Below are 111,758 nucleotides of genomic sequence, written 5' to 3'. Positions count from 1 at the left end.
CTCCCCGCCGTGTCCATGCCGCCGTCGACACGGAGGTCACCACCGACCACCGCTTCTTCGGGAGAACGCACCCCTCTCAGCAGCGAGGCGAGCGTGGCCGTGTCGGTATCGAGGGTGACGTCGGGGTGCTCGAGCGTGCCACGGGCGATGGCGATCTCGCCGCCGGTGACCATGACGCGAAACTCGTCCCCGCCAAGCCGTACCGCTGCCCTGATCTCGACATCGCCGGACTGCCCGGGATCGAACAACGCTTTCAACGACAGAATGAGCGAGTCGACGCCGATCGGGGCGTCGAGCGGCAGCGACGAAGAACCTCCCGCCCAACGCCCGAGCCCGGTCACCACCGGCTCGAGCCCCATCCCCCACTCGGTCAGTTCGTAGACGGGAACGCCCGCCGGCGGGGGGAGCTGGCGGTGGCGGACGACACCGCTTTCCTGGAGCTGGCGGAGCCGCTGGGACAGCATGTCCGGGCTGGCGCCGGGCAGCCCGGTTCTCAGATGGGTGAATCGCTTGGGGCCGAGCAGCAACTCGCGCACGATCAGCAGGGCCCAACGCTCGCCGACCAGGTCGAGCCCGTGCGCCACCGCGCACCCGTCATCGTATTTGCGCCTCCCTACCATGCCCTCGATCCTACCGCGCCGATTCAACAGTCCATGCGGTAAGTTGTTTTTTCCAATCATCTAGTTCTATTGTTCAACCACAGGCCTCCCAACCGCGGGAGGTACTCGACCGGGAAAGGTGGCCACCGTGCCCCTGATCTTCATCGAAGGCCCACAAGGGATCCGGCCCGACGCCAAGCGCGAGCTGATGCGAACAGTCACCGAGGCGCTCTCCGACACGTACCACGTTCCTGACGTGCGAATATTCGTGCGCGAGCACCCTGGCGCGAACGTCGCCCAGGATGGTCTCTCGGAGGCCGAGGACATCCGGCCGGTCTGTTTCCTGGAGGTGCCGGAACTCCGTGATCTCGACGCGAGGAGGGTGCTGGTCAAGCGGATCCAGGACGCAGTGGCTGCGGCCTATCAGGGCATCGCCAATACGGACGAGCTCCTCGTCATGATCAACCACTACCCGCTGGAGAACGTGGGATTCCACGGCCGTCTCCAGTCCGACGACCCCCAGATCGTCGGACTGATGGAGCAGTTGAACCGTTGAGAACGGACGGCGGGACCGGTCGACCGGTCCCGCCGTACCGTCCGACGGCGAGCGCTCCTCCATGGACGGGGCGGCAGGTCCGTCACGCTCACGAGCACGTTCGTGCATGGCCGCCGCGACCGAGGTGGCGCGCGGCCTTCGCCGAGCGACGACGGCCACAGGGGTACCGGAAGCGAGAAGTCCGGTTCGAGCTGTTCGTGGCCGAGGCCAGCTACGTCCACGGCGGCTCCTTCCTGGATCAGCCGGTGCACGGGCACCTCCTCGGCGACCAGGTTGGTGTGCCGCAGGATCGCCTCCTCGGCCTGGTCGGTGACCGCCGCTCCCCCGGCAACCGGCCGAACGCCCCGCGCCGGATCGACGGCGATCAGGTTCTGCGCGGAGCCGGCAACAGATCGCCTACCAGCGAAGTCGCCTGATGGCGTGGAACAGGAATCATCAGACGGGCGGCATCAGATCGCTCTCGCTGATGGTGTACGTAAGCATGGGGTAGGTGAAGTCCGTCTCCTGGTTCTCACGGCGCCGCAGTTGGTAGAACTCGCGCCTCTGTTCGTCGTCGGCCGGGGTAAGGCGTGCACCGTCCGGGAAATAGGTCTGCCCGTCGCGAAACCGCACGAAGGTCTTCGACGTTCGGAAGGTCACGCCCAACCAACGGTTCTCGGCCGGATGGGAGGGCTTGTCCAATACGATCTTGTGCCTGTGTCGCCGGTTCATGTCCACGGAGAACACGACGGCACTGTTGTGGGTCAAGGGGATTTCGACATTCTCACCGCCGGACTCCTTCGATTCGACGATCAGCTTCCTCGGCGGGTTCACCTCGGGATGCTCGTAGCAGGAGAACACAGCGATGAACGACTCGTCCGCCAGGTCGATGGCCTGGTCGGAATGGCTGCCCATGGTCGTGTAGGCGTTCGTGTAGATCTCGATGAGAGCGTTGTTGAAGCCGGCAGCCGGCGCCGCACCTTCTTGGATCCGCTGGGCCAGCCACTCGTGCACCGCCCGGAAACGTTGCGCCGGAGCGCCGTATCGGGTGGTGGTGCGTACGAGTGGTACGTCACCCGTCTCGTCAACCTTGACCAGGACAGCCCCCGACCGCCCCTTTCCCACGTCTTCGAACCGCGCCGATCCGCACAGCTCACCGAAAAGATCGCGTTCGGTGGGCAAAGTGTACGAGCGGAACTCGTCCAGCGTCCTATGTTCGGGGGGCAAGGTAGTCTCCCGTGTTCATGCTGAAGAGAAACCCGTCGCCGTAATCGATGAAGGACTGGGTCTTGTTCTCCTCGGCGTACAGCTTGCGCAGCTCGTTCATGCCCTCGGGGGTGGGTGGTTCCAGCTTCGCCACATTGCCGTCTCTCTTAAGGAACGTGTGACCGTTCTTGTGAACGGCTTCGGCACTCGAACAGCGAACCACGTAGCCCAAGCGGATCGGGAGCAACTCGGCGTCCAGTGTCGACGGCCGGATTTCGTGCGTGTACAGCCGGTTGGTGGACAACGGCATGAAGAAGACGGAGTTGGGATACAGGGTGAGGGTGAACTGCTGGGGAAGCGCGGACTCGGCGCGGCCTTCGGCCGGCTCTTTGAGTCGGAAGTGGAGCTTGGTCAGGCCGCTGACACCGTTCAGACCGTGGTCGAAGGTGTCTTCGGCCAAGGGGCGCAGCTTGTCGAACCGGTCGTAGAAGGTGCAGAAGGCCATGATGCCGTTGACGGGCATGTCCTTGGTCTTGTCGGCGTGGGCCGAGATCTTGGCCTTGGACTGCTTGCGCTCGGCGCCGGCCGGGGTGTTGTGGTATATCTGCGCGAGGACGTGATTCAGCGGAGCGTGGTCCCGGAATATAGAGGCGGCCACGTGGTTCAGGGCCTCGACGATCTGCGAGTCTGTCGCAGAGAAGTTCTCGGTCGGCCCCGAGAGGTTCGTGGAGCACCGGAGCAGGCGGAAGTGCAGTTCGTCACCGACTCGCGTCACGGGGGTCAGATAGATTCCGGTGCGATGGGCCGTACCGGACTTGGTGGACTCCGTGAGGGACTGGAATGCGTGCTCCGAACAGATCCGGCTGAAGTGGTCGGAGCCGAGGCCGAAAAAGCGCCGATAGTACACGCCGACGCCGTGTACGCGGATGGGAACCTGTCCGAGGTCCACAAGCTGCCAAGGCTGGTCAGCCTCCTCGTCGTAACCGTACGAAAGCTCCCGGACAACGAACACCCGCGCGGCCGCATCGGGCTCGTAGCCGCTGATCCTGGATATGTCGCCACACAGGTACACGGTTTTCTGCCTCAAGTCGGGCGAGCCGGAGAGAAAGTCGTCCAGACTGATCACGGACCCGCAGAAATTCCGGATCAGGTCATCATCTCGCCGTAAAGCCGATGACACGACCAAGAAGTTGCTCGCATCCTCGATACGGGCAACTTTTCGTCCTGTTGTGTGCATGGAACCGTACCTGCTATTCGAATCCGCGATACGCACGATGGAGAGTTGACAATACGGTCCTACTGTATCGAACAACGTCCTCACCGACCTGGCCCATGCCGGCACCTCATCGCACACCCTGCCCGCCTACGGACGCGGCGTGTCCGATGATGTCCCGGCCGATCTCGCCCTTTGCCGACGATCATGTCCACGAGGGTGTCGCGAGGTCTTCGGCGGAGACGACACCCCACTTGGGGTCGGCGACGACGGCGAGAAACTCGGCCTGGCTGCGCTGAGCGGCACGGGCGAGCGCCGCGGAGTCGCCGGGCGCCCGACGTTGTCCACTGCCGGGCCGCGCTGGCCGACCCGGCAGTGGCCGCCCTTCCGCGGGCAGGCGTATGGTCAGCGGTCAGGCGTGATCAGTTTGAGAGCTCTTCCTTGTTCGTGTCGGACGGCAAGCCGGCGGGGCGTCAAGATCGGCTCATTGCCGGTTTCCCGCATCTCGGCTGGACCCGTTCACCGGGGCGACGTCATGAGGCCGGCGATTGCGGTGTGGACCAAGGCCTTCTCCTCGCCGGTCAGATCCATGGGGCGGTGTGTGAAGGCGTTGTCTGTGTGGACGCGGGCCTGGAGCCCCGACGCCTTGGCACCGGCGAGCAGGAGGTCGGTGAAGGCGAGCAGGAGGGAGGCCGACTCGGTGGCGGAGTCCACGTCCTGATGCTTGTCGAACTCCGCGGCGAGAGCACGCAGACCTTCCGCGAGATCCGGCTCCGGCACGGTGAGGGCTCCGGCGACCCGGCGCGCCTGCTCGGCTGACCTGTCCTCCCAGTTCGACCAGTGCCAGCCAGGCCACCCCTGCCCCACGTTCCACAGGGCACCGCGCAACGTGGAGGAGGTCCAGACACCGGCGGTCTGCTCATCGAGGTCGAGGTGGACACCGGCGACGACCTTGCCGGGGCAGGACGTGATCGTCGGCCAGGCAGAGCGGTGGTCGTCCAGGCTCCTCGCCCCGCTGCGGATGACCGATTCGGCCGAGTCTACGAGGTGGGCCCGTGTCTGACCTTGGTGGATCACGGTGACCAGCACGTCGCACCATTCTTCGCCCGCCCGTGGATCCCCAGGGCCTGTCACGGCGGCGAGGTCGGTGGCGTGGCCGACTGCCACCTTGAGCTGCTGAAGGCCGTCATAGGCCCACTCCACCCGCCAGCCGGGCCAGGTACGGGCGAGCGTCGCCAAGGCCGCGAGCCGATAGCTCTGATCGGCGCCGCAGTGACAGAACAGCAGCAGTCGCCGTTCGTCATGGTCGATCAGACATGCACCGTCGCATTCGAGCTCCCACATCCATGAGCTCACCTCACGCTGTCGGCGGGCGAACCGGGTTGCGGGTTCAGGGCCGGGCAGGAGGTCGAGTTCGAGCTGGTGGGCGCCCCACTGCGAGTAGTAGAGCCCGAGGGTGCCGTCCTGCATGGTGGCATATTGTGCGCGACTACCCATGGCCACACCGTAATTCAGATGTCACTTACTGTGAGGCTCTTTCCGCAGTCCCGCGCAGGGGACGGCCGGCGGTCTGTAACGGAACGCCCCACCTGCACGACGGCGCGCCCGGTCATGTCGGGATGCGATCGGTCGCCCGCCATGCCGTAGCCGCCGCGTTGTCGAGGAGCGTGGTGCTGATCTGCTGGCGGGAGGCGATGCCGAGCTTGGCGAAGACCTTACGCAGGTGCCATTCGACGGTGTGCGAGCCGGGCGGCTGCTGACCGCCTTCCAGGTGCAGCCCGGCCTGTTCGTCAAGCCGTACTACACCGACGACCCGCTCGGCGCCACCGGCTGGAAGCAGGGCGCCTTCACCAACCAGCCCAACATCCGGCGATCAGCCGCGAGCTGGAGCCGAGCACCTGCGGCCGCGCCGCTACGAGGGCCTGTACAAGTCGGCCGGGTACAGCTGTCCGAAGAGCAGGTGTGGCGGGGCTTCCTGTACGCGGCCTACGGCACCAACAAGGAGGACGTGCAGCTCAGCCGGGTCCCGAGCGCCGACCTCGTGCGACGGCGACCTCCATGGGCACGGTGACCGCCGGGCGGTGACGTGCGAGACACCCCGGATCTTCCGGAAAGCTGGCGGAGGCCCGCATGAGGATCTTCGGGTCCCCACACCAGGATGGTGACAGAATGTGACCATGTCGCCACCCCGAGCAAGATATTTCAATACCACCGGCCCCTGTGATCCGCAGCTTCACTACATGCTGCCCCCCGCACCACGGCTGCCCGAGGCGCGCGTGCTCATCGTGATGGACCGCTACTTCGTGCTGCACGCGCCCCGGCAGACCGGGAAGACGACCACGCTGGCTGCTCTGGCGTCCGAATTGACCGCCGAGGGCGACATCGCGGCGCTGATGTTCTCCTGCGAGGACGCCAAAACGGCCGGTGACGATGTTGCTCTCACGGAAGCGGTTCTGCTGGATACACTCCGCGAGGCTGCCGAGGGTTCGGGATGGCCCGACGAACTACTGCCGCCTGACCCCTGGCCGCAGGCCCAGGTGGGCAGCCGGTTCCGTAAGGCGCTGAGCGCGTGGTGCCGCCGCTGCCCGCGCCGGGTGGTGCTGTTCCTCGACGAGATCGACGCGCTGCAGGGCACCAGCCTGGTCAGCGTCCTCAGCCAACTCCGCCACGGCCACAACGTACGATCGGAGGGGCGTCCATTCCCCGCCTCGGTAGTGCTGTGCGGCTTGCGCGACCTGCGCGACTACAAGGTCGCCTCCGGCGGCCACCCCACACGATTCAGCCCGGCCAGCCCGTTCAACATCCTCGCTGACTCACTGCGCCTGAGCGACTTCACCACCGATCAAATTGCCGAACTGTACGACCAGCACACCCAGGCGACCGGCCAGGAGTTCACCAAGGACGCGGTGGACCGGGTCTTCGAGCTGACCCAGGGACAACCCTGGCTGGTCAACGCCCTCGCTGATGAGATCATCACCGAGATGAGGGTGACCGGGACGATCGGCGACAGGCAGGTAGAGGACGCGAAGGAGCGGCTGATCCGGGCGCGCGCCACCCACCTGGACTCCCTCGTGGCCCGGCTGCACGACCCCCAGGTCAAGCAAGTGATCGAACCGATCGTGGCCGGCACGTCGCCGGGCACGGACATCGCCTTCGACCATGCCGCCTCCTACGTACACGACCTCGGCCTCATCCGGGGGACCAGAGACCTGGAGATCGCCAACCCCATCTACCGGGAGGCCCTGCTCCGGGTGCTGGGCGACCGCACCGAGCGGTTCGTACGCGCCGACCCGCACAGCTTCGTGCTCCCCGACGGCCGGTTCGACCTGCCACGCCTGCTGGAGGAGTTCGTCGTGTTCTGGCGCGAACACGGCGAGGTCCTCATCCAGCAGGAGGGCTACCACGAAGCCGCCTGCCAGATCACCCTCATGGCCTTCCTGCACCGCCTGGTCAACGGCGGCGGCCACCTCGACCACGCTGGCCCTACCCCGGCCCCGACGGTAAACATCTGATGCAACGCGAAGCCATGGAACTCAAGGTCTGGCGACCCGGCGCGGACGACCCCGAGCCCGAGGGCCTGGCCCAGCTCGACCGCTACCTCGACCGCCTCACCCTGCCCACCGGCGTCCTGGTCATCTTCGACCGCCGCCCCGAAGCCCCACCCTGGAAGGAACGAGGCGGCTTCGAACAGGCCACCACCCCGTCCGGCCGCCAGGTCACCGTCCTGCACGTGTGAGGGGTGTCCTGGTCGGTGGCCGTGCTGTCATGCCGCCCCAGAGGCGGCGCTGGAGGCGGCCCATGGTCTTCGGTCGTAGCCGGCCGCCGACCATGATGACGTCGTGGTCGGTCTGACGGTTGAGTTCGGCGGCGATGGTCAGCGATCGGGTCACGACGGTCATCCGCTGCAGCCGGCGCATCGGCCCGACCAGATCCTCCGGCAGCGCTCCCTCGTCGAGGAACACCGTGTCGACGTCGACCATCATGGCAACCGCGGCTTCGGCGATCATCAGCCGCTCCTCGGTCTTGGCCTTGCGCCGGTGCTCCACCGGCGTCTCGTAACGGCCGATGTCCGTGGGGTAGAAAACGCCGTAGGACCGGGCGATCAGCCGCTGCGCCTCAAGCGCCCGCAGGTCCCGGCGCAGCGTCGCGGGCGAGATCGAGAACAGGTCGGCGATGTCGGAGACGACTGCGCGGCCTTCGCTCCTGACATAGCTGAGGATCCGCTGCTGACGATCGAAGGCACGGCCGTGAAAAGGACGCGCCGGGCGTGCCGACCGGAGGCGACGATCTCCGAGATGCTGATCGTGCTGCAGAAGGTGTACGCCTCCAACGCCGACCCGGGCGAGGCGCTGCGCGAGGCGACCCGGAATCTCGACCCGGCCATCCAGCGGGTGCTGCCGAAGTATCGGCGGCTGGTGGCGTCCTGACCCTGATCCTCTCGTGCCGCCGCTCCGCCGGCTGCCCGCACGAGATTCCACCGGCACGCGACAGTCTCGGCGAGAAAGGAAGATCGTGGCATTTGCCATCGTCGGACACCGCGGCGCCATGGCCGAAGCACCCGAGAACACCATCGCGTCCTACCGCGTGGCGGAGGAGGTCGGCGTCGACGAGCTGGAGACCGACGTACGGATCAGTTCCGACGGGCAGCTCTTCATGCTGCACGACGCCACCCTGGACCGGGTCGCGGCCGAGCCGGCCGGCAAGGATCTGGGCCCCGTCGCGGAGCTGACCTGGTCGGAGATCAGCTCGGTCGACGTGGGCGGGGGTGAGCGGGTGCCCACGCTGGAGCAGATGTATCAGGCGACGACGCGGCTCGTGCAGCTGGAGATCAAGGATCTGGCCGCCATCGACGGTCTGGCCGGCTTCTTCCTCCGCCATCCCGGCTACGCCGAGCGGACGATCCTGACCGGTTTCTCGGTCGAGGCGATGGCCACCGTGGCCGAGAAGCTGCCGGAGATCCCGCGGGGCATCATCGTGTCCAAGTGGACCACCGCCGAGTCCCACCCGGGCGGTTACCGGAAACTGATCGAGGACACCGGGTCCTGCCGGATCCACAGCGGCGCGGAAGGGCTGACCGCCGAAGTCGTCCGGCAGCTGCACGACGAGGGCTTCCCGGTGCATGGCTGGCCCACCCGCGACGAGGACGACCTGCGGTACTGGCTTGAGCTCGGCGTGGACGGGACGACCAGCGACGATCCCCGTACGGCGCGACGCTGGCTCGCCGAGGCCCTCCCGCGTACTGGTTGACGAGCTGCTGGCCCGGCTCGATCCCGGCATGTTCGACACCGTGCTCTGCGGCGACGAGGTGACGCGCCCGAAGCCCGATCCGGAGTCCTACCTGACGGCGGCCGCATGGCTGGGCGTCGATCCGCGCGACGGGGGTGACCACGAGGCGGTCGAAGCGCCAGCTGTGACGGGCGACCAGGTCGGCGAGTTCGACGCGGCCGGCGAGTGCGGGATCAGGGTTTCGGTGCTGGTCATGACGGCCTCCTCAATTGGTTGGACGTGTGGCCAAGGAAGAAGTCGCGGATGTCCTCGGCGAGCAGGTCCGGTACCTCCATCGCGGCGAAGTGGCCGCCGCGCTCGAACTCCGACCAGTGCCTGATGTCGTACAGCCGCTCGGCCAGCGGTCGTACCGGCTGGGTGATGTCGTGGGGGAACACCGCCACGCCGACCGGTACCGGGCACGGCTCGGTCCGCCGCGGAGTCTCGCGGGACAACCGCGCCGAGGAAGCCGCGGTGACGGTCAGCCAGTACAGCGAGATGTCGGTGAGCATGCGCTCGTCACTGATCTGCGAGCGAGGGTCCGTCCACTGTGCGAAGCGCTCGGCGATCCAGACCAGCTGGCCGACCGGCGAGTCGGTCAGCGCATAGCCGATCGTCTGCGGGGTGAGGGCCTGCAGAGCCTGGTACGGCGGACGATTCGCCATCAGCTGCCTGACCTTGTCCAGCCGGGCCTCATCGGTTTCGGACAGCTCGATGTCGGCGTCCGGGACCGGCCGGGTCGGCAGGTAGTTGACGTGTACCCCGACGACCTGCTCGGGTGCCTCCGCGCCGAGCGCCATCGAGATGCCCGCGCCGAAGTCGCCGCCCTGCGCGCCGTAGCGCTCGTAGCCGAGACGGCGCATCAGCTCGGCCCAGGCCCGCGCGACCCGGACGATATCCCAGCCGCGCTCATGGGTCGGCCCGGAGAAGCCGTAACCCGGGATGGACGGAATCACCAGGTGGAAGTCGCGCGACAGTGGCTCGATCACGTCGAGGAACTCCAGGAACGAACCGGGCCAGCCGTGGGTGAGGATGAGCGCGAGCGCGTCCGGTTTCGACGACCGGACGTGGACGAAGTGGATGTTCTGCCCCTCGATCTCGGTGGTGAAGTGCGGAAGCTCGTTGAGCTTGGCCTCGTGCTCGCGCCAGTCGTAGCCGGCGCTCCAGTATTCGACCAGTTCCTTGAGCCGCGCCAGCGGGAAGCCGTAGTCCCACCCGGCGTCGGCGACCTCGTTGGGCCAACGGGTGCGGGAGAGCCGGTCGGTCAGGTCGTCGAGGTCGGCCTGGGGGATGTCGATGCGGAACGGCTTGATCATGCTCTCAACTCCGGACGGTTCGTTCGCTGAACAAACGTTCATGTCACAAACGTTTGCTAAACGAACGATATCACGATCGTTCGTGCCTCTAACGGTTCGTTAGACTTCTCACATGGAGAACCCATCCGAGAAGACGCCTGCCAGGTGGGAGAGCCTGCCCAGCTGGCTGCTCACGCAGACCGCCGGCCACGCTCAGCGTCTGGTGGGCGACGGATTCTCGGCGGTGCAGGCGCGCGGCTACCACTACCGCCTGCTGGCGACGCTGGAGGAGTTCGGCCCGGCCAGCCAGGCCGCGCTGGGCCGCCGTAGTGGCATCCACCTCAGCGACATGGTCGCGGCGATCAACGAACTCGCCGATCGCAAACTGGTCGAGCGCGCTCCGGACCCCTCCGACCGGCGGCGCAACATCATTTCGCTGACCACCGCGGGCAAACGGCAGCTGCGGCGACTGGAGAAGCAACTGGCCGAAACCCAGGACGAGCTGCTGGCTCCGCTGTCACTGGAGGAGCGACAGCGGTTGACCCAGCTGCTGTCCGTACTGTTGGACCACCACAACCGGCGAACCGGCACCACCGAGGGGGCTCAGTAGCGTGGCCCCATGCCAGATGCACCTCAGGAGCTCCATCTCGATCACGAACGGGCCGGGTCATTCGGTGCCGCGGCGGAGCAGTACGACCGCTACCGTCTGACGTACCCACGCGAACTGATCGATGACCTGGCCGGCCCGCAGCCGACGACGGTTCTCGACGTCGGATGCGGCACCGGCAAGGCAGCCGAGGTGCTGAACGTGGGTGGGACCATCGCGCGGTCCTGGACCTCAACCGCAGTCAGCTTCTCGGCCGTAAACAGTGAACGCCCGGGGTTCCACGCCAGATCACGCTGAACGAGGGTGTCAGCGCCGCGTTCGATCCGATCTACCGCAGGTATGCGCCCGAAGTCGCACAGGTATGGCGTCCCGCGCAGAGCACGTCGCGGGTTCACGCCTCCAGTGCCGACCTGTTCGAACGTAGCTCCGTGTTCTCGCCGGTAGAGATGAGGCGCTGGTCGACGACATGCGCACGGGCCGCCCCAGGGCGGAGCTGACGGTGTCCGATGCCGAGCGGGCGGTGCTGCGGCGATGGGCGCGGCGAGCCAAGTGCGCGCAGGTCTTGGCGAGGCGCGCCGTTGCGGGAGCGGCGAGGGCGTCAGTGGCTGCCGGACAGTTCGCCGGACAAGGTGGCGTGCATCTTGGCGCTGGCCTGGTTCAGTCCGATGATCCGCACGGTCTTGCCGCGGGCGGCGTACTTGGACTCGACGGCGTCCAGGGCGGCCACGGAGGAGGCATCCCAGATGTGGGCGTCGGTCAGGTCGATGACCACGTCGCCGGGGTCTTCCGCGTAGTCGAACTGGGAGACCAGGTCGTTGCTGGAGGCGAAGAACAGCTCACCGGTGACGGCGTAGACGACCTGGCCACCATCCGGGTCGATGACGGCGGAGACCTGGGCCAGGTGGGCGACGCGGCGGGCGAAGATGATCAGGCCCGTCAGGGAGCCGACGACCACGCCGACGGCCAGGTTGTGCGTGACGACCACGACGGCGACCGTGATCACCATGACGGCGGTCTCGCCGGCGGGCAGGCGCTTGAGCGTGGAGGGGGCGACGGAGTGCCAGTCGAACGTGCCGAACGAGACCAGGATCATGACGGCGACCAGGGCTGCCATCGGGATCTGCGACACCCAGGGGCCGAAGACGATGCACAGCACCATGAGCATGACGCCGGCGGTGAAGGTGGACAGCCGGGTGCGGGCACCGTTCTTCACGTTGATCATGGTCTGACCGATCATGGCGCAGCCGCCCATGCCGCCGAAGAAGCCGGTGACGATGTTGGCGATGCCCTGGCCGATGGACTCGCGGGTCTTGGAGGAGCGGGTGTCGGTGATGTCGTCCACCAGTTTGGCGGTCATCAGCGACTCCATCAGCCCGACCAGGGCGAAGGCCAGCGCGTACGGGGCGATGAGGGTCAGGGTGTCCAGGGTGAAGGGCACGTCCGGCAGGCCGGGCACGGGCAGCGCGGACGGCAGCGCACCGCGGTCGCCCACGGTCGGCACGGCCAGCGCGGCACCGACGGTGATGGCGGTCAGCGCGGCGATGGACACCAGCGGAGCCGGGACCGCCTTGGTCAGGCGGGGGAAGAACACCATCAGCGCCAGCCCTGCGGCCACCAGCGGATACACCGTCCACGGCACGTCGACCAGTTCGGGCACCTGCGCCATGAAGATCAGGATGGCCAGGGCGTTGACGAAGCCGACCATGACGCTGCGCGGCACGAACCGCATCAGCTTGGCCACGCCGAGCGCGCCGAGCGCGACCTGGATGAGGCCGCCGAGGATGACGGTGGCGATCAGGTGGCCGAAGCCGTATTCGCGCGCCAGCGGCGCGACGACCAGCGCGATCGCGCCGGTGGCGGCCGAGATCATGGCGGGGCGGCCGCCGGCGATGGCGATGACGACCGCCATGGTGAACGAGGCGAACAGGCCGACGCTGGGGTCCACCCCGGCGATGATGGAGAACGAGATCGCCTCAGGGATGAGGGCGAGCGCGACGACCAGGCCGGACAGGATCTCGGTACGGGCCACCGAGGGTGTCAGCCAGGCCGGGCGGCCGGCCAGGGTCGCAGACGGGCGGGCGGGCACAGAGGAACTGGGCAACAGACGTCCTTCAACATGGATCGGCCCCACACGGGCCGGCGGGCAACACGCCACCAGGCACGGCGGCAGCGGGTGAGGTGGCGGCCGGGCAGAGGGCCGCGGGGCACGCTCGCGGGGCGTGCCCCGCATCAGAGGGGGCAGGCCGGGGGACGTGGGCGGGGCTACCGAGGGCGGGTCACGGCGGGAAGCAAGCGGTGGCGATCAAGGGCATGCGCGCGTCGATGTTCCTTACCGTGCGAAGAAGGGGCGCTCGGATGGCGCCGATACAGGGTCGTCGGGCCGGGGATGTGCCAAAGTGATGGGCTGCCCGGCCTGCGCCGGGACATCCGACTTGGTCCGCCCATCGACAACTCTACCCTAACGTTAAGGTAGAGATTCGGTGGGAGCGGGTGTGACGACCCGCACCGCCCTACCAGCTGAGCAGTGAGGTCGTGCAGAAGATGGACCGACCGGCGCTTTCCGCCACCGGAGACGACGTCCCGGCCTCGCCGGACGGTGGCGGAGATCACATGCACATCGGGCAGGTGGCGGCGCGAACCGGGCTGTCACTGCGGACCATCCGCCACTACGACGAGGTGGGGCTGGTGCGGCCCTCGGCGCGCAGCCAGGGCGGCTTCCGCCTCTACACCGAGGCCGACGTCGCCCGGCTGATGGTGATCCGCCGGATGAAACCGCTCGGCTTCACCCTGGAGGAGATGGGCGAGCTGCTGTCCATCACCGACCGGCTCGACGCCAGCGGCGCGACGGCCCCGGAGAGGGCCGAGCGCGAGCAGTTGCTGGCCCGGCTCGGCCACTTCGAGCAGGCCACCCGCGAGCGCTGTGAAGCCTTGCGCGCGCAGCTGAGCAAAGCCGAGGAGTTCGCCACCGACCTGCGGCGCCGCGCCGGCCGGCTGACCGGCGGCACTGCCTGACCAGCGGGCCGGGCTCGCCCGCCCTCGACACAGTCATCAATAAAGCCGGCAGAACGCCCAGGGCCGGATGAGCCATCATTCACATTCTGTCGGCCAGGATCCGGGCGAACAGGCCGGACCGGACAACGATCACACCGATTCACGCCGTGGACGCACGGCTTAGCCACTCCGCTGCCTGCTCAACGTGCAGCGCCCGGAGTCCTTTCCGCGCGCCGACGTCGATGATGCGGAACCGGTCCACGTTCTCATGGGATCTCAGATACAGCCGGTCGGCGCGTTCGAGGTCGTCATCGAACCACACGAACGGACGGCGGTTGACGTAGGCGGCGACAGGCGGAGTCTTCGGGTGGACGTGCGGTGCGCCGGGCCCAGAGTTCACCGCGATCACCGGGAGTTCGGGTAAGCCGACCAGCGGGCCAATCTCACGGTTCGCCTGATCCTCCCATGTGGTGGCCCACACCAGTTCGGCGTCCGTCTCCTGAGCGAGTTGGAGCAGCATGGGGCCGTGCTCGGGGTTCAGCACCACCGGGTAGGTGACACCGTCGCAGACGGCCTTCACGCTCAGCCAGTGCGGACCCTGCCGGTGCCAAGGGTTGAGGACGCCATCCACGTCCAACAAGATCAGAGGGTGGGGGTCTTCAGCCACGGTCGCCCATCCCTTCGGCCGCACCGCTGATCATCGATGACAGGTCCGCCACCGCGCGGGTGCGTCGATGACGCGCCACACGATGACCGGGTCCTTCCTCGGCCAGAGGCTGGGGCATGAAGGCCATGCTGCCACCGATCGCGTCCGAGCGCGTCTGCCCGGCCGCGGCCGGTCGGTGAGACTCGGCGCCCCCGCGGTCATCCGGACGACCACACCCGCTCGCCGCCCACCCAGGTCGAGCGCACCCGGGTGGCCGCGATCTCGTCGGGCTCGACGGCGGTCAGGTCGGCGTCGAGGACGACGAAGTCGGCCACCTGGCCGGGAGAGAGCCGGCCTCTCCGGTGCCCGTCGCCTGTGGCGTGCGCCGAGCCGTGCGTGTAGACGCCGAGCGCCTCGATCACGCCGAGCCGCTGAGCGGGGCCGAAGTCCAGGCCCGCGGCCGACCTGCGGGTGACCATGCTCTGCACGCCGAGGAGCGGGTCGATGGGCACGATGGGGTAGTCGGACGAGCCGGCGACCTCCAGCCCGGCGTCCAGCAGCGAACGGTGCGCGCAGATCCGGCCGGCCCGCTCCTCGCCGTAGAAGCCGGTGAGCGCCTCGCCGTACAGATGGGCGAAGGCGGAGAACGGCACCGGCGTGACGCCGAGCGCGACCAGCCTGGCGATGATCTCGTCGTCCACGATGCTGCAGTGCTCGATGCGGTGGCCGGCCCCGGTGGCGGGCAGCGATGCGAAGACGTCGAGCAGCTTGCTGATCGCCAGGTCGCCGTTGGCGTGCACCGCGACCCGCGCTCCCGCGGAAGCCACGGCGCGCACCCGGCCGGCGAACTCCTCGTCGGTGAGGATCTGCAGGCCGTTGTCCGTGCCCGTGCTGCTCGGGTAGGGGTGGCGGCACAGGCAGGTGCCGCCGGACAGCGCGCCGTCGTACATCATCTTCACCCCGCTCAGCTGCAGCCGCTGGTCTGCCTCCTGGCCGGGCCAGGTCGCGGGGTCGAAGTAGGTGTGCCACAGCAGCATGCTCACCCGCGGCGTGAGCGCGCCGCGGTCCCGTGCCTCGGTGTACATCCGCTGCTCCACCGGGGTGACGATCGCGTCGCAGTAGGAGGTGATCCCGGCCCGGTGCAGTTCGTCGTTCACCTCCGCCAGCGCGGCCACCTGCGCGGCGAGTTCGCCGGCCGGCGCGATGGTGTCGCGCCGCGGTCCTGGCAGCCACGGGTCGAGCCAGGCGCGTTCGAGCAGCCGGCCGTCGAGCCGGCCGGCGGCGTCGGTCATGAGCTGCCCGCCGTCCGGCGCGTCCGCGGCGGTGCGGTAGCCCAGCAGTTCGAGCGCCCTGCTGTTCACCACCGCCCGGTGGAAGGAGTAGTGGATCAGCACGACGGGGTGATCGGGCGAGACGGCGTCGAGGAAGTCGCGGTCGACGCCGGGGATGAGGCGATCGTCCAGCGGCTGCCCGACGACCCACGCGCCGGGCGGCGTCCGGGCGGCCCTGGCCCGCAGGGCGGCGGCGACCTCCGCGGCGCCGGCCGCGCCCGTCAGGTCGACGCGGACCCTGGCGAGCGCGGCCTGCGAGACGTGGCAGTGCGCGTCGTTGAACCCGGGCACCACCAGCGCGCCGTCGAGGTCGACCTGTTCCGCGCCCGGTTGCCGTCGGGTCAGGGCGGCCCGCGTCCCCGTCGCGACCACGACGCCGTCCTCGACGGCGAACGCCTCGGGCTCGGTGCCGTCCAGGGCCAGGATCCGCCGCGCCGTGAACAGCTTCACGGCGCCACCACGGCACCGTAGGACTCGGGCCTGCGGTCGCGGTAGAAGGCCCAGCGATCCCTGATCCGCCTGATCTCGTCCAGGTCGAGGTCCTGGACGACGAGGTCGGGGTCGGTGTCGCTCGCTGTGTCGCCGATGACCTTCCCCTCCGGGCCGACGAAGTAGGAGGTGCCGTAGAAGTCGTTGTCGCCGTACTCCTCGACGCCGACCCGGTTGATCGCGCCCACGAAGTAGGCGTTGGCCACGGCCGCGGCCGGCTGCTCCAGCTCCCAGAGGTATTTCGACAGCCCGCGATGCGTCGCCGACGGGTTGAACACGATCTCCGCGCCGCCCAGTCCGAGCGCCCGCCAGCCCTCGGGGAAGTGCCGGTCGTAGCAGATGTAGACGCCGACGCGGCCGACCGCGGTGTCGAACACCGGGTAACCGAGATTCCCCGGCCGGAAGTAGAACTTCTCCCAGAAGCCCGGCAGGTTCGGGATGTGGCTCTTGCGGTACTTGCCGGCGAAGGAACCGTCGGCGTCGATCACCGCGGCGGTGTTGTAGAGCACCCCCGGCTGCTCCTCCTCGTACACCGGGAGCACCATGACCAGGCCGAGCTCCGCCGCCAGCGCGCGGAAACGCTCCACCGCCGGCCCGTCGGGCACGGCCTCGGCCCAGTCGTAGAACCGCTGGTCCGTCACCTGGCAGAAGAACGGGCCGTAGAACAGTTCCTGGAAGCAGATCACCTTCGCACCCCGCTCGGCGGCGCGGCGCGCGGCGTCCTCGTGCTCCCGGATCATGCTCTCCCGATCACCTGTCCACCGCGTCTGATACAGCGCTGCCCGGACGACCCTGCTCATCGTGACGACTCCCTTCGTCTGTGACTTCACGGTTCTCGGTGTTCTCCCCGTCGAGTGGCTTCGCCGGCGCGGCGGAGACCGCCACCAGGGTGATCACCGCCACCACGGACAGGTAGGCGCCGACGGCGAGGCTGCTTCCCGTCGACTCGAAGAGCCAGGCGGCGATGAACGGCGCGGGTGCCGATGCGACGATGCCGCTCAGCTGGTAGGACAGTCCGGCGCCCGTGTAACGCACCCGGGTCTGGAACAGCCCGGGGATGAAGCTCGTCAGCACCGCGCTGGAGAACGCGTGGCCGATCGGCAGGGCGAGCACCACGGCCAGCAGGATGCCCCAAGCGGTGCCCGTGGCGAACAGCGCGAACATCGGCACCCCGATGACGAACCCGATCACCGCGCCGAGTTGCAGCAGCCGCTTGCGCCCGATCCGGTCGCCCAGCATCGCGACCAGCGGCAGCGAGACGATGTCCAGCGCCGCGGCCAGCATGAGCATCAGGAGGATCTGGCCGCGATCGAAGCCGAGGTCCTGCGGCCCGTGCGCGAGCATGAAGACGGTGGACAGGTAGAAGACGGTGTTGCCGACGCCGACGGACAGGGTGCCGATCAGCACCGCCCGCTTGTGCTCACGCAGCACCTCGAGCAGCGGCACCCGGCGCTGCCGCCGGCGCCGCGCCTCCGCCTCCTGCATCTCGGTGAACTCGGGCGACTCGCTGACCTTGCTCCTGACGTAGAACCCGACCGCGATCATCGCCGCGGACGCGAGGAACGGCAGCCGCCAGCCCCAGGACTGGAACTGCTCCTCCGGCATGCTCTGCACGAGGAAGAACGCGCCGTTCGCGAGCAGCAGCCCGGCGGGCACCCCGGCCTGCGGCCAGCTCGCGAAGAAGGCCCGCTTGCGTCGCGGCGCGTGTTCGAGCGCCATCAGCGCGGCGCCTCCCCACTCGCCGCCGACGGCCACACCCTGAACGATCCGCAGGAGGACCAGGATGAGCGGCGCGGCGATCCCGATCGTGTCGTAGTTCGGCAGCAGGCCGACCAGGACCGTGGCGATCCCCATGCCCAGCAGCGACCAGATGAGCATCTTCTTGCGGCTCATCCGGTCGCCGAAGTGGCCGAACAGGATGCTGCCGAGCGGCCGGGCGACGAACGCGATCGAGAACGTGGCCAGTGAGGCGAGCGTGCCGGCCGCCGGGCTCAGCGTGGGGAAGAACTGCCCGTTGAGCACCAGGACCGAGGCCGTGCCGAAGAGGATGTAGTCGTACCACTCGATGGTGGTGCCGACGAAACTGGCGAACGCCACCCGTACCGGAGGTACGGCAGGCGGGTTGGAGGTGGAGGACATATGAGTCACCTCTGCAAGCTCACGGATATGTGTTTGCGCTGGGTGTAACTGTCGAGCATCCCCTCGAGGGAGAACTCGCGACCGATTCCGCTCTGTTTGAAACCCCCGTAGGACTGCCCGAGCACCTGTCCGCCCCCCTGGTTGACCTGCACCCAGCCGGCCTCGAGCGCGTGCGCGGTGCGCAGCGCCCGGCTCACGTCGTGCGTCCAGACGAACGCGGCCAGCCCGTACGGCGTGTCGTTGGCCATCGCGATCACCTCGGCCTCCTCGCGCCACGGGATCGCGCACACGACCGGTCCGAAGATCTCCTCCTGCGCGATCCGCCAGTCGTTGGCGACGCCGGTGAAGACCGTGGGCTCGACGAAGTAGCCCTTGGACAGCGGGCCGCGCTCCGGAGGCAGGCCGCCCAGGGCGATCCGCGCCCCCTGCTGATCCATGCCGTCGCGGATGTAGCCGCAGACCTTGTCGAACTGCCTGGCGTTGACGATCGCGCCGATGTCGGTGGACTCGTCGAGCGGGTCACCCACCGTGAGCGAGCCCAGCCGGCTGGTGAGCTTGCCGACGAACGAGTCGAAGACCGTCTCGTGGACGAACAGCCGCGAGCCCGCCGTGCAGGACTGGCCCTGGCGGAAGAAGCGCATGCCCGCGATCACGCCGTCGACGACCCAGTCCTCGTCGGCGTCGGGGAAGACCAGTTGCGGGCTCTTGCCGCCGAGTTCGAGCGAGACCGGGGCGACGCGGTCGGCTCCGGCGTGCATCACCTGCCTGCCCACGGAGGTCGAGCCGGTGAAGCTGAGCTTGGCGACGCCGGGATGCGCGGTCAGAGCCGCGCCCGCCTCCTCGCCGTAACCGGTCACGACGTTGAGCACGCCGGCCGGCAGGAACTCCTGGCAGATCCTGGCCACTTCCAGCACCGCGAGCGGGGCGTCCTCGGCGACCTTGAGCACCAGCGTGTTGCCGGTGATCAGCGCGGGGGCGATCTTCAGGGCGGAGAGCATCAGCGGGGCGTTCCACGGGACGATCGCGCCGACCACGCCGAGCGGCTCGCGCCTGGTGTAGTCGAGTACGGCGTCGCTGAGCGGGATCGTCTCGCCCTTGGCCTCGCCGGCCAGACCGCCGAAGTAGCGGAAGCAGTCGACGACGAACCGGGCCTCGCCGCGTGACTGGGTGCGCAGCGCGTTGCCGTTCTCCAGCGAGACCAGCCGGGCGAGCTTCTCCACCTCCGGTTCGAGGGTGTCGGCGACGCGGCGGAAGAGATCGGCCCGTTCGCGCGGCGGGCGCGCCCGCCAGGCGGGGAAGGCGCGGGCGGCCGCGTCGACCGCACGCCCGACGTCGGCGGCGTCGCCGCGTGGCACGCGGGCGACCGTGGTGCGGTCGCCGGGGTTCTCCACCTCGATCCACCGGCCGTTGCCTGCCGTGACCCACTCGCCGTCGATCAGCATCGGTTGCTCGGACACGTGCTCCTCCTCAGCCGGCGGCGTACTCGTCGGCGATCTTGAGTGCCGCGTCGTAGACGGCGAGCCCGCGGTCCAGCTCGTCGTCCTCGATGATCAGCGGTGGCGCCACGTGCAACCGGTTGAAGTGGGTGAACGGCCACACGCCGCCCTCGCGGCAGGCGGCGGCGACCCGCGCCATCGGCTCGTTGGCCTGGCCGGCGGCGTTGAACGGCACCAGCGGCTCGCGCGTCTCCCTGTCGCGGACGAGCTCGATCGCCCACATCAGGCCCATCCCGCGCACCTCGCCCACGCTGGGGTGCCGCTGCGCGATCTCGGCCAGCCGGGTCTCCAGCCGCTCGCCGAGTGCGCGTACCCGGGGCAGGATCCGCTCCTCCTCCAGGACCTTCATGTGCTCGACCGCCACCGCGCAGGCCAGCGGGTGACCGCTGTAGGTCAGCCCGCCGGGGTAGGCGCGGTCGCCGAAGAACCCGGCCACCCCGGCCGAGATGATCACGCCGCCGAGCGGGACGTAGCCGGAGTTGACGCCCTTGGCGAAGGTGATCAGGTCGGGCCTGACGTCCCACGCCTGGCAGGCGAACCAGTGTCCGACGCGGCCGAATCCGACCATGACCTCGTCGCAGATCAGCTGGATCCCGTGCCGGGTGCACAGCTCGCGCACGCCGCGCAGGTAGCCGGGCGGCGGGACCAGGACGCCGTTGGTGCCGACCACGGTCTCCAGGACGATCGCGGCCACGGTGTGCGGTCCTTCGAGTGTCACCACCTCGTCCAGGTGACGCAGTGCCCGCTCGCTCTCCTCCTCCGCGCTCGTGGCGGAGAAGGCGGAGCGGTAGGGGTAGGGGCCGAAGAAGTGCACGGCGCCGGGCAGGCCCGGCTCGCTCGGCCAGCGCCGTGGTTCGCCGGTCAGCGAGATCGCCCCGGTGGTTGCGCCGTGGTAGGAGCGGTAGGTGCTGAGCACCTTGTGCCGGCCGGTGAACAGCTTGGCCATCCTGACCGCGTTCTCGTTGGCCTCGGCTCCGCCGTTGGTGAAGAAGACCTTCGCCATGCCCTCGGGCGCCCGCTCGACGATCATCCGGGCCGCCTCGCTCCGCACGTCCACGGCGAACGAGGGGGCGGCGTAGGCGAGCCTGGCCGCCTGGTCGCCGATCGCGGAGATCAGCCGTGGGTGGCCGTGTCCGAGGTTGGAGTTCACCAACTGGGAGGAGAAGTCGAGGTAGCGGTTGCCCTCGTAGTCCCAGAAGGTCGACCCCTCCGCGCCCGCCACTGGCACGGGGGAAATGTGGTCCTGTGCCGACCACGAGTGGAAGACGTAGCGGCGGTCGTCGTCGGTCACCTGTCGCGCGGTCACTGATACGCCCTTTCGCTGGTGGGTGGCATGAGATTACGTGTAGCGATGTCGGTGGACAATAGAAACTTTGTGATAGTACAAAGAGCTGTGGACATTTCTGCGTCGGTGAGCGACCGCACGGCGGCCGGCATCGCCAAGGCGTTCGGCCGCCTGATCACCAGCGGAGAGCTGCCGGCCGGCGCGCGGCTGCCGACGGTCAGGAAGCTCGCCCAGGAGCTCGGCGTGAGCCCTGCGACCGTGTCGCAGGCGTGGCAGCGGCTGCTCAGGGCGGGCCTCGTCCGCACCGACGGCCGGCGCGGCACGGTGGTGCGCACCCCCGCCAACCTGACCGGCCCGACCAGATACAGCCGGCTGCGGGCCGAGGGCTTCGCCGGCCTGCTCGACCTGTCGGAGAGCTGGCCGGATCCCGCGCTCCTGCCGCGCGTGGAGTCCGTGCTGGAGGAGCTGAGCAGGGATCAGCGCACGAGCAGCTACTTCGACCCGCCGCTGCTGCCCGGCCTGGAGGAGGTGTTACGGGCGGACTGGCCGTTCCCGCCCGCGGTGCTCACGCTGGTCGACGGGGCCATGGACGCGGTGGACCGGCTGCTGTCCGGACTCGTCAGGCCCGGCACCAGGGTCGTGGTCGAGAACCCGACCTTCCCCCCGATCCTCGACCTCCTTGAGCTGTTCGGCGCCGAGGTCGTCGCTCTGCCCGTCGACGACCGCGGCATCGAGCCCGGCGACCTCGGCGCCGCGCTGCGCGAGGCCGACGCGGACGCCGTCATCCTCCAGCCGCGCGGCCAGAACCCCACCGGCCACAGCATGGACGAGCCGCGCGCCGAGGAGCTGGCGGCGGTGCTGCGCGACTCGACGGCACTGATCATCGAGGACGACCACTCGGCAGGGATCTCCGTGTCCGAGCCGGTGAGCCTGGGCCACCACCTTCCCGAGCGGACCGTGCACATCCGCGGCTTCTCCAAGTCGCACGGCCCTGACCTGCGGATGGCCGCCGTCGGCGGCGCCGAAGGGCCGATCATGTCGCTGCTGCGTCGCCGGATGCTCGGCTCCGGCTGGACCAGCAGGCTCCTGCAGAACGTCCTGCTGCGCCTGCTCACCGGTCAGGAACCCCAGGAGCAGGTCGCCGCGGCGCGGAAGGAATACGCCGCGCGAAGATCGGCGCTGCAGCGGGCGCTCACCGCACGCGGCGTGACCGCCCACGGCAGAGACGGCACCAACCTCTGGGTCGGCGTGCGCAACGAGCAGCAGGCGCTGGTGTCGCTCGCGCTCAACGGCGTGGCGGTCGCGCCCGGCTCGGCGTTCATGGCGACGCGGCTGCCCGGCGACTTCCTCCGCGTCGCCTGCGCGCCGCTCGACCAGCACGACGTCGACGGCGTCGCCGAGACCATCGCCGAGGCGGCGCACGCGACCCGCCGCCGCTGAGCCGAGTATGTCGCCGTCGTGGTCAATGCCGTCGGCGCACCGTGTTCGATGTCCTCATGGTGTGCACAGTGAACCATGAGAGTTTACGGTGTATATATCGCCGCTGCCGCCAGGATCAGCCGGCCTCCGCGAGCAGATGTACGACACCGGCCGGGTTCTTGATCCAGTGGGTTCGGGAATCGAGGTTCTCCAGGGGCTCGACCTCGTCACACGGGTGAATACCGATGTCGGCCAGTCTGGCCGCTGCCGCGTCCAGGTCATCGGTGTGGAGCTGCAGCCACAGGTCGGGCCGGCTGTAGTTGTCGACACAGTCGAGCCACAGCGTGTTGGGGCCGAACCGCACCGAATGAGTTCTCGAGACGGTCGGAGCGTAGGAGACGTCGTCTTCTTTGACGTCGAAGCCCAGAGTGTCTCGGTAGAAGGCCACGGTGGCGTCGTACTGTGCCTTGGGGATCTTCATGGCGATGTTCAGTCCGGCGGTGAATTCAGGCCTGCTCATAGTTGCTTGACTCCTTCGTGTCGGTGGCGTCCAGTGCGCGTTCCAGGGCGTCCAGCCGGTCATCCCACCGGTTGGCGAGCCTGGCCAGCCACACCTGGGCTGTGCGAATGGCGGCTGGTTCCAGCCGGTAGGGATGGCGGCGGCCGACCGGTTCGCCGGAGCTGATCAGGCCCGCTTCGGCGAGTTGGTTCAGGTGCTTGGCGATCGCCTGGCGGCTGATCGGCAACCGTCGCGCCAGATCAGTGACGGTTGCGGGCCCGGCGCGGGCAAGCTCCTCCAGCAGCGCCCGCCGCGTCGGATCGGTGAGCGCCGCGAACACCGCAACGGCCCGTCCTTCCGCATCAGGCAGTCGCATCGAGGTAGGTCTCCAGGTCGACGAGCTCCGTGTCCCATCCCTGGCTGTTGGCCTTGTGGGCGGAGTGGGCCACGTCGGCGGCGGCCTGGGTGAATCCGCTCTCCACCAGGCGCAGCCGGGTGCCGCCTGCCACCGGTTCCAGGGTGAAGTCGACGAGCGTCCGGGGTGCGTCATCCTCCGGCAGGCCCTCGATCGCCCACCTGAACGCGAACCGGCGTGGTGGGTCGACCACCGCGATGGTGGCGACGGATTCCTCGTCGAGGTCGTCCCAGCGGAAGAACGCGCGCCCACCGGGCCGCAGATCTATCTCCGCCACCGAGCCGAACCACCGCGAGAGCCCTTCCGCGGTGGTCAGCGCGGTCCACACCCGCTCGATGGGGTGCCGCAGCACCACCACACGTTCGATCGCGTCCGCAACCATGCTCACCCTCCTTCGCAACCTGTAGGTTGCCATTGATGGCAACCTACAGGTTGCTATAGCAGCCCCGCAAGAGCCGGCACGGAGGGCGGCTTACGCGGCCCGGCTCGCACAGACGCTCGGACATGGCCCTGAACCTCCGGCCACTGTGACGCACCTGCTCGAGATCGGCCGCCGCCGGATCGGCGTGCTGGGTGCCCCGGCAGCCCTCAGCCGGTCGGCGCGCCGGACGTCGTGATGCGGTAAGTGCGGCCGGCTCGTCCGGCCAGGGCGATGACGTCAGGCTCGGGTCCGGTGACGCTGACGCTGCCGCCGGTCGTGGTGTCGATCACCTGGTAGGCCCCGGTGAACATGCGGCCGCGTACGTTGACCGTCGCGTCGCGGTCGAAGGTGATGAGGATTTCGGTGGCCGCGCCGGAGCTCCAGGTCGTGTCCACGGTGTAGCCGCCGCGCCCTCGCAGACCTCGCACCTTTCCGTCAGGCCAGGCCGCCGGCAGTGCCGGCAGCACGTGCAGTTCGCCGTTGTGGCTCTGCAGCAGCATCTCGGCGATGCCGGACGTGGCGCCGAAGTTGCCGTCGATCTGGAAGGGGGGATGCAGGTCGAACATGTTCGGCGCGAGCCGGTCCGTCCTCACCAGCAGGCGAAGCAGCGCATGCGCACGGCCGCCTTCCTCCATCCGCGCCCAGTAGTTGATCTTCCAGGCGAGTGACCAGCCGGTCCCGTCGTCGCCGCGCAGTCCGAGGGTCCGCCGGGCGGCGGCGTACAGCGCCGGGGTGCCGCGTTTGGTTATCTGGTTGCTGGGATGCAGGCCGTAGAGGTGGGAGATGTGCCGGTGCGCGGGCTCGGTCTCGACCCAGTCGTACAGCCACTCCTGGATGTTGCCGCGCGAGCCGGTCTTCATCGGCGGGAGCCGGTCGCGGGCGGCCAGGACCCGCGCCCGGAAGTCGGCGTCGACGCCGAGCGCCTGGCAGGCCTTGGCGCAGCCGTCGAACAGGTCCCGCAGGATCTGGTTGTCCATCGTGGGGCCGGCGCAGACGCTGACGTTCGTATGGTGGGCCAGTTCAGGCGAGTTCGACGGGTTGGTGACCAGATATCCCAGGTTCGGCTCCTCCACGAGGGTCTCGAGGAAGAACTGCGCGGCACCTTTCATCGCCGGGTAGTACCGCCGGAGGAAACCCAGGTCGCCGGTGAAGCTGTAGTGGTCCCAGATGAGCGTGGCCAGCCACGCGCCGCCGGTCTGCCACATGCCCCAGAACGCGCCGTCGACGACCGACGTCGCCCGCCAGGCGTCGGTGTTGTGGTGGGCCACCCAGCCGCCGGCGTTGTACTGGACGCGGGCCGTGCGGGCGCCGCTGACCGCGAGCTCGTTGATCATCTCGAACACCGGCTCGTAACATTCCGGCAGGTTCGTGGTGTCGGCCGGCCAGTAGTTCATCGGCAGGTTGGCGTTGATGGTGTATTTCGAGTCCCACGCCGGCGTCAGCGAATCATTCCAGATGCCCTGCAGGTTGGCCGGCTGGGTGCCCGGCCGCGAGGAGGAGATCAACAGGTATCGGCCGAACTGGAACAGCAGAACCGAGAACTGCGGGTCGTCGCTGTTCGCGTGCCGCGCGATCCGCACGTCCGTCGGCTGGTCGGCCGCCGCGGTGCGGCCGAGGTCGAGCGTCGTACGCCCGAACAGCCGCTGGAAGTCGGCGACGTGCCGGCTGCGCAGGTCGTCGTACGTTCTGCCGGTGGCGGCGTCGAGATGGCGCCGGGCGATGCCCTGGTAGTCGCCGCCGACATCGCGGAAGTCGAGGTAGCTGGAGCCGATGGAGATCAGCACGGTCACGCTGTCGGCGTTCCTTACCCACAGCGTTCCGCCGGAGCTGCTGACGCTGCCGCTTTCGGTGACGGCCCGAGCCAGGGCCAGGAATCTAACGGAACCGGTCACTCCTTCCATATCGCCCGAGATGCCGTCGAGTGCCACGGTCGTCCTGTCCGGGCTGGAGCGCGTCGTCCGCTGAGGGCTCCCGAACGTCGCGGAGAACGTGATCGAGCCGGGCCTGTCAGCGGTCAGGCGCATGGCGATCACCTGGTCCGGCGCGCTCGCCAGCACCTCGCGCCGGTACCGTACGCCGTTCCGCAGATAGGACACGGCCGTGGTGGCCGTGGTGAGGTCCAGATAGCGGTTGTACTCCGTGACCCCGGCGGCATCGCCGAAGCTGAGCCGCAGATCGCCGACGAGCTGGTAGGCCAGCTGGCCGGCCGGGGTGCCCCGCATGTTCTGGTCGATCATCGTCTGGGCCTGGCTCCACTGGTTCTCGAAGACCAGTTGCCGGATCCGCCCCAGCGCCGCCGCCCCCCTGGGATTGCTCTGGTCGTAAGGCCCGCCCGCCCAGACCGTGTCCTCGTTGAGCTGCAACCGCTCGGCACCGACGTTGCCGAACACCATGGCGCCCAGGCGGCCGTTGCCGATCGGAAGTGCTCGCAGCCAGTCCGTGCCGGCGCTCTCGTCGTACCACAGGGCCAGATCGTTCGCGGCGGCCACCTCCGGAGGGGGCGCCGAGGCGGCCCTGGCGGCGGCCGTCCACGGCGACGGCACCATCGCGGCTCCGGCTCCGGCCGCGCCGAACCTCAGCACTTGTCTTCGCGAAAATTCAGACATCTCGCCTCCCGTTCTCTGGGGTTGCGGCCGGCTCAGCCATGCGGCGCGAGCCCTCCGTGCCGCCCTCGGCCGGGTGGTCTGTGCGCACCACCGGGGCGGCAGGGTCTGTTCAACCGATCTGCACGAGTTGCCATTGCTGGTTGGCGCCGCCCCAGTCGTCGTACTGGACGATGTCGGCTCCGTCGGCGGTGGAGGCGTTCTGGACTTCGAGGGCCTTGCCGCTGTTGCGGTTGGTGAGGCGGATGTGGCCGCCGGCGGAGTCGGCGAGTCTCCACTGCTGGTTGGCGCCGTTGTGGTCGGCCCACTGGACGATGGGGGCGCCGTTGGCGGTCGACCAGTTGTGGACGTCCAGGACCTTGCCGGAGTGGCGGGACCTGAGCCGGTAGTAGCCGCCGCCGGAGTCGGCGAACTGCCACTGCTGCTGATTGCCGTCGTTGCGGGCCCATTGCGTGATCCGGCCGCCATCGGCGGTGGACAGGTTGTACACGTCCAGCGCCTTGCCACTGTTGCGGTTCACCAGCACGTACCATGCGCTGGTGTCGACCCCGCCGGGAGCGCTGGACGCACCGGTCACGAAGGTCGTCACGCTGCGAGCGGGGAGCGTGACGGTGAAGGAGCCGTTCGACACGCTGGTCGTGCCCTGGGACGCGACGTTCCTGCTCGCGTCGGTCAGCCAGGACGAGACGCTGGACGCGGTGCTGTTCGCCAGGCTGAACTGCTGGCTCACCGCAGAGGTCCCCTTGTTGATGGCGACGACGACCGTGGAGTCGCCGCCCAGGTACGCCGATACGTAGACGTTCGGCGCCGGGTTCGCGGTCGCCTCGATCCGCACGTATCCGGGGCGGACGAACCTGGCGAAGTGCGCCATGTTGGCGCCGCGCTTGCTGATCTGGCCGTCCTCCCGCATGGGACCGTAACTGCGCCGGACGTACCACCAGATGTACGCCTGGAACTCGGCGTCCACCATGGCGCGGTGGATGTGCTCCCCCACGTCGAGCGCCTGGGGCCAGAGGTCCGCCGAGTCGCTGCTGTTGGGGTGGTAGACCTCGGTCATCCAGAGTTCCTTGCCCGCGCCCCTCTGCTGGAAGAGGGGATAGGGGAAGTTCGCGTACGGCGTGCCGTAGAGGTGGGCCCCGATGATGTCCACGTTGGCGAGCGCCGCGGAGTCGTTGAGGATCGGGTCCGACATGTTCTTCAGGTACTGGAAGGACTCGGGCGCGATGACCCTGGTGCTGATCGAGCCGGCGTTCTCGCGTAAGAACCGCACCATTTCTGTGGGGGTCCACCACGTCCACTCGTGCGCGTAGTCGGGCTCGTTCTGCACGGATATGCCGTACAGGTTCACCCCGTTGTTCCGCATGTGGGCGGTGAAGTCGTTCAGGTGCTGGGCATAGGCGCCGTACATGTCGTACCTGAGGCGTCTCGCGTCGGTCTGACTGCCGCGGACGAAGGTCTCGACCATGCGGGCGGGGGGATTCCAGGGCGACGCGATGACGCTCGCCCCGAGCTCGACCGCACGCCTCGCCGTCGCCAGATCACGGCTCCAGTCCGCCTGGTCCTCGGGGACGGGGATCCTCAGCACGGAGAACCCCAGCCGGCCCTCGCCTGTGCCGAACGCCGTGTCGCGCTGGGCGGCGGTCAGGTCGCCGATCCAGGCGGCATGGGCCATGCCGCCGAAGCCCCGGATCGTCTGCCGCCGTGCCGACGGATCGATGACCACCGTGGCGGCCGCGCCCGCCGAGGCGGTCGCGCCCGAGGTCATGGCCGCGAGGACCGGCAGGGCCCCCATCGTGGCCAGCGCGCTTCTCCGGCTCAGCCAGGTTCGTTCCCCGCTCACGGGCTCGTTCCAGCCATGCGTCATGTCTCCTCCTCTGGCTGTCGGCGCTGATCCGTGCCCTCCGGGTCCCACCGGCTCCCGGTGGCCACGAGCGACGACGGCCACCGGGAGCGGTGCTCCCAGCCGGAATGGCTCCGCGCCGGTCTTCTGGGGCGGGAGGTGCTGTGAACGATGTCTCGGCCGGCCCTCGGCACGCGAACAACAGGTCCGGCACCGGCCCTCGCAGCAGGCGGGGGACCTTCTCCCGGTGTCGTTGTTCGCGCTAACACTTCCAGCTGGAAGGTAAAGGCCTCTGACGCGGCTCGTCAACCGCTCACCGCAAGAAACGTAACTAAGATCAAATCCGCTCTCCCCGCACCTGCGCGGCACGGGACGGGCCGGTACGCCCGGTATGAGCGCGATACGGGCAGCAATCTAACGTCGAGCCTGTCGCAAGTTAACTGCTGCCATAGCGGCTTTTTCCGTGAAACTTTCACCTGGGCTTGGGCGCGACACGATCCTCCATGGAGGCGTAACTCCAGGCGAGAAGGCGTTGGCGACAACAACGCCCAGGCCGGCAGGGTCCGCCCCTCGTTGACGCCAGGTAGGGCCGTCGGATGTACTCCGCGACGAACGCACTCACCGGAACAGGCCCCATGCATCCACTAAATGTTAACGCTAACCATGCGGCTCGGCACCGTGCGGACAGTCGACATGCACGGCTGGACTGAGGAGAGACATCGATGAGCAGGAAACGACTCGCCTTCACCGTCACTGTGCTGCTGGCCCTGACGACGGGCGCCGCGGCGGCCGGCTCGGCCCTTCCGGCGCAGGCGCTGGACAACGGCGTGGGCCGTACCCCGCCGATGGGCTGGAACACCTGGAACACCTTCGGCTGCAACATCAACGAAACGCTGATCAAGCAGACGGCCGACGCGCTCGTCGGCTCCGGCATGCGCGACCTGGGATACGAGTACGTCGTGGTCGACGACTGCTGGTTCGATCCCAGCCGCGACTCGGCCGGCAACCTCCAGGCCAACCTGTCGCGGTTCCCGAGCGGCATGAAGGCGCTCGGCGACTACCTGCACGCCAGAGGCCTGAAGTTCGGCCTCTACCAGGCGCCGCTGGACCGGACCTGCGCCCAGTACTTCGGCGCCTATCCGGGCGCGACCGGCAGCCTCGGGCACGAGGTCCAGGACGCCCGGCAGTTCGCCGCCTGGGGCGTCGACTACCTCAAGTACGACTGGTGCTCGCCCACCGGCACCATCGACGACCAGGTACGCACCTTCGCCAAGATGCGGGACTCGCTGGCGGCGACGGGCCGGCCCATCCTCTACAGCATCAATTCCAACAGCATTCACGAGAAGACCGGTCCACAGCGCAACTGGGGCGACGTCGCCAACATCTGGCGCACGACCGAGGACATCACCAACGCCTGGAACACGGGCCAGACCAACGGCTACCCGATGGGCATCCAGAACATCGTCGACGTCAACGTCCCTCTCGCGGGCAACGCCCGGCCAGGGCAGTTCAACGACCCCGACATGATGGTCGTCGGCCGGGGCGGCATGAACGACACCGAGATGCGCAGCCACTTCGCCCTCTGGGCCGTCATGGCCGCCCCTCTGATCGCCGGGAACGACGTCCGGAACATGGACAACGCGACCGCGACGATCATGAAGAACCGGAATCTGATCGCCATCAACCAGGATCCGCTCGGCCTCCAGGCCACCCAGGTCGGCAACGACGGAACCCGCCGCGTCCTGGCCAAGCGGCTGAGCGACGGCGACGTCGCGGTCGCTCTGTTCAATCAGGGCGGCAGCACCACCACGATCAGCACCACCGCGTCCGCCATCGGCCTGACCGGTGCCGCGTTCACACTCCGTGACGCCTGGACGGACGCCGTCACCACGACGACCGGAAACATCTCGGTGAGCGTCCCGCCCCACGGCACCGTCGTGTTCCGGGTCAGCGGCGGCACCTCCTCGCCGCCCACCACCCGGATCCAGGGTGTCGGCTCGGGGAGGTGTCTCGACGTGTCCGGCGCATCCCAGGCCAACGGCACCCACGTGGTGATCTGGGACTGCCACGACCAGAACAACCAGCAGTGGACCTCCACCACCGCTGGTGAGCTACGCGTCTACGGCAACAAGTGCCTGGACGTCAACAACGCTGCCACCGCCGACGGCACCGGCGTCATCATCTGGGACTGCAACGGTCAGAGCAACCAGCAATGGCGCTTCAACGCCGACGGAAGCATCACCGCCGTCGGGGCGGGCAAATGCCTGGACGTGACAGGCAACGCCACGGCCAACGGCACCAGGCTCCAGATCTGGACCTGCACCGGCGCGCCCAACCAGCGCTGGACCCGCGCGTGAAGGGCCGTTCGCAGGACCGCGGCATCGCCGGGCCCGGACCCACCGACCTGGCCTGATCACCCCGGTGCGGCCGGTCAGCAGCCACCCGCCGATCCGCTGCCGGAGCTTTCGGAGCCCGGGATGACAGACGTGGTCGTTCCGTTCAGGGTGAGTCGGAGCGTCGGCGCGAGGGTGCCGCCGAAGCTGGCCCGCGCCCGCGTGGCCGCCGCCTGCCGGATCTCCACGCCCGGCTCCGACCGGTAGTTGGCGAAGCTCACCACGCGCAGGTCGGGCAGGACCAGCCAGGCGTAGGCCTGATCCGGTTCGGCGCGGGGATTCTGGATCACGAGCCCGGATCCGTTGAGCGGTTCGTACGGTCCCGTGAGGCTGGGCGCGGCGAAGCCGTACAACCCGGTGGGCGCGCGCCCTGCCGGATGGAAGGTGTGGCGCTGGGTGGAGAAGAAGAGGTAGTACGACGATCGGTGCACGACGACGTGCGGTCGTTCGAGCTCATGGTTGACGCCTTCGGCCACGACGAGGGGCGGCAGCAGGGACCAGGCGCCGGCCCGCCGCCCGGCCAGGGCGACCGCACCGGTGAAGCGGCCGGCCCAGGCGGTGGACGCGGCGACCAGCAGGTACTCGCGCCCGTCCGCCGGGTCGCGAAACCAGCCGGGGTCGCGGAACGCCCTGATGTTCCCCGGTGACCCGTGGGACTCCTCGGCGGGCAGGTACACGCGGCCGTCCGGGCGGAGGACCTCCCGGTGCCCGGCGTCCCCGTCCAGCAGGATGCGCCCGCAGCCGGTAACCAGGGCGGGGCGGGTCTCGACGACGCTCTGCCGGAACGTGGGCCGGGCTTCGCCGCGCCGCCCGGCGGCCGTGTAGAACACCGACACCGTGCCGTCCGGCCGGCGGACCGCCGATCCCGACCACTCGCGGCTGCCCGGGGAGGCGCCGTCTGCGAAGGCGTGCCCGCGGTCGCTCCACCGCCCGTCGCCGTCTCTGGCGAGCAGGCGGATGCGGGCCTGGTCGTGGCGTTCCTCGGGGTGGCCGGCGGCGGGGGCCGACAGCGCCATCCACAGTTCGCAGCCGTCGATCAGAGCCGTCGAGCCGTCCTCCTCCTGGATCGGCCACAGGTCCCACAGATCGTGCTCCGGCAGGATCCGCGGTACGGCCGCCGGGTCGATGACGGGCGCCGTGGTCTGGCTGCTCTCCACGAGCAGATCGAGGTGCCGGCTGGTCCAGAGCGCGGGCCGGGCGCCGTTCACGCGACATCCCGCCCGCGGCCGGCGGCGAGCCAGCCGGGCACTCCCGAGCGCGCCACCGCGCCTGCCCGTCCTTCTCGGAGCATGAACGACCTCTGCTTTCACGCGTGTTGTTGTCCCGTCAGCCCTTCAAGGAGCCCTGCAGCAGGGCCTTGACGAAGTGGCGCTGGAAGATGAGGAAGACCAGCAGCGTGGGGGTCAGGATCAGCAGCGATCCGGCGCACAGCAGCGGGATGTCGGTGCCCCACTGGCCCTGGAAGGCGCCCAGCGCGCCGGACATCGTGCGCTGGGCGGGGTCGTCGACGAGGACGATGGCCAGCAGGAACTGGTTCCAGGTCCACAGGAACAGCAGGATGCCCAGGGACGAGATCGCCGGCAGGGCCAGGGGGACGTGGATACGCCGGAACAGCTGCCACACGTTGGCGCCGTCCATCCGGGCGCTCTCGGACAGTTCCCCGGGCATGTTGACGAAATGCGCGCGCATCCAGAAGACGCTGAACGGCATGAACAGGCCGATGAGCGGCAGGATGATCGCCCAGCGCGTGTTGAGCAGCCCCATGTCGCGGATCTGGTAGTACAGCGGCGTGATGATGCCCTCGAAGGGAAGGGTCAGGCCGAGCACGAACAGCAGGAAGACCACGCGAGCGCCGATCACGCGCAGGTGGCCGACCGCGAAGCCGGCCATCGTGCCCAGCAGGATCGAGATCGGCACCACGCCGAGCACGATGAGGACGCTCGACTTCAGCAGCTCGCCCATGTTCGCGGCCTCGAAGGCGCGCAGGAAGTTGCCCCACTGCGGATCGCTCGGCCAGGCCAGCCCCGGCGGGTAGGTGCCCGAGGGGTGCAGGGCGGTGACGAACAGGCTGAGGAACGGCAGCAGCGTGATCGCCATCATGAGGACGAGCAGCAGCCTGCCGGTCCAGGCCTCCCGCCAGGCGGTGATCATCGATTGCCGTCCTTCGCGAACCACTGGATGGGCAGGGCGCAGGCGATCACGAGGAGCATGAGCACCATGGCCAGGGCCGAGGCCGTGCCGACCTCGCGGTCGGAGAAGGCCAGGTAGTAGATCTGCAGGCCGGGCACCATGGTGGTGTTGCCGGGGCCGCCCTGGGTGGCGATGTAGATGATGTCGAAGCCGGCCAGGGCGGCGATCACGGTCACGGTGACGCAGACGGCGATCTCCTGGCGGAGGCTGGGGACCGTGATGGAGACGAACTCGCGCCACGGGCCTGCGCCGTCGAGGCGGGCGGCCTCGTACAGTGCCGGATCGATCTTGCTCATGCCGGCGAGGAGCAGCAGCGTGCAGAGGCCGAGCAGCACCCACGCGCCGATCATGCCGACCGCCGGCAGGGCGGTGGCGAAGTCGCCCAGCCAGGCCCGGGTCACCCCGCCGAGGCCGATGAGCGAGAGCAGCTGGTTGATCACTCCGGTGGAGGCCAGCAGCCAGCTCCACGCGATGCCGGCCGCGACCAGCGGGATGACCTGGGGCAGGAACAGCACGGTACGCGCGACGAGGGCCAGCCGGCTCTGGGCGATGCGCCGGATGGTCGCGGCGATGGCCAGGCCCAGCACGACCGGGATCGCGCTGAAGAACACGATCAGCTCGAAGGCGTTGACCAGGGAGTCGAACAGGTCGGGGTCGGTGAAGACCCTGCCGTAGTTGGCCGCCCCCACCCAGGTGGACGGTCCGATGCCGTCCCATTCGTACAGCGAGTACTGGAACGTCAGGGCGATCGGGCGCAGGACGAACACCGCGTAGAAGGCGAGCGCCGGGAGGACGAACAGCCACCCGGTCAAGCCGCGCGTACCTCGCAGCTTGGCCGCGGCCTGCCGCCGGTGCGCGGACCGGGCCATCACCGCGGTCAGTTCCCTTCGAGCTGGCCTGCGTAGTCGGCCTGGACCGATGTCAGCAACCCCTGCGGGGTCTGCTGCCCGGCCACCAGCTTCTGCAGGTTCGGCGTCCAGCTCTTGGCGTAGATGGCGCCGGTGGCGTTGGCGATGAAATCCATGGCGCCGTTGTCCTCGGCGATGTCCGCCCCGGCGGCCAGCGTGCTCGCGGTGACCTTGTCCTTCGCCACGGTCGGCATGTACGCATCGGCCGGTCCCATCGGACGTGATCCGCCGACCTCGACGCCGATCTCGCGGGCCCGCTGGTCGGTGGCCACCCAGTTGAGGAAGAAGGCGGCGCAGCCGGCGTTCTTGGCGTTCGCGGCGATACCGAAGGTGAGGGGCGCCGACATGGTGGCGAGTTCGCCGCCCTTCTGTGCGGGTGGCATCAGGGAGAAGCCGGCGTTGCCCGCCATCTGCTTGTCGAGGTTGCCCGACTCCCAGTCGCCGTTGAACATGAACAGGCCCTGCCCGTCGATGAAGCGGCTCATCATGGTGGCGTAGTCGACCGCGTTGACGTCCTTCTGGAAATAACCGGCCTTGATCCACCGCTCCAGGTGCTGGGCGGCCCGCAGGTTCGGCGGGGTGTCGATGGTGGCGCCCGGCTTCTGGAAGATCCAGTCGTTGATCGGGGCGGCCGGGCCGTAGGAGGCCATGAGGTTCTGCAGCGGGAACGCCAGGCCTCCGGTGGCGCCGCCGTTGAACTGGACGATGGGCGTGATGCCCGCCTTCTTGGCCTTGTCCAGCACCTCGTCGAGCTCCGCCAGGGTGGCGGGCGGCGCGGACATCCCGACCTGGGCGGCGAGCTTCTTGTTGTAGAAGAGGCCGGTCATGCTCATGTTGAGGCCCAGGGCGTACAGGGAGCCCTCCCCGCGCGGGCGGCCGCCCTGGCCCAGGCGCAGCTGTTCGAGCTGCGAGGCCGGCCACTTGTCCCAGCCGAAGGCCTGCGCGTAGCCGTCGAGGTTCTTCAGCAGGTTGTCCTTGACCAGCTCGGAGACCTGGGGCAGGCGCATGAGATCGGGCGGGTTGTCCGCCAGCACGCGGGGCGCGTTCTGCGTGATGACCGCGAACTGGTCCTCGCGGATGTTCCATGTGACGTTCGGGTGCTGCTTGGTGAACTCCGTGGTCAGCGCCTTGGGCAGCGGAAAGCCGGTCTCGAAGTAGCCGCTCATCGTGATCGGCGCCGTGCCGCAGGTGGGCGCCGTGGACACCGGTGAGGCGCCGGTGGCCTGCGGCTGCGGGCTGTTGCCGCCGGGGGCCGAGCAGGCGGCGGCCAGCGTTCCCATGGCGATCATGAGCGCGGCGCCGGACGTGCCGGGGCGGACTCGACGAGCCATGTGCATCTCCTCTGCTGCTTGGGACGATCGGCACCCGGCTGACGTCCCGAGTTCGTTGCTAAATCGGGTTAGCGCCCGTAGTCTCACCACGTGCGTCGTACGATGTCAACCCCCCGCAACCCACTCTTGACGGTCGGAGGTCCTGGGTGAGCCCACGACGGGTCACGCTGGCCGATGTGGCCAAGGCCGCCGGTGTCTCCCGCACGACCGCCTCGCTCGTGTTGTCGGGCCGTGGCCGTGAGCTGCGGATCTCTCAGGACGTCGAGCAGCGGGTGCTGCGAGCCGCCGAGAGGTTGCAGTACCGGCCGAACATCGTCTCCGTGGGCCTGCGTACGGGCACCAGCCGGACGATCGGCTTCGTCTCCGATACCGTCGCCACCTCGCGGCTTGCCGGCGACATGATCAAGGGAGCGCTGGAAGCGGCCCGCGACCGCGGCTTCATGCTGTTCATCGGGGAGACCGAGGGCGACGCCGAGCTCGAACGCCTCCTGCTCCAGGCCATGCAGGACCGCCAGGTCGACGGCCTCATCCTGGCCTCCATGTTCACCAGGACCATCAAGGTGCCCAAGGCGATCACGGCGGTGCCCGCCGTCCTGCTCAACGCGCTGCCCGAGCAGCCCACTCCCCTGCCCGCCGTCCTCCCTGACGAGGTCGAGGCCGGCCGCACCGCCGCCCGCGCCCTGCTCGACGCCGGCCACCGCGAGGGCATCTACCTGATCGGCGCCGGTCCCGGCCTGCGTGACGTCCCCCGGGAGAGCGTCGCGGCGGTGGAACGGCTCATCGGCATCCGTGAGGCGCTCGGCGCGGCGGGGGTCGAGGTGGCGGGCGCTCGAACCTGCCCTGACTGGCAGCCGGAGCACGGTTTCGCCGCGACCCGCGACCTGCTGGGCGCCACCCGGCCGCGGGCGCTGATCTGCTTCAACGACCGGATCGCCATGGGCGCCTACCAGGCACTCGACGATGCCGGGCTGGCGGTGCCCGGCGACGTGTCCGTCGTCTCCTTCGACGACCACCCCATCGCCTCATGGATCCGGCCCAAGCTGACGAGCGTGGCGCTCCCCCACGACGAGCTCGGCCGCAGGGCCGTCGACGTGCTGTTCACGGAGATCGGCCGCGACCACGCCGGCCCTGACCGGGTCGGCCCTGACCGGGTCGGCCCTGACCGGGTCGGCCCTGACCGGGTCGGCCCTGACCGGGTCGGCGAGGTGCATCGGGTGCCGATGCCCCTGCGCAGCCGCGAGTCCATCGCGCCGCCACCCGGAGTGGAGTCCGCCGGCTGACGACCCCGGATGCAGCGCTCCAGCCGGAACACCAGATGGCTCGCCCACGGCGCTGTCCGCTTTTAGGAAGGGCGACTGCTCGGCGACTACCCCGGCGTCTGCAAGGCGGGGGCGGTGTTCATGCGAGCCGGAGCTCTCCGCGGCCCGTGACAATCCCGGACCCGGAGATCCGCACCCGGTCGCCGTCGACCTCGAGCTGGATGCGGCTGGGCCGCCCGAGCCGGTGGCCCTGCTCGATGACGACCAGACCGCCACCGACCCGTTGGGTACGCGTGAGCAGGGCGGCGAGCGGACCCGCGGCCGTGCCGGTGGCCGGGTCCTCGACGATGCCCACGGTGGGATTGAAGAAGCGGCTGTAGGCGTCCGCTTCGGGCTCCCCGGGTGCGGTGGTGTAGACGTAGCAGCCTTCGGCGCCCACCTCGGCCAGGATCGCGGCCAGGACCCTGCTGTCGGCGGCGGCGCGGTCGACAGCAGGTCGGTCGACCAGCGGGACGAGCAAGTGAGCCACTCCCGTGGAGACGACCTGTGCCTGCCCATCGGCGGGCAGGTCCCCGGGCTCCAGTCCGAGCGCGGCGAGGAGGCGCCGTGCGTCCTCGACCACGGGCCCGAACACGGGCGCCGACTGCTCCATCACGATGCGGACGTCGCGCCCGGGCCGGCGGACCACCTCCACCGGCAGCACGTCCCCGCCTATTTCCTGCATCAGCGTCCGTGACGGTTCGTCCCCGGTCAGCCCCTGGTCGGCGAGCCACAGCCAGGCGCCGAGCGCGTTGTGGCCGGCCCCGTCGACCTCGGCGCCGATCGGGGTGAACGACCGCAGCCGCCACGCGGCGCCCGGCAGGGCGGGCCGCAGCAGGAAGGTGGTCTCGGACTGGTTGAACTCGCGGGCGATGTCGCGCATCTGGTTCACCGTCAGGTGGTCCGCGTCGGGCACCAGTGCCAGCGGGTTGCCGGTCAGCGGGCGCTCGGCGAAGACGTCGATGAAGAAGAACGGTGTCGTAGTCGTCATGAGGACAACGCTAGAAAGCCCGGATCGCGGTTCACACCCCGAATCGTTCGACTACCAGGGATATCAGCGCAGAATATGCGGGATGCTGCACCAATGACGAACACACCAGACGTCAGGCCACTGGATGACGTGGACCGTGCCCTGATCGCCGCCGTCCAGACCGACGGACGCGCGACCCTGGCCAGGCTCGCCGAGATCATCCAGCTCAGTGTCTCCGCCACGCGGATCCGGCTGCGCGCGTTGGAGGAGCAGGGGGTCATCGCGGGCTACCGGGCCCGCGTCGAGCCCGAAGCCCTGGGCTACACCCTGCGCGCGATCGTCCGGATGAAGGTCCACGGTTCCCTCTACGACAAGGTCAAGGCCATCCTGGCCGACCGGCCGCAGATCGTGCGCTGCCTGCGCGTCACGGGAGAGTCCTGCTACGTGATGGAGATCGTCGCCACCGGCATGGGCGACCTCGAGCAGATCACCTCCGAACTCGCCCGTGTCGGCTCCATCACCACCGACCTGGTCTACGAGATGGTCGTCGACCGCCCCATCCCCCTGCTCACGTGACTGCGGCGCTGGTCGCGCCCGCTCGTACACGGCTGCCCCGCGCCATGACGCCAGAGTGGCCCCTTCATCCGTTGCCATGACGCCATAATGGTGCCATCATGACGTCATGGACCTTGCGCCGTACGTCGATCACCTCCGCCGCGAGCTCGCGATCGCCGCGGGAGCGGGCGGCGAGGAAGCTCGTGCCCTGGCCGAACGTCTCGCCGCGACGCTCGAATCGGCCGCCCGGCTCGCGCTGCTGGACGCTCTGTCAGCCGCCGCGGACGAGATCACCCAGGACCTCGCACCAGGCTCTGTCGACGTGCGCCTGCGCGGGCGCGACCCCGCTTTCGTCGTGACGCCACCGCCGGACGCCCGTTCGTTCGCGGAGGAAGGCGAGACCGGGCAGACCGGCAGGCCGCCCGCCCCGTTGCCGCCCCCCGACGCCGACGACGGCGGCACGTCCCGGATCTCACTCCGGGTCCCCGAGCACCTCAAGCCGCGGATCGAGGAGGCGGCCAACCGGGACGGGCTGTCGGTCAACGCCTGGCTCGTCCGCGCCGTTTCCGCCGCACTCGATCCCGGTGACGCCGATCGCCGCTCCGGCCGGCGCCCGGCGCAGCGGAGCGGCAACCGCTACAGCGGCTGGGTGCGCTGATGACCATGCCGACCCACGACAAGGGGACCGCCGTGCCGACCTTCGACACCCCCGAACCCATCTCCGCCGTCATCGACCTGCCGGCCGCCACCATCCGGGTCAACGCGAGCGACCGCACCGACACGGTCGTCGACGTCCGCCCGAGCGACCGGCTCAACGACGCCGACGTGCGAGCCGCCGAGCACACCGAGGCCGAGTACGCCGGCGGCAGGCTCCTCGTACGGACCGGCAAGGAGCATGCCGGCTCGGCCTCCGGCTGGGGCCTTTCGCTCGACGAGCTCGTCGAGTCGCCCGCGAGCTGGGCACGTTCGCTGCTGCACGGCCCTGGCTCGGTCGACGTGACGATCGACCTGCCGGCCGGCTCCCGCCTGGATGCCAGGACGGCGGCGGCCGTCCTGTGCCGGGGATCGCTCGGCGAGGTGACGATCAGCACCTCGCATGGAGACATCCGGATCGAGCGGGCCGGCCGGCTACGGCTGAAGAGCACCTACGGCGACATCTCGGTCACCCGCGCGACCGGGCACGCCGAGGTCACCACGACCCACGGTGGCATCCACATCGGCGAGATCGACGGCACCGCCGCAATCAGGACCTCCCACGGCGACGTCCGCCTCCGCGAGGTGACCGGCGACCTGCGGCTGAACAGCGCCCACGGCGACATGACCGTGGACCGCGCCCTGGCCGGCGTCACCGTCAGGACCGCGTACGCCGGCGTGGAGATCGGCGAGGTGGTGTCCGGCTCGATCACCATGGAGACCACCGGCGGCGGCCTGGATCTCGGCATCCGCGACGGCACCGCCGCCTGGCTGGACGTGAGCTCCACGTACGGCACCGTGGACGTCTCCCTCGACCCCGGCGACGCCCCCGCCGAGACGGACCAGGTCGTCGAGGTGCGCGCCCACACCACCCACGGCGACATCGTCATCCACCGTTCCTGACCAACCGGGGAGATTCTCATGCCTGACGCGATCGTGGCCGAGGGACTGACCAAGAAGTACGGCGACGTGGCCGCCCTCGACGGGATGGACCTGACCGTTCCCGAGGGAACGGTGTTCGGGCTGCTCGGCCCGAACGGCGCCGGCAAGACCACCACGGTGCGCATCCTCACCACGCTGCTCAAGCCGGACGCGGGGCACGCCACGGTGGCCGGATGCGACGTCGTCCGCGACGCGCGCCGGCTCCGCGCCCGCATCGGCGCCTCCGGCCAGTACGCCGCCGTCGACGACCACCTCACCGGCGCCGAGAACCTGGAGATGGTCGGCCGCCTCTACCACCTGGGCACCAGGCGCAGCCGGCAGCGCGCCCGCGAGCTGCTGGAGCGCTTCGACCTGGCCGACGCGGCCGAGCGCCCCGTGCAGGGCTACTCCGGCGGCATGCGGCGCCGCCTCGACCTGGCCGGAGCCCTGGTCGCCAACCCGCCCGTCCTGTTCCTCGACGAGCCCACCACCGGCCTCGACCCCCGGGCCAGGATCGGCCTGTGGGACGTCATCGCCGAGCTCGTCGCCGGGGGCACGACGGTGCTGCTCACCACCCAGTACCTGGAGGAGGCCGACCGGCTCGCCGACCGCATCGCCGTGGTCGACCGCGGGCGCGTGATCGCGCTCGGCACCGCCGACGAGCTGAAGGACCAGGTCGGCGGCGACCGGATCCAGCTGTCGGTGACGAACGCGGCGAACCTGGAGACCGCCGCCGCAACGCTGGCGCCGCTGGCCCTCGGGGAGATGCAGGTCGACGCCGCCGCCCTGCGGGTGACGTTCCCGGTGGCCGGCGGCGCGGCCACGCTGACCCGGGCACTCGGCCGCCTGGCCGACGAGCGGATCACCGTACGCGATGCCGGCCTGCGCCGGCCGACCCTGGACGACGTGTTCCTGAGCCTCACCGGGCACCAGCCCGACGGGAAGACCAAGGAGAGCCTCCGATGAACGCCCTGCAGATGGCAGCCGCCGACGGCATGACGATCGCCAGGCGCAACGCCCTGAAGATCCGCAGAGCTCCCGACCTGCTGGGCGGCGTGGTCATCCTCCCGATCGTGTTCGTGCTGCTGTTCACCTACGTCTTCGGCAGCATGATCAGCCTGCCCGGCATGTCGTACGCGGAATACCTGCTCCCCGGGATCTTCGTCATGACGATCACCACGAGCGCGCAGATCACCGGCTACACGCTGACGCAGGACCTGCAGAAGGGCATCTTCGACCGGTTCAGGACGCTGCCGATGTCGCCCTCGGCGGTGCTCACCGGCCAGACCGTCAGCGATGTCATCATGAACCTGACCAGCATCGTCACCATGACACTGGTCGGGCTGCTCGCCGGGTGGCGCATCCACAGCTCGCCGGCGGAGGCCGCCCTCGGGTTCCTGATGCTGCTGCTGTTCGCGTACGCCTTCTCCTGGGTGACGGCCACGGTCGCGCTGGCCCTGCGCACGCCCGAGGTCTTCAACAACGTCGCCACCATCGTGTCGCTCCCGCTGGTGTTCCTGTCCAACGCCTTCGTCGACAGCGCGCGGCTGCCCGGACCGCTGAAGCCGATCGCCGAGTGGAACCCGGTCTCCACGCTCGTCCAGGCCGCACGCGAGCTGTTCGGGAACACCAGCCCGGCCATCCCCGCGCCCGGTGCCTGGCCGCTGCGGCACGCGGTGCCGGTGTCGCTGCTGTGGTCGGTCCTGCTCCTGGCCGTGTTCGTGCCGCTGGCGACGCGGCTGTACAACAGGGCCGTCAGCCGATGAACCACGACGTCGTCGGCAGGCGCGGATCAGGGCGCCCACTCGTACGACGTCGCGGGACGCATCCGCCCGTCCTCGACGACCAGCATCCGGTCGCCCGGCTCCGCCGACGGGGACCGGTGGGTGATGACCACCAGCGCCGGTCGCCACGCCACCGTCCCGGCGGCAGGCTGGGCTCGCCGACGGCGCATACGTCTGCCTCGTCGGTCCGTCCCTGTAAGGTGAGCGGCCATGGCGAGAAAGCTCGGCGTCCTGCTCGTGTCGCTGGCGCTCACCGGCTGCGCCGCCTCCGGCCCAGCACCGTCGCGGCCCGCACCGTCGCGGCCCGCACCGTCGCGGCCCGCACCGTCGCGGCCCGCACCGTCGCCCGGCGCGTCTTTTCCGGCCGCGGTCACCCCGGCCGCTTCGCCACCTTCGCCGCCACGGTGCGCCGGGGATGCGGAGCCCGGCGATGTGAACGGCGATGTGAACGGCGATGTGAACGGCGACGGGTATGCCGACCTCGCCTTCGTCTGGACGGGCGCGACGGGCGAATCGCTGGAGCGGGGTCGGCTCGTGGTGGTGCACGGATCGGCACGCGGGCTCGACCCGTCCACAGCGTACGTCGCGGGCGAGGGGAGCATGACGGGTGAGGTGCTCCCCCAGCTCGCGGATCTTGACGGCGACGGTTGCGCCGACGTCGTCATCCCGGACCGGTCACTGATGATCTTCTGGGGCGGCCGGGGCCCGGCCACCGTTCTGCCGTACGGCAGCCGCTCGGGCCTGGCCGACCTCGACGGGGATGACGCGATCGACATCCTGGCGGCCACGTCGCGCGAAGGCGACGCGGACGGCTCCCGCCTCGTCTTCCTCCACGGCCCGTTCACCAGGTCCGGCGAACCGGCCCGCGAGACGGGCCGCCCGCTCCCCGAAGGCGAATGGCCCGGCAAGCTGGTCACCGATCCGCGCGGGTCCGGCGCGGTCCTGTACGGTCCCGACGACGGCGAGCAGGCCGACGCCTGGCTCCTGACCGGCGAAGACCTCCGCGAGGTGGCCACGGGCAGCTCGGCCGTGTTCGGCGACTTCGACGGCGACGGACGCCGCGACGTGGCGATCGGCGACAGCGGGGCACGCAACAACGAGCCCGGCAGCGATACGGAGGCACCGTCCGTCGACGGCATCACCCGCGTCGTCTACGGCCGCGACCGCGAACCGCAGATCCTCACCGGCCTGCGGGGCAGCCTGGCCTCCGGCGACCTGAACGGCGACGGCCGGGACGACCTCGTCTCCGGCGAGGTCACCGGCAAGAGCGCCACCATCACCGGCAAGGCCGAGATCCTCACCGGCTCCCCGCAAGGCCTGCGCCGCCCCGGCCTGGCCGCCACCCACGGCGGACCCGACCGGACCTCCGCCGGCAAGCCCCTCAAGCAGTGGCAGCGCGGCACCGTGAAGACCTGGGCCGTGGCCGACTACGACGGCGACGGCACGGACGAGTTGCTCCGCGTCTGGCGTGGCGGCCTGAACTTCGCCCGCTTCTGGCGGCTCGACGCCGAGGGCAGCACCCGGCAGACCTTCGACCTGGGAGGCAGCGAGGCTGAGGGGCGGAACGGAGAGATGGGCGTGCGGCAATAGCGGGGCGAGCCGTTCCCGCGGCGGGACCTGTGGAGCTCACAACTCGAGCACTGACGGACGGGCTCGGGGCCGCCCGTAGGTCAACACGCAGCAGCCCCTCGCGCAGCCTGTCGACGTGCCAGGCGCAACGTCCTGCTCATCGGGCTCGTGGAGATCACACATCGCCGCCTTCGATCTCGGCGGGGACCGGCTCGAGCAGGCCGGTGCTCATGAGGGCCCTTGAGGCCTACTTTCTGCCGTCGAGGGTGTGGGCGACGAGGGCGTTGGCGTGACCGTGGCCGAGGCCGTGTTCGGCCTTGAGCCAGGAGACCAGCTCCATGTGCTTGGTGAGGGGCGAGGAATCGATGAGATCGATCCATTCCTGGACCGGGCGACCGTACTTCTTCTCGATGGCGGGAAAGTAGCTGGCGGGGTTGCCTCTGGCGGGGGCGGTCATGACGGGCGTCCTTCGCGTTCGTGAATGGATGGCAGGGTCGCCGAATGCAGCAAGCTTGTCTTTTACAAGCATGCTTTGTCAACCCAAGTAAGCGGTAGGATCCGCAGCATGACGGCTCGTGAATACGGCCAGTTCTGCGGCCTGGCCCGTGCGCTGGAGATGGTCGGCGAGCGCTGGACCCTGCTGATCGTCCGCAACCTGCTGTCGGGGCCCCAGCGCTACACCGACCTGCGCAAGGGCCTGCCCGCCATCCCGACCAACATCCTCGCGGCCCGTCTCAAACAGCTCGAAGAGGCGGGTCTGGCCGTCCGTCGCGCGCTGCCCCACCCCGAGCGCGCGGTCGTCTACGAGCTCACCGGCTACGGGCTCCAGCTCCAACCGGCGCTGATCGCGCTCGGCCGCTGGGGCGCCCGGACGATGACCGAGCCCCGCCCCGGCGAGATCGTCACCGCCGAGTCGGTGGCCATGGCCTTTCGCACCACCTACCGGCCGGACGCAGCCCGGGACTCGACCATCGGCTACGAGGTCCGTATGGGCGGCTTCACCCTCCGCCTGCAGATCACCGATGGCGCCCTGACGGTCGGCATCGGCCCGCATCCCGCCCCGGACCTCGTCGTCGAGAGGGTGTCCGATCAGGGCATCCACGCCCTGATGACCGGCGCCAAGACCTCCGGTCAGGCCCTGGCCGACGGCAGCGTGCGGGTGGAGGGCGATCCCGAGCTTCTCCACCGGTTCGCCGAGACCTTCCAGTTCTGACCGGCCACCCCGCGGCGACGCCGATGAGGTGGCCGCCGCCGGCCCCGCCCGCACCCGGCCGTGGGTCACGTGGATGCCCGACCGGCGGAAGCCCTTTCGAGGTACGCCTCCTTCCGCCGCACCGGACCGGCGGGCGGCTCTCGAGCGGGGCCGTTCGCGGTTCGGGAGCGGGCGATCTTGGTCTTTTGACCACGTGCGCCCGCATTCTCTGCGACGCCTCAGAAACGTTACCGACGACACCCCCAAAACAGCAGGTCAGACGCTGTGCCGCCCGGCCATGCCCAGGCCATGACCTATCTGAGATCTTCGCTTCTGTGCCTGCCGCGTCCCTGCCCCGCTGACACGGACCCCCTACAGCGAACGAAGATAGGAGCACCACCTCATGCGACACATCACCAGAGCCGCCCTCACCGCCCTCACCCTCGCCGGCGCCTTCGCCGCGGCACCTACGGCCACCGCCGCCGCGCCGGCGGGCAACGCCCCCTCGTGCGTGGCCGTCTGGCAGACGACGGGCACCTTCACCAAGAAGGGATACGCGCGCAACGACTGCGACCGCCGGCTACGGCTGAAGATCAAGTGGGCGCGCGGCACCGACGGCGCCTGCCACACCGTCGACCCGGGACACACCATCTACTCCCAGGTCGCTCGGGGCCCTCGCACCTTCGACGGAGCAGACACCTGCTGACCCGCCACGCCCGGTAAGGGCCGCCCACCACGTACGAGCGCATCCCGCACGAGCTGTGCGTGCTGGTGGCGCTGCGCAAGGCGATCCGCCGACGGAAGAGCTGGGCCGAGGGCGGCAAAATCTGGCGCACCCCGGAAGCCGGCCTGCCGGCTGACTTCGACGACAACCGGGACGTGCACGTCTCGGGTGCACCTGCGTGGTTACGGGCGCGCCCTCGCCGCAGCGTCCCGGACCGCGTGGTCCGGGACCGTCTCCGCCAGTTCGTCCAGCACCTCCAGCGCCTCCGCGGTGCCGATCCGGGCGATGGCGTCGACAGCCTTCACCGCGCGGGCCCTGGTGCCCCGTGCCACCCAGCCGGGGATTAGGGCGGCCAGGTCGCGGGCCGTCCGGCCGTCGCCGAGCCATCCCAGCGCGGGCAGCGCCCAGGCGTCGCCGTGCAGGAACAGCGCCCAGCCCAGGTCGGCCAGCGAGCGCCGGTCGCAGGCCTCGCGGACCGTGTCCAGCCGCTCGTCCGGCTTCTTGGCCAGCGCGACGAGCCTCCTGGTCGCGTCGGCGGGCAGGGCCCGGCCGCCGCCCTCGAGCAGCACCTGCGGCAGGACATCGGGATCGGCGTACGCGGGCGGCCGGGCCGCCCGCCCCGGCGTGGTCAGCACCGCCGGGACGTCCTCGCCGGGCGCGTCCGGGACCCGCGGCGCCGGGTCCGGCCCGGGCAGCTCCGGATGCGCCTTGAGATGCATGCGAAGCAGCCCGGAGGCAAGGAGCGCCGACGTCGAGTCGCTCGCGGCCACCGCGGTCAGCACCCGCGCCGCCCGCACGGGGAAGCGCTCCATCATCGCGAGCGTGTACTCACGCGCGAACTCCCGCTCGTACCGCTCCAGCAGCAGCTTGAACGCCTCGTCGCTCGGAATCAGGGAGATCAGCTCCACGAACTGCTCCCGCCACGGCTTGTAGATCCTGAGCCGATCCCAGGCGTCGACCAGGACCGGGGCGGCCGCCGGGCCCAAGCCGTCGGCCATCGTGGCGCGCATCCCGTACGTGAACGCGTCGAAGTCGGTGTCCTCCAGTCTCCAGCCGAGCAGTTCGAGGTGCCGAGGCGTGCTCACCGACGCCCACAGTCGTTCGCGGTAGAAGGCGTTCGAGCCCCACTCGGCGGACGGCGGGTCGGCGCAGCACTCGTCCACCCAGTCGTGCCGGGTGGGCACCAAGTAGGAGACGACGAACCGCCGCGAGCGGGTGCCGCGGTGCGCGGCCAGGCGTTCCACCGCCCGCCGATACTCCTCCTCGGGGCAGAAGGCCAGCAGCCCCCGCACCCGGCGCAGGCTCACCGGGTCGACCTGCCCAAGGGAGTCCAGCGGGCGCAGGTCTTCCGTCGAGGAGGCGATGCCGCTCAGTTCGGCGAGCGCGCAGGCGGCGAAGGCGAGCCCGAGGGAGGCGATCCACCCGTCGGTGAAGGTTCGCGGCGTCTCACTCCCGTTCTCCAGGCGGTCGACGATCGATGCGATCGCCGCCGCCCCGGCGGGGTCGTCAGCGCCGCTGAGGTATGCCCGCGCGTGCGCGACCAGGGCCTTGTCGCTCCTGCCCGCCGACAGCACGGCTTCGATGCGGCCGTGGTGCTTCTCGGTCAGCTTCGCTGCCACGTTTGCGGCGCCGGGGTCGACGGTGTCGCTCGGCGCGACCTCGCCCAGCGCCCAGTAGCCCGGTTCCGCGGGGAGCGCGCCGCCCCGCCGGGGGTGCAGATCTCGGCGCAGGGGCTCAGAGAGGACCAGGACGTCCTCGGCCGGGGGGAAGCGATCATCCATGGCGGATCACCGTAGCGGAACCGGGTGACACTCACCCCCGTCCGGCAGATACCGCAGGTCGCGCTCCACCTCGGCGCGTCCGACGGGCGCGCTGGCGACCGTGGCGGCGCTGATCACCCGGACCCGGCGGCCTCTCGCCCACAGGCTCGTGTGACCACCTGGCCGGAGCGGCTCTTCCGCGCCGGGCGTACGATCGGTCGCCGGAGCTTCGCAGGCTGACACCCGGACGAGACGTCCGACGTCGCGCCGCGGCGTCTCCCCCTCGGCCGGCGCCACCGTGGCCGCGTTCCTGTCCCGGCACCCGCTCCGGACGACCAGGTCAACCACTTCGCAACCCGCCACGGCACCCGGGACGCCGTTACCGGCCCGCAACATATCCGTCCTCTGGCGACCATTCCCTGTTCACGGAAACTTTGACATCCTACGTTGGACGTAGGACGTCCCCTCACACTCTCATGCCAGGAAGGGCGAAGACATGCACGATGCTCACCCCCCGCAGGGCCGTGCCGGGCGCTCGCCGCGCCGCCGGGCGGGCGCCGTACTGGTGGTCGCAGGCTTACTCGTCGGCGTGCTCGGCGCGCCCGCGGCAGCCGCGCCGGCAGAGACCTCCGCGACCGGCGACACCGCGCCGTTCGTGGACGAGCAGGTGCTCTACAAGCGGGGCGACTTCGGATACGCCTGCTTCCGGATCCCCGCCGTGGTGCGGGCCGCGGACGGCACGCTGCTGGCCTTCGCCGAGGGGCGGGTGAAGGACTGCGGCGACGACGAGGACATCGACCTCGTGCTGCGCCGTTCCGCCGACGGCGGGCGGACCTGGGGACCGCTGCAGGTGGTCTCGGAGGGGAACGGCACGACCCACGGCAACCCGGTGCCGATCGTCGACGAGCGTACGGGGCGGGTCGTGCTGGTGAGCACCCACAACGGCGCCGAGCCGTGCCCGAACGGCTGTGACCGCGACCCCTGGGTGCAGGTCAGCGACGACCACGGGGCGACCTGGTCGGCCGCCAGGGAGATGACCGAGGGCAAGCGTCCGGAGTGGAACCACTGGTACGCCACCGGCCCCATGCACGGCATCCAGCTCAAGCACGGCCCGCACGCCGGCCGGCTGGTCGTCGGGGCGAGTTACGAGAGCTGGGACCGGGTCGGCGCGCACGCCTACGGCACGCACCTGCTCTACAGCGACGACAGCGGGGTGACCTGGAACATCGGCGCCGAGACGTCCTCCGACGACGGCACGATGATCGCCCAGGAGGTCACCGTCGTCGAGCTCGACGACGGGCGGATCTACGCCTCGGCCCGCGAGCGCGGCACCGACGAGGGCAGCCGGGCGTACGCGACCAGCAGCGACAGCGGCGAGACGTGGGACGCGCCGTTCCGCACCATGCCGGCGCTGGCGACGACCGACGTCCAGGCGTCGCTGCTGCGGTTCGGCGAGAAGCGCATCCTCTTCTCCTCGCCGATGCACCCGGGCGCCCGTGAGGCGATGGGGATCCGGTCGTCCTCCGACGAGGGGCGCCGCTTCGAGACCTGGAACGAGGGCAAGGTCTTCCACTGGGGGCCGTCGGCGTACTCGGACATGGTGCGGCTGGACGGCGCCGAGGCGGCCCTGATGTACGAGGCCGGCGACGTGTCGCCGTACGAGCAGATCCGGTTCGCGCGGTTCAACGAGGCGTACCTGGAGACGCCGAACGGCACTCCGCCCGGCATCCCCGGTCCGCCCGCGCCCGGCCCGACGACGCCCGACAGGTCGCCGCACGGCAACACGGCGTACGTCCGCGGTGGTGCGCAGACCACCGACGGGCGGTTCGGCGGCGGGCTGGCCCTGGACCGGGTGGACGACCGGGTGGAGGTGGCGTTCGACGAGTCCATCGACCTCGGCGCGAAGGACTTCACGCTGACCTCCTGGATCCGGTACTCGGAAACGGCCGGCTCGCACGCGATCCTCTGGTTCCACCGCGTGGACCGGGGCACCAACCCGCCGGGGCTGTGGCTGCGGGCCGAGCCGGCGAGCAACCGCATCCGGGCGGTCCTCGCCGTCGACCGGTTCGACGTGACCGTGCAGTCGCCGAGCGCGTACAACGACGGGCAGTGGCACTTCGTGGCGCTCCAGCGGGAACGCGGCGAGCTCCGGCTGCTGGTGGACGGCGTACAGGTCTCGTCGGCGCCGGTGCCGGCCGGTTCGCTGACGCTCGGCAAGGAGTTCGGGCTCGACGGGATCCACGTCGGACAGCGGCTGGACGGTGCGGACCGCTTCCGCGGGACGCTGGACGAGGTACGCGTCTACCGGCGCGCCCTCACCGGCGCCGAGCTGGACCTGATCCGGGAGCGGAACCTCCCGGTCGGCGGCCGGCTCGGGCTGTGGCTGCCGTTCGATCACGTCGGCTGAGGGGCACGAACCGCCCGGCGATGGCGCTCGCGGAGACCCGTGGGCGCCATCGCCATGCATCCGGGACGTAGGACGTCCTGCGGGTTGAACGAGCGGCGTGCGTCCGGTGGCCCGTCCGTGTAGTCGGCGTAAAATCTCCTTCACCGCCTGGCTCTCGGAGACTGAGAGGTGGGATGTTCGACACAAGGTCTTCGACGAGCCTGGAGGCAGCATGCCTACGCGTGACGGCGCGTCGCTTCAGGAGCGCATCATCGCCCTGATCCACGAGCGCGGGCTGGCTCCCGGAGCGCCGATGCCCACCGAAGTGCAGCTGATGGCCCTGCTCGGGGCGAGCCGCAACAGCGTCCGTGAGGCCGTGCGGGCCCTGCGGGCGCTGGGCATCGTCGAGATCCGGCACGGACATGGGACGTTCGTCGGGCACGCGTCGCTCGACGTGCTGACCCCGTCGCTCGCCTTCCAGGTGCGTTCGGGCCAGGGCGGCGGGATCCGCGCGCTGCACGATCTGGTCGAGGTCCGCGAGCTGCTCGAGACCGGGCTGATCGGCCAGGTGGCCCGGAGCACCAGCGCCACCCGCCTCGCCGCGTTGGACGCCCTGGTCAACGGCATGGACCGCGACCGTGGAGCCGATCGGGCGTTCCACGCGCTGCTGTACGAATCGTGCGGCAACGAGCTGGTGCTGCAGCTGATCGGGCTGTTCTGGGACGTCTACCACGAGGTCGAGCCGACACTCGGCCCGCCGGAGGAGCGGACCGCGGAGATCGTCGTCAACCACCGCCGGATCGTGGCGGCGCTGCGCGCCCGTGACGCCGACGCCGCCCGGGAGGCGATGCGGCTGCACTTCCGCGACGTCAAGGCGCGCATCGCGCGGGCGAAGGCCCGGCCGCTCCCCGCGCCGACCTGACCCGCACCGGCCTGACCCGCACCGACCTGACCCGCACCGACCTGATCCGGGCCGACGTGAACCGCGCCGACGGCGTGTGACCGGAGACGGGCAGGCCACCGGCGAACGCGGACACGTCCACACCCGGCCCGAGCGCGGCCGGCAGGCCCAGCCCCAGAGCCAGGCCCACCGGCGCCGTGACGAGGCGCTGACCGTGCACGGGTCGCAACCTTGCGCTCCCCGCCCTAACCGGCGAGGTAGCCGCCGGTGGCGTCGAGGTCGTGGCCCACGACGGCGCTCGAGTCGTCCGAGGCGAGGAACATGACGACCCTGGCGATCTCCTCGGCCGCGACGATCCGCTTGATCGGGTAGTCCTGGGCGATCTGCTCGTACGTCACCCCGAACGCCTCGGCCGCACGCCGCAACATGGGCGTGTCCACGGCGCCCGGCGCCAGCGCGTTCACCCGGATGCCGTCGGCCGCGTACTCCAGGGCCGCCACCTTCGTCAGCGACGCGACGGCGTGCTTGCTCGCGTTGTACGGCGCGATCGTGGCCCACCCGACCTCGGCGGACACCGACGCGGTGTTCACGATGGCGCCGCGGCCCCGCTCCAGCATCCTCGGGACCTCGTACTTCATGGCGAGGAAGACGCCTGCGGCGTTGGTGCGCCACACGGCCTCCATGTCGGCGAGGGTCTGCTCGTGCACGCGGACCGCGCGGGGGCTTTCGATCCCGGCGTTGTTGACGGCGATGTCGATCCGGCCGTGGCGGCGTACGCAGGCTTCGACGAAGTCGCGCACCTGGCCCTCCTCGCGGACGTCGGCCCGCCGGAAGGTGGCTTTGCCGCCCGCGGCCCGGATGCTCGCGGCGACCTTGTCGCCGAGCGCCTCGCGCCGGCCGCAGAAGAACACCGCCGCCCCCTCGGCCGCGAACGCGCGGGCGGTGGCCTCGCCGATACCGGACGTGGCGCCGGTGATCAGGACGACCTTGCCGGCGAACCGGTCACGTGGCTGCTGGGGTGTGCCGGCGGCGGCGCCGGAGGTGAGGGCGGTGGCCGCCGCCGCGGTGGCGCTCGCGGTGAGCAGGGCCCTTCTCGACGGCGTGCGGAGATCTGGCTTGCGCGTGGTCATGCCGACAGGCAACCAGCCGGGGGACTCCACGGGCCAATACCTGTGCCCATACATTTCAGGCATGGACGTGGACACCCGGGTGTTGCGCTACTTCGTCACGGTCGCCGAACGGCTGAGCTTCACGCAGGCCGCGAAGGAGCTGTTCGTGGCGCAGCCGTCGCTGTCCCGGCAGATCCGGCAGCTGGAGGAGCGGCTCGGCGCCGACCTGTTCACCCGGCCCGAGGTCCGGCTCACCCCGGCCGGCGAGCAGTTGCTGACCGCGGCACGCCGCCACATCGCCGAGTGGCAGGAGACGACGAGACTCGTACGGACCACCGCCGCGGCCACGCGGAACGTGTTGCGGGTCGGGTTCGTCGTCGCGGGCGGCGGCCCGCTCGCCCGGCGGGCGCGGGCCGCGTTCGCCGTCCGCCGCCCGGATGCCGCGATCGAGCCGAAACGGTTCGAGTGGGCGGGTGAGACGCGGGCGCTCCGGGACGGGCAGGTGGACGTCGCCTTCGTGTGGCTGCCGGCCGACCTGACCGGGCTGCGCAGCGAGGTGGTCGCCACGGAGCGCAGGTGGGTGGCGGTGTCCGCGGACCACCGGCTGGCGGGCCGGGATTCCGTGGGGATGGCCGACCTGCGTGACGAGCCGATCGGGTGGACCGAGGTGGCGCCGGCCGCGTGGGTCGACTGGTGGGCGGTGAACCCCCGGCCTGACGGGTCCGCGCCGGTCTGGGGGCCGAAGAACGACAACGTCGACGAGATGCTCGAGCACGTGGCCGCGGGAGCGGCGGTGTGCATCGGCGCCCGCTCGATGGCGGAGTACTACGCGCATCCCGAGCTGACGTGGCTGCCCATCACCGACGTGGAGCCGCTCAGGATCGCGCTGGCGTGGCCGCCCGGCACGGTGAACCCGCTGGTGGGCGAGTTCGTGCGGGTCGTGCGCGAGATCGCCGCGCGGTGACCGCGTCCCCGTCAGGCCTGCTGGTCCGGCTCCGCCGTCACGAGGGCGAAGGTCGCCGCCGCGCAGGCGAACAGGCAGACGACGCCGAGAGCGAGGAGCAAGCCGGGTTCGGCGAGCACGGTCACGCCCGCGCCGACGAGCAGCGTGGCGAGGGCGAAGCCCTCAAGCCTGCGGCGTCCGGCCCGGCGGGCGGCGGCGGGCGGGGAGGGGGTTCCGGTGCCGGTGGCGGCGCCGGGGTCCAGGGTGCCGCGGAGGAAGAGGCGGAACAGCAAGACGAGCGAGGGAAGCAGCACGACCGCTCCGCCCGCGACGGCGACGACGACGGCGAGCAGCGTCGACGGGCCGGCGGCGGCCTGCTCCACCGTCAGGCCGGGCAGGAGGCGAGGCCTCTGCGCCATGGCCCAGCCCGCCACGATCGCCGCCACGGCGACCGCCGCCGAGGCGCGGGCCAGGCCGAAGCGCTCGCGCCAGACGAGCAGCAGGGTCGCGATCCCCGCCACGCCGGAGACGGCGACCATCACGGCGCCGCCGTCGCTGGTCAGGCCGGCGAACAGCAGCGGGGCGTCGTAACGGGCGACGATGAGGCCGGCCAGCGCGAACGCGCCCGCGCATCCGCCCGACACGAGGGCGCGGGCGCGGAAGTCGCGCTCCAGGCTTCTGGAACCGAACCGGCGCGCGTCGGCGGCGAGGTAGACGGCGGAGAGATATCCCCCGGCGGCGACCGCGAGCCCGCCGATGAGCAGTGAGGTGGGGTTCAGCCAGCTGGTGACGAGGTCCCCCGCGGCGTTGCCCACCGGGACGCGGCCGGAGGCGATCGCGCCCGCGACCGTGCCCAGCGCGAACGGCGTCAGGATCGAGGAGAGGGCGAACAGGTACTCGATCGGCCGCTCGCCGGCGGCCCCCTCCAGCTGGCCGCGCAGCGCGTAGGAGGCGCCCCTGAGGATGATCCCGACCGCGGCGGCGAACAGCGGCACCGCCAGCGTGGACGTGATCGAGCCGAAGGCCACGGGATAGGCCGTCCAGCACACGACCAGCACGAAGATCAGCCAGACGTGGTTGGCCTCCCACACGGGTCCCATCGCGTGGCGCGCGTGGTGCCGGATCGCCAGGTGCCCGGCTTCTCCCCGGCCGGCCAGCAGCGTCCACAGCCCCGCGCCGAAGTCCGCGCCGGCCAGCACGGTGTAGGCGGCCAGACCGGCGAGGATGAACACCATGGGGATCTCAGCCATCGTGGTCCTCGATCGGCACGCGGCTGAAGCGGTGCAGCAGCCACACGACGCCGCCGGCGAGTCCCAGGTAGACCACGATCAGAGTGCCGTAGCCGATGGGTATTCCGGACGCGCCGGTGACCGCCTGGCTGGTTCGCATGATCCCGTACACGATCCAGGGCTGGCGGCCGACCTCGGTGGTGATCCACCCGCAGATGAGCGCGACGACCGACAACGGGCCGGCCAGGACGACCGCGCGGAAGAACCAGCGTGAGCGGGGCAACCGTTTGTGACGCAACCGGACATAGAGGTAGATGAGGCTGAGCAGCGCGAGCAGCGTCCCGATGCCGACCATGCTCTGGAAGGCCAGGCGTACGACGTTGACCGGCGGTTGGTCCTCGACCGGCACCGTGTTGAGGCCCTGAACCGTCGCGTCCGGGTCGTGGAAGGCCAGCAGCGACAGCAGGCGCGGGATCGCGATGCCGTAGACGACCTCCTGGCCGTCGTACCAGCCCAGCAGGTGCTCGGGGGCACCGCGCGTGGTCTGCCCCAGCCCTTCCAGCGCGGCCAGCTTCACCGGCTGGTGCTGCGCGACCTCGCGCGCGGCCCAGTCACCGATGATCACTTGCAGCGGCGCGGCGACCGCCGCGGCCGACAGCGCGACGGTCAGGGCCGTGCGGCGGTATCGGTCCCGGCGGCCGCGCAGGAAGCCCCACGCGTACGGGGCGGCGACGAGAAACCCCGCGACGATGAAGCCCGCGAAATACATGTGGACGAACTCGTGCCAGAAATAGCCGTTGGCGAACAACGCCGACCACGGGTGCGCGTCGACGGCGCGACCGTCCTGCATCCTGAACCCGGCCGGGTGGTTCATCCAGCCATTGACGGAGATCACGAACAGTGACCCCAGGACCCCCGCGATCGCCACGGGGATGCCCGCCAGGAAGTGTGGCAGGGGCCGCAGGCGATCCCACCCGTACACGTAGATCGCGATGAAGATCGCCTCGGTGAAGAACGAGAACCCCTCCAGCGTGAACCCCAGCCCGAACACGTCGCCGAAGCCGGCCATGAAACCCGGCCACAGCAGCCCCAGCTCGAAGCTGAGGATCGTCCCGGTCACGACGCCGATGGCGAACAGCGCCAGCATCACCTTCGACCAGCGCCTGGCGAGCGTGCGGAAGAGCATGTCCCCGGTCCGCAGGTAACGCCACTCGCAGAACAGGACCATCGCGGGGAAGGCGATCCCGAAGCACACCAGCGGGATGTGCACGGCGAGCGACAGCGCCTGCATCTGCCGCGCCTCGAACAGGTATTCCTGGTCGATGGACGTGAACGCGCCACCGAGAGCCGCGATCGTCGCGCTCATGTCGCCTCTCACCTCTGGCCGTGTCGACCACGCGTACAGCCGGCAGCCGGGTCCGGTCCATGACGAAGCCCTCCGACATGGTGGAGGCGCCTGCGATCGACACTATAAGCAGCCTCTCGTGACTCTCTGTGAGACTCGCCGGGTGGGCGACTAGACCGCGGACGCCTTGTGCGCCGCCACGGACCCGATGACGCCGGGCGGCAGCCGCCACCGGCGGCTCACGCCTGGTGCGTTCGGGGCCGTACCACGGCGACCGGGCAGGTCACGTGGTGCAGCACCGCGTGGCTGACCGAGCCGAGCACCGCGGAGGCGAAGCCGCCCCGGCCGCGCGAGCCCACCACCACCAGATCCGCCGTCCCGCCCGCCCGGATCAGGACGTCGGCCGGATGGCCGACCACCTGCTCTCCGATGATCGCGACATCCGGGTTCTTCTCCTGCCAGGGCGCCACGCGCTCGGCCGCCCTGCGGATGTCCTCCTCGCGGGTGCTCTCGATGAGCATGCTGTACCCGGCCGCCAGCGGCGGGGCGATCGGAATCTGCCAGGCGAACACGACGTGCAACGGCAGGCCGCGGACGCGGGCCTGGTCGACGGCGTACTTCACGGCGGCCTCGGAGTCGTCGGAGCCGTCGTCCCCGACGACCACCCGCCCGTACTGCACGACGGACGGACCGCGGACGAGCACGAGCGGTCCGGTGGCGTGCCCGGCGACCCCCAGGCCGACCGAGCCGACCACGAGCCCCGCGAACCCCCCGAGCCCTCGGCTGCCCAGCACCACGCTGTCCGCGGACGCCGACTCACCGATCAAGGTGTCGATCACGTTGCCGGGCAGCAGTTCCGTGGTCACCTCGACGTCGCGCGTCAGGCCTCGTGCCCGATCGGCGGCCGCGGCCAGCGTCCCGGCACAGTACTTCGTCCCCTCATCCCCGTAGCGCCACTGCTCGCACACGTGTACGATCCGCAGGCCCAGCCCTCTGCGCTGGGCGTCGGCGGCGGCCCATTCCACGGCCGACCTCGCCGGTACGGACCCGTCCACGCCGGCCACGATGTGTCCGGCCATCACGCACCTCCTCGCTTTCCTCCAGCCTCGCGCGGCGCCGGCACCCAGCGCAGGAGCACGAGGTCCCCGGCCACCAGGGCCATTGGTCCCTACCGGGCCGCCCGCGGCGGACCCGGTGCGCAGAACGACGCGCCGCCTCCGGTGGCCGGAGGCGGCGCGTGGACGTACGCCCTACTTCAGGTAGGGGTTGCGCCGGATGATCGGCAGGTTGCCGAGTCCGAGCGTGGTGCCGGCGTCGGCGAGGGCGAGGCCGACGAGGACGATCGAGTAGACGATGTGGTCGTCCATGAAGGGGTTGGTGGCCAGGGGCAGTTCCGCCGCCCACATCAGCACGAGCATGAGGCCGCCGGCGACGGCGGCGACGCGGGTGCCGGCGCCGAGGACGAGCGCCAGGCCGACTCCGAGCAGGCCGGCCATGAACAGCCAGTCCACCCACGCCTGGCCGGCGAGGATCGAGAAGAAGCCGCCGAGCGCGTGGTCGCCGGTGCCCTTGAGGAAGCCGGTCGTGGGGCTGCCGCCCGCGATCCAGGCGCGGTCGGCCGGGGTGGCTAACCCCCAGCCGAAGGTCTTGTCCAGGAACGCCCAGAGGAAGATCCAGCCGATCGAGATCCGGACGATCGCCCAGACGTAGTCGACCGGGCGGCGTGCGGCGGTGGTGGTGCCCGTCTCTGTGACGGGCCTGGTGTCGGTGGCGGCCATGGCGGTTCCCTTTCGGTGCTGAATCGTCGTCCCTGTCGCACCTCCATCACACCGTTGGCGGCCCTCGTGAAGCAGTGCCGGAGGACCCGCGGCTCAAGGACCTTGGTCCCGCCGTGGCCCGGGCAGGCGGGCTGACGTGAAGCTTGGGCGGTCCCGCGTCTTTGACTAGTGTCGGAGGCATGATTCGTGTGTTCCTCCTTGACGACCACGAGGTCGTGCGGCGCGGGGTGGCCGCCCTGCTGGAGTCCGAGGACGACATCGAGGTCGTCGGCGAGGCGGGGACCGCCGAATCGGCGATGGCCCGCATCCCCGCGCTCCGGCCGGACGTGGCGGTGCTGGACGTGCGCCTGCCCGACGGCAACGGCGTCGACGTGTGCCGGGAGGTCCGCTCGCAGGTGCCCGGGCTGGCCTGCCTGATGCTCACCTCGTTCGCCGACGATGACGCTCTGTTCGACGCGGTGATGGCCGGCGCCTCCGGCTACGTGCTCAAGCAGATCCACGGCTCCGACCTGGTCGGCGCGGTACGCACGGTCGCCTCCGGGCAGTCCCTGCTCGACCCGCAGACCACCGCGGCGATGTTGCAACGGCTACGCGAGCAGGCCGCCAGAAAGGATCCGCTGGCCGAACTGACCGAACAGGAACGCCACATCCTCGACCTGATCGGCGAAGGGCTGACCAACCGGCAGATCGGCGAGCGGTTGTTCCTGGCCGAGAAGACGGTCAAGAACTACGTCTCCAACCTGCTGTCCAAGCTCAACATGCAGCGCCGCACCCAGGCGGCCGCGCTGTCGGCCCGGCTGCGGGCCGGCAAGCGTGAATGAGCCAGGCGCTGTGCTCAGTGCCTCCCCGTGTCCTCGCGCGGCACGCGTCAAGGGAGCGGGACGTGCCAGCGCAGCCTGGTGCCGCCGCCGTCCGGGGTCTCCAGCTCCGCGGCCCCGCCCAGGTGGCCGGCCCGTTCGCCGATGTTGCGCAGGCCGCTGCGGCGAGCGCTGTCCCCCAGGCCGACGCCGTTGTCGGTGACCACGAGGGTGAGCCGGCCCTTGGAGGTTTCGACTGAGACCTCCGCGCGGGTGGCGTGGGAATGGCGCACGACGTTGGACAGGGCTTCGCGGAGCACGGCGAGCAGGTGCTCGGCCACGGCCTCGGGCACCAGGGCGTCGATCTGGCCCTCCATGCGCAGGCCCGGCATGAAACCCAGGTGGCCGCTCGCTCCCTCCACCAGGTCGACGATCCGCGCCCGCAGGCTCGGGGCCGCCTCCTCGCGCGGCGTCTGCAGGGCGAAGATGGACGAGCGGATCTGCCGGATCGTCTCGTCCAGCTCGTCGATCGCGTGCTGCAGCCGCTTGGAGGCCTCCGGCCGCTCCACCAGCCGGACGGTGCTCATCAGCGTCATCGCGGTCGCGAACAGCCGCTGGATGACCACGTCGTGGAGGTCCTTGGCGATGCGGTCCCGATCTTCCAGCAGGCCGAGCCGTTCGGCGTCGCGGCGGGCCTCGGCCAGCTCCAGCGCGAGCGCGGCCTGGCCCGCGAACGACTCGACCATCTGCTGGTCGGCCCTGCTGAACGGCAGCCGCCCGCCCCGCTTGGCCAGCATGAGGACGCCTCGCACCCGGGGCGGTGTCCCCAGCGGCACCGCGAGACCGGGCCCGTACCCCGGCCGTCGCAGCGGCGAGTCGGGATAGGCGGCCAGATCCGGATCGGACCTCGGCTCGCCCCGGGTGAAAGCCTCGCCGGCCAGCGTGGCCTCGACCTCGAATCTCATCGCGAGCGACTCGTCCGCTCCCTCGCCCTCCGCCACGTCGACGGTCAGTGCCTGCCCGGACGAGTCGGGAAGCAGGAACTGGACCAGGTCCGCGTCGCACATCCGGCGGGCGCGCGCCGCCATCGTGGTGAGCACCTCGCGGGAGCCGACGCCGGACAGCAGGCTCGTGGTGATCTCCGTGGACGCCTGCAGCCAGGTCTCGCGCCGGCGCGAGACCTCGTACAGGCGGGCGTTCTCCACCGCGACGCCGGCGGCGGTCGCCAGCGCGACGACGACGGCCTCGTCCTCCTCGTCGAACTCGCCGCCGCCGCGCTTCTCGGTCAGATAGAGGTTGCCGAACACCTCGTCCCGCACGCGTACCGGCACTCCGAGGAACGTGCCCATCGGCGGATGGCCCGGCGGGAAGCCGTACGACTCCGGGTGGTCGGAGATGCGGCCCAGCCGCAGCGGCCGCGCGTCCTTGATCAGCAACCCGAGCAGGCCGAGCCCGTGCGGCCAGTGCTCGATCCTCGCGATCTCCTCCTCGCTCAGCCCCACCGGGATGAACTGGATGAGCGTGTGTTCCTCCCCGACCACCCCCAGCGCCCCGTAGCTGGCGTCGACCAGCCTGGTCGCGGTCTCCACGATCCGCCGCAGCACGGTCTCCAGGTCCAGGTCGCTGCCCACGGACACGACCGCCTCCAGGAGGGTGTGCACCCGATCGCGCGTGGCCAGCACGGCGTTCAGCCTCGTCTGCAACTCGGCCAGCAGCTCATCGAGCCGCATCTGGGGCAGCAGCGGGTGACGCTCGCTCTCCGACATACCGCTCAGTTTCGCACCTGGACGGCACGTCGCCCACCGCGGGACACGGGATGGTCGCCACACCCACCGGCCGGAGGTCAGGCGCGGACCACCGCCACCGGGCATCGGGCGTGGTGCAGGACGCCCCGGCTGACCGAGCCGAGCACCATCGCGCTCAGGGCGCCGCGTCCGTGCGAGCCCACCACCAGCAGGTCCGCTCGTTCGGACGCGTCGGTGAGCGCGTCCACGGGATGCGCGGAAGGAACGTCCTCGATGGTCTTCACGTGCGGATGACTCTCGGCGAAGGCTGCCAGCCGGACGCGCACGACCTGGTGCTGCGCCGTACGGACCTCGTCCATGTCGTAGACGAGCTCCGGTGCGTAGACGTGCACCGGGAGCTGCCAGGCGTGCACCGCGCGCAGGGCGGCTCCCCGCAGTTCCGCCTGCTGGAAGGCGTAGGCGAGCGCGGGCTCACATTCGGGTGAGTCGTCCACGCCGACGACGATCTCCCCGTGTACCGGGCGGTTCTCGCCGCGCACGACCACGACGGGGCAGTGCGCATGCCCGGCCACGTGCGTGCTGACCGAGCCCACCAGGGCGCCGGCGAATCCGCCGAGACCGCGGCTGCCCACCACGACCTCGGTGGCGTCCGCGGCCTGCTCGCGCAGGACCGCGGCGGGCCTGCCCTCGACGTGCCGGGTGGTGACCTCAACGGTGGGCCGGCGCTCGTGAACGAGTTCCTCCGCCTCGCGCAGAATCCTCAGCCCTTCGCGCAGCAGCAGATCGGGCAGGCCGATGCTCGCATATTTGCCGACCTGGTACGGGCTGCGGTCGACCGCGTACACGATCCGCAGCGGCACCCCCATGCGGAAGGCGTCGCCCGCCGCCCATTCCACGGCGGCTCGTGAGGCCACGGAGCCGTCCACTCCTACGATGATCATGACATGCCCTCCTTCGTCGCACCTCCATCGGAACCCGCTCGCCCCTGCCGGGTGCAGGGCCGGAGGTCGGCTTTCCCCGGGCCGAAGGACCCTGTCTGCCGCGGGGGCACATGGGTAGCGTCATCGTCGTGACCATCACCGGAAGGGAGAGACCCGCATGACAAGCAGTGGCGACTTCGGGACCTCGCGTACGGATACGGCAGGATCCCCACCGGAAGTGCTCGATCGCGAGGAGTGCCTGCGGCTGGTGGCGCCCGGCGGGATCGGACGCGTGGCGTTCACCGGCTCGCACGGGCCGACGGTGCTGCCCGTCAACTACACGGTCCACGACGGCGCCATCGTGTTCCGCACCTCCTACGGCGGGCCGATGGATCAGGACCTGCGCACCGGGCTGGAGGGCGTGGACATCAAGATCGGTTTCCAGGTGGACCAGATCGACGTGGCTCGGCGGGAGGGCTGGAGCGTCCTCATCCAGGGTCCGGCCCACCATGTGCCGCACGACGAGACGCCCGATGCCGACGTCACCCCGTGGGCGGGCGGCGAGCGCCACCTGTACATTCGCGTCGTCCCGCACCAGGTCACCGGCCGCCGCATCCACGGCCTCTGACGACCCCCGAGGTCGGCCCGCCCGGCCCTCACCACACGACCTCGGACAGGGGACGGCGCACCGAGCCCTTCTCGTCGAAGGTGACGCCCAACCTCATGAGCATCTGCGGGTGCTCACCCGAGCAGAGCCCCTGCCTCATGAACTCGCGCAGCAGGCCCATCTCCAGCGCCTGGGTGTGGAAGGCGGCGCTGACGCCGTACGCCGAAGCACACAGCAGAACGTGCTGCAGCGCCTGCCCCGCGGCGATCCACTCCTGGCGGCCGTCACCCTGCGTGGTGAGCAGCGCCACGACTCCGACGGCGGCAGCGCCGCGCGGGTCGGCGTCGTAGCCCCAGTCATGCCGCCAGGCGTAGTCCCGCTGCGGGAAGCGCGGCTCGGTCGGCGCCGCCGCGCGAGGGTAGCCGTCGGCGGGCACCCCGTCGGTGCGGCTGCTGCCGGGTGGCCTGGCCCAGCGGATCACCTCCAGGCTGAAGCGCCGGTCCTGAGCCTGCACGCCCTGGGCGGCCTGGGTGAGCGCTGCGAGCACGTCGACCGCCTCCGGGGAGCGGACGGGTGTCAGCTTGGCCCCTTCGTTCAGTGCCGCCGCGCTCAGCCGGTCGATGAGCCTGTCCGGCACGGGCACGTCGGCGAAGCCCGCCCGGTGGGTACGGCGGTGCCGGATCTCGCCGGCCAGGACCTCGGTGGATTCGTCGGGCTGCACCTCGGCGCCCGGCCGGAGCGTGGCGAGCAACGACGGGCGGTCGGGGTCCGGCAGGACGTGTACGACGGGCTCGAAGCCCTCGTGGCGCAGCACCGTACGCATGGTGAACAGGGCGGCTCCGCAACTGATCAGCACCTCGCGGCCCGTGGTGTCGCTGACGCGCAGTTTCCTGTCCGGGTCGGCCCGCAGGCTGATCGTCTCCCCCGACACCGAGAAGGTCCAGGGCTGCGTGTTGTGCACGGACGGTGCCCAGCGCGCCGCCTCCACCGCGGCGTCGAGCACCCGCTTCGCCGAAGGGATGGCCATGACTTTCACCTCCATAGGGGGTCATGCTCAGCGCATCACGCAGGAGAGGGGCCTGGTCAGGGCCGAAGGTCCCGGCCTGGAGGGCCGTCGGCCCCCGATCCGCGGTTCCCGCGGCGGCCGGTCGGGCGCTGCTGCCCGCCGCCGCGGCCGTCCGAAGGGGATCTTCACGGAGCAGGGCGGCAGAGGGGCCGACCTTCTTGGGGACGGTGGTCTAATGTCCGGACGTGGCCGGGCCGCTGGACGGGCGGCGGCCCGGCGTCCCGGCGGGATCGGGTTGGAGGACATGGTGCGAGCGCGGAACGGCAGCCGGCGGGATGCGAGGCCACGCCAGTGCGCGCCCTGGTGCTGACCGGCCCGGGCCAGGCCGACGTCCACGAGGTGGAGCCGCCGGCCGCGGCGCCCGGGGAAGTGATCGTCGACGTCGAGCGGGTCGGCGTGTGCGGGACGGACGTCGAGCTGTTCACCGGCGGGATGAGCTACCTGCGCACCGGCCGTTCCTGGTATCCGTTACGTCCCGGCCACGAGTGGTGCGGGCGCGTCGCCGCGGCCGGGCAGGGCGTCGACGGCGACTGGCTCGGCCGCCGCGTCACGGGCGACACCATGCTCGGTTGCGGACGTTGCGAACGCTGCCGCGACGGCCGCCACCACGTCTGCGCCGACTCGGCCGAGATCGGCATCAGCCGGGGCCGCCCGGGCGCGCTGGCCGAACGGCTCGCGGTCCCCGTCACGGCCCTGCACCGCCTGCCGGACACCGTGGATCCCACGCTCGGCGCGCTCGTCGAGCCGGGGGGCAACGCGCTGCGGGCCGTGCGCGCCGCCGGGCTCGGCTCAGGCGAGCGGCTGCTGGTCCTCGGCACGGGCACGATCGGCCTGCTCGTGGCGTTGTTCGCGCACGCCGAGGGAGCCGACGTTCACCTGATGGGCCGCGACGAGGAGGCCGTGTCGCCGGCCCGGCGGCTCGGCTTCGCCAACGTCTGGACCCGCCCCTCGCTTCCGTCACTGCGCTGGGACGCCGTCGTCGACGCCTCCAACGCGGCCGGGTCGCCCGGCCTCGCGGCGCGGCTCGTCGAACCCGCGCGGCGCGTGGTCTGCATCGGGCTGGCCGGCGTCCCGTCCACGATCGACACCCGCGAGCTGGTGCTCAAGGACGTCACCGCCGTCGGCATCCTGGGCGGTTCAGCCGGGCTGGAGGGAGCCATCGCCGCCTACGCCCGTGGCTCGGTGGACGCCCGCCCGCTCGTGGCGGCCACGGTCGGCCTCGCCGAGACCGCCGGGGTCCTCGCCGGCCGCCGTCCCCCCGGCGCCGGCCCCGGCCCGAAGATTCACATCGACCCACGGCGCTGAACCGTCCGCGGCTGGACGTCTCTAGCGTGGAGATCGTTTATGGCGTAAAAAGCCCATATGAGATCGTTTGCGCGTCGTTTATCTTCCCTGTCGGCCGCCGGGGTCGTCGCAGTGACCCTCGCCTCGGGCCCGGTGGCCGCCACGACCCCGGAAGGGGGCGACGGCCTGGACTTCACCATGCTCTCGTCGCGCCCGCAGGTCGTCTCCGGCGGGAACGCCCTGATCCGCCTCGACGTCCCGGACGGATCCGCCGAGAAGGTACGGGTGAAACGCGACGGGACGGACGTGACCTCGGCCTTCCGGCCCGTCGACGGCGGCAGGGCGCTGGAAGGACTGGTGACGGACCTGCGGGCCGGGCGCAACGTTCTCACCGCGTCGGCGCGCGGGGTCCGGCCGGCGCGGATCGTTCTCGACGACCACCCGGTGACGGGGCCGGTGTTCTCGGGGCCGCACGAGCAGCCGTTCATCTGCGACACGGCCGAGTTCACCACGGTGACCGGGAGCAAGCTCGGCCCGCCGGCCGACGAGGACTGCTCGATCGCCACCCGGGTCGACCACGTCTACCGCACCACGGCCGGGAAGTTCGCACCGCTGCCCGCGGGCCGGACCCGCCCGGCCGACCTCGCCTGGACGACGACGAGCGAAGGCCGCCGAGTGCCGTACATCGTGCGGGTGGAGACCGGCACCGTCAACCGGGCCGTCTACGAGATGTCGATGCTGGCCGACCCCGCCGCCGAGGAGCCGGATCCGTGGCGGCGCTCGCCCGGCTGGAACGGCCGGCTGATCTACACCTTCGGCGGCGGCTGCTCCAGGGGATGGTACGTCCAGGGCCGCAACACCGGCTCCGTCATGGACGACAGGATGGTGCGCCAGGGGTACGCCGTGGCGTCGTCGTCGCTCAACGTCTTCGGCAACAACTGCAACGATCTCCTGGCCGCCGAGACGGCGAGCATGGTCAAGGAACGCTTCATCGAGGCGTACGGCGCTCCCGCGTTCACGATCGGCTGGGGTTGCTCGGGCGGGTCCTACCAGACGCACCAGATCGGCGACAACTATCCCGGCCTGCTCGACGGCATCGTCTCGGGATGCAGCTTCCCCGAGGTCGGCTTCGGCACGGTCAACACGATCACCGACGCGCGCCTGCTCGACCACTACTTCCGCGAGGTCGCGCCCGATGCCTTCAGCCAGGAGCAGCAGCAGGCGGTCTCCGGCTTCGGGCGCTGGGAGAGCATCGCGAACCTCGGCCGGGGCGGCGGCCGGATCGACCCGCGGATCTTCTGCCCCGGCCAGTTGCCCGCGCCGTTGCGCTACCACCCGGAGAGCAACCCGACCGGCGCCCGGTGCGACGTGTACGACCACACCGTGAACGTCTACGGCCGCGACCCGCGGACCGGGTTCGCCCGGCGGCCGCTGGACAACACCGGCATCCAGTACGGGTTGGGCGCGCTGCGGGACAAGGCCATCACGGTCGAGCAGTTCCTGGACCTCAACGAGCGGATCGGCGGCTTCGACGCCGACGCGAACCACGTGCCGGAGCGGACGCGGGCCGACCTGGCCGCGACGCGCGCGGCGTACCGGAGCGGGCGGCTGCTCAACGCGGGCGCCGGCCTGGCGCGCATGCCGATGATCGACTACCGCGCCTACACCGACGACGCGCCGGGCGGGGACATCCACATGCGCTTCCAGTCGTTCTCGACCCGGGAGCGGCTGCTGAAGGCGAACGGCACGTTCGACAACCAGGTCATGCTCGTCGAGGACAACCGGTACGGCGGCTTCTCGCTGAACAGCCCCGTCCTCCTGGACGCGCTGACGCGGATGGACCGGTGGCTCACCGCGATCGCCGCCGACCACCGCCCCGGCCGCCCCGCCGACAGGGTGGTGCGGAACAAGCCGCGCGAGCTCACGGACGCCTGCTGGACCCGTGACCCCGAACCCCGGAAGATCACCGAACCCCAGGTCGCGGGCAACGGCACGACCACCTGCAACACGCTGTACCCGGTGTGGACCTCGCCGCGGCTCGTCGCGGGCGGGACGATGGCGAACGACATCGTCAAGTGCCGGCTGCGGCCGATCGATCCCGCCGAGTACGGGACGCCTCTGACGAAGCCCCAGCTCGACCGGCTGCGGAAGATCTTCCCCGGCGGGGTCTGCGACTGGAGCGCGCCCGGGGTCGGGCAGCAGGGCCTCGCGGGCACCTGGCAGTCGTTCGGCACGCAGTGATGTGAGGCCGGCGTGGCGGCCTGCCATGCGGCCGCCGCGCCGACATATGACATTCGTCAGGGTTCGGCGGGAAGGGTCGCTGGCTAGGGTGGACCGCATGAAGGCCCGCCTGTGGACCTCCGCCTATCTCGTCGTCCTGGTGTGGCCGGTGCCCGCGTTCCTGGCGTCCGGCCCTCCGGGCGCCCTGACCGGGCTGATGTTCGCAGGGATGGCGTGCTTCGTGCTCCTCTACCTGCGCGTCGTGTGGACCGCGCTGGAGCGCCCGCACCTCAACGCCACCCCGTACGCCCTGATCCTGCTCTACCTGGTCACGGCCGCGATGGCGCCCCTACTCGGTGAGATGTGGGTGTTCGCGACGTCGTACTTCCTCATCACCGCGGCGGCCACGTCGCTGCCCGCACGGGCCCTGCCGGCGGTGACCGTGGCGGTCGCCGGGGCGACCGCGCTCGCCCTTCCGCTGCTCGGCAGGTCACTGGCCGACTACTGGTGGATGCCGCTGCAGACCGTCGTGTTCGCCGCCGCCATGCACGCCTTCCTCCAGCTGAACGCCGCGAACAAGGCGCTCAGCGAGGCGAACGTCGAGGTCGAGCGGCTGGCCGTGGACAACGAACGCCTGCGCTTCGCCCGCGACATGCACGACCTTCTCGGGCACAGCCTGGCCGTGATGACGGTGAAGAGCCAGCTCGCGGGCAGGCTCGCCATCGCCGACCCGGAACGGGCCAGAGCCGAGATGCGGGACGTCGAAGAGCTCTCCCGGCAGGCGTTGTCGGAAGTGCGCGAGGCGATCGCGGGTTACCGGGAGCTGTCGCTCGTCGGAGAGCTCGACGGCGCGCGCCGCGCGCTCGGCACCGCGGGCGTGCGGCTGGAGGTGGCGGCGGACCCGCTCCCGGCCGATGCCGAACCCGTTCTGGCCTGGGTGGTCCGGGAGGCCACGACGAACGTCGTCCGGCACAGCGGCGCCCGCCGTTGCCACATCCGCCTCGGTGTCGAGGGCGGGCAGGCGTTCGCGGAGGTGCTCGACGACGGCCGCGGGCCCGCCGGAGCCGGGGACGCCGTCGGCAACGGGCTGCGCGGCCTCGCCGAGCGCATCCACGTGGCGGGCGGCACGTTGCACGGCTCGGCCGCCGAGGGCGGCGGGTTCCTGCTGACCGCCCGGCTGCCCGTGGCGGACGTGCCGTGATCCGCATCCTGCTGGCCGACGACCAGCACCTCGTACGCGAGGCGCTGGCGGCGCTGCTCGGCCTGGAGCCCGACATCGAGGTCGTCGGCCAGGTCGGCCGGGGCGACGAGGTCGCGGGCGCCGTCGCCCGGCTCCGTCCGGACGTCGTGCTGCTCGACATCGAGATGCCGGGCCGCGACGGTCTCACCGCGGCTGCCGAGCTCACCGGCGTACGCGTGATCATCCTGACCACCTTCGGCCGCCCCGGATACCTGCGGCGGGCCATGGACGCCGGCGTCGCCGGCTACGTGGTCAAGGACGCCAGGGCCGGGGAACTGGCCGACGCCGTCCGGCGGGTGCACGCCGGCGAGAGGGTGTTCGACCGCAAGCTCTCCGCCGCCAGCCTCTCCGCCGGCACCAATCCGCTCACCAGCCGCGAACGCGACGTGCTGCGCGCCGCCAATGAGGGCGGCACGATCGCCGACATCGCCCGCCGCCTCTACCTGTCCGACGGGACCGTACGCAACTATCTGTCGTCGGCCATCGGCAAGCTCGGCGCCCGCAACCGGGCCGAGGCGGCGCGCGCCGCCGAGTCCAAGGGCTGGCTCTGACGAACGTCACTACCGGCCGCACCCCAGGCCTCGCGAGGCTGGGGGCATGGGAAAACGTATCGCGCCCGCACTCGGGCTCTTCTTGTTGTCGCCGCTGATCGGCGAGTTCCTGCTGGGCAACCTGCCCGTCACCATGCTGGTCGCGCTGATCACGCTGGCCCCGCTGTACGGGGGCGGCGCGCTGCTCGTCCGTGAGCTGGCCAGGCGCCGGGGCGCCGGCTGGCCGGGCATCGTCCTGCTCGCCGTCGCCTACGGTCTCGTGGAGGAGGGCCTGGCCACCCGTTCCCTCTTCGACCCCGGCTACGCCGGGATGGACCTCACCTCGTACGCGTGGATCCCCGGTCTGGAGGTGAGCGCCTGGTGGGTGAGCTTCGTGCTGGGCGGCGTGCACGCCGTGGGCAGCATCTGCGTCCCCATCGCCATCATGGAGTCCTTCGTGCCGGCCAGGGCGACGGAGCCGTGGCTCCGCCTTCCCGGGCTGGTGACCGCCGGGCTCCTGTTCGGGTTCGGGGCGGTGGCCACCGCCCTGTTCGACCCGGCCTACGAGCCCTCCATCGCGCAGGCCGCCGCCGTCGTCGTCCTGGCCGGGCTGCTGGTCCTCCTCGCCCTGCGCCGCCGCGGCCGGGCCGTCGGGGTTCAGGGGCGGGCTCCCGGTCCGTGGCCGGTGCTCGGCTTCTCCCTGGCGGCCGGGGCGGTGTTCTGGCTGGCGGCCCTGGCTCTCGACACGCTCGGCGCGTGGCCCGTCGTGGCCGTCAACCTCGTCGTGTACGCCACGGTCTGCACTCTGGTGACCCGCTGGTCCCGGCGGCCCGGGTGGGGGCCCGTCCAGACGTTCGCGCTGGCGGCCGGCGGTGTGCTCACCTACGCCTGGCACGGCTTCCCGCAACCTCCCGCCACACCCGTGGAACCGGCGATCGACCTGGCGGGGAACACCGCCTTCGCGCTGGCCGCCGTCGTGCTGCTCGCCGTGGCCGCGGCCCGGCTGCGCTCACCGCGGCTCGCACGCCGGGAGCGAGCCTCCGCGTCCATGGAGGGATCTCCATGAACGCCTTGTTCTCCTGGATATAGTCACACCGTGTTCACCCTTCGTTCGCTGGCGGATCGTCCGTCCCTCCACCTCACCGTGCTGGTCACGGGCAGGCCGGGCGCGATGGACGAGCCGGTCGCCTGGGTGCACAACACCGAGCTGCCCGACCCGTCTCCCTACGTGCGCGAGGGGGAGCTGGTGCTGACGAACGGCCTGTGGCTCGACCGGGTGCCGTCCGCGCGGTTCGTCAGGAGCGTCAAGGGGGCCAGGGGCAGCGGCATCGTCTTCGGCCTGCGCGCCGAGCTGCCCGCCACGCCCCCGGACCTGGTCGAGGCCTGCCGGGAAGCGGAGCTGCCGCTGCTGGAGATCTCCATCGAGGTGCCGTTCACAGCGGTCTCCCAGGCCGTCGCCGACATGCTGGCCGACGAGCGGAAGCAGGCGCTGGTCGGCATGGTACGCCGGGGCGACGCGCTCGCCACGGCGATCTCCCGGGGAGCCGGCGCCCACGGGGTGCTCGACGTTCTGCGGCGTGACTACGACCTGCCCCTCGCGGTGGTCGACAGGATGGCCCGCTCGCTCGCGGCGGTCGGCGCCGACCTCGACGCCGACCAGCTGCACGCCGTCGCCACGGGGCTGGCCAAACGTCCGCCGGCCCTGGAGGTGGAGCTGGGGGACGCGGGGCGTGCCGCGCTCTTCCCTGTGGGCGCCGTCGGCGACATCGACGCCGCCCTCATCTGCCTGCGGCCCCTGCGCCGGCTCGCCTCGGCCGAGCGGGAGGGGCTGGAGCAGGCGGCCAGGTTCCTGAGCCTGGAGGTCGCCAAGCAGCAGGCCGTGCAGGCGATCGAGATGCGCTTCGCCAGCGAGCTCCTGGAGATGATCCTGTCAGGGGGCAGCCGGGCCGCCGAGGTGCCCGGCAGGCTGCGCGCCTTCGGCGTTGACCCCGGTGGCCCGCTGGCCGTGTGCGCCGTGGCGTTCGCGCAGCACGAGACCGCGACGATGCACGGGCTCGCCGAGGCGATCGGGGAGTTCTTCGCCGCCGAAGGCGTGCCGGTGGTGGTCGCCGGCGGCACGCAGGACGTCGTCGCCGTACTGCCGTGGCGCCATCCGGAACACGGGTTGCCGCCGTTCGCGCAGCGTCTGGTGCGCGGCGTCGAGCGGCGCTTCCCCGGCCTGCGCCCGGTCGCGGGGCTGGGCGGCATCGCCTCGCAGGCGGCCGAGCTGCGGCCCGCCCTCCTGCAGTCCAGGGAGGCCTGCCGCGTGCTCCTGCGCGCCCGTACCGGCCCCCGCGTGCGGGCCTTCTCGGAGCTGGGCACGCACCGGCTGCTCCTCGGGCTGCTCGACGCGGAGACGTCCCGCCGGTTCTCCGCCGGGCTCCTCGGGCCGCTGAAGGACCACGACGCACGGCGGGGCGGCGACCTGGAGCTGACGCTGCGCACGTTCCTCGATCACGACGGGCAGTGGGCGGCCACGGCCACGGCGCTGCATGTCCACGTCAACACCCTGCGCAACCGCCTGGCCAAGATCACCGAGCTCACCGGCAGGGACGTGGGACGCACCGAGGACCGGGTCGACCTGTTCCTGGCGCTGACCATCGACGCGATGGACTGAGCTCAGTCCGGGTAGACGTCCGGCGAGGCCTCGGGCGGCCGGGGGCGGCGCACGGCCAGCCCGGCGTCCGCGGCGGCCGACTCCGCGACGTCGCGGCAGCGGGCGAACGACACGTCGGCGCGGCTTCGCGCGTACTCCAGGAACCGTCGCAGCGCCAGGGCCCGCCCCGGCCGCCCCGACAGGAACGGATGCACGCACAGGTTGAACAGGCCGCCGTAGTGGCGCATCCCGTCCAGCTCGGCCCGCCACAGCTCCAGCACCTTCGCCGGGGACTCGATGACCGAGCCGACGTGCGGAGCCGGCAGGAACGCGTACTGCTCCCAGTCGTCGAGCGACCAGTGGACGGGCAACTCGACGATCTCGCCCGCCGCCGTCTCCACCTTGTACGGCCGGTCGTCGCCCATGAGGGAGGAGTCGTAGCGCAGCCCGTGCTCCGCGACCAGGTCGCCGGTCTGCCAGGACGCCTCCCACAGGGCGGCCCGATGCCCCCGGATCTCGATGCCCTGGCGGTCGAAGACGGCCAGCGCCCGCTCGAAGTCGGCGCGCTCCTCCTCGGCCGTCATCGACGTGGGCGGGCGGTGGCTGTAGGAGTGGTGCGCCACCTCATGGCCCCGCCCGGCGATCGACGGCGCCAGCCACGGACGGTGCTCGGCCACCCAGCCGGGCACGAAGAACGTGGCCGGCACGGACACCTCGTCGAGCAGGTCCAGGATGCGCGGCAGGCCGACCTCGGGCCCGTACGCCTGATGGGACATCGTGCTCGCGTGGCCGGCGTAACGGCGGCCCCGCGCCAGCACGGGCGTCTCGGCGTCCACGTCGAAGGTCAGCGTGACCACCGCGGCGAACCCCTCACGCCAGCCCCGGCCACCGGACCGCGAAGCCCCGCTCAAACCGGCACCCTGGACACCGGACCCCGAGGGCGGGCTCGAACCGTCGTCCCGGCCACCGGACCGCGAGGCCCCGCTCAAACCGTCGCCCCGGCCGCCGGTCGCCACAGCCGGGCGTTGTTCAGCGTCGCCATCGGCTGGAGCATGCGGTGGTCGAAGTCCGCCATGGGCAGGCCGCGAGCCAGGCGCCGCGGGAAGTCCGGGTTCGCGAGCGCGCCCCGGCCCAGGGCCAGCACGTCGGCGTGGCCGTCCGCCAGCACCGTGGCCGCCTGGTCGGCGTCGTGCATGCCGCCGTTCGCCAGCACCGGCAGCCCGGTCACCTTCCTGGCCAGGCCCGTGATCGTCATTCCCCCGTCCAGGGTCGCCGTCTCCACCCAGTCGCGTCCTTCGCTGGCGATGTGCAGGTAGCTCGCGCCCGCCTCGGCGAGCGCCGCGAAGATGATCTCCGCGTCCCTCGCTCCGCCCGCCCACCGGTGGGTGTGATCGTTGACCTTGCCCTGGGACAACCGGATGCCCACGCAGAAACGCGGGCCGACTTCCGCGCGGATGGCGGAGACGATCTCTGCTGCCAGTCGTACCCGGCGGGAGACCCCGCCACCGTATCGGTCGTCACGGGTGTTGGTGTAGTCGGTCAGGAACTGGTCGATCAGGTAGCCGTTGGCGCCGTGCACCTCGACTCCGTCGAAGCCGGCCCGCTCGGCGCGGACGGCTGAGTCCACGAAGCCCCGCACCGCCAGGTCGATGTCGTCCTGGCGCATCGGGCGGGGCGTGGACCAGGGCCCGTGGCCGCCGTACTCGGGCATCTTCTCACCGCGCGGCGGCACCGCCGACGGCGCCATCGTGTCGTCACGGTAGCGGTTGCCCTGCGACAGCGCGCCCGCGTGCATCAGCTGGAGCACGAAGGCCGCGCCGGCGGCGCGCACCCTGTCCGCGATCTCCCGCCAGCCGGCCTCGTGGCCGTCGCTGACCATGCCGGGCTGGTTGAGGTACCCCTGGCTGTACCGGGTGTCGGTGTAGGTCCCCTCGGTCACGACGAGGGCGAACCCGCCGCGGGCGAACGCCGCGTAATAGTCGGCCATCTCCTCCGTCGGCGTGCCGTCGGAGGCGGCCGACACCCTGGTCATGGGCGAGACCGCCAGCCGGTTGGCCAGGCTCAGCTCGCCGATGGTCTCGGGACGCAGGGCGGGGTGCTGGACATCGTTCATTTCACTGGTTCCTAGGCTCGTGGGTCGTGGTCGCTGAGGAGATCGATCGCCAGCGGCGTCGGCCGGTGGCCGTTGATCTCCACCAGGTCCTGAGGGCAGGCGGAGACGACGAGGACGCAGTCCACGACCGCCTCGAACGTGATCGCGTCACCCGGGCGGCTGATCGCGGTCAGCCAGCTCAGCCGGCCGTCGCCCGACACCGGGATCCTCATGAACAGGTTGACCGGCTGCGGAGTGCGCGGACTCTCCAGGCCCAGCGCGGCCAGGCTCCGGCGCAGGTTGTCCGCGCACGAGGCATGGAATCCGGTCACCCCCAGGGCCCGGTAGCGCGCGGGGTCGCAGGCCGCGATGAGCATGTCGTGCACGCCCGGCGAGGTGTCGCCCACCAGGGTGAGAATCGGCCTGCGCCGATCGGTCACGAACTGCTCGCCCACCGCCGGGAACAGGCGGCTGGTGGCGGCCCGCGTGTGGGACGCGCTGAGCTGCTCGGTCGTGTCATCGGCGGCGAACGCGAACAGGTCGCCCACCTGGCCTCCTTCGAGGTCGGTGACGCGTACGCGCTGACCGGCGCCGACCTTTACCGCCCGCCCTTCAGCGGCGGGCACGATGACTCGCATGGCCCCAGACAACCAGCCGGCACCCGGCCGCACCATGGAGGTTCCCACCATGTCCAGCCCCACCGATGGATGAACCTCCACCGCGGAACCTCGGCCACGGGAAGGACACCCCGGCACCGCAGGCGACCGTCACTCGCGGGCGGGCCCGCCGCGCTCCACCAGCCGGCCGCCCGACAGCTCCAGCCAGCGGCCCACGTTGACCTCCGCGAGGAACCGCTCGTCGTGGCTGACCACCACGAAGGCCCCTTCGTACGCGCCGAGCGCGCTCTCCAGCTGGCCGACGCTGACCAGGTCGAGGTTGTTCGTGGGCTCGTCCAGCAGCAGGAGCTGGGGAGCCTCGTCCGCGCACAACACGCAGGCCAGCGTGGCGCGCAGGCGTTCGCCGCCCGAGAGCACCCCGACGGGCAGGTGGGCGCGCGAGCCCCGGAACAGGAAGCGGGCGAGCAGGTTCATCCGTTCGGACTCCTGCATGCCGGAGGCGAACGCCGACAGGTTCTCGGCCACGGTGCGCTCGACGTCGAGCAGGTCGAGCCGCTGCGACAGGTAGGCGACCCGGCCGCCGGCCCGCCTGACAGTGCCGTCGTCCGGCTCCAGCTCACCGCTGATCATGCGCAGCAGCGTGGACTTGCCCGCGCCGTTGGGGCCGATCAGCGCGATGCGCTCGGGCCCGCGGATCTCCAGGTCGACGCCGGGCTCGGCGAACAGGCCGCGCGCCTGCAGGCGTTGGCCGAGGAAGACCGTGCGCCCCGCGGGCACGTTGGTCCCGGGCAGTTGCAGCGCGATCCGCTGGTCGTCGCGCACGGCACGGCCCGCCTCCTCGAGCCGGGCCCTGGCGTCGCTGACGCGGGCGAGGTGGGTCTGGCCTGCCCGCCCGGCCGACTCCTGGGCGCCGCGCTTCATGTTTCCCGCGAAGATCCTCGGCAGGCCGGCGTTCTTGAGGTTGCGGGCGGCGTTGCTCGCCCGGCGGTCGGCCCGCTCGCGGGCCTGCTGCAACTCCCGCTTCTCGCGCTTCAGCTCCTGCTCGGCGCTGCGCACGGTCCGCTCGGCGGCCTCCTGCTGCGTGCGTACGGCCTCTTCGTACGCCGTGAAGTCGCCCCCGTAGAAGCGGACCTCGCCCTGCTCCAGCTCGGCGATGCGGTCCATGCGGTCGAGCAGGGCCCGGTCGTGGCTGACCACGAGCAGACAGCCGTTCCACTCCCCCAGCACGTCGTAGAGCCTGCGGCGCGCATCGAGGTCGAGGTTGTTCGTGGGCTCGTCCAGCAGCAGGACGTCCGGCCGCCTGAGGAACTGCGCGGCCAGGCCGAGCGACACCACCTGGCCGCCGCTCAGCGTTCGCAGGGACCGGTCGAACGCGAGGCCCCCGAGGCCGAGCCGGTCGAGCTGGGCCCGGGTGCGCTCCTCGATGTCCCAGTCGTTGCCGATGGTGGCGAAGTGCTCCTCGCTCGCGTCGCCCGACTCGATGGCGTCCAGCGCGGCGATGACGGGGGCGATGCCGAGCACCTCGGCCACGGTCGGGTCGCCCGAGGTGGGCCCCGAGGAAGGCGCCGAGATGGTCAGGGTCTGCGGCAGGTAACCGAGCACGCCCTCGACGGACACGCCGCCGCCCTGGGGCCGGTGCTCGCCGGCGATCAGCTTGAGCAGCGTGCTCTTGCCCGCGCCGTTCGGGGCGACCAGGCCCGTACGGCCGGCGGCCACGGTGAAGGACAGGCCGGTGAAGACGGGGGTGTCGTCGGGCCAGGAGAAGGACAGGTTGGAGACGATGATGAACGCGTCGGACATGGAGAGGGACCTCGTGGGGATGCGCGGGGCGCGCCGAAAGCCGCCCGGCGGAACGGGACAGGAATCAGGGAACGACGACCAGGGCCACATCGGCGGCGGTCATGGCGCCTGCCGGGGCCCGTCACTCTCCGGTATCACCCGGAGATGTCGTCGTCACCTGCCACGTCTGGTCTCCTCGTCCGGTCACAAGTGCCCAACACCATAGCAGCCGCCGGAACCCGTACGAGCAACCGTGGGAGCCACCAGGCGCCGATCGCATGCCGCCCGGACGATGAGTTTCCGCGCCGCCGCCGGTCATCACGGTCATGACAACCTTCGTTCTCATCCACGGCGGCGGTGGCAGCGCCTTCGACTGGCACCTGGTCGAAGCCGAGCTCCGCGACCGCGGTCATGACACGATCGCGGTGGACCTGCCCATGTCCGATCCGCGGGCAGGGCTGTGGGACTACGCGGACGCCGTCGTCCGGGCGGCCGGCGAGCGGCGGCCCCTCGTGGTGGTGGCTCACTCGTGGGGCGGTCTCGTGGGCCCGCTCGTCTGCGCGCGTACAGAAGCCTCGGCGCTCGTGCTGGTGACCGCCATGATCCCGAGCCCGGGTGAGGCGCCGGACGACTGGTGGGAACGCAGCGGCTGGGTCTCGCCGGACATCGACGACGTCCACGAGCTCTACCTGCACGACGTTCCGCGCGAGCTGGCCGAGCGGGTGCTGGCCCACGACGGCGCGCTCGCCGAGACGATGAGCATGGAGCGGGCGTGTGGCGAGCCCTGGCCGCTGGCCGCCTGGCCGGACGTCCCGACGCGATATCTGCTCTGCCGCGACGACCGCTTCTTCCCGCCCGGCTTCGTGCGCCGCCACGTCGAGGAGCGGCTCGGCATCACCCCGGACGAGATGCCCGGCAGCCACATGGTGATGTTGTCACGCCCGGCCGAGCTGGCCGGCTATCTGGTCCAGGTCCGGCCGTGAGGCCGCGCGCTCCGGTCAGGTGAGGCCCGCGTCGTGGGCGAGGAGCGCGATCTGGGTGCGGTTGCCCAGGTCGAGCTTGGTCAGGATGCTGGAGACGTGGGCCTTCACCGTCGTGATGCCCATGGCGAGGTCGGCGGCGATGTCGGCGTTCGTCCTGCCCTGGCCGATCGCCACCGCCACCTCCTGCTCGCGCGGCGTGAGGACGGCCAGCGCGGCGCGGGCCCGCTCGTACGCCCCGGCCTGGGCGACCGTGCGGTCCATCAACCGCCTGGTGATGCCCGGGGACAGGATCGGGTCGCCTGCCGAGACCCGGGTGATCGCTTCCACGATCTGCGGTGGCGGGGTGTCCTTGAGCAGGAATCCGGCGGCCCCCGCACGGAGCGCGTGCAGGACGTTCTCGTCGGTGTCGAACGTGGTCAGCACGATCACCTCGGGCGGGCGGGCGCGGGCGCGCAGCCGGCGGGTCGCGGTGATGCCGTCCACGCGGGGCATGCGCAGGTCCATCAGGACGACGTCGGGGGCGTGGGCGTCGGTCGCGGCGATGGCCTCCTGGCCGTCGCCCGCCTCGGCCACGACGGAGATGCCGGCCGCGCCGTCGAGCATCATGGACAGCCCGGCGCGGACCAGGGCGTCGTCGTCCACCAGGAGCACCCGGATCACGCGGGCCATGGTAGCCGGGCCTGAAGCCGGAACTCGCCCCCGGTGCTCTGGTGGTCCAGCTGCCCGCCGGCCAGGCGTACCCGCTCGGTGAGCCCGACCAGGCCGAGCCCGCTGCCCGGCACGACGGGGGCCGCGCCCGCCGGGGGCAGCGCATTGCGCATCTCGATCAGCAGGGGCGTGCCGGGGGTGCCGCGCAGCAGCACCTCGATCGGCTGGCCCGGGGCGTGTTTGCGGGCGTTGGTCAGCCCTTCCTGCACGACGCGGTACGCGGTCTGCGACGCGGCCGCCGGCAGGGCGCCGACGTCGGTGACCTCCTCGTGGAGCCGTACCGCCTGGTCGGCCTGCCGTGCGTCGGTGATCAGGCCGGGCAGGTCGGCCAGGTCCGGCCGGGGTTGCAGCTCGTCCGACTGGTCGTCCTGCTCGCGGAGCAGGTTGATCACCTGGCGCAGCTCCTCCAGCGCCTGGTGCACGCCGGCGCGGATCACCCCGGCGGCCCGGGCGCGCTGTTCAGGGGAGGAGTCGGGGCGGAATTCCAGGGCCCCCGCGTGGGTGGCCACCAGGGTGAGGCGGTGGGCCAGCACGTCGTGCATGTCTCTGGCGAGCCGGCGGCGTTCGGCCATGCGCGCCTCGGCGATCCGCCGGCCCTGCTCGGCCTCGGCGCGGTGGGCGCGTTCGCGCAGGGACTCCAGCAGGGCGCGGCGGGAGCGGGCGAACGCGCCCCAGCCGAGCAGCGCGCCGTAGGCGACGCAGATCAGCAGCAGCCACCAGCCGAAGGAGATGCCCGAGTTCGGCCGCCACAGCCCTTGGACCACGTGGGCCGCGATGCCCGCGCCCGTCACGGCTGCCGCGGTCGGGAAGCGCCTGCGCTGGGCCACCTGCAGCGCCCCCATCGAAGCCACGGGCGTGGCCACCGGGGAGAGCGTGGCCAGGAGGGTGGCGGCCAGCGCCCCGGAGACCGGCCACCGCAGCTGGGCGAGCGCCGCGCCCAGGCTCACCGCCGCGAGAGCGAGGTCCAGCCCCCAGGTGGGCCGGCCTGCCAGGCTCCACAACGACACCGCGGTCAGCGCGCCCATCACGACGAGCACGCCGGCGACCGCGGCCAGGTGCGGGGGTCGAGTCTCGGTCACCGGCCCAGGCTAATCTCCGGCACGGCGGAGCCATCACCTACCAAAGTCGGACCCGCGCCCCACCGGTGGAGGGAAACGGGACTGGCGCGGCGCTGAAGACGCCCGCCCCACGGCAGGTGTCTCAGTCGCAGGCCTTGCCCGTGGTGCCGCTGCCCTTGTTGACGCGGCCGATCCCGTTGGTCACGGTGCCCGAGGCCTTGGCGCAGACGCCGCTCGGGGCGTAGACCATGTTGCCCCAGTGGTGCCCGCCGTTGCCCGCGCGGTAGGTGAAGGACCTGCTCCTGGAGCTCGTGAAGACCGTGATCTGGCCGGTCGCGTGCTTGGACACCCTCGCCTCGCCCCAGTTGGTGCCGCACTTTCGGGAGTAGTAGAGCCGGATCGTGCCCAGGCTGTCACCGATCTCGTTCTTCAGCGAGGCCTTCTCGCCGGTGTACACCTTGGAGGCGGCGCACCCGCTCCGGTAGGGGTCCTTCCCGTCGTACGGGTGGGCGTTGGCTGGTCCCGCGGCCAGCAGGAGCGTCGAGACCGCCGTGACGGACACCGCGGCCGCTGCTACGTGGATCTTCATGTCGGATCGACTCCTTTTATGGTGAGGCGGGCGTGGTCGCCCGAGGTTGCCGGGGTGCGGGGTCGCCGGGGATGGCGGCGCCCGGCGATCAGCAGTCCCTGCTGATGTCGGTGAGGTCCTCGGCCAGGCCCTTGCGGAACTTCTTCTTGCCCTTGGTTCCGCCGTTCGTGGCGAGGCACTCCGTCCTCGTCCCCGCGGGGCCCTTGAAGTGCAACTCGGCGTACACCCGATGGGAGCAGTGGTTGTTGAAGTAGACCGTCGTGGAGGAGTTGCCGTTCGTCCAGGAGTAGTTGGTCTTCTTCCCGCGGGGCTTGATGCAGGCGGTGCTGTCCCGTTCGGCTGCCTGGGCGGCGGCCGGCACGGTGGTGACCGTCCCCGCCGTGGCGGGCGCGGACAGCAGCGCCAGTGCGGCGCCGCAGCCCGCCAGGGCCAGGGCCGGTTTCTTTCCGCTCACCTTCTCATCCTTTCTTTCCACGAAAAAAGAAACGCGCCAGTACGGCGCAGCACAGAAGTAAGCACCGGACCGGAGCGGAGGGGGGGAACGGTTCCGACTATGCCGGGCCCTTTCGGGCGGCGGCAACCGCCATTCGTCTGAGAATTGTCCAAACATTGTCCAGCCGCCCGGCTTGGACAATGAAACCGCAGCTCGGCGGCCTGATGAGGGCTTATTGGGAAAACAATGAGCACTTGCTCATGACGGCCGAGAACGCGTTACCCGGGTGTAATTCCCGTTGGCGCCGCACGCGTCGATACGGGCGACCGGCCCGCGCGGCGCCGGCGCCTCACCAGGTGACCGGGAGCTCGTGGGCGCCGTAGATGATGGACTCGGCCTTGAGGGGCAGCTCCTCGACCGGCACGGCGAGCCGCAGCGTGGGGATGCGGCGGAACAACGTGTCGAAGACGATCTGCAGCTCCATCCTGGCCAGGTTCTGGCCGAGGCACTGGTGCGGGCCGAAGCCGAAGGCGAGATGGTGGCGGGCCTCGCGTCCGACGTCCAGGACGGCCGGGTCCTCGAACACGGCGGGGTCCCAGTCGGCCGACAGGCTCGAGATGACGACGCCCTCGCCGGCCTGGATGTCCGCCCCGCCGATCCGCACGTTCTCGGTGGCCACCCGGGAGGTGACCGTGTCGGTGATGGTGAAGTAGCGCAGCAGTTCCTCCACGGCCATGGGTGTCCGGGCCGGATCGGTTCTGATCAGGTCCAGCTGTTCCGGGTGGGTGAGCAGCCCGATCACGCCGAGCGAGATCATGTTCGCCGTGGTCTCGTGCCCGGCGGTCAGCAGCAGGAAGGCCATGCTGGTCAGGGCCGCGTGGTCGACGGCGCCGTCCTGGCGTTGCCGGGCGATCTGCCGGCTGAGCAGGTCGTCGCCGGGCTCGGACTCCTTGCGGGTGACCAGTTCGCCGAGGTAGGCGCGCAGTTCGAGGAAGGCCCGCTGCCGCTCCTCCGGCGACGAGGTCCGGCGCACGGCCACGGCGGTGCGGCTCTGGAAGTAGTCGTGGTCTGCGTAGGGTGCGCCGAGCAGTTCGCAGATCACCAGGGACGGCACCGGCAGCGACAGCGCCTGCACCAGGTCGACCGGGCGCTGCTCGGTGGCGAGCATGTCGTCGATGAAGCGGTCGACGATGTCCTGGATCCGCGGGCGCAGCGCGGCCAGCCGCCTCACGGTGAACTCGCTGATCAACGGGCGCCGGGCCGCGGCGTGTTCCGCGCCGTCCATGCCGACCATCAGCGGCGGCTGGCTGCGGAGCCGGCGCAGGGTCGCCGCGTCGACGTTGAGGTTCGGGAAACCGTCCTTGCGCCGGTCGGAGGAGAAACGGCGGTCGGCGAGAACGGCTCGGCCCTCCGCGTGCCCGGACACCCACCACGCCTCGGCGTCGTTCACCAGCCGGACCTTGCTGATCGGCGCCTGCTCGCGCAGCCCTTCGTAGGCGGCGGGCGGCGCGAACGGGCAGCCCCGCTCGACCGGCAGCTTCACGCCGGCGAGAGCGCCCGTTGTGTCCTTCGTCATCGATGACCTCTCAGGAGTTGGATCGGGTTGGGTCCGGCGGGCAGGACGAGCGCCTGCTCGCTCGCCGGCGTCAGGTGCGGGCCGGTGTTCATCGCCGGGTGAGCAACGTCTCGGACTGGACGCGGGTCAGCTTCTCGGGGTTGCGGACGTAGTAGAGGCCGGTGATGCGGGCCTCCTCCTCGGCCCCCTCCCCGGCGGCGTCCTCGACGCTGATCGCCAGCACGCCGTCGAGCTCGCCGTCCAGGCGCAGGACGAGCGCCGGGTTGCCGTTGACCACGGTGGGAGCGGCGGTGACCGTGCCGTCGTACCTGCCGATGCCGCCGACGATCAGGCGGCTCACCTTCCAGGCGCCGACGACCTGCTGCAGCGCGGCCTGCTTGATCCCGCCGCCGTCGGCTACCAGGACGACCTCAGGGGCGAGCACGTCGAGCAGACCCTGCAGGTCCCCGGTCTCGACCGCGCGCTGGAACGACGCCAGAGCCGCCCGGGTCATGCTGGGAGGGACCGCCTCGCGCGGGCGCCGCGCGCTGACGTGCAGGCGGGCGCGGTGGGCGATCTGGCGGACGGCCACGGGGCTCTTGCCGACGGCGGCCGCGATCTCGTCGTAGCCAACGTCGAAGGCCTCGCGCAGCACGAACACGGCGCGCTCGGTCGGCGAGAGCGTGTCGAGCACGAGCATGAGCGCCATCGACACGCTCTCGGCAAGCTCGGCGTCGTCGGCCACGTCCGGCGCGGTGAGCAGCGGTTCGGGCAGCCAGGGACCGACGTAGGCCTCCTTGCGGCGCGTCATCGTGCGCAGCCGGTTGAGCGACTGCCGGGTCGTGATCCTGACCAGGTAGGCGCGCTGGTCGCGCACCTGACCGAGGTCGGCTTTCATCCAGCGCAGCCAGGTCTCCTGGAGGACGTCTTCTGCGTCGGCCACCGACCCGAGCATCTCGTAGGCGACGGTGAAGAGCAGATTGCGATGGGCGACGAAAACTTCGGTCGCCGGATCAGTGGTGTGGTCGCTCATGTCTCGACTCCTCTCCGTCGCGGCAGGCCTTCGCGCCTGTTCACCACGGTAAGGTCCTTTCGCTGGTAGCCGTCCGGCCGCCCCGGTGGCCGGGAACGGGACCGGTCAGCGGGTGACCGTCGCCTCGCCGCGCCTGGCCCGGAGTGCCTGCCCGCGCCTGGCGTCCTTGGCCCAGGCCGGGAAGTCCAGCGAACCGGGCCTGCGTGCCTGGTTCCCCAGCTGCCAGAGGATGCCCTTGCAGATCGACTCCTTGATCATCGCGCCGGGGCGGCCGCCGATGTGCAGGCCCATCGCGACGTCGTTCCTGTGGGTGAGCTGCATGATGCCGGCCCGGCGTCCCAGGCTGATGCACTGCGAGACGAGCGCCATGGCCAGGGGCGCGGGACGCTCGCCCGCGATCCGGCTGAGCACCGTGTCGGCGGCGTGCGGGCCCAGCTGGACGGCGGCCTGGCAGCTCATCCGGAACGGCAGGTCCGACGGCGCCGCCGCGTCGCCGGCCGCGACGATGCGCACGTCGTCCACGCTGGTCAACGTCTCGTCCGTACGCAGCCGGCCCAGGGCGTCGGTGCTCAGCCCGCTGCGTACGGCCAGGTCGGGCACGCCGAAGCCGGCCGTCCAGATGGTCACGTCGCTCGGCAGTTCGCGACCGTCGCCGAGCCGCACGGCGTCACCGGTCACGGCCGTAACCGTCGTGCCGGGGCCGTCGAGCACGGTGACGCGGAGCTTGGCCAGGTGCTTGGCGACGGAGCGCCGCCCCCGCTGGTGCAGGTCGGGGCCGAGCGCCCCGCCGCACACCAGGGTCACGGCGCGGCCGGCCTCCGCCAGTTCGGCGGCGGTCTCGATGCCGGTCGGGCCGGCCCCCACCACGGTGATCGCGGCCGTGGCGGGCGCGGCGCCGAGGTTCTCCCGCAGCCGCCGCGCCTCCTCGAGACTGGCGATCGGGTAGGCGAACTCGGCCGCTCCCGGCACACGCGGGTCGGCGCTGCCGCTGCCCACCGCGTAGATCAGGTAGTCGTAACCGGCCGTGTCGCCGCTCGCCAGCATCACGCGGCGCCCGGCCGCGTCGATCCGGGTCACGGTGTCGACCACCAGACCGACCTTCTCCGCCAGAACGTCCCGGTAGTCGGCGACCGCGCTGTGGGACCCGCCCACCAGCTGGTGCAGGCGGATCCGCTCGACGAAGCTCGGACGCGGGTTGATCAGACTCACCGTCACGTCGTCGCGCTGCGTGAGGCGGTTGGCGGCCAGGACGCCGGCGTATCCGCCGCCGATCACAACGACCCGGGCGTTCTCGGTCATGGTGCTCCTTCATCCCGAACAGCGGTTCGGGCATAGGACACCGCCCGCTCCCCCGTTGTGACCTGGTGTGAGGCAGATCACTCAGGGAGCTCGGTCACGCCGCGGCATCCCGGCCGGTGCTCGTCATGAAGTCGTCAGCAGCACGATCGTGGTCGCGCCGGTGAGCAGCGCCAGCAGCACGGGGGCCACCGCGTGGGACCGGTGCTGCCGCCGGGAGAAGTCCCTGGCGCGCAGGTCGTCCACCTCGAAAGACGCGACGGCCCGGTGGCGCTGCGACACCTGCTGCGCGGACCCGGGCATCACCTGCTGCTGTTCGCCGCCGACACCACCGACCCCGACGCCCTGGAGGCCTGGCGATCCGCGGCGTGCGCGGCGATGGCCGGGTACGGCGAAGCCCACCTCATCACGCGCGGCCACCTGCCACACGGCCTGACCGGCGGCGTCGCCGCGGACCCGCGCAGCCAGGCGCACAACCGCTACGGCGTGCGCCGGCGCAGCCTCTACCTCATCCGCCCGGACAAGTACGTCGGCTACCGGGGTGACAGCGCCGACCTCGCGGCCGTGCACGACTACTTCCGGGCCCTGACCGCCCCGCACGCCGAAAGGACGGCCCGATGACGGGTGGCACCCGCGGCGCCCCGGCCGCGCGCCGCGGGTGCCCGGACGGCCGCTGAGCCTGGGGGCGGGCGTCCCGCGGTGGACGCCCGCACCTGCCGTCACTGCTCGACGTTGGCGTTGTACTTCTGGATGGGCGCCTGCAGCGTGGCGGCGGCGTTCTGCATCGCCTGCTCGGCCGGGGTACGCGGCTCCTGCCCCGCCCCGGCGGGCACGGCCTGCTCGAGGCCGACCTCGGCCGCCTTCCTGGCCTCGGGCATGACGCCGAGGAGGCAGCCCGACGTGGCCGCCGACGGCTGCTGGGCGCGCAGTTGCGTCACCGCGACCTGGAAGTTGGGGTTGTCGTTCGCCTTGGCCTGCGAGTCTCGCTCTCCGTCAACCTGGGTGGTTACCTTCGTGCTCGCTGGATTCTTCCTACTAGTAGGGCCCTGTTTCGGTAGTCCTGGGCGCTGAAGCGCATGATGAACGTTCGCGGAACGTTATCCGCGGCGGCAGCCACCACCGCCAGGCGATACCGGTACGCCGGCGCGCGCGAGGCCGGGCCGGCGTGCCTCACACGTCGGCGGCGGGGGCGCAGCCGGGGCGCCGACCCCTCGGCCCTCCGGGAACGCGGCCGAACTCGACGTCGTGGAGCGGCACGGGCCGGCCGTCAGGTGGGGGTCTCGCGCAGGCGCTCCACGCGGATGCCGCGCAGCAGCAGCTCCGACACGACCACCGCGGCCAGCAGGCTGACCAGGAGGGCGGCGCCGGCGACGAGGGCGACGGGCACCGCCGCCACCTCGTGCGGCAGCGGCGGCGTGACGGGCGGCGAGGTGAACTGCGGGATCCTGCCGAGCGCCACCCGCGCCGCCACCAGTCCCGCCAGCAGCCCGGCCAGGGTGCCCGCCGCAATCGTGATCACCTGCTCCAGCAGGAGCGCCACCCGCAGCGCCGCCACCTTGGCGCCGGACGCCTCCAGCGCGGCCAGCTCGTACCCGCGCCTCCTGGCCGAGGTGTAGAGCGCGAGCACGGTGCGTCCGAGCGCCAGCGCCGCCGCCGTCAGCGCGGACGCCAGCAGCAGCAACAGCGCCAGCCCCGGCCCTTGCCCGGCGAACGACGCCGTCAGGCCGGCCACGTGCCGCCGCGACACCACCGACAACCCCTGCCGCTCCAGCTCGCGCTCCAGCGCCGCCGTGTCGGTCAGGCCGGTCCACACCTGGTACGCGGCCTTCTCGTGCACGCCGTACGACATCCGGTCGGCCTGCTCCAGGTTCATCAGGACGCCCGCGTCGGTCAGGCCGGGCGCGGCGGCGGACGCGACGACGGTGCGCACCGGGCCGGCGTAGGCGTTGTCGAGCCCCGGCACCACCCGGGTGCCGATGTCCCCGACCGCGACGGCCGGCGGCCGCTGGTCGTACGTGGCGGGGCGCAGCGTCTGGTTGCCGACCATGGTGATCGCGAACGTGCCGTCGCGCCGGCCCGGATCGGCATCCCAGCGCGGCATGGCCAGGGAACGCCAGCGGCCCTGCTCGCGTACCGCCATCCCGGTGACGGTCACCCGTACGAACGCGGGCTCCTCGAACTGCTCGGGCGGGAGCGGCTGCCCGCGGAAGGCGCGCAGCTCGCACCGAACCTGCCGGCAGGCCGGCGGCAGGTTCCATTCGTGCACGCCGGAGCGTCCGGCGAGGTCGCCGAGCGGGAGCTGGGCGGGCCGCAGCTGGCCGGGCACCCGGAACGTGACGAACAGCTTCATCGTCCAGCCCTTGGGCGGCCGGTCGTGCACCACCTCGGCGCGGAACCTGTCGCCGCGCACCCACACCCGCGGCTCGTCCGGGGTCGGCAGCTTGGCGGCGGCCTGGGCCAGGGACGCGCCGGCCGCCAGCTCGGGCCGCCAGGCCGCGCCCACGGCGGCCAGCCGCCGGGGGTCCGTGGCGATCAGCTGCGGCGGACCCGGCACCTTGATGACCGGCGTGGCGGTCTCGCCGCCGGGGTCGGCGGCGGCCACGGCCTCGATCAGCTTGCTCGGCTCGACCGGCCGGACCGTGATCGCGGTGGCCGCGCCGTTGTGGAAGCGCGCCGTCTCCGCGTAGTCGCCCGACGTGGCGCTCCACGCCGACACCGCGAACGTGGCCAGCCCGAACGCCGCTCCCAGCACGATCACGCTGCCCGCGGCCACCGGTCCCCTGGCCACCTGCCGCAGCGCCAGGAACGGCCCGAGCCCGCCGCGCCGCCTGGTGACCCCGAACAGCCGCCTGGTCAGCACCGGCAGCGCCCGGGCGGCCAGCAGCGCCACGCCCAGCGCGACCAGCCCGGGCACCGCCAGCGCGCCCGAGCTCCGCCCCGACACGTCCGTGATCAGGCCGGTGGCCAGCAGCTCGACCAGGCCCACCGCGGTGACCGCGAGGACCACGGCGTCCAGCACCCAGCCGCGGGCCGTACGGCGGGGCGTGCGCCGCCACTCCTCGGTGACCGGCCGCGTCGCCGTACGCCAGGCGGCCATCGCCGCCGCGAGCACGCCGCCCAGCATCGCCGCGACGCCGGCCAGCGCCGCTTCCGGCGGGAAGGTCACCGGGATGCCCGCGGGCAGCAGCGCGCCGATCATCACGCCCGCCGCGGCGTGCCCGGGCAGCAGCCCGAGCGGCACGGCGGCGGCGAGCAGCAGCAGCGGCTCGGCGAGCGCGAACAGCCACACCCGCGCCCGCCCGTGTCCACGCAGCCGGGCCAGCGCGATCTCCGCGCCACGCGCCCTGACCAGGTCGCCCACGGTCTGGAAGAGCAACATCCAGCCGAGCGCCACCACCTGCGCGATCACCAGGAGCGTCGGCACGCCCAGCGCGCCGGCGCCAGCGGTCACGGCCCTGACCGTGTCGGCCACCCGGGAGAACACGATGTCGCCCGAGTTGCGGCCCGTGGACTCGGCGGTGGCCTGCATCGCGGCGAGTTTCGGGAGGTCGGTCCCCTCCAGCCGGTCCGCGACGATGGAGACGATGGCGTAGTCGGTCCAGCCGCCCTCCTCCCCCTGCCCGCCGGAGATGTTGTACGTCTCCAGCCGGGTCTCCGGCACGGTGAACAGCGCGTCGGCCTTGTCCTGGCTCGGCTCGCCCGAAGGGGAGAACAACGTCCTGCCGAACCAGAACGGGTCGCCGGCCGGCCCCGGCCGGTAGATCCCGACCACGGTGAGCGACGCCGGCTTCCGCCCGGTGGGGGTGTACTCGACGTCCACCACGGCCGACAGCCTGATCTTCTCCCCCACCTTGAACCCCGACGCCTGGCTGGCCATCACCTCCTTGGCCGCGTCCGGGCAGCGGCCCTCGACCAGCGGCAGGTGCCGGCACTGCCCGTCCTGCCAGACCAGCGAGAACGCGCGCCGGTCACCCGGCCGGCCGCTGCTCGCCTCCATCCCGAGCACCGGCGGGCCGGTGAAGTCCGCGCCCGCGGTGAACGCCGCCACCTTGGCCTCGATGCCGCCCTGGGTGGTCGTGTACCGCCAGCCGCGCCCCTCCAGCGGCGCCGCCTTCACCGCGTCCCTGGCGATCGTCGTGCGGGCGGCCGCCGAGTAGATCGGCCCCACCGCCGCCGACGCGATCGGCACGATCGCGATCAGCAGGACGACCAGCGAGAGCGTACGGCGTTCCCAGAGGCCGCGCAGGATCACGGCTCCGCCCTCCTGAGCGCGATGCCGTCGTCGAGCTCCTCGATCCGCGCCATGGAACCGGGCGGCAGCAGGTGGTGGTACTCGGGCGGCACCTGGACGGCGCCCTCCCTGCCGACGACCACGAAGTCCTCGCCGCGCCTGCCCTCCGCGCCGACCCGGCCGTCCCTGATCGTCACCGTACGGCTCAGCGCCTCGCTCACCGCGGGGTCGTGCGTGACCACGACCGCGGTCGTGCCGTCGGCCGCGGCGACGTCCTTGATGAGCTCGATCACCCGTGTGCCCGACTCCTCGTCGAGCTGGCTGGTGGGCTCGTCGGCCAGCAGCAGCCTGGGCGCGTTGGCCAGCGCCACGGCCAGGGCGAGGCGCTGCTGCTCGCCGCCGGACATCCGCCCGGCCGGCCGGTCGCCCGCGTCCGCCAGCCCCACCCGGGCCAGCAACTCGCGGGCACGCCGGCGGGCGGAGCGGCGGGCGGAAGAGCCGGCGCTGGGGCCGGGGCGGGCGCCGCGGCGGGCACGTCCGACGGCGCGCTGGGCGAAGGCGATGTTCTGGGCGGCGGAGAGGTAGCCGATGAGGTTGCGTGCCGGGTTCTGCAACATCATGCCGACGTGCGCCGCCCGCAGCCGGTCGAGCCTGCGCTGGTCGAGCCGCCCCACGTCGGTGCCGTCCAGCCACAGGCGGCCCGCGCTCGGGCGCAGCAGCCCGGCCAGCAGCCACAGCAGCGTCGACTTGCCCGCGCCCGAAGGGCCGAGCAGGGCGACCGTCTCGCCCGCCTCGATCGTCAGGTCCACGTCGCGCAACGCGACGACCTCGACGTCCTGCGCCTTGTAGATCTGCACGATCCCGTCACACCTGATGACGCTCATGTGCGGCTCTCCCGGGTGCCGCGGTCGCGGCTCATGGACGGGCACGGCTCATGGGCGCCCGCCGCGCTCACAGGGTGCTCCTGGACTGCCGGCGGTGGGCCCGGGCGCGCAGCTCGATCACCCGGTCGCAGCGCTCGGCCACCTCGGGGTCGTGCGTGGCGATCACCAGCGTGGTGCCGCCGTCCGTCGCCGCGAGCAGCTCGTCCAGCACGAGCGCGCGGTGCGTCTCGTCCTGCTCGGCCGTCGGCTCGTCGGCCAGCAGCACCTGGGGCCGCAACGCCAGCGCCCTGGCCACCGCGACGCGCTGCTGCTGCCCGCCGGACAGCTCCTCGACCAGGTGGTCGGCGAACTTCGACACCCGCAGCCGCTCCAGCGCCTCCGACGCCAGGCGAAGCGCCTCGCGCGGCGTCCGCCCCGACGCCCTGAGCGCCACCTCGACGTTCTCGGCCGCCGTGAGCAGGCTGAGCAACCCGTACGACTGGAACACCAGCGCCAGCCCGGCCCTCAGCTCCGGCTGCTCGTCGAGGGGCACGCCGCCCACCAGGACCCGGCCCGCGGCGGGCGGGAGCAGCCCGGCCAGCGTGGTCAGCAACGTGGTCTTGCCGGACCCCGACGGGCCCATCAGCGCCACGCGCTCAGCTCGGTCCAGTTCGAGGGTGAGGTCTTCGACGATCGTGCGCCCGCCCGCCCGGCAGCTGAGTGCGCGGCAGGCGAGTGTCGGTCCGGGCACCACCCGCGGATCATCCTCCCGACCGGTGATCCACGTCAACGGCGAGGAGGACGCGACCGGGTTGCGAGTCGGCCACGTCGCCCCCGCCTCCACGCGCCGGGCCGTACGGCTCCGGGGATCGGCCGGTGAGCCGGAAAGCTCTCCGAGCCCGCTCAGCGCCGCCAGACGACGGGCTTGTCGCGGTAGTCGTCATCGTCGAACTTGGCGCCGGCGATCGCGATGCCGGTCCTGGCGCCGCCCAGTCTGCAGGACGTGAAGGTCGCTCCGGCCGTGGAGAAGTCCCTGGGCGCGCTCTCGCGCTCGCAGCCGGGCATGCCGCCGGTGACGATCGCGCCGGTGCCGCTGCCGTCCGCGGTCACCAGCGACAGGCTGGGGCCCGACGAGTAGGAGTGGTCGGTGCCGTCCACGTTCTCGACGGTGAAGCGGATGTAGTAGGGGGTGATGCCCTTGGCCCGCTGGCCGCGTTCGCGTACGAGGTCGGCCGGGTCGCCCTTCTCCACCGCGGTCACGGTGACGCCGATCGTGCCCTTCCTGAACGGGACCACCGCGCGCTCGCCGAGCTTGAGCCGCGTGCCCGCCGCGGTGGTCTCCGCGTTCGTCCGCCCGGTCTCCTGCTCCGTGCTCTTCTGCTCCGTGCTCTCCTGCTCCGTGCTCTCCTGGGGGGCCGGCTCGCTCTCCTCCGTCTCGGCAGGTGCCGCCGACTCGCGCGCCGGAGCCTGCGCCTGTGCCCGGTTCTCGGCCGAAGGCTGGAGCGCGCCGCAGCCGGAGACCGTGAGGGCGGCGGCCATGGTCAGAACGCCTGCCAGCGCCCGTCGCAGGACCGCGGGGTCATGGGTGATGAACATGGCAAACGATCTTCACTCATCCGTACGGCGAACGTCGATGGCACAGGCTCCACGATTGTTTAACCCAGCGTCTTCCGCGCAGGTCCGCACCGCCGGCCTCGCGACGACCCGCAACGCCGGCGGCAGGCGGCCGTGGGTGAGCCGCGTAGATGAGCCGCGTAGATGAGCCGCGCGGCGCCGGGGCGATGGCCGGGCGCCGGCGGCACCGTTGTCAGGCGGGCAGCAGGCGCATCAGGAGGTCGCGCGGCGCTCCCGTCAGGCGGCCGGCGACGGCCAGGCGGGTCATCCAGCGCGACGCGGTGACGATGCGCTGGGCGGCCGGGCGCCTGCGGGCGTCGTAGGCACGCAGAGCCCCCGGCACGTCGCCCGCAGAGGCGTGCAGGCGGTCGGCGAGTTCGATCGCGTCGAGCAGCGCCTGGCAGGCCCCCTGTCCCAGGGCCGGCGCCATCGCGTGGGCCGCGTCGCCGATCAGCGCCACGTTTCCCTTCACGTACGAGGCCGGCGGCGGCGCCAGTTCGTGGACCTCGTGCCGCAGCACGGCCCCGTCGTCGGCCTCCGCCAGCACCCAGGGAATGGGATCGTGCCAGTCCGCGAAGCGGGCACGCAGGTCGTCGAGGCTCTCGTTGTTCCCTCCAGGGGTCCGTACGGCCGCGTACCAGTTGGTCACCCCCGGGGCCTGCGGCGTCATCCCGAACATCTGCCCGTGGCCCCAGGTCTCGCCGTAGTGCCGGGGCTCGTACCCCTTGATCACGCCGCGCCACGCGACGATGCCCGCGTAGCGCGGCTGGGTCGCATCGCCGAAGAACGTCCGGCGTACGGCGCTGCGCACCCCGTCGGCGCCGATCACCAGGTCGTGGCAGACACGCAGGGCGGAGGGGTCGGTGATCTCCACGCCGGTACTGATCGTCGCGGGGTCCACCTGCCGCAGCAACATCTCGATCAGCGAGGCTCGTGACAACATGCGGACCGGTGTCCCCGTGCGCCGTTCGATGCGTTCCAGGGGCAGGTCGGCCAGGCGCCTGCCGTCAGGTCTGCGGACCTGGGCCTGCCTGTAGGGGACGGTGCGCTCGTGCAGGTCCTCTCCCAGCCCCAGGCTCGCCAGCCCGGCCTGGGCGCCCGGCTGGATGCCGAGCGCGGTCCCTTCGGCGACGACTTCGGGCCACCGCTCGTAGACGGAGACCTTCCAGCCGATCGCGCGCAGGGCGATCGCGGTCGTCAGCCCGCCGACGCCGGCGCCGACGATGACAGCTCGTTTCATTCGATCACAGTCCTATGGTCGGCCACCCGGCTCACGCGCCGGTGCTCCTGCTCTGCTCATCCACGGCCGCGGTGACCCCGTTGGCCGCTGGCGGGATCCTTCTCTCCAGGGCGAGCGCCATGGCACAGAGCGCCAGGCACCCCACGACCATCAGGCCGACGTACGCGGCGGCCAGGTCGAGGCCCAGCAGCAGGCCGGCGAGCGCCGGCGCGGCCATCGCCCCGCCGTTGAACGCCGCCGCGTTGAGCGCGTTGTACCGGCCGCGGGCGTCGTCGGTGGCCAGGTCGTTGGTGACCGCCGGAACCGTGGGCTGCAGCAGGGTCTCGCCGAAGGCGAACACCGCCATGAAGGCCAGCAGCCCGGCGATCGCGACCGCCGGGCCGAGCCCGGACCCCGCGGCGCCGAGCAGCAGCCACGCCCCGGCCCACGAACCCGCCATCACGATCATCACCCTGGTGCGGCGGCGGCCGCTGATCCGCGCGAGCACCGGCAGTTGCAGGACGACGATCATCGCGGTGTTGACCGCGTACGCGACGCCGATGGCACTGGTGGAGACGCCGGCCACCTCTCGCGCGAAGCTGGGGACGCCGGCCTGGAACTGGCCGTACCCCACGAGGACCCCGGTGAAGGTGAGCGCGGCGAGCCAGCGCACCGGCGGCCGCCTGAGGATGGCACGGTAGCCGGGCGCCGCCGTACGCGGTCCCGGGTCGCGCCCGGCGGGCCCGCGCACGTTACTGAGCGGTCCCAGCAGCACCATGATCGGCGCCAGGGCGGCGGCGGCCTCGGCGAGGTAGATCGTGGTGAACGTGGCCGGGACGTCCACGTCGACGAACAACCCGCCGACGACGCCTCCCACGCCGATGCCGGCGTTCATGAGCGCGAAGTGCACGCCGAAGAACCGTTGCCGCACGTCCCCGTCGACGACCGCCGCGATCAGCGTGTTGAAGGCGGGGAGCGCCACACCGAAGTTGAGCCCGATCAGGACGAGCGCGACGGCCGCCGTCCATGGGCCGGTGGCGAACGCGAGCAGCGCGCTGCCGGCCATCATGGCGCTCTGCCCGCCGATCAGGACAGCGCGGGTGCCGTACCGGTCCACCAGCGAGCCGCTCGGGGCGGTGACGACGAATCCGGCGATCGCGACCAGCGACATCAGCGCGCCGGCGACGCCGAGGTCGAACCCGCGGACCTCACGCAGGTAGATGATCGTGAAGGGGAGCGTGAGGCCGCGCCCGAGCGTCTGCACGGCGATGATCGCGAGCAGCCACCGCCCCTCGATCGGCAGCCCCCGCCAGAACGTGCGCAGCCAGGCCACGCGGCATCACCTTTCCAGTCCGCTTCCCGTCAGCTCGCGCGGGCGGCGAACTCGGCGAGGCCGGCCGCTCCCGAGGCGGCGCGGACGGCGATCTCCTCCCCGTCCTCGGTGCGCAGGCCCACGCCGTGCAGGCCGGGACCGCCGGAGACGAACCGCAGCGGCAGCGCGTCGAAGGTCTCCTTGCCGAGGTGCTCCTCGACCTCGGCGGGGTCGTTGCCGATCTCGAGCCAGGCGACCGCGACCAGGGGACGCTCGTGCGTCATCGGCGCAGTGCGCGCCGGGTGCCGGCTCATGTCCTCGTGGTAGTACCAGTTCGGCAGCCCGCGCGCCCAGGTCATCCCGGCGTCGCCGGGCGCCATGACCGTCGTCGCGGACGATCCGTCGGGGTGCTGGGCGCCCTGGGAGGTCACCACCTCCCCGCCGAGGCGGCGTGCCACCTCCTCGAGGTCGGCGTAGCTGCTCGCCCGCAGGTTCCACGTCATCCAGTGGTCGGCCTTCCGGGTGGTCTGCTCGAACCAGGTGCGGAACGCACCGACCCCCGGGGGCAGCTCGGCGTAGTGGTCGATGACCGACTCGACGTTGATGAAGGCGTCGCCGGGCAGCGGGATGACCCGGTGAGCGGTGGGCATGACCTGCAGCCACCCTCCCTCGTGGCTGCGCAGCCCGGTTTCGCGGCGCAACCGTTCCGCGCTCTCGTAAAGGTGACGTACGCCGAGGGTGACGTGGTCGAGATCGTACACAGGCACGTGGGGCCTCCAGATGATCCGATGAAACCAAAAGCAAATCAGATTTGCAAGCAAACCTAATGTCGCTCCGGCGCGCTGTCAACGCACCCATAGGTTTCCCGGACGCCGTTGGCGGGCACGCCAATCGGAACACCGTTCCATATATTTCCGGAAAAGGGTTCCGTTTCAGTCGCGAATCGGAGGGCGGCCCCTGCTGATGCTGTTCGGGGCGGAGCACGGCCTCGGCCTGAAGGGGTCCGCCGGCACGACTCCGGCCTCCGCCGGACGGATGTACCGCGCGCGCCCGTCCACCCGGGCGACGACGGTACGCACCGGGTAGCCCGCCACCGTCCAGCCTCGTCGCAGCGCCACACCCGTGGGACCCCGCACCGCCTCCCCGCGTCTCGCGCGCTCTCAGGCCCGGCTTCCTGCGGTGGTGGAGATCGGGTGAGGGCCGAGTCCGGCGGACGCCGGTCAGTCGGGCTGGCGGGTGCGCCTCATCGTCTCGCGCTCATAGGTGAGCAGCGCGTCGATGACCAGTTGCCGCTCCGAGGGGGCCAGGGGCTCCAGCGCGGTCCGCCACGCGTCCGCACCCGCGGCCAGCCAGCCCTCGATCGCCTCACGGTGTTCGTCGGTGATGCTGACGATGGTCCGCCGCCGGTCGCGCTCGTCCTCGGTCCGGGCGAGGATGCCCTTGCGGCTCAGGTCGCCGACCATGAGGCTGACCGTCGTCGAGGCGACCTCCAGCCGTCCCGCCAGCGCCTTGACCGTGGCCGGGCCGTCGTGCAGCAGGAGAGCCAGCAGCGACAGGTGGCGCGGCGTGAGCGCGAAGTCCTGCAGTTGCTCGGGAACCGGGATGCGCTTGGAGCGCGCGATGAGCCGCGGCATCAGCAGGATCATCTCTCGCACGCCTTGATCGACGGTCGGGCCGTCCGTGGGCATCGAGTGGTCCCTCTGACTCGCTGGCGGATGTGTCGTGGCTGCTCGGGCACCGATTATCCCGGAGGACGCGGCGCGTTGTCCAACGATCTCCATGGCCGCGCGCCCCTCAGTCCCACCAGCCTCCGGCGAGTTCGACGCCCTCCTTCTCGAGCGCGTCGTGCCAGACGGGGTCACGCAGCAACCGCGCCTCCCAAGCCCGTACGATGCCGTCCGGCCCTGTGACCGCGTCCTCGCGCGACGGGTGCAGGAACAACTCGCTCGTGCCCTCGGGGAGTGCGGCGAGCCGGCGGAGGTAGTCGTCGCGGAGCCGCTCGTAGGCGCCGAGCTCGTCTGCCGTGCGCCGGTTGGTCGCGATCGTCTGCGGGATGGCCACGCCGAGCGTGTCGGCGAGGGCGACGGCGCGCTCGTGTGCCTCCGCGAGTTGCGGCGGGAGCGGCCCTCCGATGTACGGCTCGGGGTCGCGCGGCAGCCGGAAGGCGAGGCCGTGGCGCGCGCACCATTCGAGCGTCTCGGTGAGCCATGACCGGCCGTGCAGGCCGTAGAGGGTGCCGGCGTGGGAGTCGGCCGCCTGGGGCGCCAGGCTCCGGCCGCGCATCCAGCGCAGCTGCGCCTCCGCCTCCTCCATGACGTCGCGCGCCTCGCCTCGGGCTCCGAGAACGAACGGATCGTCGTGGAGCGTCCCGTCGTGGTCGGCCAGGCATGCCGCGCCGTTGAGCGGCCGCCAGCGCGGGAGCCCGCGCTCGCTCGTGAGCGTCACGTGCAGCCGCGGCACGACGCCGAGCTCGCCGACCTGGGACGCGGCCTGCCCGGCGGCGGGCGAGACGCAGATGAGCGTCGTCGCGGTGACGTGTCCCTCGGCCAGCAGCGCGACGATGACCTCCGTCGTGCCCTGCTCCCTGCCGAGGTCGTCGGCCGTGATCACGACGCGGCGGGTCATCGGGGACGCTCCGCGGCCGGCTCGTCCGCAGGGCCGGTGGACGGCGGCCCGACCGGCTCGGCCGCCCCGGGCGGCGGCTCGACCGGGACGGAGACGAGTCGCGCCGCGACCGCGCCGATCGCCGTCAGCACGAACGGATAGACGCACAGGTACATCCGGAACGCGAGCCCCGGATCGGCGCCGGGATCGTCACCCGAGTTGTAGCCGAAGAACACACCCAGCGAGGTGAGCGCGAGCCCGGTCACGATCCCGTTGAGCCGGCCGAAGAAGCCGAACGCGGACAGGAAGAGCCCTTCGCGGTGCTCCCCGTTGCGGGCCGCGTCGGCGTCCAGCACGCGCGCGACGATGAGGTCGTTCGTCGCGAGCATGCCCGACCAGCCGGCCCCGACGAGCACGCCCGCGGCGATCGCGGTGAGGAGGCCGGTGGCGAGGAACAGGGCGGCGAAGCCGGCCGCGAGGACCGCGAAGGCCAGCCGCCAGGCCCAGAGGGCGCCGCGGCGCGCGACGACGCGCGTCCACACGACGAGGCCGCCCGCCGAGATGAGGATGACGATGCCCTGCAGGTAGAGCGCGTTGCCGACCGGCAGCCCGAGCGAGTAGCGGACGTACAGCTGGATGCCCGACAACACCAGCGCCATGGCCATCCCGTAGCAGGCGCCGGTGAGCCCGACCGTCCAGAACATCGGGTTGCGCACGATCGACCACACGCTCGGCAGCAGCCGCGGCCGCTCGCGCGTGGAGTAGCGGGGACGCTCGCGGGCTCCGAGCGCCATGAACACGATCACGACGAGCGCGATCGCACCGTAGATGACGGCGGTGATCTGGAAGCCCCGGGTGGACTGCTCGGTGCCGAACACGCTCGTCGTGAGCAGCGGGGTGACCGCGAGCGAGATCACGAGCGCCACGAGCTGGAAGCCCTGGCGCAGGCTGTTGGCGACGGCGCGGTCGCGCTCGCGCGGATAGAGCTCGGGGAGCAGCGCGCCGTAGTTCGCGTTGAGCATCGAGTCGAAAGCCTCACACAGGATCGCGAACACCGCGAACCAGAGCACGAGGCCGATGCCCTGCAGGGAGTCGGGCGCGGAGAAGAACGCGATCATGCAGGCGGCGAGCATCGGCGCGCCGGCGAGCAGCCAGGGCCGGCGCCTGCCGAACCGGCTCCTGGTGCGGTCGGAGAGGTGGCCGAGCAGCGGGTTGTCGAGCGCGTCGATGACCGCGTAGATCACCATGACCACGCCGTACGCGCGTACGTCGAGCCCGAGGATGTCGACGTAGAAGAGGATCGTCGATCCCTTGATCATGTTGATCGGGATGGACGTGCCGAACATCCCGATGGCGTAGCGCCACGCGGGAGTCCGCCCCGGGGCGGCGCCCTCACCGGGCTGGGACACACGATCACCTTCCTTGCTGATGCTGACGATGCAGACAACCGGCACAGGATGTCAACGGTGGGATCGTGGCGTTCGCGAGGGTCAGAGTCGGTAGACGCGCGTGGCCGTCGCCGCGAAGACGTCGCGGATCTCGCCGGCGGACCGCCCCGCGAGCGCGTCCTGCCAGGTGGACAGCAGGGTGGGCAGGTCGGTCCAGAGCTTCTCGACGGGGAAGTTGCTGCCCCACATGCAGCGGCCGGAGCCGAACAGGTCCAGGCACGTGGTCGCCACCCGCTCGATGAGCGGCCGGTCCACGCGGTGCACGAAGGTGCCCTGGCCGGTGAGCTTCACCACGACGTTGGGGAGTTCGGCGAGCAGCCGCAGCCCTCGCGTCCACTCCGCGACGGCGGGCGGGGCGGAGTCCACCGGCATCCCGGCGTGGACGAGGACGAACGTCAGCTGCGGGAAGCCGGCCACCAGCTCGGCGGCGTCGGCCATCTGGGCGGGGAACACCTGGAGCTCGAACAACCAGCCGAGGTCGGCGACCACGGCGAGGTTGCGCCGGAAGACGGGGTCCCTCATGCGGTCGGGGGCGGCGGCGAAGCGGAACTCGGGCCGCTCGTGCCAGTGCAGTTGCAGCCGGGTGCCGCGGACGAGCGGGGTGAGGGCGGCCTGGCGGCGCAGCACGTCGGGGGCGTCGTCGGCGAAGAGGTCGGCGCAGCCCACCACGGCGGTGGGCCAGCCGGTCTCGGCATGGACGTCCCGCAGCCGGCGCACCTCGTCCACGGAGCGGTCGAGCGGCCAGTTGGCCTGGACGTAGACCGCCGAGGAGATGCCGCAGGGGGCCGCCTCCTCGACATACTCGGAGACGAGGTAGTCGCGGCGGATCGGCTCGTACGGGCCGAAGATGCGCGGGACCATCTCCCCTTGCAGCCAGGGCAGGTCGGCGGCGCGCCAGATGTGGTGGTGCGAGTCGACGATCCCGGTCATCGCGGTGCTCCCGAGGGGGTCGTGGGCCAGTGGCGCGCCGCGGTGTGGCGGCGGCCGGACAGGACGGCGGGCAGGCGGCGCACCTCGTCCAGCGCGGTGGCCAGGTCGCGGACGCCGCCGAGGTGATCGAGGCTCGGAAGCTGGGCGGACATGGCGCGCGTGGCGGGGCGGTAGGCGGGCGAGCAGGCCGGCGGGGACCACCAGACGAGCCGGTGGCCGAGCCGCGACAGCCGGGCGGTGGCGCGGACCATGGGGGCGGGGTCGCCGCGTTCGAGCCCGTCGGACAGGACGATCACGAGCGCGCCGCGGGCGAGCGCGGCGAAGCGCGGGTTGGCCAGGAAACGTGCCAGTGACGCGCCGATGGCCGTGCCTCCGTCGGCGTCCGTGACCAGCGCCGACACCGACGTCAGCGCCTGGTCGGCGTGCGGGTGCGCCAGCGCGGCGGTGATCCGGGTGAGCCGGGTGCCGAAGGTGAACACCTCGGTGCGGGCCGGCGCGGCGCGCAGCGCGGTGTGCGCCACCCGCAGGAGGTCCGGGGTGTGCTGCCGCAGCGAGCCCGAGACGTCGACCAGGATGAGCAGGCGGCGGGGGCGGGGCGGGCGGGCAAGGCGGCGCAGTTCGACGATCTCGCCGTCGTGGCGGTGGGCGCGCCGCCACGCGTGCCGCACGTCCAGCCTGCCGCCCGACCAGCCGCCCGACCGGGCCGGGCGGCGGCGCCGTGACGCGGTGGCGGGCAGCGCGGCGGGCCAGGCGGCTTCGAGGGCGCGCATGAGCGTGCGCTCGCGGGTCCGGCCGAAGTCCCGCGTGCCGTAGGTGCTCAGGGTGCTGGCCTCGGTGCCGTCGCCCGGCCGTGCCTCGCGGGGCGGCGGGTCGTCCTCGCCGGGACCGCCGGGAGACGGTACGCCGTCGTCCCTCGGTATCGGCGGGTCGCCGGGGGCGCCGTACCGGAACCAGGCGTCGAAGACGCGGTCGAAGGCGGGCAGGTCGGCCACGTCCTGGAGCAGGATGATCCGGGCGGACCAGTACAGCGCGGTCATGCCGGACGGCGGGGACTCCGCGACCACGCGCAGCAGGTCGGCCCGCTTGGCCTGCGCGGTGCGGAGCCCGGCCTCGCGCAGCGCGGCCAGGAACCCCCACAGGTGATCCGCGGCGAGCCCGGCCGGATCGGCCCCCGTCCAGCCACTCGAGCGGGCGTCAGGCATCGCTGAACACGTCCTCGGCGTGGCCGAGGAGGAGCCGGGTGTCCTCCTCGTCCTTGATCAGCAGGCCGAGGGCCCGGCGCAGGGCCAGGGGCCACGATTCGCCGCCCTCCGCCAGCGCCAGGGCGCCGCGGGCCCACTCCACCGACTCGGCGATGCCGGGCCGCTTGAGCAGCGGCAGCCCTCGTACGCGCTGGACCGCCCGGACGAGCCCGTCGGCCGCCCGCTCCTCCAGCCCGGGCACGGACGCACGGAGGATCGCCCGCTCGCGTCCCGGCTCCGGGAAGGCGATCCAGTGGTAGAGGCAGCGCCGCTTGAGCGCGTCGTGCAGCTCGCGCGTCCGGTTGGAGGTCAGCACCACGATCGGCGGCGTGCCCGCCCGCACGGTGCCGAGCTCCGGGATCGTGATCTGGTGGTCGCCGAGGAACTCCAGCAGGAACGCCTCGAACTCGCTGTCGGCCCGGTCGATCTCGTCGATCAGCAGCACCGCGCCCCGCTCGGCCTGCACGGCGCGCAGCAGCGGACGGCGCAGCAGGAACTCCTCGCGGTACAGGTCTCCGGCGTCCTGGCCGCGGCTCTCGGCCACCCGGACGTGGAGCAGCTGCTTGGGGTGGTCCCACTCGTAGAGGGCCTGGCCCGAGTCCAGCCCTTCGAAGCACTGCAGGCGGATCAGCTCCAGGCCGGTGATCCGCGACAGCACCGAGGCCACCTCGGTCTTCCCGACGCCCGGCTCGCCCTCCAGCAGCAGCGGCCGCCTCAGGCGCAGCGCCAGGTGGATGGCCGTGGACAACCCTTCGTCCGCGAAATAGCCCTCCCTCTCGAGCGCCGCGGCCAGCTCGCCGGGGCCGGGGGTCACAGCTGCGCGTGCTCGGTGGTCAGCAGGTGGATGCGCGAGGAGGTGTGCGCGGACGCGTCGGCCGCCGCCGCCCTGCCGTGCTCGGAGCCGAACGCGGCGGCGCGGGCGTCCTCGTCGTCGAAGTACAGCTCGTGCACCGAGTCGTACGCCGCGTCGTCGCCGTTGACGACGTTGACCGTGTACTTGCGCAGGCCGGGCAGCTTCCTGGCGAACGCGACGTGTTCCTCCAGGGCCCACGTGGCGTACTCCTCGCGGGACAGGCCCTCGGCGCGCTTGAGCAGCGACATGACCTTCAGCATGGTTCCTCCGTCCTCAAGGCGTCCAGCCCTCGCAGGACGCGTTCCGGGGTGAACGGCATCGCCGTCAGGCGCACGCCGCAGGCGTCGAAGATCGCGTTGGCGATGGCCGGGATCGGGGCGTTGGCCGTCATCTCGCCGATCCCCTTCGCCCCGTACGGCCCGTTCGCGGCCGGGCGCTCCAGCAGCAGGCTGTGCTGGACCGGGAGGTCGGCGGGCCCCGGCATCAGGTAGCCGGCGAAGTCGCGTGGGCCGTGGTCGCGGAGCGGGTAGTACGGCTCGGTGGTCTCGAACAGGGCGTGCGACACGCCCATCCACGCCCCGCCCTCCACCTGCTGCGTCGCCATGGCCGGGTTGAGCGCCCTGCCCACCTCGTACGTGTTGAACAGCTCCAGCACCTCGACCACCCCGGTCTCGTCGTCGACCTCGACGACGGCGACCGTGCACGCGTGCGCCTGGCAGGAGTCGGGGTCCATCTCCCCCGTCTCGGGCACGGGCGCGCTCGGCTCCTTGAGGTAGACACCGCGGCCGGAGATCGTCCGCCCGTGCTTGAAGTGCGCGGCCATGGCCAGGTCGGTGACGTGGACGCGCTTGTCCTGCGCGCCCTTGACCATGACGAAGCCGCTGCCGTCGGTCTCCAGGTCCGCGGCGTCGACCTCCAGTTCCTCGGCGGCCACCTCCAGCATCACGCCGCGCGCCTCGGCCGCGGCCATGATGACGGCGTTGCCGACGCGGTGGCTGCCGCGGCTGGCGAAGGTGCCCATGCAGTGCGGGCCGGTGTCGGTGTCGGCGGTGTCGACGAGCACGTTCCCGACCGGCAGGCCGAGCGTCTCCGCGGCGCACTGGGCGGCGATCGTCTTGATGCCCTGGCCCAGGTCCACCGAGGACAGCGAGACCACGAACGTGCCGGTGGTCGTGGCGTGGATCAGCGCCTGCGAGGGGTCGCCGCCCAGGTTCATGCCGGTGGGGTAGTTCACCGACGCGTACCCCCGGCCGCGCAGCTTCGCCATCGCTACAGCCCCTCTCGGGTCGTGGAGGACATCCTGCGGTACGCCTCGGGCAGCTCGTGCCCGGCCAGCTCCGCCGCCTTCTGGATCACCTCGACCAGGGCCGTGCCCTCGGCGATCTTGCGGTGGGCCTTGAGGTCGCCGTCGCGGTAGGCGTTGAGCAGCCGGAGCTGGAGCGGGTCCATGTCGAGGGCTCGGGCGATCCGGTCCATCTGCGACTCCAGCGCGAAGTCGGCGATGGTCACGCCGAACCCGCGCATGGCGCTGGACGGCGTGCGGTTGGTGAACACGCAGTGGCAGTCGGCCCACACGTTGGGGATGGCGTAGGGGCCGGGCAGGTGCGCGGCGGCCTTGGTGGTGCCGTACGGGCTGTGGCGGGCGTACGCGCCGGCGTCGACGTACAGGGTGACCTTGCGGCCGATGATGCGGCCGTCGTCCATCACGGCGTCCTTGATGAAGATGCGCTCGGCCGCGCGCGGCGAGGAGACCTGCATCTCCTCGGCCCGGTCGTAGACGTACTTGACGGGGCGGTCGACCGCCATCGCGGCGACGCACGCGATCGGCTCGGCCACCACGTCCACCTTGCCGCCGAAGCCGCCGCCGACCGTCCCGCCCACGATGCGCAGCCTGTTGAACGGCACGCCCAGGATCAGCGCGGTGTTGTCCAGGGTGAAGAAGCACGCCTGGGTGTCGGAGTGGATGCGCAGCCGCCCGTCGGCCTGCGGGACGACGACGCAGCCGGTGGTCTCGACCGGTGCCTGCTCGATCGGCGACGACTGGTAGCGCCACTCGAAGACGTGGTCGGCCCGGCCGAACGCCTCCTCCACGTCGCCGAACCGGATCCGCCGGCAGTGGTGGCCCTCGTAGACGAAGTGGTTCTGCCCCTGGTACTCGTTGACCAGCGGCGCGCCCTCCTTCAGCGCCTCCTCGACGTCGAAGACGGGCGGCAGGTCCTCGTAGCCGACCTCGATCCTGGCCGCGCCCTCCAGCGCGGCCGCCTCGGTCTCGGCGACCACGGCGCAGATGGGCTCGCCGAGGTAGCGCACCTTGTCCACGGCGAGGACGGGCTCGTCGTCCGGCTCGACGCCGATCAGCTTGAGCACGGTGTAGACGTTGTTCGGGACGTCGGCGTGGGTGAGGACGCGCAGCACGCCGGGCACGGCCAGCGCCCCGGTCACGTCCACGTGGGCGATCCTCGCGTGGTGCCGGGCCGAGCGGTGCATCTTGAGGTGCGCGAGCCGCGGCGGAGCCACGTCCTCGAAGAACTCGGTGCGGCCCGTGACGTGCCCGCGCGCGTCGGAGCGCTGCACCACCGAGCCGATGACGGTGAGGTGGCCGGCGTCCCGCTCGGCCGCGAAGGCGCCGGTGTCGATGGGGGCGGGCCGGTACATCATCGCGGCACCTCCTGCTCCCGGCGCCGCCTGGCCGCCTCCATGACGGCGACCACGATGGGCCGGTAGCCGGTGCACCGGCAGACGTTGCCCGAGATCGCCTCGATGACGTCGTCCTCGCTCGGGTCGGGGTTCCGGTCGAGCAGCGCCTCGGCGACCATGATCATGCCGGAGGTGCAGAAGCCGCACTGGGTGGCGAAGCAGTCGATGAAGGCACTCTGCACCTCGTCCAGCTCGCCCCCGGCGGTGACGCCCTCCAGCGTGCGGACGGACCCGCCCGCGACGGTCTCCACCGCGACCAGGCAGGCGGCCTCGGGCCGGCCGTCGACGAGGACCGTGCAGGTGCCGCAGGCTCCCTGCGCGCAGCCTCGTTTGGCCGCGATCAGGCCCAGCGATTCGCGCAGGCAGGCGAGCAGCGTGGTCCCCGGCGCGGCGATGAACTCCCGCCGCTCACCGTTGACGACGAGCGAGACGATCTGTGACGGCACGATCCCACCTCTTCTGGTGCGGGTGCTTCACGGGGGAAGTACACGGCCGGCGCGGGCCCTTCACGGGAGGAAGGCACGGCGCAGGTGCACGGGCAGGACTCGCGCCCGGTACCACGCGCTGGCGTAGGCGTCGTCGAAGGGGTCGATGTCGGCGCGGGCCGCCTCGCCCGCCTCGGTGAGGCTCTCCGGTGTCAGCGGCCGGTCGCTCAGCAGGCGTTCCGCGGACACCGCGCGCACGGGACGCGGAGCGAGGCCGCCCAGCGCGATCCGGCGGTCGCCGCCCGAGGTGACGGAGGCGACGGTGACGATGGCCGCCGAGTTCAGGCGGCGGCGCATGGCCTTGTGGTAGTGCCAGGCGCCCGGCTCCGGCAGCGTGAGCCGTACGGCGACGACGACCTCGCCCGCGGCGACCCCGGCGGCCAGGACGTCGGCCACCGGCGCTTCTCTCCGGCCGGCCGGGCCGGCGATCTCGCAGGTCGCGTCGAGGGCGAGCAGGCAGACGGCCAGGTCGCCGTACGGCTGCGCGACGAACAGGTTGCCGCCCACGGTGGCCTGGTTCCTGATGGTCGGTGAGGCGATCGTGCGCAGCACCGGCCGCAGGAAGGCGAGGCCGGGGTGCTCGCCGACGGCGGTGAGCGTGGCCGCCGCCCCGATCGTGGCCACCCCGTCGTTCACCTCGACGCCGCCGAGCCCCGCGCGGCGCAGGCTGACCAGCTCGGTCACGGCCGCGGACCCGCTGGCGACCAGGGGCATGACGACCGTGCCTCCGCCCATGATCCGACCGCCCCGCGCCGAGGAGGCGACCACGCCGTCGAGGGACTCCGGTACGTGCACCGCCTGGATCGCCATGCGCGGCCTCCTTGCGCCGAGGTCCTCTAATTATCGATAATTGATTATCGACAGGAAGGCGTCAAGAGATCGTCTTCATCGATAATCGGTAGGATCGTTCCCGTGACCGAAGAGCCCTCCAAGCTGCCGCGGCTCACGCTGGCTCGGCAGATCCGCGACTCACTGGTCGGCAGGATCGTCTCCGGCCAGGTCAGACCCGGTGAGCGGCTGGTGGAGACGCGGCTCGCGGCCACCTACGGCACCAGCCAGGCGCCCGTACGCGAGGCGCTGCGCGAGCTGGAGGCCATGCGGCTGGTGGAGACCCAGCCGCGCCGGGGCACCTTCGTGCGGCCCTTCATCCAGGAGACGCTGCGCGAGAGCTATGTCGTGCGCGCCGCACTGGAGGAGACGGCCACCCGGCTGGCCCTGCTGGCCGGGACCGTGCCGGTGGAGTCGCTGCGGGCCGACGTGGAGGCGATGCGGGCCGCCGCCGTACGCGGCGACAGCGAGGCGGCGACCCGGGCGAGCGTGTCCTTCCACCGGCACATCGTCGAGGCCGCGCACAACGAGCTGCTCAAGCTGACCTGGGAGGGCCTGCAGATCGAGGCACGCACGTCGGTCACGATGGTCGCGACCGAGGTCGACCTGCACGACATCGTCCGCGACCACGCCGAGCTGCTGGCCACGATCGAGGGCGGCGACCTGGAGACGGCGTGCCGGCAGGCCCGCGACCACCAGTGGCACTACGCCGACCTCCCGCACGACGCCCACGGGCGCATGCGCGACTCAGCGACGGGCTGACCGGGCCGGCCGGTCACGCCCACCCGCTCGGCGACGGGCCGGCCGCGTCACGCACCGCCCGGCTCGGCGGTGCGCTCCCACATCGACCTCATCTCGGCGAAACCCTGCTCCATGATCTCCACCATGGCGCGCCTGGCCCGCTCGCCGTCGCGCCGCTGGATCGCGTGGGCCACGTCGGTGTGCAGCTGCAACGCCCGCTCGTCCGGGTAGTGGGGCATCAGGTGATAGTGGTGGCGGCCGGCGAGCACCTCGGCGACGATCAGCTGCAGCGCCTCGAACATCTCGTTGCCCGAGGCGGCCAGCACCCGCCGGTGGAAGTCGATGTCGAGGTCGAGGAAGCGCGCCTCGTCGCCGGCCTTGCCGGCGGCCCACAGCTTGGCCGAGACCCCGACTAACTCGCTCGCGTCGTCGTCGTCGATCCGCTCGGCGGCCAGCCAGGCGGCGTGCGGCTCGATCGCGGTGCGCAGCTCGGTGATCGAGCGCAGCTGCGCCATCCGGGCGTCGGAGGCCAGCCGCCAGCGGATCACCCGCGGATCGAAGACCTTCCACGCCCTGGCGGGCTGGATCATCACACCCACCCGGCGCCGGGACTCGATGAGCCCCATGGATGCGAGCACCCGCAGCACCTCGCGGATCACCGAGCGGGAGACCTGGCAGCGGTCGACCAGGTCGTCGATGCTCAGGACGGAGCCGGCGGCCAACTCGCCGCTGCAGATGGCGGTGCCGAGGTGGTCGAGGACACGCGCGTGCAGTCCAGCCTCGGCAGGGGCACGCGGGGTGGGTGCGCCCCCTGGGGCAGAAGACTGATCCACGGGATAAAGCATATCAGTTAGAAGTCGACACTTGAATAAATCAGCTTATTTGTCCTAACATCCCGGCATTAAGCGGATGCTATAGAGGGCGTGGCGTTGTTCCCGGGGGCGGCGGCCATGACAGAAAGGCGAGATGACGTGCGACGACGTCGATCGATATTCGGTACATCTCTGGCCGTGGTCGTGGCCATGGGCCTGTCCGCCTGCGGCGGTGGCGGCGACGACGCCGGTGCGTCCAAGACGATCCGGGTCACCCTGGCCAACCACGTGTGGACGGAGAACGTCAAGAAGGCGCTGCCCGAGTTCGAGAAGCAGACCGGGCTCAAGGTCGAGGTCACCCAGCTCGGCGAGGACCAGCTCTCCGACCAGTACAACGTCAAGCTGAACGCCGGCTCGGCCGACATCGACGTGATGATGTACCGCCCGCTCCAGGAGGGCAAGCTCTTCGCCAAGAACAAGTACCTCGCCGACCTGTCCGCCCAGGTGAAGTCCGAGACCTGGGACTTCGGCGACTTCCAGGCCGGCCCGGTCGAGGCCACCACGTACGAGGGCAAGCCGGTCGGGATCCCGATCATCACCGAGCAGGAGGTCCTCTACTACCGCAAGGACCTGCTCGACAAGGCCGGCCTGAGCGCCCCGCCGAAGACCCTCGACGAGCTGAAGGCCGCGGCCGCCAAGATCAAGGCGGCCGAGCCCGACGTCGCCGGCTTCGTCTCCCGCACCGGCAAGTCGACGGCGGTCACCCAGTTCTCCAGCTTCCTCTACAGCTTCGGCGGCGACTTCGTCGACGGCGGCGGCAAGGCCGCGGTCAACAGCGCGGCGGCCAAGCAGGCGTACGCCTACTACGGCGGGCTGATCAAGGACTCCGGCCCGGCGAACGTCAGCACCGACATGGGCTGGCCCGAGGCGATGGCCATCTTCACCCAGGGCAAGGCCGCCTTCTACACCGAGGCGAACTCGCTCTACAAGAACGCCACCGACCCGGCCAAGTCCAAGGTCTCGGACAACGTGGGCTTCGCCCCGTTCCCCGCCGGTCCCGCCGGTTCCAAGCCGTACAACATCCCGTCGTGGGCGCTGGGCATCAACGACAGCTCCGAGAACACGGACAACGCCTGGAAGTTCATCGAGTGGGCCACCGGCAAGGAGCAGACGCTCGCCCAGCAGAAGTCCGGCGTGCCGGGCGCCCGCACCTCCGTCTGGGCCGACCCCGAAGGCACCTCGACCTTCCCGGAGGACCTCGCGGAGGCCATCGCGGCCAGCACCAAGGATGGGGTGGGCCATGACCGGCCGCTGGTCGTCCAGGTCGCCGAGGCCCGCGAGATCGTCGGCCAGCCGATCGTGGACGCGATCACCGGCAAGGACGCCGCCGCGTCCGCCGACACGGCGAACGCCGCGTTCCAGAAGTTCCTGGACGACGAGGCCAAGTAAGCGGCACGCGCGGGTGGCGGGAACGAGCGCCCGCCACCCGCGTACCCCGCCCCTCCCTGGAGACCCCATGGCAACCATCACGACCAAGGCGCCGCGCGGCACCCCCACCGCCCCGGGCACGCCCGGCTGGGTGCGCTGGGTCAACGACCACCGCAAATGGCTCTTCGCCGCGCCCGCGATGACCTTCGTCGCCGCGCTGCTCGTCTTCCCCCTGGCCTGGACCGGCTACCTCAGCCTGACCGACGCCGAGGGGTCCGTCCGCGCGGAGAGCGAGTTCGTGGGCCTGCAGAACTACCTCGACGTGCTCTCCGACACCGCGCGGTTCTGGCCCGCCGTCGGCAGGACCGCCGCGTTCACCGGCGTCGCGCTGCTGTTCGAGGTGGTCTTCGGAATGGCGATCGCCCTGCTGCTCTGGCGGCCGTTCAAGGCCCAGAAGTGGGTACGCGTCGCCATCCTGTTGCCGCTGGTCGCCACCCCCGTCGCGGTCGGCATGATGTGGCGGCTCATCTTCGACCCGAACATCGGCCTGGCCAACCAGCTGCTCGGCTGGTTCGGCATCGGGCCGCAGCCCTGGCTCGCCGGCCAGTACACGGCCCTGCCCACCACGATCTTCATCGACGTGTGGCAGTGGACGCCGATGGTGGCGCTGATCCTGCTGGCCGGGCTGACATCGCTGTCGGACGAGCCGCAGGAGGCGGCGCGGATCGACGGCGCCAGCACCTGGCAACGGTTCCGGCACGTCACCCTGCCGCTGCTGGCGCCCACACTGACCGTGGCGATCCTGCTGCGCGGCATCGACGCGCTGAAGACCTTCGACATCCTCTACGCCACCAAGGGGCGGGGCGGCGGTTCGTTCCACGAGGTGGAGACCCTCAACGTGTACGCCTACGGCCTCAGCTTCGACTACAACGAGTACGGTGTCTCCTCCACCGTCCTCATCCTCTTCTTCCTGATCATCATCGGGGCCATGTGGGCCCTGACCGCCCGGCGCAAGGAGGCCCAGCGATGAGGCCACGGCCCGCGTACCGGGTGTTCCGGGTGGTGGCGCTCACCGTCGTGGTGCTCACGCTGATCGCGCCCCTGGTCTGGATGATCGCCGCGTCGTTCAAGACCAACGTCGACATCTACGATCCGGGCAAGGCGCTGGCCTTCTCCCCCACCGTGGCCAACTACGCCAAGGTGCTCCAGCAGGCCAACTACGTCGAGTTCATCGTCAACAGCCTCTGGGTGGCGTTCGCCGCGACCGTGGCCTCGCTGGTCCTCGGCCTGCCGGCGGCGTACTCGATGAGCCGGTTCGCCATGAAGAAGTCCGCGCTGGTGGTGCTGATGGCCCGGGTCATCCCCGGCGTCTCGCTCCTGGTGCCCTGGTTCTACGTCTTCTCCAACCTGAAGATGGTCGGCGGCTTCGGGGTGCTGATCATCAGCCACATGTTCGTCTCGCTGCCGCTGGTGGTCTACATCATGATGGGCTATTTCGACAGCCTGCCGGCGGAGCTGGAGGAGGCGGCGCTGGTCGACGGGCTGACCCACATCGGCGCGTTCCGGCGCATCACGCTGCCGCTGTCCATGCCGGGGATCGCCACCGCCGGGATCCTGTCCTTCATCTTCTCCTGGAACAACTTCATGTTCGCGCTCGTGCTCTCCGACGCCGGCACCAAGACCCTGCCCGTGGCGATCTTCGACTTCGTCGGCTACGCCAGCATCGACTGGGGCGGCCTGATGGCGGCCACCACCGTGGTGACCCTGCCGATCATGGTGATCGCGCTGTTCGTGCAGAAGTACGTGGTCTCAGGCCTCACGGCCGGCGCGACGAAGGGCTGACCGGCATGACGACCATCGCACGCATCGAGACCTTCCTGGTCGCCCCCCGCTGGCTCTTCGTCCGGGTGGAGACCGGCTCCGGCATCGTCGGCTGGGGCGAGGCCACCTGCGAAGGGCGGTCCGAGACGGTCCGCGCGGCCGTGCACCAGCTCGCCGAGCTGCTGGCCGGCCGGGACGCGCTGCGCATCGAGGACCACTGGCAGGTGATGACCAAGGGCTCGTTCTACCGGGGCGGCCCCATCCTGGCCAGCGCCGTGGCGGGCCTCGACCAGGCGCTCTGGGACATCGCGGGCAAACACTTCGGCGCCCCCGTGCACCAGCTGCTCGGCGGTCCCGTCAGGGACCGCATCCGGGTGTACGGCTGGGTCGGCGGCGACGAGCCCGGCGAGGTGCGCGACCACATCGCCGCCCAGGTGGAGGCCGGGCTCACCGCGGTGAAGATGAACGCCTCCGGCAGGATGAGCCCGGTCGCGTCGGTCGCCGAGCTGGACGGCGTGGTCGCCCGGGTGGCCGCCGCCCGCGAGGTGCTCGGCGACCACCGCGACGTCGCCGTCGACCTGCACGGGCGGTTCACCCTGGCCAACGCCCGCCGGCTGGCGCCGCTGCTGGAGCCGTACCGGCCGCTGTTCATCGAGGAGCCGGTCGTCCCGGAGAACTCCCACCTCATCGGCGAGTTCGTGCGCTCGACCACCGTCCCGGTGTCGACCGGGGAACGGCTCTACAGCCGGCAGGAGTTCCTGCCCGTCCTCCAGGCCGGCATCGCGGTCGCCCAGCCGGACCTCTCGCACGCCGGGGGCATCACCGAGGTGCGCAAGATCGCCGCGCTCGCCGACGTGTACGACGTGCAGCTCGCGCCGCACTGCCCGCTCGGCCCGATCGCGCTCGCGGCCTGCCTGCAGGTCGGCTTCGCCACGCCGAACTACCTGATCCAGGAGCAGAGCCTCGGCATCCACTACAACCGCGGCGCCGACGTGCTCGACTACTGCGCCGACAAGACCCCGTTGACCTTCGTGGACGGGCACGTCGAGCGGTTCACCGCGCCCGGCCTGGGCATCGAGATCGACGATGCGCAGGTCCGTGCCGCCGATGAGAAGGGGCACGCCTGGCGCAGCCCTGTGTGGCGGCACCGGGACGGCTCCTACGCGGAATGGTGACATGTCCCAGCATCACCAGCGGGGCCGCCGCGCGTACACGGCCCGCGGCCCGGCCCCGTCCCCCGCTCGCACCACCCGTGAGAAAGGCACCACGTGAAGATCACCGCTGCGGACGTCATCGTCACCAGTCCCGACCGCAACTTCGTCACCCTCAGGATCACGACGGATGACGGGGTCACCGGGCTGGGCGACGGCACCCTCAACGGCCGTGAGCTGTCGGTCGCGTCGTACCTGGCCGACCACGTCGTCCCCCTGCTGATCGGGCGCGACCCGCACCGCATCGAGGACACCTGGCAGTTCCTCTACCGCTCGGCGTACTGGCGGCGCGGGCCCGTCACCATGGCCGCCATCGCGGCCGTCGACGTGGCGCTCTGGGACATCAAGGCCAAGGCCGCCGGGATGCCCCTCTACCAGCTGCTCGGCGGCGCCTCCAGGAACGGGATCATGGCGTACGGGCACGCCTCGGGCCGGGACCTGCCCGAGCTGTTCGACTCGATCCGCCGGCACCTGGAGCTGGGATACCGCTCGATCCGGGTGCAGACCTCCGTTCCGGGCATCAACGCCGTGTACGGCGTGGCCGCCCAGCCGAGCGTCGACGGCAAGCGCTACGACTACGAGCCGGCCCAGCGCACCGCGCTCCCCGCGGAGGAGGACTGGGACACCCGCGCCTACCTGCGCCACCTGCCCGGCGTGTTCGAGGCGGTGCGGAACGAGTTCGGGCCCGAGCTGCCGCTGCTGCACGACGGGCACCACCGGATGACCCCCATCCAGGCCGCCAAGCTCGGCAAGGCGCTCGAACCGTACGACCTGTTCTGGCTGGAGGACTGCACGCCGGCGGAGAACCAGGAGGCGTTGCGCCTGGTCCGGCAGCACACCACCACCCCGCTCGCCATCGGCGAGGTCTTCAACACCGTGTGGGACTACCAGACGCTCATCCGCGAGCAGCTCATCGACTACGTGCGCTCCGCCGTCACCCACACCGGCGGGATCACGGCCATGCGGAAACTGCTCGACTACGCCGCTCAATACCAGATCAAGTCCGGCATCCACGGCCCGACCGACATCTCGCCGGTCGGCATGGCCGCAGCCCTGCACCTGGATCTCGCGATCCACAACTTCGGCATCCAGGAGTACATGCAGCACGGCGCCGCCACCAACGAGGTGTTCCGGCAGTCGTTCACCTTCGCCGACGGCTACCTGCACCCGGGCGGGTCGCCGGGGCTCGGCGTGGAGCTCGACGAGGAGGCGGCGGCGCGCTTCCCGTACCAGGCGGCGTACCTGCCGTTCAACCGGCTCAAGGACGGCACCGTCCACGACTGGTGAGGCCCGGTCCGCCCGGCCCATCGCGGTGCCGGGCAGACGCGTGCCCTGCCCGGGTGCTACCAGAACCTCACTTCGGGAAACTTCCCTGACGGCCTGTCCAGGAGGGGCCGGCGCTCGCCCTTGAGGTGCGCGTCGAGGAACGCGGTGACGTACGAACGCGTGATCTTCAGGGCTCGCCTGCCGTCGATCGGCGTCTTGGGCAGCCCGAGCTGCGGCAGCAGCACCGCGTAGTCCATGAAGCTCATGTGTTCGGCGCCGGTCACCGTCAGCCAGCGCTTCTCACCGCCCTTCACGTGCGGCCAGAACTGGTCCCACGAGCCGTCCTTGCCGCCCGACTCCGGCTGGTGCCGGGGATTGCCGATCATCATGAAGGGCTTGGCCACCGGCTTGGCCGGCGTCTTGGGGTTGTAGGTGCCGTCGAGGTTGACCGCGGCCTTGATCCGCCCGGACACCGGCAGCAGGTGCGCCGCGCTCTGGCCGCCGACCGAGTGGCCCACCATGGCGATCCTCCTCTCGTCGATCAGCCGGTTCCAGCGCTTGTCCGCTTTCAGCCGCTTGAGGACGAACTCGGTGTCCGCGGCCCGCACCCTGGCCACCTTCTCCCCCGTCTCAGGGGTCTGACCGGCCTTTCCCGCCTCGAACGTGACGGTCCTGCCGTCAGGGAAGGTGGTGGCCAGCGACTCGTAGGTGTGCTCGATCCCCGCCACCAGGTAGCCGCGGCTGGCGAACTCCTCGGCCAGCGAGGTCATGCTCGCGCGGGGCATGGTCATGCCGGGTGACAGGACCACCAGGGGCCAGCCGCCTTTCCGCTGCAGCGCGGGAGCTCCGGCGCGGGCGTGCGTCACGGTTTTGGCGAGCGTGTCCGCCGGCACGTCGTCGAGCCGCGGCTCGCTCCTGATGATCAGCTCCGATTCCTGCGGCGTGAGGTACGGGGCGCGCTTCCCCGCCGCCTTACGCGCCGGGTACCAGATCGAGACCATCAGCTCGCGCGCGTCCCGGTCGGTGACCCAGGGGTCGGGGCGGCTGGAATCGATCAGGTGCAGTTCGGTCTTGCCGACCGGGCGGTCGCCGGTCGGCGCCGGCAGGGCGGTGACGGGCGCGGCGGCCTGGGCCGGGATCGCGCCCAGGGTGGTCAGTGATGCGGAAAGCGCGAGCACGCTCGCGGCCACGGTCTTGTTCATGCGCTCAACCGTGCCGTGCGACGGCGGCGAACCGTCCCCGGCGAAAGTCACACGGCCACTGCGACTTTCGTAGGGGATGGCCGATCCGACAGGCGCATCTCTGCCGTCAGGGGCGCTCGGGCTGCCGCGGGACCAGCAGCCCTCGGTTGAACGCCTCGCTGACGGCGGCGGCACGGTCGTTCACCCCGAGCTTGGCGTAGATGTTGAGCATGTGCGACTTGATGGTCGCCTCGGTGAGGAACAACCGCGCCGCCGCCTCCCGGTTCGTGGCCCCGGCCGCCACGAGCTGGAGCACTTCGACCTCGCGCGGGCTGAGCGGCCCGGGAACGGGCGCGCGCACGCGGTTCATCAGCAGGGCCGCCACCGACGGCGCGAGCACCGCCTCGCCGCGGGCCGCCGCCCGGACCGCGCGCGACAACTCGTCGCGGGGAGCGTCCTTGAGGAGGTATCCGGTGGCGCCCGCCTCGATCGCCGGAAGCACGTGGCTGTCGGTGTCGTACGTCGTCAGCACCAGCACGCGGGCCTCGCTCCCCCGCTCGGCGAGCTGGCTGATCGCGCTCACGCCGTCGATGCCAGGCATCCGCAGGTCCATGAGGATCACGTCGGGGCGCAACGTCAGGGCCAGCCGTACCGCCTCGGCTCCGCCGGCGGCCTCCCCGAGCACGTCGAACTCGGGGTCGCGGGCGAACATGCTGCATAGCCCGTCTCTGACCACCGGGTGATCGTCCACGATCAGCAGCCCGATCGGGTGGCTCACGCGCATGCCTTCGCCCGCTCCGAGGGGACGCGGGCCGAGATGCCCGTGCCGGCGCCCGGCTCCGACTCGATCTGCAGGGTGCCGGCGACGCTCTCGATCCGCTGCCGCATCGCGATCAGCCCGAACCCGCCGCGATCGGCCCGCGGGCTTTCGTCGGCGGTGTCGAGCCTGGCCGGGTCGAAGCCGCCGCCGTCGTCGCGGACGTCCAGAGCCGCCTCGTGCTCCAGATACGACAGGGTCACCCCCACCCTGGTCGCCCGCGCGTGCTTGGCCACGTTGGCCAGGGCCTCCTGCGCGATCCTGAGCAGCGCGGCCTCGGCCTCCGGCCTGATCGGCCGCGCCGTACCGGTCGTCGTGACCTGGACGCGGATCTCGTGCAGCGCCGACCAACGCTCGGCGACGCCCGCCAGCGCCTCGCCCAGCCGCGCCGAGCGCAGCGGCTCCGGACGCAGCGCGTGCACCGACCGCCGCGCCTCCGACAGGCTCTCCCTGGCCAGCCCGGTCGCGGCGGCGACGTGCCGGCGCCATCCCGGCGGGTCGTCGCCGGCGTGCTCGGCCGCGCGCAACTGGCTGATGATGCCGGTGAAACCCTGCGCCAGCGTGTCGTGGATCTCCCGCGCCATCCGCTGCCGCTCGTCCTGCACCCCGGCGTCGCGTGCCTGCGCCAGCAGCTGCTCGTGCAGGGCCGCGTTCTCCGCCAGCGACGCCACCAGTTTGCGGTTCGCCTCGCGCGCC

At 71.3% G+C, this 111,758-nt stretch carries 108 protein-coding genes (2 of these 108 only partly in view); 39 read left to right on the top strand and 69 right to left on the bottom strand.

The window, feature by feature from the left end:
* Positions 1-620, bottom strand: the 5' portion of a protein-coding gene (locus ABGA98_RS23930; protein WP_347620623.1) for a winged helix-turn-helix transcriptional regulator. The gene continues 64 nt to the left of window position 1, outside the view; only the first 620 of its 684 coding nucleotides appear in the window; it begins with the start codon at positions 618-620; the stop codon falls past the left edge of the window.
* Between the two features lie 127 nt (positions 621-747).
* Here ABGA98_RS23930 and ABGA98_RS23925 point away from each other — a divergent pair, with 127 nt between their 5' ends.
* On the top strand, positions 748-1,155 hold the full coding sequence (locus tag ABGA98_RS23925; RefSeq protein WP_347620622.1) for a tautomerase family protein: 408 nt from the start codon (positions 748-750) through the stop codon (positions 1,153-1,155).
* A 197-nt stretch (positions 1,156-1,352) separates the two neighbouring features.
* Positions 1,353-1,571: a hypothetical protein gene (locus ABGA98_RS23920; RefSeq protein WP_347620621.1), complete on the top strand. Its 219-nt coding sequence runs from the start codon at positions 1,353-1,355 to the stop codon at positions 1,569-1,571.
* 19 nt (positions 1,572-1,590) lie between these two features.
* Here the strand turns inward: ABGA98_RS23920 and ABGA98_RS23915 are convergent, their stop codons facing one another.
* From ABGA98_RS23915 to ABGA98_RS23905, 3 genes are all read right to left on the bottom strand, one after another.
* Positions 1,591-2,316: an alpha-ketoglutarate-dependent dioxygenase AlkB gene (locus ABGA98_RS23915; RefSeq protein ID WP_347620620.1), complete on the bottom strand. Its 726-nt coding sequence runs from the start codon at positions 2,314-2,316 to the stop codon at positions 1,591-1,593.
* Positions 2,317-2,344: 28 nt separating this feature from the next.
* Positions 2,345-3,466, bottom strand: a complete 1,122-nt coding sequence (locus ABGA98_RS23910; RefSeq protein ID WP_347620619.1) for a hypothetical protein — start codon at positions 3,464-3,466, stop codon at positions 2,345-2,347.
* A 606-nt stretch (positions 3,467-4,072) separates the two neighbouring features.
* Positions 4,073-5,050 (bottom strand): hypothetical protein, encoded by a 978-nt coding sequence (locus ABGA98_RS23905; protein ID WP_347620618.1) that lies wholly within the window; start codon positions 5,048-5,050, stop codon positions 4,073-4,075.
* Positions 5,051-5,276: 226 nt separating this feature from the next.
* On the opposite strand from ABGA98_RS23905, the gene ABGA98_RS23900 reads away from it, so the two are divergent.
* The 3 genes from ABGA98_RS23900 to ABGA98_RS23890 all read left to right on the top strand — a co-directional run bounded on the left by ABGA98_RS23900 (position 5,277) and on the right by ABGA98_RS23890 (position 7,289).
* Positions 5,277-5,624 (top strand): hypothetical protein, encoded by a 348-nt coding sequence (locus ABGA98_RS23900; RefSeq protein WP_347620617.1) that lies wholly within the window; start codon positions 5,277-5,279, stop codon positions 5,622-5,624.
* A gap of 169 nt (positions 5,625-5,793) precedes the next feature.
* Positions 5,794-7,065, top strand: coding sequence for an ATP-binding protein (locus ABGA98_RS23895; RefSeq protein ID WP_347620616.1), 1,272 nt, complete (start codon positions 5,794-5,796; stop codon positions 7,063-7,065).
* A complete protein-coding gene (locus ABGA98_RS23890; RefSeq protein ID WP_347620615.1) occupies positions 7,065-7,289 on the top strand; it encodes a hypothetical protein in 225 nt (74 codons plus the stop codon). The genes ABGA98_RS23895 and ABGA98_RS23890 overlap by 1 nt, the downstream gene beginning before the upstream one ends.
* On the opposite strand, the gene ABGA98_RS23885 is transcribed toward ABGA98_RS23890, so the two are convergent.
* A complete protein-coding gene (locus tag ABGA98_RS23885) occupies positions 7,270-8,079 on the bottom strand; it encodes a DeoR/GlpR family DNA-binding transcription regulator (protein WP_347620614.1) in 810 nt (269 codons plus the stop codon). The genes ABGA98_RS23890 and ABGA98_RS23885 overlap by 20 nt on opposite strands.
* On the opposite strand from ABGA98_RS23885, the gene ABGA98_RS23880 reads away from it, so the two are divergent.
* Entirely contained in the window at positions 8,066-8,800 is a 735-nt protein-coding gene (locus ABGA98_RS23880; RefSeq protein WP_347620613.1) for a glycerophosphodiester phosphodiesterase family protein, read from the top strand. The two genes, ABGA98_RS23885 and ABGA98_RS23880, sit on opposite strands and share 14 nt — an antisense overlap.
* 230 nt (positions 8,801-9,030) lie before the next feature.
* On the opposite strand, the gene ABGA98_RS23875 is transcribed toward ABGA98_RS23880, so the two are convergent.
* A complete protein-coding gene (locus tag ABGA98_RS23875) occupies positions 9,031-10,134 on the bottom strand; it encodes an epoxide hydrolase family protein (protein WP_347620612.1) in 1,104 nt (367 codons plus the stop codon).
* 112 nt (positions 10,135-10,246) lie between these two features.
* Between ABGA98_RS23875 and ABGA98_RS23870 the strand changes: the two genes are divergently transcribed.
* Together ABGA98_RS23870 and ABGA98_RS23865 are read left to right on the top strand one after the other, a co-directional pair.
* Positions 10,247-10,723, top strand: a complete 477-nt coding sequence (locus ABGA98_RS23870) for a MarR family transcriptional regulator (RefSeq protein WP_347620611.1) — start codon at positions 10,247-10,249, stop codon at positions 10,721-10,723.
* A gap of 9 nt (positions 10,724-10,732) precedes the next feature.
* Positions 10,733-11,017 (top strand): hypothetical protein, encoded by a 285-nt coding sequence (locus tag ABGA98_RS23865; RefSeq protein ID WP_347620610.1) that lies wholly within the window; start codon positions 10,733-10,735, stop codon positions 11,015-11,017.
* Between the two features lie 301 nt (positions 11,018-11,318).
* On the opposite strand, the gene ABGA98_RS23860 is transcribed toward ABGA98_RS23865, so the two are convergent.
* On the bottom strand, positions 11,319-12,782 hold the full coding sequence (locus ABGA98_RS23860; protein ID WP_347620882.1) for a SulP family inorganic anion transporter: 1,464 nt from the start codon (positions 12,780-12,782) through the stop codon (positions 11,319-11,321).
* A 548-nt stretch (positions 12,783-13,330) separates the two neighbouring features.
* Here ABGA98_RS23860 and ABGA98_RS23855 point away from each other — a divergent pair.
* Positions 13,331-13,732, top strand: a complete 402-nt coding sequence (locus tag ABGA98_RS23855; RefSeq protein ID WP_347620609.1) for a MerR family transcriptional regulator — start codon at positions 13,331-13,333, stop codon at positions 13,730-13,732.
* A 139-nt stretch (positions 13,733-13,871) separates the two neighbouring features.
* Here ABGA98_RS23855 and ABGA98_RS23850 read toward each other — a convergent pair whose 3' ends face one another.
* From ABGA98_RS23850 to ABGA98_RS23825, 6 genes are all read right to left on the bottom strand, one after another.
* Positions 13,872-14,378 (bottom strand): HAD domain-containing protein, encoded by a 507-nt coding sequence (locus tag ABGA98_RS23850; protein ID WP_347620608.1) that lies wholly within the window; start codon positions 14,376-14,378, stop codon positions 13,872-13,874.
* A 197-nt stretch (positions 14,379-14,575) separates the two neighbouring features.
* Positions 14,576-16,138 carry an amidohydrolase gene (locus tag ABGA98_RS23845; RefSeq protein ID WP_347620607.1) on the bottom strand — a complete coding sequence of 521 codons (1,563 nt, stop codon included), beginning with the start codon at positions 16,136-16,138 and terminating at the stop codon, positions 14,576-14,578.
* On the bottom strand, positions 16,135-16,977 hold the full coding sequence (locus ABGA98_RS23840) for a nitrilase-related carbon-nitrogen hydrolase (RefSeq protein WP_347620606.1): 843 nt from the start codon (positions 16,975-16,977) through the stop codon (positions 16,135-16,137). The genes ABGA98_RS23845 and ABGA98_RS23840 overlap by 4 nt, the downstream gene beginning before the upstream one ends.
* On the bottom strand, positions 16,928-18,316 hold the full coding sequence (locus tag ABGA98_RS23835; protein WP_347620605.1) for an MFS transporter: 1,389 nt from the start codon (positions 18,314-18,316) through the stop codon (positions 16,928-16,930). Before ABGA98_RS23835 ends, ABGA98_RS23840 begins: the two co-directional genes overlap by 50 nt.
* Before the next feature lie 5 nt (positions 18,317-18,321).
* The gene (locus tag ABGA98_RS23830) at positions 18,322-19,773 is read right to left on the bottom strand and encodes an aldehyde dehydrogenase family protein (protein WP_347620604.1); all 1,452 of its coding nucleotides are present in this window, start codon (positions 19,771-19,773) and stop codon (positions 18,322-18,324) included.
* A gap of 10 nt (positions 19,774-19,783) precedes the next feature.
* Positions 19,784-21,118 (bottom strand): aspartate aminotransferase family protein, encoded by a 1,335-nt coding sequence (locus tag ABGA98_RS23825; protein WP_347620603.1) that lies wholly within the window; start codon positions 21,116-21,118, stop codon positions 19,784-19,786.
* A gap of 87 nt (positions 21,119-21,205) precedes the next feature.
* Between ABGA98_RS23825 and ABGA98_RS23820 the strand changes: the two genes are divergently transcribed.
* On the top strand, positions 21,206-22,537 hold the full coding sequence (locus tag ABGA98_RS23820) for an aminotransferase class I/II-fold pyridoxal phosphate-dependent enzyme (RefSeq protein ID WP_347620602.1): 1,332 nt from the start codon (positions 21,206-21,208) through the stop codon (positions 22,535-22,537).
* A gap of 115 nt (positions 22,538-22,652) precedes the next feature.
* Here the strand turns inward: ABGA98_RS23820 and ABGA98_RS23815 are convergent, their stop codons facing one another.
* From ABGA98_RS23815 to ABGA98_RS23795, 5 genes are all read right to left on the bottom strand, one after another.
* On the bottom strand, positions 22,653-23,036 hold the full coding sequence (locus ABGA98_RS23815) for a VOC family protein (protein ID WP_347620601.1): 384 nt from the start codon (positions 23,034-23,036) through the stop codon (positions 22,653-22,655).
* Entirely contained in the window at positions 23,023-23,391 is a 369-nt protein-coding gene (locus ABGA98_RS23810; protein ID WP_347620600.1) for a metalloregulator ArsR/SmtB family transcription factor, read from the bottom strand. Before ABGA98_RS23810 ends, ABGA98_RS23815 begins: the two co-directional genes overlap by 14 nt.
* Positions 23,378-23,812 (bottom strand): SRPBCC domain-containing protein, encoded by a 435-nt coding sequence (locus ABGA98_RS23805; RefSeq protein WP_347620599.1) that lies wholly within the window; start codon positions 23,810-23,812, stop codon positions 23,378-23,380. Before ABGA98_RS23805 ends, ABGA98_RS23810 begins: the two co-directional genes overlap by 14 nt.
* Positions 23,813-24,018: 206 nt before the next feature.
* The gene (locus tag ABGA98_RS23800) at positions 24,019-26,457 is read right to left on the bottom strand and encodes a glycoside hydrolase family 95 protein (RefSeq protein ID WP_347620598.1); all 2,439 of its coding nucleotides are present in this window, start codon (positions 26,455-26,457) and stop codon (positions 24,019-24,021) included.
* A 109-nt stretch (positions 26,458-26,566) separates the two neighbouring features.
* Entirely contained in the window at positions 26,567-28,318 is a 1,752-nt protein-coding gene (locus ABGA98_RS23795) for an RICIN domain-containing protein (RefSeq protein ID WP_347620597.1), read from the bottom strand.
* 698 nt (positions 28,319-29,016) lie between these two features.
* Here ABGA98_RS23795 and ABGA98_RS23790 point away from each other — a divergent pair.
* On the top strand, positions 29,017-30,651 hold the full coding sequence (locus ABGA98_RS23790) for a ricin-type beta-trefoil lectin domain protein (protein WP_347620596.1): 1,635 nt from the start codon (positions 29,017-29,019) through the stop codon (positions 30,649-30,651).
* 74 nt (positions 30,652-30,725) lie between these two features.
* Here ABGA98_RS23790 and ABGA98_RS23785 read toward each other — a convergent pair whose 3' ends face one another.
* The 4 genes from ABGA98_RS23785 to ABGA98_RS23770 all read right to left on the bottom strand — a co-directional run bounded on the left by ABGA98_RS23785 (position 30,726) and on the right by ABGA98_RS23770 (position 35,116).
* On the bottom strand, positions 30,726-31,895 hold the full coding sequence (locus ABGA98_RS23785; protein ID WP_347620595.1) for a glycoside hydrolase family 68 protein: 1,170 nt from the start codon (positions 31,893-31,895) through the stop codon (positions 30,726-30,728).
* A gap of 118 nt (positions 31,896-32,013) precedes the next feature.
* A complete protein-coding gene (locus ABGA98_RS23780) occupies positions 32,014-32,838 on the bottom strand; it encodes a carbohydrate ABC transporter permease (protein WP_347620594.1) in 825 nt (274 codons plus the stop codon).
* Complete coding sequence (locus ABGA98_RS23775) at positions 32,835-33,689, bottom strand: sugar ABC transporter permease (RefSeq protein WP_347620593.1); 855 nt, start codon at positions 33,687-33,689, stop codon at positions 32,835-32,837. The genes ABGA98_RS23780 and ABGA98_RS23775 overlap by 4 nt, the downstream gene beginning before the upstream one ends.
* A gap of 65 nt (positions 33,690-33,754) precedes the next feature.
* A complete protein-coding gene (locus ABGA98_RS23770) occupies positions 33,755-35,116 on the bottom strand; it encodes a hypothetical protein (protein ID WP_347620592.1) in 1,362 nt (453 codons plus the stop codon).
* Positions 35,117-35,262: 146 nt separating this feature from the next.
* On the opposite strand from ABGA98_RS23770, the gene ABGA98_RS23765 reads away from it, so the two are divergent.
* Positions 35,263-36,396 (top strand): LacI family DNA-binding transcriptional regulator, encoded by a 1,134-nt coding sequence (locus ABGA98_RS23765; protein ID WP_347620591.1) that lies wholly within the window; start codon positions 35,263-35,265, stop codon positions 36,394-36,396.
* Between the two features lie 118 nt (positions 36,397-36,514).
* Here ABGA98_RS23765 and ABGA98_RS23760 read toward each other — a convergent pair whose 3' ends face one another.
* Positions 36,515-37,405 (bottom strand): PhzF family phenazine biosynthesis protein, encoded by an 891-nt coding sequence (locus ABGA98_RS23760; RefSeq protein ID WP_347620590.1) that lies wholly within the window; start codon positions 37,403-37,405, stop codon positions 36,515-36,517.
* 93 nt (positions 37,406-37,498) lie between these two features.
* On the opposite strand from ABGA98_RS23760, the gene ABGA98_RS23755 reads away from it, so the two are divergent.
* The 5 genes from ABGA98_RS23755 (at position 37,499) to ABGA98_RS23735 (ending at position 41,319) form a co-directional block, all read left to right on the top strand.
* Complete coding sequence (locus tag ABGA98_RS23755; protein ID WP_347620589.1) at positions 37,499-37,960, top strand: Lrp/AsnC family transcriptional regulator; 462 nt, start codon at positions 37,499-37,501, stop codon at positions 37,958-37,960.
* Between the two features lie 106 nt (positions 37,961-38,066).
* Positions 38,067-38,597, top strand: coding sequence for a hypothetical protein (locus ABGA98_RS23750; protein ID WP_347620588.1), 531 nt, complete (start codon positions 38,067-38,069; stop codon positions 38,595-38,597).
* Complete coding sequence (locus tag ABGA98_RS23745; RefSeq protein ID WP_347620587.1) at positions 38,597-39,535, top strand: DUF4097 family beta strand repeat-containing protein; 939 nt, start codon at positions 38,597-38,599, stop codon at positions 39,533-39,535. The genes ABGA98_RS23750 and ABGA98_RS23745 overlap by 1 nt, the downstream gene beginning before the upstream one ends.
* Before the next feature lie 18 nt (positions 39,536-39,553).
* A complete protein-coding gene (locus ABGA98_RS23740) occupies positions 39,554-40,519 on the top strand; it encodes an ATP-binding cassette domain-containing protein (protein WP_347620586.1) in 966 nt (321 codons plus the stop codon).
* Positions 40,516-41,319 (top strand): ABC transporter permease, encoded by an 804-nt coding sequence (locus tag ABGA98_RS23735; protein WP_347620585.1) that lies wholly within the window; start codon positions 40,516-40,518, stop codon positions 41,317-41,319. Before ABGA98_RS23740 ends, ABGA98_RS23735 begins: the two co-directional genes overlap by 4 nt.
* 26 nt (positions 41,320-41,345) lie before the next feature.
* Here ABGA98_RS23735 and ABGA98_RS23730 read toward each other — a convergent pair whose 3' ends face one another.
* On the bottom strand, positions 41,346-41,507 hold the full coding sequence (locus tag ABGA98_RS23730; RefSeq protein ID WP_347620584.1) for a hypothetical protein: 162 nt from the start codon (positions 41,505-41,507) through the stop codon (positions 41,346-41,348).
* 40 nt (positions 41,508-41,547) lie between these two features.
* Here ABGA98_RS23730 and ABGA98_RS23725 point away from each other — a divergent pair, with 40 nt between their 5' ends.
* Positions 41,548-42,927, top strand: a complete 1,380-nt coding sequence (locus ABGA98_RS23725) for a VCBS repeat-containing protein (protein WP_347620583.1) — start codon at positions 41,548-41,550, stop codon at positions 42,925-42,927.
* A 226-nt stretch (positions 42,928-43,153) separates the two neighbouring features.
* On the opposite strand, the gene ABGA98_RS23720 is transcribed toward ABGA98_RS23725, so the two are convergent.
* Positions 43,154-43,363 (bottom strand): DUF4287 domain-containing protein, encoded by a 210-nt coding sequence (locus tag ABGA98_RS23720; protein ID WP_347620582.1) that lies wholly within the window; start codon positions 43,361-43,363, stop codon positions 43,154-43,156.
* A gap of 108 nt (positions 43,364-43,471) precedes the next feature.
* On the opposite strand from ABGA98_RS23720, the gene ABGA98_RS23715 reads away from it, so the two are divergent.
* The gene (locus tag ABGA98_RS23715) at positions 43,472-44,119 is read left to right on the top strand and encodes a winged helix-turn-helix transcriptional regulator (RefSeq protein WP_347620581.1); all 648 of its coding nucleotides are present in this window, start codon (positions 43,472-43,474) and stop codon (positions 44,117-44,119) included.
* A 382-nt stretch (positions 44,120-44,501) separates the two neighbouring features.
* Positions 44,502-44,804, top strand: coding sequence for a hypothetical protein (locus ABGA98_RS23710; protein ID WP_347620580.1), 303 nt, complete (start codon positions 44,502-44,504; stop codon positions 44,802-44,804).
* A 200-nt stretch (positions 44,805-45,004) separates the two neighbouring features.
* On the opposite strand, the gene ABGA98_RS23705 is transcribed toward ABGA98_RS23710, so the two are convergent.
* Positions 45,005-46,603: a hypothetical protein gene (locus ABGA98_RS23705; protein ID WP_347620579.1), complete on the bottom strand. Its 1,599-nt coding sequence runs from the start codon at positions 46,601-46,603 to the stop codon at positions 45,005-45,007.
* 475 nt (positions 46,604-47,078) lie between these two features.
* On the opposite strand from ABGA98_RS23705, the gene ABGA98_RS23700 reads away from it, so the two are divergent.
* Positions 47,079-48,989: a sialidase family protein gene (locus ABGA98_RS23700; RefSeq protein ID WP_347620578.1), complete on the top strand. Its 1,911-nt coding sequence runs from the start codon at positions 47,079-47,081 to the stop codon at positions 48,987-48,989.
* A gap of 211 nt (positions 48,990-49,200) precedes the next feature.
* Complete coding sequence (locus ABGA98_RS23695; RefSeq protein ID WP_347620577.1) at positions 49,201-49,890, top strand: FCD domain-containing protein; 690 nt, start codon at positions 49,201-49,203, stop codon at positions 49,888-49,890.
* On the opposite strand, the gene ABGA98_RS23690 is transcribed toward ABGA98_RS23695, so the two are convergent.
* Together ABGA98_RS23690 and ABGA98_RS23685 are read right to left on the bottom strand one after the other, a co-directional pair.
* On the bottom strand, positions 49,838-50,089 hold the full coding sequence (locus ABGA98_RS23690; RefSeq protein ID WP_347620576.1) for a hypothetical protein: 252 nt from the start codon (positions 50,087-50,089) through the stop codon (positions 49,838-49,840). The two genes, ABGA98_RS23695 and ABGA98_RS23690, sit on opposite strands and share 53 nt — an antisense overlap.
* 25 nt (positions 50,090-50,114) lie before the next feature.
* Positions 50,115-50,999, bottom strand: coding sequence for an SDR family oxidoreductase (locus tag ABGA98_RS23685; protein ID WP_347620575.1), 885 nt, complete (start codon positions 50,997-50,999; stop codon positions 50,115-50,117).
* Positions 51,000-51,060: 61 nt separating this feature from the next.
* On the opposite strand from ABGA98_RS23685, the gene ABGA98_RS23680 reads away from it, so the two are divergent.
* A complete protein-coding gene (locus tag ABGA98_RS23680; protein WP_347620574.1) occupies positions 51,061-51,942 on the top strand; it encodes a LysR family transcriptional regulator in 882 nt (293 codons plus the stop codon).
* An 11-nt stretch (positions 51,943-51,953) separates the two neighbouring features.
* Here ABGA98_RS23680 and ABGA98_RS23675 read toward each other — a convergent pair whose 3' ends face one another.
* From ABGA98_RS23675 to ABGA98_RS23660, 4 genes are all read right to left on the bottom strand, one after another.
* The gene (locus ABGA98_RS23675; protein WP_347620573.1) at positions 51,954-53,171 is read right to left on the bottom strand and encodes a cytochrome d ubiquinol oxidase subunit II; all 1,218 of its coding nucleotides are present in this window, start codon (positions 53,169-53,171) and stop codon (positions 51,954-51,956) included.
* Complete coding sequence (locus ABGA98_RS23670) at positions 53,164-54,516, bottom strand: cytochrome ubiquinol oxidase subunit I (protein ID WP_347620572.1); 1,353 nt, start codon at positions 54,514-54,516, stop codon at positions 53,164-53,166. The genes ABGA98_RS23675 and ABGA98_RS23670 overlap by 8 nt, the downstream gene beginning before the upstream one ends.
* A gap of 218 nt (positions 54,517-54,734) precedes the next feature.
* Positions 54,735-55,574: a universal stress protein gene (locus ABGA98_RS23665; protein WP_347620571.1), complete on the bottom strand. Its 840-nt coding sequence runs from the start codon at positions 55,572-55,574 to the stop codon at positions 54,735-54,737.
* Positions 55,575-55,745: 171 nt separating this feature from the next.
* Positions 55,746-56,273 (bottom strand): hypothetical protein, encoded by a 528-nt coding sequence (locus ABGA98_RS23660; RefSeq protein ID WP_347620570.1) that lies wholly within the window; start codon positions 56,271-56,273, stop codon positions 55,746-55,748.
* Between the two features lie 179 nt (positions 56,274-56,452).
* Here ABGA98_RS23660 and ABGA98_RS23655 point away from each other — a divergent pair, with 179 nt between their 5' ends.
* Entirely contained in the window at positions 56,453-57,094 is a 642-nt protein-coding gene (locus tag ABGA98_RS23655) for a response regulator transcription factor (protein WP_347620569.1), read from the top strand.
* A 47-nt stretch (positions 57,095-57,141) separates the two neighbouring features.
* Here ABGA98_RS23655 and ABGA98_RS23650 read toward each other — a convergent pair whose 3' ends face one another.
* Both ABGA98_RS23650 and ABGA98_RS23645 read right to left on the bottom strand, forming a co-directional pair.
* Positions 57,142-58,836 (bottom strand): GAF domain-containing protein, encoded by a 1,695-nt coding sequence (locus ABGA98_RS23650; protein ID WP_347620568.1) that lies wholly within the window; start codon positions 58,834-58,836, stop codon positions 57,142-57,144.
* Positions 58,837-58,913: 77 nt separating this feature from the next.
* Positions 58,914-59,756: a universal stress protein gene (locus ABGA98_RS23645; RefSeq protein WP_347620567.1), complete on the bottom strand. Its 843-nt coding sequence runs from the start codon at positions 59,754-59,756 to the stop codon at positions 58,914-58,916.
* Positions 59,757-59,913: 157 nt separating this feature from the next.
* Here ABGA98_RS23645 and ABGA98_RS23640 point away from each other — a divergent pair, with 157 nt between their 5' ends.
* Positions 59,914-60,363 (top strand): pyridoxamine 5'-phosphate oxidase family protein, encoded by a 450-nt coding sequence (locus tag ABGA98_RS23640; RefSeq protein ID WP_347620566.1) that lies wholly within the window; start codon positions 59,914-59,916, stop codon positions 60,361-60,363.
* Between the two features lie 28 nt (positions 60,364-60,391).
* Here ABGA98_RS23640 and ABGA98_RS23635 read toward each other — a convergent pair whose 3' ends face one another.
* On the bottom strand, positions 60,392-61,369 hold the full coding sequence (locus ABGA98_RS23635; protein ID WP_347620565.1) for a hypothetical protein: 978 nt from the start codon (positions 61,367-61,369) through the stop codon (positions 60,392-60,394).
* Positions 61,370-61,699: 330 nt separating this feature from the next.
* Between ABGA98_RS23635 and ABGA98_RS23630 the strand changes: the two genes are divergently transcribed.
* The 6 genes from ABGA98_RS23630 to ABGA98_RS23605 all read left to right on the top strand — a co-directional run bounded on the left by ABGA98_RS23630 (position 61,700) and on the right by ABGA98_RS23605 (position 69,338).
* The gene (locus ABGA98_RS23630) at positions 61,700-62,713 is read left to right on the top strand and encodes an alcohol dehydrogenase catalytic domain-containing protein (protein WP_347620564.1); all 1,014 of its coding nucleotides are present in this window, start codon (positions 61,700-61,702) and stop codon (positions 62,711-62,713) included.
* Between the two features lie 111 nt (positions 62,714-62,824).
* Entirely contained in the window at positions 62,825-64,933 is a 2,109-nt protein-coding gene (locus ABGA98_RS23625; RefSeq protein WP_347620563.1) for a DUF6351 family protein, read from the top strand.
* A gap of 97 nt (positions 64,934-65,030) precedes the next feature.
* The gene (locus tag ABGA98_RS23620) at positions 65,031-66,113 is read left to right on the top strand and encodes a sensor histidine kinase (RefSeq protein WP_347620562.1); all 1,083 of its coding nucleotides are present in this window, start codon (positions 65,031-65,033) and stop codon (positions 66,111-66,113) included.
* Complete coding sequence (locus ABGA98_RS23615) at positions 66,110-66,703, top strand: response regulator transcription factor (RefSeq protein ID WP_347620561.1); 594 nt, start codon at positions 66,110-66,112, stop codon at positions 66,701-66,703. Before ABGA98_RS23620 ends, ABGA98_RS23615 begins: the two co-directional genes overlap by 4 nt.
* A 46-nt stretch (positions 66,704-66,749) precedes the next feature.
* A complete protein-coding gene (locus tag ABGA98_RS23610; RefSeq protein ID WP_347620560.1) occupies positions 66,750-67,748 on the top strand; it encodes a hypothetical protein in 999 nt (332 codons plus the stop codon).
* A gap of 30 nt (positions 67,749-67,778) precedes the next feature.
* Positions 67,779-69,338 (top strand): PucR family transcriptional regulator ligand-binding domain-containing protein, encoded by a 1,560-nt coding sequence (locus tag ABGA98_RS23605; protein WP_347620559.1) that lies wholly within the window; start codon positions 67,779-67,781, stop codon positions 69,336-69,338.
* Positions 69,339-69,340: 2 nt separating this feature from the next.
* Here ABGA98_RS23605 and ABGA98_RS23600 read toward each other — a convergent pair whose 3' ends face one another.
* From ABGA98_RS23600 to ABGA98_RS23585, 4 genes are all read right to left on the bottom strand, one after another.
* A complete protein-coding gene (locus ABGA98_RS23600) occupies positions 69,341-70,228 on the bottom strand; it encodes a polysaccharide deacetylase (protein WP_347620558.1) in 888 nt (295 codons plus the stop codon).
* 74 nt (positions 70,229-70,302) lie between these two features.
* Positions 70,303-71,430, bottom strand: a complete 1,128-nt coding sequence (locus ABGA98_RS23595) for an NADH:flavin oxidoreductase (RefSeq protein ID WP_347620557.1) — start codon at positions 71,428-71,430, stop codon at positions 70,303-70,305.
* A gap of 11 nt (positions 71,431-71,441) precedes the next feature.
* Entirely contained in the window at positions 71,442-72,047 is a 606-nt protein-coding gene (locus tag ABGA98_RS23590) for an urea carboxylase-associated family protein (RefSeq protein WP_347620556.1), read from the bottom strand.
* A gap of 129 nt (positions 72,048-72,176) precedes the next feature.
* Positions 72,177-73,826: an ABC-F family ATP-binding cassette domain-containing protein gene (locus ABGA98_RS23585; RefSeq protein ID WP_347620555.1), complete on the bottom strand. Its 1,650-nt coding sequence runs from the start codon at positions 73,824-73,826 to the stop codon at positions 72,177-72,179.
* A 305-nt stretch (positions 73,827-74,131) separates the two neighbouring features.
* On the opposite strand from ABGA98_RS23585, the gene ABGA98_RS23580 reads away from it, so the two are divergent.
* On the top strand, positions 74,132-74,788 hold the full coding sequence (locus tag ABGA98_RS23580; RefSeq protein WP_347620554.1) for an alpha/beta hydrolase: 657 nt from the start codon (positions 74,132-74,134) through the stop codon (positions 74,786-74,788).
* Between the two features lie 15 nt (positions 74,789-74,803).
* Here the strand turns inward: ABGA98_RS23580 and ABGA98_RS23575 are convergent, their stop codons facing one another.
* From ABGA98_RS23575 to ABGA98_RS23545, 7 genes are all read right to left on the bottom strand, one after another.
* Entirely contained in the window at positions 74,804-75,457 is a 654-nt protein-coding gene (locus ABGA98_RS23575; protein ID WP_347620553.1) for a response regulator transcription factor, read from the bottom strand.
* A complete protein-coding gene (locus ABGA98_RS23570; protein WP_347620552.1) occupies positions 75,445-76,575 on the bottom strand; it encodes a histidine kinase in 1,131 nt (376 codons plus the stop codon). The genes ABGA98_RS23575 and ABGA98_RS23570 overlap by 13 nt, the downstream gene beginning before the upstream one ends.
* 121 nt (positions 76,576-76,696) lie before the next feature.
* A complete protein-coding gene (locus tag ABGA98_RS23565; RefSeq protein WP_347620551.1) occupies positions 76,697-77,143 on the bottom strand; it encodes a DUF2690 domain-containing protein in 447 nt (148 codons plus the stop codon).
* Between the two features lie 88 nt (positions 77,144-77,231).
* On the bottom strand, positions 77,232-77,597 hold the full coding sequence (locus ABGA98_RS23560) for a hypothetical protein (RefSeq protein ID WP_347620550.1): 366 nt from the start codon (positions 77,595-77,597) through the stop codon (positions 77,232-77,234).
* A gap of 328 nt (positions 77,598-77,925) precedes the next feature.
* A complete protein-coding gene (locus ABGA98_RS23555; protein ID WP_347620549.1) occupies positions 77,926-79,152 on the bottom strand; it encodes a cytochrome P450 in 1,227 nt (408 codons plus the stop codon).
* An 88-nt stretch (positions 79,153-79,240) separates the two neighbouring features.
* Positions 79,241-80,164, bottom strand: a complete 924-nt coding sequence (locus ABGA98_RS23550; protein ID WP_347620548.1) for an RNA polymerase sigma-70 factor — start codon at positions 80,162-80,164, stop codon at positions 79,241-79,243.
* A 105-nt stretch (positions 80,165-80,269) separates the two neighbouring features.
* Entirely contained in the window at positions 80,270-81,463 is a 1,194-nt protein-coding gene (locus ABGA98_RS23545) for an FAD-dependent oxidoreductase (RefSeq protein ID WP_347620547.1), read from the bottom strand.
* 264 nt (positions 81,464-81,727) lie between these two features.
* Here ABGA98_RS23545 and ABGA98_RS23540 point away from each other — a divergent pair, with 264 nt between their 5' ends.
* Positions 81,728-82,081, top strand: a complete 354-nt coding sequence (locus ABGA98_RS23540) for a hypothetical protein (RefSeq protein WP_347620546.1) — start codon at positions 81,728-81,730, stop codon at positions 82,079-82,081.
* Between the two features lie 98 nt (positions 82,082-82,179).
* Here the strand turns inward: ABGA98_RS23540 and ABGA98_RS23535 are convergent, their stop codons facing one another.
* The 19 genes from ABGA98_RS23535 to ABGA98_RS23445 form a co-directional block, all read right to left on the bottom strand.
* Positions 82,180-82,398, bottom strand: a complete 219-nt coding sequence (locus ABGA98_RS23535) for a hypothetical protein (RefSeq protein WP_347620545.1) — start codon at positions 82,396-82,398, stop codon at positions 82,180-82,182.
* Between the two features lie 329 nt (positions 82,399-82,727).
* Positions 82,728-85,712, bottom strand: coding sequence for an FtsX-like permease family protein (locus tag ABGA98_RS23530; protein WP_347620544.1), 2,985 nt, complete (start codon positions 85,710-85,712; stop codon positions 82,728-82,730).
* Positions 85,709-86,575 (bottom strand): ATP-binding cassette domain-containing protein, encoded by an 867-nt coding sequence (locus ABGA98_RS23525; protein WP_347620543.1) that lies wholly within the window; start codon positions 86,573-86,575, stop codon positions 85,709-85,711. Before ABGA98_RS23525 ends, ABGA98_RS23530 begins: the two co-directional genes overlap by 4 nt.
* Positions 86,576-86,642: 67 nt before the next feature.
* Positions 86,643-87,305 carry an ATP-binding cassette domain-containing protein gene (locus tag ABGA98_RS23520; protein ID WP_347620542.1) on the bottom strand — a complete coding sequence of 221 codons (663 nt, stop codon included), beginning with the start codon at positions 87,303-87,305 and terminating at the stop codon, positions 86,643-86,645.
* 152 nt (positions 87,306-87,457) lie between these two features.
* Complete coding sequence (locus ABGA98_RS23515) at positions 87,458-88,150, bottom strand: hypothetical protein (RefSeq protein WP_347620541.1); 693 nt, start codon at positions 88,148-88,150, stop codon at positions 87,458-87,460.
* A 211-nt stretch (positions 88,151-88,361) separates the two neighbouring features.
* Positions 88,362-89,408 carry an FAD-dependent monooxygenase gene (locus tag ABGA98_RS23510; RefSeq protein WP_347620540.1) on the bottom strand — a complete coding sequence of 349 codons (1,047 nt, stop codon included), beginning with the start codon at positions 89,406-89,408 and terminating at the stop codon, positions 88,362-88,364.
* 31 nt (positions 89,409-89,439) lie between these two features.
* Positions 89,440-90,720, bottom strand: coding sequence for an MFS transporter (locus ABGA98_RS23505; RefSeq protein ID WP_347620539.1), 1,281 nt, complete (start codon positions 90,718-90,720; stop codon positions 89,440-89,442).
* A gap of 29 nt (positions 90,721-90,749) precedes the next feature.
* The gene (locus tag ABGA98_RS23500) at positions 90,750-91,466 is read right to left on the bottom strand and encodes a VOC family protein (protein WP_347620538.1); all 717 of its coding nucleotides are present in this window, start codon (positions 91,464-91,466) and stop codon (positions 90,750-90,752) included.
* 453 nt (positions 91,467-91,919) lie between these two features.
* Positions 91,920-92,345 (bottom strand): MarR family winged helix-turn-helix transcriptional regulator, encoded by a 426-nt coding sequence (locus ABGA98_RS23495; protein WP_347620881.1) that lies wholly within the window; start codon positions 92,343-92,345, stop codon positions 91,920-91,922.
* Between the two features lie 148 nt (positions 92,346-92,493).
* Positions 92,494-93,324: a ChbG/HpnK family deacetylase gene (locus tag ABGA98_RS23490; RefSeq protein ID WP_347620537.1), complete on the bottom strand. Its 831-nt coding sequence runs from the start codon at positions 93,322-93,324 to the stop codon at positions 92,494-92,496.
* Complete coding sequence (locus ABGA98_RS23485) at positions 93,321-94,712, bottom strand: MFS transporter (protein WP_347620536.1); 1,392 nt, start codon at positions 94,710-94,712, stop codon at positions 93,321-93,323. The genes ABGA98_RS23490 and ABGA98_RS23485 overlap by 4 nt, the downstream gene beginning before the upstream one ends.
* A gap of 81 nt (positions 94,713-94,793) precedes the next feature.
* Entirely contained in the window at positions 94,794-95,681 is an 888-nt protein-coding gene (locus tag ABGA98_RS23480; RefSeq protein WP_347620535.1) for an amidohydrolase family protein, read from the bottom strand.
* Positions 95,678-96,883, bottom strand: a complete 1,206-nt coding sequence (locus ABGA98_RS23475) for a VWA domain-containing protein (protein WP_347620534.1) — start codon at positions 96,881-96,883, stop codon at positions 95,678-95,680. The genes ABGA98_RS23480 and ABGA98_RS23475 overlap by 4 nt, the downstream gene beginning before the upstream one ends.
* Entirely contained in the window at positions 96,876-97,736 is an 861-nt protein-coding gene (locus ABGA98_RS23470; protein ID WP_347620533.1) for a MoxR family ATPase, read from the bottom strand. The genes ABGA98_RS23475 and ABGA98_RS23470 overlap by 8 nt, the downstream gene beginning before the upstream one ends.
* Entirely contained in the window at positions 97,733-98,035 is a 303-nt protein-coding gene (locus tag ABGA98_RS23465) for an EthD family reductase (protein WP_347620532.1), read from the bottom strand. The genes ABGA98_RS23470 and ABGA98_RS23465 overlap by 4 nt, the downstream gene beginning before the upstream one ends.
* Positions 98,029-99,042: a molybdopterin cofactor-binding domain-containing protein gene (locus tag ABGA98_RS23460; RefSeq protein ID WP_347620531.1), complete on the bottom strand. Its 1,014-nt coding sequence runs from the start codon at positions 99,040-99,042 to the stop codon at positions 98,029-98,031. Before ABGA98_RS23460 ends, ABGA98_RS23465 begins: the two co-directional genes overlap by 7 nt.
* 2 nt (positions 99,043-99,044) lie before the next feature.
* The gene (locus tag ABGA98_RS23455; RefSeq protein ID WP_347620530.1) at positions 99,045-100,433 is read right to left on the bottom strand and encodes a molybdopterin cofactor-binding domain-containing protein; all 1,389 of its coding nucleotides are present in this window, start codon (positions 100,431-100,433) and stop codon (positions 99,045-99,047) included.
* Positions 100,430-100,918 carry a (2Fe-2S)-binding protein gene (locus ABGA98_RS23450; protein ID WP_347620529.1) on the bottom strand — a complete coding sequence of 163 codons (489 nt, stop codon included), beginning with the start codon at positions 100,916-100,918 and terminating at the stop codon, positions 100,430-100,432. Before ABGA98_RS23450 ends, ABGA98_RS23455 begins: the two co-directional genes overlap by 4 nt.
* Positions 100,919-100,978: 60 nt before the next feature.
* Positions 100,979-101,767, bottom strand: coding sequence for an FAD binding domain-containing protein (locus ABGA98_RS23445; RefSeq protein WP_347620528.1), 789 nt, complete (start codon positions 101,765-101,767; stop codon positions 100,979-100,981).
* Between the two features lie 102 nt (positions 101,768-101,869).
* Between ABGA98_RS23445 and ABGA98_RS23440 the strand changes: the two genes are divergently transcribed.
* Positions 101,870-102,547: a GntR family transcriptional regulator gene (locus tag ABGA98_RS23440; RefSeq protein ID WP_347620527.1), complete on the top strand. Its 678-nt coding sequence runs from the start codon at positions 101,870-101,872 to the stop codon at positions 102,545-102,547.
* 47 nt (positions 102,548-102,594) lie between these two features.
* On the opposite strand, the gene ABGA98_RS23435 is transcribed toward ABGA98_RS23440, so the two are convergent.
* Positions 102,595-103,359, bottom strand: coding sequence for an FCD domain-containing protein (locus ABGA98_RS23435; protein WP_347620526.1), 765 nt, complete (start codon positions 103,357-103,359; stop codon positions 102,595-102,597).
* A 138-nt stretch (positions 103,360-103,497) separates the two neighbouring features.
* Between ABGA98_RS23435 and ABGA98_RS23430 the strand changes: the two genes are divergently transcribed.
* The 5 genes from ABGA98_RS23430 to manD all read left to right on the top strand — a co-directional run bounded on the left by ABGA98_RS23430 (position 103,498) and on the right by manD (position 109,085).
* The gene (locus ABGA98_RS23430) at positions 103,498-104,787 is read left to right on the top strand and encodes a sugar ABC transporter substrate-binding protein (RefSeq protein WP_347620525.1); all 1,290 of its coding nucleotides are present in this window, start codon (positions 103,498-103,500) and stop codon (positions 104,785-104,787) included.
* Between the two features lie 67 nt (positions 104,788-104,854).
* The gene (locus ABGA98_RS23425) at positions 104,855-105,796 is read left to right on the top strand and encodes a sugar ABC transporter permease (RefSeq protein ID WP_347620524.1); all 942 of its coding nucleotides are present in this window, start codon (positions 104,855-104,857) and stop codon (positions 105,794-105,796) included.
* Positions 105,793-106,608 carry a carbohydrate ABC transporter permease gene (locus ABGA98_RS23420; RefSeq protein ID WP_347620523.1) on the top strand — a complete coding sequence of 272 codons (816 nt, stop codon included), beginning with the start codon at positions 105,793-105,795 and terminating at the stop codon, positions 106,606-106,608. Before ABGA98_RS23425 ends, ABGA98_RS23420 begins: the two co-directional genes overlap by 4 nt.
* A gap of 5 nt (positions 106,609-106,613) precedes the next feature.
* Positions 106,614-107,762 (top strand): galactonate dehydratase, encoded by a 1,149-nt coding sequence (gene dgoD, locus ABGA98_RS23415; protein WP_347620522.1) that lies wholly within the window; start codon positions 106,614-106,616, stop codon positions 107,760-107,762.
* Positions 107,763-107,855: 93 nt separating this feature from the next.
* Positions 107,856-109,085, top strand: coding sequence for a D-mannonate dehydratase ManD (manD, locus tag ABGA98_RS23410; RefSeq protein WP_347620521.1), 1,230 nt, complete (start codon positions 107,856-107,858; stop codon positions 109,083-109,085).
* A 56-nt stretch (positions 109,086-109,141) separates the two neighbouring features.
* Here the strand turns inward: manD and ABGA98_RS23405 are convergent, their stop codons facing one another.
* The 3 genes from ABGA98_RS23405 to ABGA98_RS23395 form a co-directional block, all read right to left on the bottom strand.
* Positions 109,142-110,266, bottom strand: coding sequence for an alpha/beta hydrolase (locus ABGA98_RS23405; RefSeq protein ID WP_347620520.1), 1,125 nt, complete (start codon positions 110,264-110,266; stop codon positions 109,142-109,144).
* 106 nt (positions 110,267-110,372) lie between these two features.
* The gene (locus ABGA98_RS23400) at positions 110,373-111,023 is read right to left on the bottom strand and encodes a response regulator transcription factor (RefSeq protein ID WP_347620519.1); all 651 of its coding nucleotides are present in this window, start codon (positions 111,021-111,023) and stop codon (positions 110,373-110,375) included.
* Positions 111,020-111,758, bottom strand: the 3' portion of a protein-coding gene (locus ABGA98_RS23395) for a sensor histidine kinase (RefSeq protein WP_347620518.1). 521 nt of this gene lie beyond the right edge of the window; 739 of the gene's 1,260 nt are visible here — the last part of the coding sequence; its start codon lies beyond the right edge, outside the window; it ends in the stop codon at positions 111,020-111,022. Before ABGA98_RS23395 ends, ABGA98_RS23400 begins: the two co-directional genes overlap by 4 nt.

The organism is Nonomuraea sp. B1E8 (genome assembly GCF_039871515.1).
Lineage (GTDB): Bacteria > Actinomycetota > Actinomycetes > Streptosporangiales > Streptosporangiaceae > Nonomuraea.
Note: the sequence above shows the minus strand (reverse complement) of the source record. Positions and strands in the feature narration are given on the sequence as shown.

Excerpts from the sequence above, each read along its gene's own strand:
- ABGA98_RS23835 (WP_347620605.1), bottom strand. The coding sequence starts at position 18,316 with ATGTCCTCCACCTCCAACCCGCCTGCCGTACCTCCGGTACGGGTGGCG.
- ABGA98_RS23770 (WP_347620592.1), bottom strand. The coding sequence starts at position 35,116 with ATGGCTCGTCGAGTCCGCCCCGGCACGTCCGGCGCCGCGCTCATGATC.
- ABGA98_RS23795 (WP_347620597.1), bottom strand. The coding sequence starts at position 28,318 with ATGACGCATGGCTGGAACGAGCCCGTGAGCGGGGAACGAACCTGGCTG.
- ABGA98_RS23740 (WP_347620586.1), top strand. The coding sequence starts at position 39,554 with ATGCCTGACGCGATCGTGGCCGAGGGACTGACCAAGAAGTACGGCGAC.
- ABGA98_RS23855 (WP_347620609.1), top strand. The coding sequence starts at position 13,331 with ATGCACATCGGGCAGGTGGCGGCGCGAACCGGGCTGTCACTGCGGACC.
- ABGA98_RS23555 (WP_347620549.1), bottom strand. The coding sequence starts at position 79,152 with ATGACGAAGGACACAACGGGCGCTCTCGCCGGCGTGAAGCTGCCGGTC.
- ABGA98_RS23595 (WP_347620557.1), bottom strand. The coding sequence starts at position 71,430 with ATGAACGATGTCCAGCACCCCGCCCTGCGTCCCGAGACCATCGGCGAG.
- ABGA98_RS23890 (WP_347620615.1), top strand. The coding sequence starts at position 7,065 with ATGCAACGCGAAGCCATGGAACTCAAGGTCTGGCGACCCGGCGCGGAC.
- ABGA98_RS23715 (WP_347620581.1), top strand. The coding sequence starts at position 43,472 with ATGACGGCTCGTGAATACGGCCAGTTCTGCGGCCTGGCCCGTGCGCTG.
- ABGA98_RS23655 (WP_347620569.1), top strand. The coding sequence starts at position 56,453 with ATGATTCGTGTGTTCCTCCTTGACGACCACGAGGTCGTGCGGCGCGGG.
- ABGA98_RS23710 (WP_347620580.1), top strand. The coding sequence starts at position 44,502 with ATGCGACACATCACCAGAGCCGCCCTCACCGCCCTCACCCTCGCCGGC.
- ABGA98_RS23895 (WP_347620616.1), top strand. The coding sequence starts at position 5,794 with ATGCTGCCCCCCGCACCACGGCTGCCCGAGGCGCGCGTGCTCATCGTG.
- ABGA98_RS23455 (WP_347620530.1), bottom strand. The coding sequence starts at position 100,433 with ATGATGTACCGGCCCGCCCCCATCGACACCGGCGCCTTCGCGGCCGAG.
- ABGA98_RS23610 (WP_347620560.1), top strand. The coding sequence starts at position 66,750 with ATGGGAAAACGTATCGCGCCCGCACTCGGGCTCTTCTTGTTGTCGCCG.
- ABGA98_RS23805 (WP_347620599.1), bottom strand. The coding sequence starts at position 23,812 with ATGGTTGCGGACGCGATCGAACGTGTGGTGGTGCTGCGGCACCCCATC.
- ABGA98_RS23675 (WP_347620573.1), bottom strand. The coding sequence starts at position 53,171 with ATGGCTGAGATCCCCATGGTGTTCATCCTCGCCGGTCTGGCCGCCTAC.
- ABGA98_RS23780 (WP_347620594.1), bottom strand. The coding sequence starts at position 32,838 with ATGATCACCGCCTGGCGGGAGGCCTGGACCGGCAGGCTGCTGCTCGTC.
- ABGA98_RS23635 (WP_347620565.1), bottom strand. The coding sequence starts at position 61,369 with ATGGCCATCCCTTCGGCGAAGCGGGTGCTCGACGCCGCGGTGGAGGCG.
- ABGA98_RS23460 (WP_347620531.1), bottom strand. The coding sequence starts at position 99,042 with ATGGCGAAGCTGCGCGGCCGGGGGTACGCGTCGGTGAACTACCCCACC.
- ABGA98_RS23760 (WP_347620590.1), bottom strand. The coding sequence starts at position 37,405 with ATGACGACTACGACACCGTTCTTCTTCATCGACGTCTTCGCCGAGCGC.
- ABGA98_RS23465 (WP_347620532.1), bottom strand. The coding sequence starts at position 98,035 with ATGCTGAAGGTCATGTCGCTGCTCAAGCGCGCCGAGGGCCTGTCCCGC.
- ABGA98_RS23755 (WP_347620589.1), top strand. The coding sequence starts at position 37,499 with ATGACGAACACACCAGACGTCAGGCCACTGGATGACGTGGACCGTGCC.
- ABGA98_RS23525 (WP_347620543.1), bottom strand. The coding sequence starts at position 86,575 with ATGAGCGTCATCAGGTGTGACGGGATCGTGCAGATCTACAAGGCGCAG.
- ABGA98_RS23575 (WP_347620553.1), bottom strand. The coding sequence starts at position 75,457 with ATGGCCCGCGTGATCCGGGTGCTCCTGGTGGACGACGACGCCCTGGTC.
- ABGA98_RS23695 (WP_347620577.1), top strand. The coding sequence starts at position 49,201 with ATGCCTACGCGTGACGGCGCGTCGCTTCAGGAGCGCATCATCGCCCTG.
- ABGA98_RS23480 (WP_347620535.1), bottom strand. The coding sequence starts at position 95,681 with ATGACCGGGATCGTCGACTCGCACCACCACATCTGGCGCGCCGCCGAC.
- ABGA98_RS23745 (WP_347620587.1), top strand. The coding sequence starts at position 38,597 with ATGACCATGCCGACCCACGACAAGGGGACCGCCGTGCCGACCTTCGAC.
- ABGA98_RS23550 (WP_347620548.1), bottom strand. The coding sequence starts at position 80,164 with ATGAGCGACCACACCACTGATCCGGCGACCGAAGTTTTCGTCGCCCAT.
- ABGA98_RS23790 (WP_347620596.1), top strand. The coding sequence starts at position 29,017 with ATGAGCAGGAAACGACTCGCCTTCACCGTCACTGTGCTGCTGGCCCTG.
- ABGA98_RS23645 (WP_347620567.1), bottom strand. The coding sequence starts at position 59,756 with ATGATCATCGTAGGAGTGGACGGCTCCGTGGCCTCACGAGCCGCCGTG.
- ABGA98_RS23870 (WP_347620611.1), top strand. The coding sequence starts at position 10,247 with ATGGAGAACCCATCCGAGAAGACGCCTGCCAGGTGGGAGAGCCTGCCC.
- ABGA98_RS23590 (WP_347620556.1), bottom strand. The coding sequence starts at position 72,047 with ATGCGAGTCATCGTGCCCGCCGCTGAAGGGCGGGCGGTAAAGGTCGGC.
- ABGA98_RS23585 (WP_347620555.1), bottom strand. The coding sequence starts at position 73,826 with ATGTCCGACGCGTTCATCATCGTCTCCAACCTGTCCTTCTCCTGGCCC.
- ABGA98_RS23620 (WP_347620562.1), top strand. The coding sequence starts at position 65,031 with ATGAAGGCCCGCCTGTGGACCTCCGCCTATCTCGTCGTCCTGGTGTGG.
- ABGA98_RS23680 (WP_347620574.1), top strand. The coding sequence starts at position 51,061 with ATGGACGTGGACACCCGGGTGTTGCGCTACTTCGTCACGGTCGCCGAA.
- ABGA98_RS23665 (WP_347620571.1), bottom strand. The coding sequence starts at position 55,574 with ATGGCCGGACACATCGTGGCCGGCGTGGACGGGTCCGTACCGGCGAGG.
- ABGA98_RS23750 (WP_347620588.1), top strand. The coding sequence starts at position 38,067 with ATGGACCTTGCGCCGTACGTCGATCACCTCCGCCGCGAGCTCGCGATC.
- dgoD (WP_347620522.1), top strand. The coding sequence starts at position 106,614 with ATGACGACCATCGCACGCATCGAGACCTTCCTGGTCGCCCCCCGCTGG.
- ABGA98_RS23425 (WP_347620524.1), top strand. The coding sequence starts at position 104,855 with ATGGCAACCATCACGACCAAGGCGCCGCGCGGCACCCCCACCGCCCCG.
- ABGA98_RS23815 (WP_347620601.1), bottom strand. The coding sequence starts at position 23,036 with ATGAGCAGGCCTGAATTCACCGCCGGACTGAACATCGCCATGAAGATC.
- ABGA98_RS23700 (WP_347620578.1), top strand. The coding sequence starts at position 47,079 with ATGCACGATGCTCACCCCCCGCAGGGCCGTGCCGGGCGCTCGCCGCGC.
- ABGA98_RS23725 (WP_347620583.1), top strand. The coding sequence starts at position 41,548 with ATGGCGAGAAAGCTCGGCGTCCTGCTCGTGTCGCTGGCGCTCACCGGC.
- ABGA98_RS23885 (WP_347620614.1), bottom strand. The coding sequence starts at position 8,079 with ATGGCAAATGCCACGATCTTCCTTTCTCGCCGAGACTGTCGCGTGCCG.
- ABGA98_RS23905 (WP_347620618.1), bottom strand. The coding sequence starts at position 5,050 with ATGGGTAGTCGCGCACAATATGCCACCATGCAGGACGGCACCCTCGGG.
- ABGA98_RS23565 (WP_347620551.1), bottom strand. The coding sequence starts at position 77,143 with ATGAAGATCCACGTAGCAGCGGCCGCGGTGTCCGTCACGGCGGTCTCG.
- ABGA98_RS23840 (WP_347620606.1), bottom strand. The coding sequence starts at position 16,977 with ATGAGCAGGGTCGTCCGGGCAGCGCTGTATCAGACGCGGTGGACAGGT.
- ABGA98_RS23475 (WP_347620534.1), bottom strand. The coding sequence starts at position 96,883 with ATGCCTGACGCCCGCTCGAGTGGCTGGACGGGGGCCGATCCGGCCGGG.
- ABGA98_RS23730 (WP_347620584.1), bottom strand. The coding sequence starts at position 41,507 with ATGCGCCGTCGGCGAGCCCAGCCTGCCGCCGGGACGGTGGCGTGGCGA.
- ABGA98_RS23810 (WP_347620600.1), bottom strand. The coding sequence starts at position 23,391 with ATGCGACTGCCTGATGCGGAAGGACGGGCCGTTGCGGTGTTCGCGGCG.
- ABGA98_RS23875 (WP_347620612.1), bottom strand. The coding sequence starts at position 10,134 with ATGATCAAGCCGTTCCGCATCGACATCCCCCAGGCCGACCTCGACGAC.
- ABGA98_RS23405 (WP_347620520.1), bottom strand. The coding sequence starts at position 110,266 with ATGAACAAGACCGTGGCCGCGAGCGTGCTCGCGCTTTCCGCATCACTG.
- ABGA98_RS23420 (WP_347620523.1), top strand. The coding sequence starts at position 105,793 with ATGAGGCCACGGCCCGCGTACCGGGTGTTCCGGGTGGTGGCGCTCACC.
- ABGA98_RS23800 (WP_347620598.1), bottom strand. The coding sequence starts at position 26,457 with ATGTCTGAATTTTCGCGAAGACAAGTGCTGAGGTTCGGCGCGGCCGGA.
- ABGA98_RS23580 (WP_347620554.1), top strand. The coding sequence starts at position 74,132 with ATGACAACCTTCGTTCTCATCCACGGCGGCGGTGGCAGCGCCTTCGAC.
- ABGA98_RS23515 (WP_347620541.1), bottom strand. The coding sequence starts at position 88,150 with ATGTTCATCACCCATGACCCCGCGGTCCTGCGACGGGCGCTGGCAGGC.
- ABGA98_RS23720 (WP_347620582.1), bottom strand. The coding sequence starts at position 43,363 with ATGACCGCCCCCGCCAGAGGCAACCCCGCCAGCTACTTTCCCGCCATC.
- ABGA98_RS23495 (WP_347620881.1), bottom strand. The coding sequence starts at position 92,345 with ATGATCCTGCTGATGCCGCGGCTCATCGCGCGCTCCAAGCGCATCCCG.
- ABGA98_RS23660 (WP_347620570.1), bottom strand. The coding sequence starts at position 56,273 with ATGGCCGCCACCGACACCAGGCCCGTCACAGAGACGGGCACCACCACC.
- ABGA98_RS23650 (WP_347620568.1), bottom strand. The coding sequence starts at position 58,836 with ATGTCGGAGAGCGAGCGTCACCCGCTGCTGCCCCAGATGCGGCTCGAT.
- ABGA98_RS23640 (WP_347620566.1), top strand. The coding sequence starts at position 59,914 with ATGACAAGCAGTGGCGACTTCGGGACCTCGCGTACGGATACGGCAGGA.
- ABGA98_RS23445 (WP_347620528.1), bottom strand. The coding sequence starts at position 101,767 with ATGGCGATCCAGGCGGTGCACGTACCGGAGTCCCTCGACGGCGTGGTC.
- ABGA98_RS23685 (WP_347620575.1), bottom strand. The coding sequence starts at position 50,999 with ATGACCACGCGCAAGCCAGATCTCCGCACGCCGTCGAGAAGGGCCCTG.
- ABGA98_RS23865 (WP_347620610.1), top strand. The coding sequence starts at position 10,733 with ATGCCAGATGCACCTCAGGAGCTCCATCTCGATCACGAACGGGCCGGG.
- ABGA98_RS23490 (WP_347620537.1), bottom strand. The coding sequence starts at position 93,324 with ATGACCCGCCGCGTCGTGATCACGGCCGACGACCTCGGCAGGGAGCAG.
- ABGA98_RS23670 (WP_347620572.1), bottom strand. The coding sequence starts at position 54,516 with ATGAGCGCGACGATCGCGGCTCTCGGTGGCGCGTTCACGTCCATCGAC.
- ABGA98_RS23735 (WP_347620585.1), top strand. The coding sequence starts at position 40,516 with ATGAACGCCCTGCAGATGGCAGCCGCCGACGGCATGACGATCGCCAGG.
- ABGA98_RS23545 (WP_347620547.1), bottom strand. The coding sequence starts at position 81,463 with ATGACCGAGAACGCCCGGGTCGTTGTGATCGGCGGCGGATACGCCGGC.
- ABGA98_RS23510 (WP_347620540.1), bottom strand. The coding sequence starts at position 89,408 with ATGAAACGAGCTGTCATCGTCGGCGCCGGCGTCGGCGGGCTGACGACC.
- ABGA98_RS23705 (WP_347620579.1), bottom strand. The coding sequence starts at position 46,603 with ATGGATGATCGCTTCCCCCCGGCCGAGGACGTCCTGGTCCTCTCTGAG.